91 protein-coding genes and 2 pseudogenes (2 of these 93 running past the window's edge) are annotated in these 115343 nt (G+C 63.1%); 39 read left to right on the top strand and 54 right to left on the bottom strand.

The features are described from left to right. Nucleotides 1-260, top strand: partial view of a hypothetical protein gene (locus ACVIHF_RS33070; RefSeq protein WP_310881711.1) — the 3' end only. Its footprint begins 397 nt before the window's first position; only the last 260 of its 657 coding nucleotides appear in the window; its start codon lies off the left edge, out of view; it ends in the stop codon at nucleotides 258-260. 196 nt (nucleotides 261-456) lie between these two features. On the opposite strand, the gene ACVIHF_RS33065 is transcribed toward ACVIHF_RS33070, so the two are convergent. Further along, the gene (locus ACVIHF_RS33065; RefSeq protein ID WP_076826362.1) at nucleotides 457-894 is read right to left on the bottom strand and encodes a DUF2721 domain-containing protein; all 438 of its coding nucleotides are present in this window, start codon (nucleotides 892-894) and stop codon (nucleotides 457-459) included. 198 nt (nucleotides 895-1092) lie between these two features. Beyond that, nucleotides 1093-2523, bottom strand: coding sequence for a DUF1254 domain-containing protein (locus tag ACVIHF_RS33060; RefSeq protein ID WP_253605216.1), 1431 nt, complete (start codon nucleotides 2521-2523; stop codon nucleotides 1093-1095). Nucleotides 2524-2912: 389 nt separating this feature from the next. On the opposite strand from ACVIHF_RS33060, the gene ACVIHF_RS33055 reads away from it, so the two are divergent. The 3 genes from ACVIHF_RS33055 to ACVIHF_RS33045 all read left to right on the top strand — a co-directional run bounded on the left by ACVIHF_RS33055 (nucleotide 2913) and on the right by ACVIHF_RS33045 (nucleotide 6081). Further along, complete coding sequence (locus ACVIHF_RS33055; RefSeq protein WP_253609824.1) at nucleotides 2913-4352, top strand: DUF1254 domain-containing protein; 1440 nt, start codon at nucleotides 2913-2915, stop codon at nucleotides 4350-4352. A gap of 111 nt (nucleotides 4353-4463) precedes the next feature. Next, nucleotides 4464-5588, top strand: a complete 1125-nt coding sequence (locus tag ACVIHF_RS33050) for an HlyD family secretion protein (RefSeq protein WP_229189067.1) — start codon at nucleotides 4464-4466, stop codon at nucleotides 5586-5588. Between the two features lie 61 nt (nucleotides 5589-5649). Next, nucleotides 5650-6081: a hypothetical protein gene (locus ACVIHF_RS33045; RefSeq protein WP_253605213.1), complete on the top strand. Its 432-nt coding sequence runs from the start codon at nucleotides 5650-5652 to the stop codon at nucleotides 6079-6081. A 277-nt stretch (nucleotides 6082-6358) separates the two neighbouring features. On the opposite strand, the gene ACVIHF_RS33040 is transcribed toward ACVIHF_RS33045, so the two are convergent. Then, nucleotides 6359-7360, bottom strand: coding sequence for a helix-turn-helix transcriptional regulator (locus ACVIHF_RS33040; protein WP_253605210.1), 1002 nt, complete (start codon nucleotides 7358-7360; stop codon nucleotides 6359-6361). 650 nt (nucleotides 7361-8010) lie between these two features. Here ACVIHF_RS33040 and ACVIHF_RS33035 point away from each other — a divergent pair. The 5 genes and pseudogenes from ACVIHF_RS33035 (at nucleotide 8011) to ACVIHF_RS33015 (ending at nucleotide 14570) form a co-directional block, all read left to right on the top strand. Further along, entirely contained in the window at nucleotides 8011-8112 is a 102-nt protein-coding gene (locus tag ACVIHF_RS33035; RefSeq protein WP_375167120.1) for a hypothetical protein, read from the top strand. A gap of 1195 nt (nucleotides 8113-9307) precedes the next feature. Next, nucleotides 9308-10313: pseudogene (locus ACVIHF_RS33030) on the top strand (TAXI family TRAP transporter solute-binding subunit). 32 nt (nucleotides 10314-10345) lie between these two features. After that, on the top strand, nucleotides 10346-10939 hold the full coding sequence (locus tag ACVIHF_RS33025) for a hypothetical protein (RefSeq protein WP_253605205.1): 594 nt from the start codon (nucleotides 10346-10348) through the stop codon (nucleotides 10937-10939). A gap of 37 nt (nucleotides 10940-10976) precedes the next feature. Then, on the top strand, nucleotides 10977-11591 hold the full coding sequence (locus tag ACVIHF_RS33020; protein ID WP_253605204.1) for a DsrE family protein: 615 nt from the start codon (nucleotides 10977-10979) through the stop codon (nucleotides 11589-11591). A 123-nt stretch (nucleotides 11592-11714) separates the two neighbouring features. Then, complete coding sequence (locus ACVIHF_RS33015; RefSeq protein ID WP_456793179.1) at nucleotides 11715-14570, top strand: hypothetical protein; 2856 nt, start codon at nucleotides 11715-11717, stop codon at nucleotides 14568-14570. A gap of 126 nt (nucleotides 14571-14696) precedes the next feature. Here the strand turns inward: ACVIHF_RS33015 and ACVIHF_RS33010 are convergent, their stop codons facing one another. From ACVIHF_RS33010 to ACVIHF_RS32975, 8 genes are all read right to left on the bottom strand, one after another. Next, on the bottom strand, nucleotides 14697-16124 hold the full coding sequence (locus ACVIHF_RS33010; RefSeq protein WP_253605201.1) for an HlyD family type I secretion periplasmic adaptor subunit: 1428 nt from the start codon (nucleotides 16122-16124) through the stop codon (nucleotides 14697-14699). Next, a complete protein-coding gene (locus ACVIHF_RS33005) occupies nucleotides 16111-18759 on the bottom strand; it encodes a type I secretion system permease/ATPase (protein WP_244559016.1) in 2649 nt (882 codons plus the stop codon). Before ACVIHF_RS33005 ends, ACVIHF_RS33010 begins: the two co-directional genes overlap by 14 nt. A 577-nt stretch (nucleotides 18760-19336) precedes the next feature. Next, complete coding sequence (locus ACVIHF_RS33000) at nucleotides 19337-20779, bottom strand: hypothetical protein (RefSeq protein WP_456793178.1); 1443 nt, start codon at nucleotides 20777-20779, stop codon at nucleotides 19337-19339. A 369-nt stretch (nucleotides 20780-21148) separates the two neighbouring features. Continuing rightward, on the bottom strand, nucleotides 21149-22357 hold the full coding sequence (locus ACVIHF_RS32995) for a glycoside hydrolase family 5 protein (RefSeq protein WP_253605199.1): 1209 nt from the start codon (nucleotides 22355-22357) through the stop codon (nucleotides 21149-21151). 64 nt (nucleotides 22358-22421) lie between these two features. Then, the gene (locus ACVIHF_RS32990; RefSeq protein WP_310881716.1) at nucleotides 22422-23771 is read right to left on the bottom strand and encodes an O-antigen ligase family protein; all 1350 of its coding nucleotides are present in this window, start codon (nucleotides 23769-23771) and stop codon (nucleotides 22422-22424) included. Nucleotides 23772-23864: 93 nt separating this feature from the next. Next, a complete protein-coding gene (locus tag ACVIHF_RS32985) occupies nucleotides 23865-25046 on the bottom strand; it encodes a glycosyltransferase family 4 protein (RefSeq protein ID WP_253605195.1) in 1182 nt (393 codons plus the stop codon). Between the two features lie 17 nt (nucleotides 25047-25063). Then, nucleotides 25064-26197: a radical SAM protein gene (locus ACVIHF_RS32980; RefSeq protein ID WP_225162373.1), complete on the bottom strand. Its 1134-nt coding sequence runs from the start codon at nucleotides 26195-26197 to the stop codon at nucleotides 25064-25066. Nucleotides 26198-26206: 9 nt separating this feature from the next. After that, entirely contained in the window at nucleotides 26207-27427 is a 1221-nt protein-coding gene (locus tag ACVIHF_RS32975; protein ID WP_310881717.1) for a glycosyltransferase family 4 protein, read from the bottom strand. A gap of 335 nt (nucleotides 27428-27762) precedes the next feature. Between ACVIHF_RS32975 and ACVIHF_RS32970 the strand changes: the two genes are divergently transcribed. Beyond that, a complete protein-coding gene (locus ACVIHF_RS32970; RefSeq protein WP_229157725.1) occupies nucleotides 27763-28776 on the top strand; it encodes a polysaccharide deacetylase family protein in 1014 nt (337 codons plus the stop codon). A 114-nt stretch (nucleotides 28777-28890) separates the two neighbouring features. Here ACVIHF_RS32970 and ACVIHF_RS32965 read toward each other — a convergent pair whose 3' ends face one another. From ACVIHF_RS32965 to ACVIHF_RS32950, 4 genes are all read right to left on the bottom strand, one after another. Then, nucleotides 28891-29898: an FkbM family methyltransferase gene (locus ACVIHF_RS32965; protein ID WP_310881718.1), complete on the bottom strand. Its 1008-nt coding sequence runs from the start codon at nucleotides 29896-29898 to the stop codon at nucleotides 28891-28893. A 17-nt stretch (nucleotides 29899-29915) separates the two neighbouring features. After that, nucleotides 29916-31340 carry an oligosaccharide flippase family protein gene (locus ACVIHF_RS32960; RefSeq protein ID WP_456793177.1) on the bottom strand — a complete coding sequence of 475 codons (1425 nt, stop codon included), beginning with the start codon at nucleotides 31338-31340 and terminating at the stop codon, nucleotides 29916-29918. 390 nt (nucleotides 31341-31730) lie between these two features. Continuing rightward, a complete protein-coding gene (locus ACVIHF_RS32955; protein WP_456793176.1) occupies nucleotides 31731-32858 on the bottom strand; it encodes a GumC family protein in 1128 nt (375 codons plus the stop codon). A gap of 166 nt (nucleotides 32859-33024) precedes the next feature. Next, nucleotides 33025-34524 carry an undecaprenyl-phosphate glucose phosphotransferase gene (locus ACVIHF_RS32950; RefSeq protein WP_456793175.1) on the bottom strand — a complete coding sequence of 500 codons (1500 nt, stop codon included), beginning with the start codon at nucleotides 34522-34524 and terminating at the stop codon, nucleotides 33025-33027. A 179-nt stretch (nucleotides 34525-34703) separates the two neighbouring features. Here ACVIHF_RS32950 and ACVIHF_RS32945 point away from each other — a divergent pair, with 179 nt between their 5' ends. Together ACVIHF_RS32945 and asnB are read left to right on the top strand one after the other, a co-directional pair. Then, entirely contained in the window at nucleotides 34704-36083 is a 1380-nt protein-coding gene (locus tag ACVIHF_RS32945; protein ID WP_456793174.1) for a polysaccharide biosynthesis/export family protein, read from the top strand. A 169-nt stretch (nucleotides 36084-36252) separates the two neighbouring features. Beyond that, a complete protein-coding gene (asnB, locus tag ACVIHF_RS32940) occupies nucleotides 36253-38046 on the top strand; it encodes an asparagine synthase B (RefSeq protein ID WP_456793173.1) in 1794 nt (597 codons plus the stop codon). Nucleotides 38047-38262: 216 nt separating this feature from the next. On the opposite strand, the gene ACVIHF_RS32935 is transcribed toward asnB, so the two are convergent. The 8 genes from ACVIHF_RS32935 to ACVIHF_RS32900 form a co-directional block, all read right to left on the bottom strand. Then, a complete protein-coding gene (locus tag ACVIHF_RS32935; protein ID WP_456793172.1) occupies nucleotides 38263-39441 on the bottom strand; it encodes an acyl-CoA dehydrogenase family protein in 1179 nt (392 codons plus the stop codon). A 65-nt stretch (nucleotides 39442-39506) separates the two neighbouring features. Beyond that, nucleotides 39507-41519, bottom strand: a complete 2013-nt coding sequence (locus ACVIHF_RS32930) for a non-ribosomal peptide synthetase (RefSeq protein ID WP_456793171.1) — start codon at nucleotides 41517-41519, stop codon at nucleotides 39507-39509. Between the two features lie 41 nt (nucleotides 41520-41560). Further along, nucleotides 41561-42601 (bottom strand): thioesterase domain-containing protein, encoded by a 1041-nt coding sequence (locus ACVIHF_RS32925; RefSeq protein WP_456793170.1) that lies wholly within the window; start codon nucleotides 42599-42601, stop codon nucleotides 41561-41563. Between the two features lie 47 nt (nucleotides 42602-42648). Next, entirely contained in the window at nucleotides 42649-43560 is a 912-nt protein-coding gene (locus tag ACVIHF_RS32920; protein ID WP_456793169.1) for a 4'-phosphopantetheinyl transferase family protein, read from the bottom strand. Between the two features lie 249 nt (nucleotides 43561-43809). Next, nucleotides 43810-44973, bottom strand: a complete 1164-nt coding sequence (locus tag ACVIHF_RS32915) for a GNAT family N-acetyltransferase (protein WP_229157720.1) — start codon at nucleotides 44971-44973, stop codon at nucleotides 43810-43812. A 378-nt stretch (nucleotides 44974-45351) separates the two neighbouring features. After that, nucleotides 45352-47967 (bottom strand): AMP-binding protein, encoded by a 2616-nt coding sequence (locus ACVIHF_RS32910; RefSeq protein ID WP_456793168.1) that lies wholly within the window; start codon nucleotides 47965-47967, stop codon nucleotides 45352-45354. Nucleotides 47968-48246: 279 nt separating this feature from the next. After that, nucleotides 48247-49257, bottom strand: a complete 1011-nt coding sequence (galE, locus tag ACVIHF_RS32905; protein ID WP_456778532.1) for a UDP-glucose 4-epimerase GalE — start codon at nucleotides 49255-49257, stop codon at nucleotides 48247-48249. Between the two features lie 97 nt (nucleotides 49258-49354). Beyond that, nucleotides 49355-50275: a LuxR C-terminal-related transcriptional regulator gene (locus tag ACVIHF_RS32900; protein ID WP_456793167.1), complete on the bottom strand. Its 921-nt coding sequence runs from the start codon at nucleotides 50273-50275 to the stop codon at nucleotides 49355-49357. A gap of 461 nt (nucleotides 50276-50736) precedes the next feature. On the opposite strand from ACVIHF_RS32900, the gene ACVIHF_RS32895 reads away from it, so the two are divergent. Continuing rightward, entirely contained in the window at nucleotides 50737-51393 is a 657-nt protein-coding gene (locus ACVIHF_RS32895; RefSeq protein ID WP_456793166.1) for a LuxR C-terminal-related transcriptional regulator, read from the top strand. Between the two features lie 52 nt (nucleotides 51394-51445). Here the strand turns inward: ACVIHF_RS32895 and ACVIHF_RS32890 are convergent, their stop codons facing one another. Continuing rightward, nucleotides 51446-51862: a VanZ family protein gene (locus ACVIHF_RS32890; protein ID WP_092079104.1), complete on the bottom strand. Its 417-nt coding sequence runs from the start codon at nucleotides 51860-51862 to the stop codon at nucleotides 51446-51448. A gap of 612 nt (nucleotides 51863-52474) precedes the next feature. Next, nucleotides 52475-52711 (bottom strand): DUF6894 family protein, encoded by a 237-nt coding sequence (locus ACVIHF_RS32885; protein ID WP_028335246.1) that lies wholly within the window; start codon nucleotides 52709-52711, stop codon nucleotides 52475-52477. Between the two features lie 571 nt (nucleotides 52712-53282). On the opposite strand from ACVIHF_RS32885, the gene ACVIHF_RS32880 reads away from it, so the two are divergent. From ACVIHF_RS32880 to ACVIHF_RS32855, 6 genes are all read left to right on the top strand, one after another. Continuing rightward, nucleotides 53283-53543 carry a hypothetical protein gene (locus tag ACVIHF_RS32880; protein ID WP_076834843.1) on the top strand — a complete coding sequence of 87 codons (261 nt, stop codon included), beginning with the start codon at nucleotides 53283-53285 and terminating at the stop codon, nucleotides 53541-53543. A gap of 221 nt (nucleotides 53544-53764) precedes the next feature. Next, nucleotides 53765-54106, top strand: a complete 342-nt coding sequence (locus ACVIHF_RS32875; RefSeq protein ID WP_456793165.1) for a hypothetical protein — start codon at nucleotides 53765-53767, stop codon at nucleotides 54104-54106. Nucleotides 54107-54285: 179 nt separating this feature from the next. After that, nucleotides 54286-55002: a septum site-determining protein MinC gene (gene minC, locus ACVIHF_RS32870; RefSeq protein WP_028335249.1), complete on the top strand. Its 717-nt coding sequence runs from the start codon at nucleotides 54286-54288 to the stop codon at nucleotides 55000-55002. A 21-nt stretch (nucleotides 55003-55023) separates the two neighbouring features. Continuing rightward, on the top strand, nucleotides 55024-55839 hold the full coding sequence (gene minD / locus ACVIHF_RS32865) for a septum site-determining protein MinD (protein ID WP_057021178.1): 816 nt from the start codon (nucleotides 55024-55026) through the stop codon (nucleotides 55837-55839). Beyond that, on the top strand, nucleotides 55839-56117 hold the full coding sequence (minE, locus tag ACVIHF_RS32860) for a cell division topological specificity factor MinE (protein WP_026192121.1): 279 nt from the start codon (nucleotides 55839-55841) through the stop codon (nucleotides 56115-56117). Before minD ends, minE begins: the two co-directional genes overlap by 1 nt. Beyond that, a complete protein-coding gene (locus ACVIHF_RS32855; RefSeq protein ID WP_057021179.1) occupies nucleotides 56114-56410 on the top strand; it encodes a hypothetical protein in 297 nt (98 codons plus the stop codon). Before minE ends, ACVIHF_RS32855 begins: the two co-directional genes overlap by 4 nt. A gap of 156 nt (nucleotides 56411-56566) precedes the next feature. Here ACVIHF_RS32855 and ACVIHF_RS32850 read toward each other — a convergent pair whose 3' ends face one another. Then, nucleotides 56567-57370, bottom strand: coding sequence for an NAD-dependent protein deacetylase (locus ACVIHF_RS32850; RefSeq protein ID WP_310881733.1), 804 nt, complete (start codon nucleotides 57368-57370; stop codon nucleotides 56567-56569). 153 nt (nucleotides 57371-57523) lie between these two features. Here ACVIHF_RS32850 and ACVIHF_RS32845 point away from each other — a divergent pair, with 153 nt between their 5' ends. Next, nucleotides 57524-57904 carry a c-type cytochrome gene (locus ACVIHF_RS32845; protein WP_253605159.1) on the top strand — a complete coding sequence of 127 codons (381 nt, stop codon included), beginning with the start codon at nucleotides 57524-57526 and terminating at the stop codon, nucleotides 57902-57904. A 20-nt stretch (nucleotides 57905-57924) separates the two neighbouring features. Here ACVIHF_RS32845 and ACVIHF_RS32840 read toward each other — a convergent pair whose 3' ends face one another. Both ACVIHF_RS32840 and ACVIHF_RS32835 read right to left on the bottom strand, forming a co-directional pair. Then, on the bottom strand, nucleotides 57925-59082 hold the full coding sequence (locus ACVIHF_RS32840) for an Ig-like domain-containing protein (protein ID WP_310881734.1): 1158 nt from the start codon (nucleotides 59080-59082) through the stop codon (nucleotides 57925-57927). A gap of 178 nt (nucleotides 59083-59260) precedes the next feature. Then, nucleotides 59261-59725, bottom strand: a complete 465-nt coding sequence (locus ACVIHF_RS32835) for an Lrp/AsnC family transcriptional regulator (RefSeq protein WP_028335254.1) — start codon at nucleotides 59723-59725, stop codon at nucleotides 59261-59263. Between the two features lie 161 nt (nucleotides 59726-59886). Here ACVIHF_RS32835 and ACVIHF_RS32830 point away from each other — a divergent pair. Both ACVIHF_RS32830 and ACVIHF_RS32825 read left to right on the top strand, forming a co-directional pair. Continuing rightward, a pseudogene (locus ACVIHF_RS32830) lies at nucleotides 59887-60902 on the top strand (1-aminocyclopropane-1-carboxylate deaminase). Nucleotides 60903-61199: 297 nt separating this feature from the next. After that, on the top strand, nucleotides 61200-61445 hold the full coding sequence (locus tag ACVIHF_RS32825) for a hypothetical protein (RefSeq protein WP_233475642.1): 246 nt from the start codon (nucleotides 61200-61202) through the stop codon (nucleotides 61443-61445). 1013 nt (nucleotides 61446-62458) lie between these two features. Here the strand turns inward: ACVIHF_RS32825 and ACVIHF_RS32820 are convergent. Next, nucleotides 62459-62770 (bottom strand): hypothetical protein, encoded by a 312-nt coding sequence (locus ACVIHF_RS32820; RefSeq protein ID WP_225643050.1) that lies wholly within the window; start codon nucleotides 62768-62770, stop codon nucleotides 62459-62461. Between the two features lie 467 nt (nucleotides 62771-63237). On the opposite strand from ACVIHF_RS32820, the gene ACVIHF_RS32815 reads away from it, so the two are divergent. Continuing rightward, the gene (locus ACVIHF_RS32815; protein WP_456793164.1) at nucleotides 63238-64503 is read left to right on the top strand and encodes a S1C family serine protease; all 1266 of its coding nucleotides are present in this window, start codon (nucleotides 63238-63240) and stop codon (nucleotides 64501-64503) included. A 159-nt stretch (nucleotides 64504-64662) separates the two neighbouring features. Here ACVIHF_RS32815 and ACVIHF_RS32810 read toward each other — a convergent pair whose 3' ends face one another. Continuing rightward, complete coding sequence (locus tag ACVIHF_RS32810; RefSeq protein ID WP_456793163.1) at nucleotides 64663-65604, bottom strand: metallophosphoesterase; 942 nt, start codon at nucleotides 65602-65604, stop codon at nucleotides 64663-64665. A gap of 82 nt (nucleotides 65605-65686) precedes the next feature. Then, nucleotides 65687-67435, bottom strand: coding sequence for a flavin-containing monooxygenase (locus tag ACVIHF_RS32805; RefSeq protein ID WP_456793162.1), 1749 nt, complete (start codon nucleotides 67433-67435; stop codon nucleotides 65687-65689). A 211-nt stretch (nucleotides 67436-67646) separates the two neighbouring features. On the opposite strand from ACVIHF_RS32805, the gene ACVIHF_RS32800 reads away from it, so the two are divergent. After that, the gene (locus ACVIHF_RS32800; RefSeq protein ID WP_057021184.1) at nucleotides 67647-68594 is read left to right on the top strand and encodes a DUF1186 domain-containing protein; all 948 of its coding nucleotides are present in this window, start codon (nucleotides 67647-67649) and stop codon (nucleotides 68592-68594) included. Between the two features lie 67 nt (nucleotides 68595-68661). On the opposite strand, the gene recQ is transcribed toward ACVIHF_RS32800, so the two are convergent. Then, the gene (gene recQ / locus ACVIHF_RS32795) at nucleotides 68662-70530 is read right to left on the bottom strand and encodes a DNA helicase RecQ (RefSeq protein ID WP_456793161.1); all 1869 of its coding nucleotides are present in this window, start codon (nucleotides 70528-70530) and stop codon (nucleotides 68662-68664) included. A 132-nt stretch (nucleotides 70531-70662) separates the two neighbouring features. On the opposite strand from recQ, the gene ACVIHF_RS32790 reads away from it, so the two are divergent. The 3 genes from ACVIHF_RS32790 to ACVIHF_RS32780 are packed head-to-tail and all read left to right on the top strand — an operon-like array spanning nucleotide 70663 to nucleotide 74446. Beyond that, nucleotides 70663-72006, top strand: a complete 1344-nt coding sequence (locus ACVIHF_RS32790) for a cytochrome c (RefSeq protein ID WP_253605142.1) — start codon at nucleotides 70663-70665, stop codon at nucleotides 72004-72006. Continuing rightward, nucleotides 72003-72482, top strand: coding sequence for a (2Fe-2S)-binding protein (locus ACVIHF_RS32785; RefSeq protein WP_456793160.1), 480 nt, complete (start codon nucleotides 72003-72005; stop codon nucleotides 72480-72482). The genes ACVIHF_RS32790 and ACVIHF_RS32785 overlap by 4 nt, the downstream gene beginning before the upstream one ends. Beyond that, the gene (locus tag ACVIHF_RS32780) at nucleotides 72479-74446 is read left to right on the top strand and encodes a molybdopterin cofactor-binding domain-containing protein (RefSeq protein WP_456793159.1); all 1968 of its coding nucleotides are present in this window, start codon (nucleotides 72479-72481) and stop codon (nucleotides 74444-74446) included. The genes ACVIHF_RS32785 and ACVIHF_RS32780 overlap by 4 nt, the downstream gene beginning before the upstream one ends. Nucleotides 74447-74748: 302 nt before the next feature. On the opposite strand, the gene ACVIHF_RS32775 is transcribed toward ACVIHF_RS32780, so the two are convergent. Then, nucleotides 74749-75969, bottom strand: coding sequence for a DUF2235 domain-containing protein (locus ACVIHF_RS32775; protein WP_253605139.1), 1221 nt, complete (start codon nucleotides 75967-75969; stop codon nucleotides 74749-74751). 414 nt (nucleotides 75970-76383) lie between these two features. Here ACVIHF_RS32775 and ACVIHF_RS32770 point away from each other — a divergent pair, with 414 nt between their 5' ends. After that, nucleotides 76384-76911 carry a hypothetical protein gene (locus tag ACVIHF_RS32770; protein ID WP_253605138.1) on the top strand — a complete coding sequence of 176 codons (528 nt, stop codon included), beginning with the start codon at nucleotides 76384-76386 and terminating at the stop codon, nucleotides 76909-76911. 15 nt (nucleotides 76912-76926) lie between these two features. Here the strand turns inward: ACVIHF_RS32770 and ACVIHF_RS32765 are convergent, their stop codons facing one another. The 4 genes from ACVIHF_RS32765 to ACVIHF_RS32750 all read right to left on the bottom strand — a co-directional run bounded on the left by ACVIHF_RS32765 (nucleotide 76927) and on the right by ACVIHF_RS32750 (nucleotide 80675). Further along, the gene (locus tag ACVIHF_RS32765; protein ID WP_456793158.1) at nucleotides 76927-78303 is read right to left on the bottom strand and encodes a vWA domain-containing protein; all 1377 of its coding nucleotides are present in this window, start codon (nucleotides 78301-78303) and stop codon (nucleotides 76927-76929) included. 6 nt (nucleotides 78304-78309) lie between these two features. After that, on the bottom strand, nucleotides 78310-79257 hold the full coding sequence (locus tag ACVIHF_RS32760) for an AAA family ATPase (protein WP_225162050.1): 948 nt from the start codon (nucleotides 79255-79257) through the stop codon (nucleotides 78310-78312). 300 nt (nucleotides 79258-79557) lie between these two features. Then, nucleotides 79558-79875, bottom strand: a complete 318-nt coding sequence (locus tag ACVIHF_RS32755) for a hypothetical protein (protein ID WP_456793157.1) — start codon at nucleotides 79873-79875, stop codon at nucleotides 79558-79560. Between the two features lie 167 nt (nucleotides 79876-80042). Then, nucleotides 80043-80675 carry an HAD-IA family hydrolase gene (locus ACVIHF_RS32750; RefSeq protein ID WP_168857640.1) on the bottom strand — a complete coding sequence of 211 codons (633 nt, stop codon included), beginning with the start codon at nucleotides 80673-80675 and terminating at the stop codon, nucleotides 80043-80045. 135 nt (nucleotides 80676-80810) lie between these two features. Between ACVIHF_RS32750 and ACVIHF_RS32745 the strand changes: the two genes are divergently transcribed. Then, a complete protein-coding gene (locus ACVIHF_RS32745; RefSeq protein ID WP_253605131.1) occupies nucleotides 80811-81572 on the top strand; it encodes a S1 family peptidase in 762 nt (253 codons plus the stop codon). Between the two features lie 169 nt (nucleotides 81573-81741). On the opposite strand, the gene ACVIHF_RS32740 is transcribed toward ACVIHF_RS32745, so the two are convergent. From ACVIHF_RS32740 to ACVIHF_RS32730, 3 genes are all read right to left on the bottom strand, one after another. Further along, complete coding sequence (locus ACVIHF_RS32740; protein WP_456793156.1) at nucleotides 81742-83964, bottom strand: acetate--CoA ligase family protein; 2223 nt, start codon at nucleotides 83962-83964, stop codon at nucleotides 81742-81744. A gap of 170 nt (nucleotides 83965-84134) precedes the next feature. Next, entirely contained in the window at nucleotides 84135-84725 is a 591-nt protein-coding gene (locus tag ACVIHF_RS32735) for a class GN sortase (RefSeq protein WP_253605127.1), read from the bottom strand. A gap of 225 nt (nucleotides 84726-84950) precedes the next feature. Continuing rightward, nucleotides 84951-87170, bottom strand: a complete 2220-nt coding sequence (locus tag ACVIHF_RS32730; protein ID WP_456781809.1) for a marine proteobacterial sortase target protein — start codon at nucleotides 87168-87170, stop codon at nucleotides 84951-84953. 253 nt (nucleotides 87171-87423) lie between these two features. On the opposite strand from ACVIHF_RS32730, the gene ACVIHF_RS32725 reads away from it, so the two are divergent. Next, the gene (locus ACVIHF_RS32725) at nucleotides 87424-88188 is read left to right on the top strand and encodes a helix-turn-helix domain-containing protein (RefSeq protein WP_456778554.1); all 765 of its coding nucleotides are present in this window, start codon (nucleotides 87424-87426) and stop codon (nucleotides 88186-88188) included. A gap of 271 nt (nucleotides 88189-88459) precedes the next feature. Here ACVIHF_RS32725 and ACVIHF_RS32720 read toward each other — a convergent pair whose 3' ends face one another. Together ACVIHF_RS32720 and ACVIHF_RS32715 are read right to left on the bottom strand one after the other, a co-directional pair. Beyond that, a complete protein-coding gene (locus tag ACVIHF_RS32720; protein WP_456793155.1) occupies nucleotides 88460-89680 on the bottom strand; it encodes an ABC transporter substrate-binding protein in 1221 nt (406 codons plus the stop codon). Nucleotides 89681-89805: 125 nt separating this feature from the next. Beyond that, nucleotides 89806-91347, bottom strand: coding sequence for an acyl-CoA synthetase (locus ACVIHF_RS32715; RefSeq protein ID WP_456793154.1), 1542 nt, complete (start codon nucleotides 91345-91347; stop codon nucleotides 89806-89808). Between the two features lie 215 nt (nucleotides 91348-91562). On the opposite strand from ACVIHF_RS32715, the gene ACVIHF_RS32710 reads away from it, so the two are divergent. The 4 genes from ACVIHF_RS32710 (at nucleotide 91563) to ACVIHF_RS32695 (ending at nucleotide 95817) form a co-directional block, all read left to right on the top strand. After that, nucleotides 91563-92699: an acyl-CoA dehydrogenase family protein gene (locus ACVIHF_RS32710; RefSeq protein ID WP_456793153.1), complete on the top strand. Its 1137-nt coding sequence runs from the start codon at nucleotides 91563-91565 to the stop codon at nucleotides 92697-92699. A gap of 287 nt (nucleotides 92700-92986) precedes the next feature. After that, nucleotides 92987-94156 (top strand): acyl-CoA dehydrogenase family protein, encoded by a 1170-nt coding sequence (locus ACVIHF_RS32705; RefSeq protein WP_057021200.1) that lies wholly within the window; start codon nucleotides 92987-92989, stop codon nucleotides 94154-94156. Further along, the gene (locus ACVIHF_RS32700) at nucleotides 94156-94812 is read left to right on the top strand and encodes a glutathione S-transferase family protein (protein WP_456793152.1); all 657 of its coding nucleotides are present in this window, start codon (nucleotides 94156-94158) and stop codon (nucleotides 94810-94812) included. Before ACVIHF_RS32705 ends, ACVIHF_RS32700 begins: the two co-directional genes overlap by 1 nt. A 174-nt stretch (nucleotides 94813-94986) precedes the next feature. Then, complete coding sequence (locus ACVIHF_RS32695) at nucleotides 94987-95817, top strand: helix-turn-helix domain-containing protein (RefSeq protein WP_057021202.1); 831 nt, start codon at nucleotides 94987-94989, stop codon at nucleotides 95815-95817. 142 nt (nucleotides 95818-95959) lie between these two features. Here ACVIHF_RS32695 and ACVIHF_RS32690 read toward each other — a convergent pair whose 3' ends face one another. Continuing rightward, nucleotides 95960-97183: an ABC transporter substrate-binding protein gene (locus tag ACVIHF_RS32690; protein ID WP_456793151.1), complete on the bottom strand. Its 1224-nt coding sequence runs from the start codon at nucleotides 97181-97183 to the stop codon at nucleotides 95960-95962. Between the two features lie 214 nt (nucleotides 97184-97397). Between ACVIHF_RS32690 and ACVIHF_RS32685 the strand changes: the two genes are divergently transcribed. From ACVIHF_RS32685 to ACVIHF_RS32670, 4 genes are all read left to right on the top strand, one after another. Continuing rightward, entirely contained in the window at nucleotides 97398-98264 is an 867-nt protein-coding gene (locus ACVIHF_RS32685) for a BKACE family enzyme (protein ID WP_057021261.1), read from the top strand. Nucleotides 98265-98375: 111 nt separating this feature from the next. After that, on the top strand, nucleotides 98376-99974 hold the full coding sequence (locus ACVIHF_RS32680) for an AMP-binding protein (protein WP_456793149.1): 1599 nt from the start codon (nucleotides 98376-98378) through the stop codon (nucleotides 99972-99974). Continuing rightward, nucleotides 99974-101590, top strand: a complete 1617-nt coding sequence (locus ACVIHF_RS32675; protein ID WP_456793148.1) for an acyl-CoA carboxylase subunit beta — start codon at nucleotides 99974-99976, stop codon at nucleotides 101588-101590. Before ACVIHF_RS32680 ends, ACVIHF_RS32675 begins: the two co-directional genes overlap by 1 nt. Continuing rightward, on the top strand, nucleotides 101587-103566 hold the full coding sequence (locus ACVIHF_RS32670; protein ID WP_456793147.1) for an acetyl/propionyl/methylcrotonyl-CoA carboxylase subunit alpha: 1980 nt from the start codon (nucleotides 101587-101589) through the stop codon (nucleotides 103564-103566). The genes ACVIHF_RS32675 and ACVIHF_RS32670 overlap by 4 nt, the downstream gene beginning before the upstream one ends. Before the next feature lie 129 nt (nucleotides 103567-103695). Here ACVIHF_RS32670 and ACVIHF_RS32665 read toward each other — a convergent pair whose 3' ends face one another. From ACVIHF_RS32665 to ACVIHF_RS32620, 10 genes are all read right to left on the bottom strand, one after another. Beyond that, complete coding sequence (locus ACVIHF_RS32665) at nucleotides 103696-104691, bottom strand: ABC transporter ATP-binding protein (protein WP_456793146.1); 996 nt, start codon at nucleotides 104689-104691, stop codon at nucleotides 103696-103698. Next, nucleotides 104688-105701, bottom strand: coding sequence for an ABC transporter ATP-binding protein (locus tag ACVIHF_RS32660; RefSeq protein ID WP_456793145.1), 1014 nt, complete (start codon nucleotides 105699-105701; stop codon nucleotides 104688-104690). The genes ACVIHF_RS32665 and ACVIHF_RS32660 overlap by 4 nt, the downstream gene beginning before the upstream one ends. Continuing rightward, nucleotides 105701-106594 carry an ABC transporter permease gene (locus ACVIHF_RS32655; protein ID WP_310881126.1) on the bottom strand — a complete coding sequence of 298 codons (894 nt, stop codon included), beginning with the start codon at nucleotides 106592-106594 and terminating at the stop codon, nucleotides 105701-105703. The genes ACVIHF_RS32660 and ACVIHF_RS32655 overlap by 1 nt, the downstream gene beginning before the upstream one ends. Nucleotides 106595-106598: 4 nt before the next feature. Further along, the gene (locus ACVIHF_RS32650; RefSeq protein ID WP_456793144.1) at nucleotides 106599-107546 is read right to left on the bottom strand and encodes an ABC transporter permease; all 948 of its coding nucleotides are present in this window, start codon (nucleotides 107544-107546) and stop codon (nucleotides 106599-106601) included. Between the two features lie 90 nt (nucleotides 107547-107636). Beyond that, nucleotides 107637-109232, bottom strand: a complete 1596-nt coding sequence (locus ACVIHF_RS32645; RefSeq protein WP_456793143.1) for an ABC transporter substrate-binding protein — start codon at nucleotides 109230-109232, stop codon at nucleotides 107637-107639. A 176-nt stretch (nucleotides 109233-109408) separates the two neighbouring features. Next, nucleotides 109409-109675 (bottom strand): hypothetical protein, encoded by a 267-nt coding sequence (locus ACVIHF_RS32640; protein ID WP_456793142.1) that lies wholly within the window; start codon nucleotides 109673-109675, stop codon nucleotides 109409-109411. Further along, nucleotides 109672-110559, bottom strand: a complete 888-nt coding sequence (locus ACVIHF_RS32635) for a TauD/TfdA dioxygenase family protein (protein WP_310881125.1) — start codon at nucleotides 110557-110559, stop codon at nucleotides 109672-109674. Before ACVIHF_RS32635 ends, ACVIHF_RS32640 begins: the two co-directional genes overlap by 4 nt. 71 nt (nucleotides 110560-110630) lie before the next feature. Then, nucleotides 110631-111329 (bottom strand): DUF2270 domain-containing protein, encoded by a 699-nt coding sequence (locus ACVIHF_RS32630; RefSeq protein WP_375166721.1) that lies wholly within the window; start codon nucleotides 111327-111329, stop codon nucleotides 110631-110633. Between the two features lie 120 nt (nucleotides 111330-111449). Next, entirely contained in the window at nucleotides 111450-113000 is a 1551-nt protein-coding gene (locus ACVIHF_RS32625) for an AMP-binding protein (protein ID WP_456793141.1), read from the bottom strand. A gap of 87 nt (nucleotides 113001-113087) precedes the next feature. After that, nucleotides 113088-114242, bottom strand: coding sequence for an iron-containing alcohol dehydrogenase (locus tag ACVIHF_RS32620; protein WP_253606173.1), 1155 nt, complete (start codon nucleotides 114240-114242; stop codon nucleotides 113088-113090). 456 nt (nucleotides 114243-114698) lie between these two features. On the opposite strand from ACVIHF_RS32620, the gene ACVIHF_RS32615 reads away from it, so the two are divergent. Then, entirely contained in the window at nucleotides 114699-115004 is a 306-nt protein-coding gene (locus ACVIHF_RS32615; protein ID WP_253606175.1) for a DUF6916 family protein, read from the top strand. Here ACVIHF_RS32615 and ACVIHF_RS32610 read toward each other — a convergent pair. Beyond that, a protein-coding gene (locus ACVIHF_RS32610) for a GNAT family N-acetyltransferase (protein WP_456793140.1) crosses the window boundary here: on the bottom strand, nucleotides 114986-115343 show its 3' portion. Its footprint extends 194 nt past the window's final position; only the last 358 of its 552 coding nucleotides appear in the window; the start codon falls outside the window, past its right edge; it ends in the stop codon at nucleotides 114986-114988. The genes ACVIHF_RS32615 and ACVIHF_RS32610 overlap by 19 nt on opposite strands.

Raw genomic sequence — 115343 nt, 5'->3', positions numbered from 1 at the left:
GTGATAACCTTGCCTTCGATGTCGATATTCTCGAAGGTGACATCAAGGGCGCCGACGGTCCTGCCTCTGTCTTCATCGACATCATCGGCCTTCCGTTTACGCCGCTTTCATTCGCGGGCGTTGCGCGACGCACGGCCTATCGAGGTGCGTATTATGCCGGAGCCGCCGCGGCGGCTGGCGCTGCGGCTGCCTACGCGTACCACCCGTATTACTATCGGCCGCCGGTTTGCGGGTACTATCCCTATCCCCCGTGCTACTAGCGGGACCGCGCGGAGTTTGGCCTGGCGTCCTTGCGCCGGGCCAGCCTCTGGCTGATGCGCCTTGTGTACCATTTGCGTCCAGCCGGCACTGGACGATGATTCTCTCGACTCGAGGAAGCGCCGGCCCGTCCAGAAACGAGCCGATTTCGAGTCTTGGCGCTACAACGCGAAAGAGCCCGGCTGAGCCGGCCGCTTGCTACGGATTGGGCTTGTGATGACTGAGGTCATGCAGTGAAAGGCGGGCCTCGCGCACCAGATCTACAAGCGAGAGCGTGAAGAAGCTGAGAGCGACAACAAAGAGCAGTGCAACGCCGTACTCATGCTGGAATCGAAAGAAGGTACACACGAACGCCAGGATCACCAGCAGCGAGGTGACGATTGCGCTGACCGTCGCGAGAACGATTGCCTTGTTCAGAAGCACAGCGCGACGCCTGAGGTGTGGGATATCAGGGTGCGTTCCGGAACGGTCGTCGTCGGCCGTAGCGTGCAATGCCTGTAGCCTGTCGACGACGCGATTCATGCGCCCTATCAAAAGCGACACGAAGGCCGCAACTGCGCCAAGGAGAAATGCGGGCGCCGCTACTTGCGAAATGACCTGCGACAGGTGCGCGGCGGTCGGTGTGTCGATCAGCATGGCTACTTTTCTCCGCGACCGGTACCTGCGCCGCCGCCTACATTGGAGTCAGGGCGAGCGCTCGCAACGAAAGCTTAGCGCATCGTTGGTCACGGGGAGCTTTTTACAACGATGTGAGATCGTTTGCTCAAGATAATCGCTGCGTAGCGTGACGGGCAAGGGGACGCCGCGAAGCGTCCCCTTGCCCGCCGCTTAAACTTACGTCGCTTTTTTGGCCGCCGGGATCGACCAAGTGCCGTCGAGGATCGACGGGTCGTCCTCGTTCGGCCAATACATGCGCAGCATCAGGATGAACTTGCCGGTCGGCGCAGGCAACCAGTTCGACTCCTTGTCGGCCCCCGGGGATTGATTCTGGATGTACAGGTCCGTTGAGCCGTCCGGATTGACCTTGAGGTTCTGTCGCGGACTGATCGAGTACCGATTGATCGGGTTGGAGACGAAGAAGTAGTTGGCATCGTACATGGTAACGGACCAGAAGCCGCTCACCGGCGGCAATTGGCCCTTTGGAAAACGCATGACGTATTTGTTCGAGCCGTGATAGTCGCTACCGTCTGCATCCTTTAGCGAAAGCGGATAAACCGCGTCTCTGTTGCGGTTCGCGCCGAGCCCGATCGCGGTGACCAGCGCACGGTTGAGATAGTCGGTCCCGTAGACGCCGGTCTTGGTGTCGTAGATCCATCCGTTGACCTTCTTGATGGCGTCGTTGACCTTGAGCTGGAGCATGATGCGATCGAAAGCGGCGCGGGGAATGCGCTTGACGAAATCCGCGTCCAGCTTGCTGGCATCGAAGTCTTGGCCCGGGACAAGACCGATCTTGGCGAACCGCGCGAGTTCGGGCGCGTCAGCAGCAGAGGGAGGGTTCACTTTCATCAGCTGGGCGAGCAGGCTGAAGTATTCAGCCGCATCCATGCGGTTGACCTGTTCGCGCACGGCCATCTTCATGTCGATGGACGGATCGACCTTGCCCGAGGGCGGCGTGTAGTCCTTTCCGTAGGAACTCAGCGGCACCAGCTTGAACTGGTCCTGCAAGGCGTGGACGGCTGCGTAGTCTTCCGGAGTGCCCGTGCAGTAGATCCGGCCGAGCAACCAGACGATGTTGGTTGGGGCCTTCAATTCCTTGACGCCGGACGGAAGCGTGCCGCTCCAGCCCGGACCCGTGATTGCATAGGTCTGCGCCCCGGTGCCGGTTGTGCGTTTTCCGGGCACGGCGAACACATTGGTCCAGCCGTCGAGCATCGGCAGCAGGAAATACCGGTCCTTCATGTCGGGAATGCTCAACACCCATGGCTCCTTGCCGACGTCGAAAAATGCAGTGGTGTAGAGCGTATCGGCGTTCGGTGCTGTCACATCGCGAAACGAGGCATCCGGATACTGGCGCAGCCTGATGATTTGCCCCATGGGAGCGCGCGTGCCCTCCGCTTTGACCACGTTGGTGAAGACCCGGCGGGTCATCTCGATTGTGACAAGTGGATAACCGAACACATAGGCGTCGGTGGCGAGCCAAAAATCTTCCGCCCCTTCAACGATATCAAATACTGGGCCTTCGTGCGCTCGGAGGATCGACGGGGTCAGTGCGGTGGAAGCGGCGGCAAGTCCGGTCTTCAGCGCAAAACGGCGGGTGATGTCCATCGTTCTTTCCTGGGATTGGTTTCGTTCAAGACGGTTGTTTGGCAGCGTTGCGGCGCTCCATTTTGTGCCGCGCAAGGCAGGCTAGTCTCTACTTCCCAGCATCCGCTATGCAGTTTCTGACCTGGATCGGGGCCGTCCGATCAATTGAATGGCGAATCGGGGCTCGCCTGGCGGGCGCATGCCGAAGTCGAAGACCCCGCGCAGGCAACAAACTGAATTCGGCTGCAGACCATTGCTTCGCACGAGGCTGGAGATTGCCGAATCTGCATAGTGGGCCGCCGCGTTTTCGTTAGGTTGGTAAGGGGACGAGAAGACGCTTGGCGTGTCAGCCTCGTCCACCGTGGAAATGGAGTATTTTGATGCAGAAGCGATCAACCCAGAGCCCGTACTTGCTGACCAAGCGCGATTTGCTGAGATCTGCCGCACTGGCAAGCGTCGCCGCTGCTGGTACCAAATCGAGCCAGGCCTTGGCCCAGTGGTCCGAGCGCCCGGGATTCTTCAAGGCCAAGGACATTGCAGAGGCCGGCTTCATTTATGGCCTGCCGATCGTGATGGCATACGGCATCATGTATGAGTACGCGGTCGACAAGTCATCAGGGCAGTACAAGGCGCCGTTCAATACGCTGTTCAACGTGGCGCGCGTCTTCACATACGAAGATACCGCCGTGATCACGCCCAACAGCGACACGCCGTATTCGTTCGCATGGCTGGATCTGCGGGCCGAGCCGCTCGTCTTTTCGGTGCCGGCGATCGATCCCAAGCGCTACTACGCACTGCAGCTGAACGACCTCAACACGTATAATTTTGGCTATGCCGGCACGCGCGCCACCGGCAGCGATGCCGGGAGCTATATGGTCGTCGGCCCGCGATGGACCGGCGTGACACCGGCCGGCATCAAGAAGGTATTCCGGTCGACCACCGATTTTTGCCTGGGACTCTTACGCACGCAGCTGTTCGACCCGGCCGATATCGAGGCCGTCAAGAAGATTCAGGCCGGCTACAAGGCGCAGCCGCTTTCCAGCTTCCTGAATCAGCCTGCGCCCTCGCCGGCACCGGCGCTTTCTTTCCCCAAATTCGAGAAGGACCTCGTCCGCACGGAGTTCTTCGAATACCTTGATTTCGCGCTTCAATTCGCGCCGGCGCTGCCGGAGGATCGCTGGATCCGCGAGCAGCTGGCGCGGATCGGCGTGGGGCCGGGCAAGAGCTTTGACTTCCGCAGCCTGTCGCTTGAAGACAAGGCCGAGATCCTGCTCGGAATGAAGGAGGGTGAGCGCAAGGTCACCGAAGCCGTTGCGACCCTCGGCAAGGACATCAACGGCTGGCGCGTCAGCGCGTCGTTCGGCGATGCCGCATTCTTCCATGGCGACTGGCTTATGCGCGCGGCAGCCGCGAAGGCCGGCATCTATGGCAACGACGCGGTGGAGGCCATGTATCCTTTGGGCAAAGTGGATGTCGATGGCAAAGAACTCGACTGTTCGAAGTCGAGCTACACGTTGACCTTCCCGGCGGGACAGCTGCCGCCGGTCAACGCCTTCTGGTCGGTGACGATGTATGACGGCAAGACGCAGCTACTGGTGAAGAACCCGATCAACCGCTACCTGATCAACTCGCCGATGCTGCCGCACATGAAGCTCGGTTCCGACGGCTCGCTGACGATCTACGTCCAGAACAAGTCTCCGGGAGCGGACAAGGAGGCAAACTGGCTGCCGGCGCCGGATGGCCCGATCTATGTGGTGATGCGACTGTACTGGCCGAAAACCACGCCGCCATCGATTCTGCCAGCTGGTGAAGGGACGTGGAAGCCTCCCGGCTTCAAGCGCGCGTCCTAGAGATCGGATTTTTATCGGCCGGATGCGCGGCGACAGAGTCGCAATTGCACGCATCCGGCCGGCACGGGCATGGCACCGCCCTTGTGAGTGTTCAATCCCGGTGCACGACAGATGCAGGAGATCATCGTGCTCATCATCCTGACGCTCTATTTGGTCCTGGTCTGGCTCGTCTTCTCGAGGCTCAAGCTGGTCCGATGGGGCTGGGCGTCCGGCACCGTCACCGTGCTGCTCGGCGCGTTCATCCTCGCGGTATTCCTCGCGATGTTCAACTACCTGACCCCGTCGGGAAGCTTAGTCGTGATTTCCCGCGTCATGGAGGTCGCGCCCAATGTTTCCGGCGAGGTGATCGAAATCCCGGTCAAGCCAAACGAACCGGTGAAGGCTGGCGCGGTGCTGTTTCGCATTGATCCGGCACCGTTCCAGTACAAGGTCAACCAGCTCGAGGCATCGCTTGCCCAGGCACGGCAGCAGGTCAAGCAACTGAAGGCCAGTTACGAGCAGGCGACGGCGAATGTCGATGGACTGACCAAGCAGCTCGCCTTTCACACCCAGCGGCTTTCCGATTACCGCAAGCTCGTCAGCGAGGAGGCGCAGACCGCGTTTCGTCTGCAGGACGTCCAGGTGCAATACGACACGGTCGAGTTTCAGCTTCAGGCGGCCAAGGCCGCACAGCTGAGCGCACAATTGGCGATGGAGTCGGAAATCGGCGGCGTCAACACAACCGTCGCACAGATCCAGGCCCAGCTCGACCATGCGAAGTGGGAGCTCGAGCAGACGACGATCCGCGCCATCGGCGACGGTGTCGTTACGATCATGGCGCTGTCGGTCGGCGACCGCGCCATGCCGGCGCGCTCGGTGATGTCGTTCATCGTCGCAAACGATATCGTCATCACCGGCATGTTCCCGCCGAACGGATTCCGGACCATCAAGCCCGGCGCGCGGGTCAAGCTCGTCTTCGACGACGACCCTGGCCGCATCCACGAAGCGACGGTCATGGCTATCCCCCAAGGCGTGGGGCAGGGCCAGATCGCGGTCTCAGGTACGCTGGCGCGGGTCGGCTCGATCGGAGGCGCGAAGGCTTATCCGGCTGCTATTTCGATCCCGAAGACCATCGACCGTAGCCAACTCCGGCTCGGAATGCCGGGCACCGCCACCGTGTTCGCGGACAACGCCGGCGTCATCGGCCTGTTGATGTCGATCCTGGTCTGGATCGGCTCGTATACGGCATATTTATAGCCGCCTTCCATTTCACTCTCGGCTCCAATTGGTAGCTCATCCAGATATCTTCGGAGAAAAAATGGGTCTTCGATCTGCAGGCAGTATTGCAGCCCTCGTTTCGGTCACTCTTCTTGTCCAGTTGTGCTCGGGTGCTCGCGGTTACGCCCAGCAATCAACTGGTCAATTGTTGATCTCATCGGGATTCAGCCCTGTCGCTGCGACCACGCCGGAGCTGTTGAATCGGCTGATGTCGTTCCCGCCCAATCAGTTTCAGCTACGGCAGAGGAGCGGACGTCCCTACTACGTCTACGCGGATCCCTCCGGATGTACCTGTGCGTATGTCGGCAGCGTGGCCGCGATGGACAAATATCGCGCCAGTTATGGTGCATTGCCGGCAACTACGCTCTCGGCAGGCGGCTTTACGAATCCCGAGCAAAACCTGATCAACAGCATGGAAAACGATGACGCCTCAGCCCAGTTCAACGATGACGTATTTGGTCCGGATTTTTAGGTTTGCCTGATGTGCTTTCGAGCATGACGGTTCTGCGCGCTGTTGGCAGACGCGCCGCACCGACCTGACCGTCGGCAGCGTTGTGTTGATAGAGACCGGCGCTTCCAGCTCCTCTGCGCAAAGGAGGAGAGATCGATCCCATCCGAACTCGTGGCGCTCCCATACGGCGAAACCGGGTCCGATCGATCGACGGTGAGGTCGGGCCAATGACAAGGCGTGTCGAATGAAGGGATACCTTCAACCATTCGGGCGGCATGGCGCCCAAGGCAGAACGCGCTTATCCCGGCCGCGATTGCGCACGAAACTGTCGCGGCGTAACGCCGGTAATTCGGCGGAAGGCGCGCGTAAAATGCGCTGGATCAGTGTAGCCCGAGGAGAATGCGATTTCGATGATCTTGGAATCCGTGTCGCGCAAGAGCTTGCTGGCATTCTCGAACCGGATGGTGTCGAGCAGATCCGAGTATGTCATGCCGGCGTACGCGAGCTTACGTTGCAAGCTCCTCGCGCTCGCGCCAGCCATCTCCGCAACCTGAGCGAGAGCCGGAAGTCCCTGGTCGAGGTAGGACGGCAACATCAACTTGAGCGTTGCGATGATGTCATGACCTGACGGGCCAGCCTGATCGTCTTGCAAGGAGAGCACTTGCTCCTTTGCGCGATTGGGAAGGCTGAGGAGCGAGATCGGCACGTCGATCCACGATGCGTCTTGTCCCGACAGGAAACGCGTGTTTGGCCAGAATGATTGACACGCGGGGCTCGGCGTATACCGGGCTTCAAACGCGATTGTAGCAGGAGCCCAATCCGGTCCGGCGAATTGCCGGACGATATATATGGGGAAAATATTCTGAAGCCATTGTGAATGCTCGAGATGCAGGCGTCCTTTTGTTCCAGTGAGACTGCTGCAAAACTTCACGTGACCGTCGTGGCGCTCGATCCAATTCTTCAAGTTCGAGTCCTCGATCGATGCCCATTTGCAAGCCTGTTGCAGCGCGACCAACAGCGTTGGGGCATGGCCGATCAGAGTCCGGGTTTTCTCGCTCAGGTGACAATAGTGCAGACGTTGGGAAGCGAGGAATCCAAAATCCGGAATGCCTTGTGATCTTCGGGTGATTTCCGCGAAGTCGATTGCTCGCAGAATCGGAACATAATGATCGGCCTTTTCTTCCAATGATGTCGGAAGCTGAAATTTTGCCAGAAACGAACCGGTCGACGCGCCGATTTCGCTAAGGATATCAGCGAAGGGAATGAGGAATTGGCAGCGCGTCAAATGGATATTTGCCACCGGGCTGCCTCTCGATCGTAAAATGGATGCTGCATGTCGGCGGGAATTTCGCTGGGCCCGAGCGTCGGCGTTGCCGGCAAAAATGGAAGAGTTCGCAGCCCCCCTCCCGGCCTGCGATGCGTGTCTTGCCGGCTCTTTTGGCGGCTTATGGCCAGACGGCCAACAATTCGCTGCATAGGCTTACCGACACCAAAACTACGACCGGAATGGAGGAAAGCTGAGCCCTTAGTGCTGCGTTTCGATGAATTCTCTCACCATATCCTCGCAATATTACGTGCGCTCGACAATGTCGAACGAGAGCTGCTGCGTGATCGACAGATGCCTGATTTTCCCGGGCAGTCGGCCACACGGGAGCCGGAATACCCATGGCCTTCAAGCATCTGGTATTCTCTAGACGGAGCATAGACTTCGTGTCCCACACCAACAGATGAGAGCCGTCCGTTTGCCTTCGTCCGAGGCGGTCCGCGCGGCCATTGTCGCGTCGCTGCGACACGGTGACGCAACCATAAATGGTACAGCCCGCGCCTGCAAGATCGGCACGCGGACGTTGCAGCGTCATCTCGGCCGTATGGGAACAAGCTACCGCGCAATGCTTGCGGAGGTTCGCTTGAGTATGGCTTGCCGAGCTCCTCGGGGACTCGAGCAAGCCCCTGTCCGACGTCGCAAAATTCCTCGGTTATTCCAATGCGAGCAGTTTCAGCCGCACTTTCGCGCGTTTGATGAAAGTTCAGCCCGTTGTCTACAGGCGATAGCAACTTGCCGATAAACATCGGCAAGCGCTCCATCGCAGACGACCTTGCGTGATCGATAGCTGAATTATTCCACAAGGTTGGCGTGAAATGGCAAGACGCACGATTTGAATTGGAGCGAAACGGTTGGCGAGATTTCCGGGCTCCGCAAGGAGCCATTTTGTTTTTGACGTTCAACTGAAGCGCTGGGACGCTATGGTGAGCTATCTGGGCCGGACGAAGCAAAAACAGAGCGGCGCAAGCTGGCGAGCACGGTAGGCCCCGCGTCATGCAATCACGTCGCCGAGCACGAGCGGCTGACCGCAGAACCAGCTCCACCCGTTCGCGACAATCAGGAGGAGCTGGGGCTATCCGCCAGACGACCGTCGTAGCGGCGTCGGCGAGCCCCGAGATCGCCCAATCGGCGCATGCACAGACCTATCTGGGCGCTTACGCCAGTCTCGACCAGCGCATTGTCGAGGCGATCGCAGTGGTGTGCCTGGCACATGGGATAGGTTGATTGTCCAGGCGTCATCGACCCCCGGCCCCTTCTGGAAATGGTATCGCGTGACAGCGAGAGGTCTGGCGCGATCCGGTAGGACAAGCTGAGAAATTGGCTTTGACCCGTCCCGATGAAGCGCTATCCATTTCTGATATATGCCGGTCCCTTGCGTTGCGGTCGCAAACTGGACGTGTTCACGCTTACGAAATTCCATTTTCCCGTAGCTGAATTGGTGGGTTTTAGTCGACGAAAGTCGAAAATCCTTTATCTTTCAATGTGGATTGACTGACACTCTCTCCGCCATTTGACCTTGCACGCCAAACGACGATTGCGCCCGCTTGGGTTGGCAAGTTGTGCTGAATGCACGCCCATGGCCAAGGCAACAACAGAAGCCGTTTATGAGACCTGGTCGGGGCGGAATGTAAAGAATCGCCGCACCGAAGCCGCCCGTCGTCGGCAGAACGACAACAACGCGGCAAAACGCCATCGCCGATGCCGGCCTAATTTCAAACCGCGACAGAACCGTACGAGACGTCGATCCCTCGCTGCTGCGGCGTAGGACACGCACAATGGATAATCCGGAAGGAGTAGTGGGCTCCCCCATGGGGAGAAATAGCGCGCGCCGATGAACTGCATGAAACTACGACAAAATCACCGATCGGCGAGGGCGGAGATCCCATGGGACAGACCGCAAAAAGGGAATTGCACCCGTTGCGCATGCTGGCGCTGCTGATTCCGCTGCTCACGACCGTTCCGCTGTCAAACGTGGATGCACAGGCGCAACCTGCTGCACCGCGTCAATTGCGCCGTGAGCCGCCGCCGCAAAAGCCGCAGGTGACGATGAATGCCTGGACGATCGGCCTCGCCGGGGGCCTGCTCGAGGGCGCGCCCATTCGTCTCGCGGCCGAAATCGCCCGCGTCGTAGACGATGGCGACAAGCTGCATGTGTTGCCGGTCGTGACGCGCGGGCCGACGGAGAATGTGAACTCACTGCTGTATTTGCGCGGCATCGATGCCGCCATCATCAATTCCGACGTGCTCGAGGAATACAGGAGCCAGGTGCCCGGATATCCAGCAACGGCTGGCTTTCGTGCTGAACCTGTTTCCGTCCGAACTGCATATCTTCGTTCGTCCCGAGATCCAAAGCCTGAGCGATCTCGCCGGCAAGAAGGTGAACTTCAATAATTTGGGCACCGCGGCGGCCTATTCGGGGCCGCTGATCTTCAGCCGCCTGGGCCTCGATGTGGAAAAAACCTTCATCCCCCATCAGGTCGCGCTCGAGCAGATGCGCAAGGGCGAGATGGCCGCGGTCGTCTTCATCACCTCGAAGCCGGTGGATGCCTTCGTGCGCGGCCGCTGGGACCCGGGGTTCAAGTTCCTGCCTGTTCCCTATGACAGGAGGTTCGAAGACTTTTATCTTCCCGCCTCGCTCGAGGCCACGGAGTATCCCAATCTCATCAAGCAGGGCGAGCGCGTCACGACAATCGCCGTGCCGACCGCCCTGGTGGCTTTCAACTTTCCGGCCAAATCGAACCGCTATGAGCGCCTTGCGCGCTTCGTGGAGTATCTGTTCTCGCGGATCGACAAGCTGCAGCAGCCGGGCTTCGACCAAAAGTGGAAGACGATCAATCTCGCCGCGACCGTTCCCGGCCTGACGCGCTTCCCCGCAGCGCAGGCGTGGCTCGATCGCGAGCCGCGCGCCGCCGCAAATACATCGCAATGAGACGCGCGGCGACCTGCGCGGTGGCTGGAGTCTTGCTCGCAAGCGGCATTGCTTCGGCGCAGGCGGCAGGATATCGCCAGATCGCTCAGCTCCGCGATTGCTCCGCCAAGGAACGCTCCGAACGGCCGGAGTGCTCCGAGAAGACACCGCGGGCGTCGGCGCTGCCCCAGGCGAACCTGGGTAACAGCTGGGTCGTCAGCCTGACGACTTCACCGCTCGACTATTCACCGGTCGCCACCGCCACGACGTCATCGCGCGACGGTGCCGGCGAAAGCGCAATGACGCTTTCGATTCGCTGCCATGGCGGGCGGAGCGAACTGATCGTCGCCGGACCCCGTGTGTCCGGTCGCGGCGATGGATATGCGATTTCCTACCGCATCAACGACGGTCCGCCGCAGCAAGTCGCGGCGGCTGTGCCTGCGTCCGGGACCGGCGTTGCGTTCGGCGGCGACGTGATTCGCTTGCTGCAGTCCCTTCCGGACGGCGGAGGTCTCAGTATTCACCTCGCACCCCGTACCGGACCGGCGCTGGATGCGGTGTTTCCGTTGGGCGGCATGGATGTGGTGCGCGCGAAGATCACCGCTGCCTGCAGGTGGCCACAACCGACCGCAAAACCCAACGGCTAGGGATTTCAATAACGTGTCTTTAACAGGAGAGGTATCCATGCGCGTGTTTCAGCAAATTGCGAAGGTAACCATGATCGGAGCCGCAACGGTGCTGCTGTCCGCTTCATACGCTGCGGCGGAGCAAGGCGGCGGACGGTACTGGACACCGACAACAACGAACCCCGCTGCGGACTATCGGCACGTTTCAGAAAAGGTCCAAAGGGTTCATGTCTCGCGCAAGGCGACCACCCACAAGAGGGAACGATCGCCTCTTAACGCCAACGCCCGGCTTCCATCCAACGCCAAGTCGCACAACCTGATCCTGCAGGTGAACACGAACGATCCCGCAGCCATGAATCTCGCGCTCAACAACGCCGTCAACGTTGCGCAATACTACAAGGATCTCGGCGAGAGGGTGAAGATCGAGGTGGTCACCTTCGGGCCTGGGCTGCACATGCTGCGCGACGACACCTCGCCGGTGAAAGCCCGTCTCGAGGAAATGGCGCTGAGCACGCCGGAGGTCTCGTTCAAGGCCTGTGGCAATACCCAGGAAAAAATGCACAAGGCCGAGAACAAGGACATCCCGATTGTTCGCCAGGCGGAGGTGGTGAAGTCAGGCGTCGTGCGCGTGATGGAACTGCAGGAGAAGGGCTGGTCCTATGTGAAGCCGTGACCTGTGGCCTAACCCGAAAGGGGTGGGTGGGGTCCTCCATGCGGGCTGTAGGCTTCGCGCTGCGGTACGGCGCATAATGCCGTACCTCAACAGATCGTGTCGCCACGCGACAGGTGATTGCGGATGGGCCCGGTGATCCTCAAGGACAAGGCAGTTGCCGGCTGCGACATCGCGGATTCGTCGCGCCGCCTGCTGCCCAAGGCGGGACGGTCCGCGCTGTCGTGGACGACTGCTGCCATGCTCGCAATGGTGTGCGCGCCGGAAACACGGGCTTCCCCAGATCCGGCCCGCCCTTCGACGCAACCGCAGCATTCGGCGGCTGCCGGTAGTCCCGGTTTCATCGAAGCGGCAAGGAACGGCGCTCCCGAAGCCTTGCCGCCGGGTCGAGGCGGCAATGACAGACCGGTGCAGGTCGCCCAAGCGAGCGTCGGCGACACGGGGCAGGCCTCGAAACGGGAATATAACTGGGCGGAGTCGCTCTCCTGCGAACTGACGAATGCAAGACGTGACATCGAGTTGCTGCAACGTCTCGAGCAGGAGCGCTATCGGGCCGAGTCGATGGAGCAGAATCTCGCGGCGGCGCGCCGCGATATCGAGGCCCAGGCAGCGTTGACGGACAAGGCGGTCCAAGAGAAGCAGGCCGCGCAGGGCGGTGCGGAGTTGCTGAACTCCCTGCAAGAGACGCGTGAGCGGGCGGAGCGCCTGGAGCGGGACCTGGCGGCAGCGCGGCGTGATGTCGAAACCCAGACCGTGCTGGCGACAAAAACGGGTGAGGAAGCGTCTCGGCTGAAAGCAGCGGCGGAAGGTGGCGCGGCGGATCTGCAGCGAGAGCGCGAGCGGTCCGCGCGGCTCGAGCAGGATCTCGAGGCATTGCGCCGCAACGTCGAGACTCAGACGGCGCTGGCGGCAAAGGCAGCCGAGGAGGTTTCCCAGCTGAAGGGGATGCGTGAAAGCGGCGCCACGGAGCTGCAGTCGGCCCTGCGACGGGAGCGCGAGCGGAGCGCGCAGCTGGAGCAGGATTTGGCGGCAGCGCGGCGCGATGTCGAGACCCAGATGGCGTTGGCGACAACGACAAAGCAAGAAGCTCTGCGGCAGAAGCAGGCAGCGGACGTCGGAGCTGCCGAGCTCAGGCAATTGCGCGAACGAGCCGAGGCGCTGGCACAAGACCTCTCGCTGTCACGGAGCTCGATCTACGCATACGAAGCCCAAGTCCGCAAATCCGGAGACGAAGCGACGGAGCTCAGGCAGGCGGTTGCAAGCTGCACGGCTTCGGTCAGCAAATTCACGCCCGACGAAGGTGAGCGGTTCGCGCGGCTGGAGCGGGATCTTGCAGCTGCCCGCAGCAATGTCGAGACCCAGGCCGCGCTGGCGACCAAAGCAGGCGAGGAGGTTTCCCGACTGAAACAGCAAAGCGAAAGCGGAGCGGCCGAGTCGCAGGGCTCCCTGCAAAAGGAGCGAGAGCGGTCCGCAAGGCTGGAGCAGGATCTTGCGGTCGCGCGGCGTGATGTCGAGGCCCAGACCGCGCTGGCGGCAAAGGCGGCCGATGAAGCCCTGCGGCAGAAGCGGACGGTGGAGGCCGGGGCCGCCGAGCTGCGGGAATCGCGCGCGAGGGCCGACGCGCTGGCACAGGAGGTTTCCCAGACGCGAAGCACGATCTACGCCTTCGAGGCGCAGGCCCGCAAAGCCGGTGAAGAAGCGGCGGAGCTCAGGCAGGCGGCTGAGAACGGCGCAGCTCACAAAGCCACACCGGACGAGCGTGAGCGACTGGTGCGGCTGGAGCAGGATCTTGCGGCTGCCCGCAGCGATGTCGAGACGCAGACCGCGCTGGCGGCGAAAGCAAGCGAGGAGACCGCCCGACTGAAGCGGGAAAGGGAAAGCGGTGCGGCTGAGTTGCAGAACTCACTGCAAGCGGCGCGGGCTGACCGGCTGGAGCTGGATCTTGCAGCAGCGCGGCGCGATGTCGCGACCAAGACGGCGCTGGCGACGAAAGCAGACGAGGAAGTGTCCCGGCTGAAGGCGGTGGAGAAGAGCGGTGCGGCTGAGCTGCAAAAGGAGCATGAGCGGTCCACCAGGCTGGAGCAGGATCTTGCGGCAGCGCGACGTGATATCGAGAGCAAGGCCGTGCTGGTGAGCGAAGCGGGCAAGGAAACGTCCCGGCTGAAGGCGGCGGAGAAGAGCGGTGCGGCCGAGCTGCAAAAGGAGCGTGAGCGGTTCGCCCGGCTGGAGCAGGATCTTGCGGCGGCGCGACGTGATGTCGAGAGCAAGGTCGTGCTGGTGACCGAAGCGGGCAAGGAAACGTCCCGGCTGCAAGCTGTGGGAAAGAGCGCTGCGGCGGACCTGCAAAAGGAGCGTGAGCGGTCCGCGCGGCTGGAGCAAGATCTGGCGGCAGCGCATCGCGACAGCGAGACCCAGACGGCGCGGGCGGCAAAGGCAAGCGAGGAAACCTTGCTGCAGAAGCAGGCGGCGGAAGCCAGCGCTGCCGAATTGAGGCAATTGCGCGCCAGGATCGACGTGCAGCCACAGCACCTCCCTTTGTCGCGGAGCGCAATCCATGCGTATGAGGCCGAGGATCGCAAGGCGCACGGCGCGGCGTTGACGACCGGTGCGACGGCGCGGGACAAGTCCATCGAAGTCGCCACCAATCCAACCGCCGAACAGACGCGAGCGGCGCCTGCTCGCGCGGTTGCCCAGCCTGCTGCCGAGCAGGCGGCGGAAGCGGGAGGGTTGGTTGCGCGGGCGAGCTCCTTGCTGCGTCAGGGCGACATAGGCGCGGCGCGGCTTGTACTCGAGCGCGCCGTGGAAATGGGCAGCGCCCAGGCGAGCTTCGCGCTGGCAGAAACCTACGATCCCCTGATTCTTGCGAAGTGGGGGACTTACGGCACGCGCGGCGACGAGCGCAGGGCGCAAGACCTCTACGACAAGGCCAACGCCGCGGGAGTCCATGAGGCGAAATCGCGTCTGGAAGCGCTGCGCCGATAGCGCGCATCTGCCAATCCACCGGCAATTTCACCGCCATCGTCCTAACGACGGGCACCACCGCGATCAGCTTCGCTCTCACGCGCGTGGCACCTCGCCCGGCCGCAACGTCCGGCGACGGGCTTCGCTTTACCGTTCGCGCAGGGCCTCCTGCCGGTACCGTGCCAGCGGCGAAAGCAGATAGCTGATGATCCTGCGTGTGCCGGTCTTGATTTCGACCGTCACCGCCATGCCCGGCCCGAGCTTGACGAGCTTGTCCTCGATTTGCATGTGCGTCCGGTCGAGCGAAACGCGCGCGGCATATTCGAGCTCCTGACCTTTAGGCTCGCTGCTGCTCTGCGCCGCGCCCAATGTCCGGTCATTGGGGTTGCCCTGTTGCTTGTCGCGCGTGATGGCATCCGTCGACACGCTGAGCACATCGCCATGAAGCAGCCCGTACCGGGTGAAGTTGAACGTATCGACCTTGATCTCCGCCTTCTGGCCGGGATGCACGAAGCCGATGTCGCGGTTCGACAGCATGGCCTCGATCTCGAGCTGGCTCTCGCTCGGGACCACGACGGCCAGCGCCTGAGCGGGCGTCACCACGCCGCCCACCGTATGAACGGCAAGCTGCTGCACGACGCCGTCGACCGGTGCGGTCAAGCGCTGGAGCTTCGTTCGCCGATCCGCCTTGACCACCTCCTGGGCTGCGCTCGCAGCCTTCTGCTCGGCCTTCGCAAGGGCATCATAGGTCGCGCGGCGATACTCAGCGGCAGTCTTGTCCTTGGTCTCCTTCAGCAGCGCGATCGCCGCATCGGCTTCGCGCAGCCGGCTCTGCTGCAGGACGAGATCCTGCTGCATGGCGACCAGCTCCTGGTACTCCGAGAGATAGACGACCTTCGACGCCAATGCCTTTTCGACGAGACCCTTGCGGATGTCGACGCGCTCCTTCAGCACCGGGATCGTCGCATCCAGCTTGGCGACGCTCGCCGATGTGGTCGCCCGTTCCGCTTCCTTCTGCCCCTGCTGGCGCTCGATTTCAGAAAGCTTTGCGCTCTGCTCGGCACGCTGGCTGATCAGGAACTGGCGATGCATCTCGATTTCGGCTGCACTTGCGTTTTGCGGCGGCTGGAAGGCCGCGAGCGGGTCCGCGGCCAGCGCGGCGCGCAGCCGCGCGACGTCCAGTTCGGCTGCAAGCAGATCGCTCTTCTGGCGCTCCTGGTCGGCTTCCGTCATTGTCGGGTCCAGCTCGATCAGGACGTCGCCGGCCTTGACGCTCTGGCCGTCGCGGACGCGGATGGCGCGGACCACGCCGGTCTCGAACGGCTGGATCAGCTTGGTGCGCCCGCCCGGCACGATCTTGCCGGTCGCGCTGGCGACGATATCGACGCTGCCGAGCGTCGCCCACACCAGCGCGATGCAGAACACGGCGATGATGCAGGCCCCGATCGCGCGCCCGATCGGCGATGGCGGCGATTCGGCGATCTCGAGCGCCGCCGGCAGAAAGGCGATTTCGTGCTCGCGGCGGCGAGGTTCGCGTCTCGGGAACGCGACGACATTGCGGCTAGCGGACGTCATGGATACCGGCCTGCAGATAATGGAGGTTGGCGTAACGGCCGTTGGTGCGGATCAGCTCGTCATGGCTGCCGTCCTCGACGATGCGGCCATGCTCGAGGGTGATGATCCGGCTTGCATTGCGCACGGTCGAGAGCCGGTGGGCGATGACGAACACGGTCCGTCCGGCGGAAATCCGCCTCATGTTCTGTTGGATCGCGCGTTCGCTTTCGTAGTCCAGCGCGCTGGTCGCCTCGTCCAGGATCAGGATGCGTGGATCGGTGATGAGTGCACGTGCGATTGCGATTCGCTGGCGCTGCCCGCCGGACAGGCTGCTGCCGCGCTCGCCCACAACGGTGTCGTAACCCTCCGGCAGTTCGAGGATGAAGTCGTGGGCGCCGGCCAGCTCCGCCGCTTCGATGACGCGCTCCATCGGCATCGCCGGATCGGCCAGCGCGATGTTGTCGCGAACCGTGCAGTTGAACAGTACGTTCTCCTGCAACACGACGCCGATCTGGCGCCGCAGCCAGCTCAGATCGACCATCGCGAGGTCGACGCCGTCGACCAGCACGCGCCCGCTTTCCGGGACATAGAGACGCTGGATCAGCTTGGTGATGGTGCTCTTGCCCGAGCCCGACGAACCCACGATGCCGATGACCTGGCCTGGCTCGACGCTGAAGGACACGTCGTGCAGCACCTCGGGGCCGTCGATGCGGTAGCGGAAAGTCGCGTGCTCGAATGTGACCTGACCGCGGATCGGCGGCAGCGCCGCGCGGGCCGGCGTGAAGCTCGGCTCGGGAATGGTGTTGAGGATGTCGCCGAGACGATCGATCGACAGGCGGGCCTGATGGAAGTCCTGCCAGATCTGCGCGAGTCGCAGAACCGGCGCGCTGACACGCGCGGCCAGCATGTTGAACGCGACGAGCTCACCGACAGTCAGGTCCCCGCTGACCACCAGGCGGGCGCCGAAGTAAAGGGTCGCGGCGATGACCAGCTTGTTGATCATCTGGACCGCCTGGCTCGCCGTGTTGTTCAGGCTGAGCACGCGGAAGCTTGCGGACACATAGCCGGCGAGCTGCTCCTCCCAGCGGCGCTGCATCTGCGGCTCGACCGCCATGGCCTTCAGCGTCTCGATACCGGTGACGCTCTCGACCAGGAAGGCCTGGTTCTCGGAGCCGCGATTGAATTTCTCGTCGAGGCGCCGACGGAACAGCGGCGCGGCTCCCGCGGAGATGCCGATGTAGAGCGGGAAGGACGCCAGCACGATCCACGTCAACGTCGTCGAGTAATAGAACATCACCGCAAGGAAGACGACGGTGAACAGCAGATCGATCACCAGCGTGAGCGCCGAGCTGGTCAGGAACTGGCGGATGTTCTCGAGCTCGCGGACGCGCGCCACCGAATCGCCGACGCGGCGGGTCTGGAAATAGGCGATCGGCAGCGCCAGCAAGTGACGGAACAGCCTGGCGCCGAGCTCGACGTCGATACGGTTTGTCGTATGCGCGAACTGATAGACGCGCAGCGTCTCGAGGACGGCCTCGAACACGGTCAGTACGACAAGCCCGACGACCAGCACGTCGAGCGTGCTCATGCTTCGATGCACGAGCACCTTGTCGATCACCACCTGGAAGAACAGCGGCGAGACAACGGCGAAGATCTGAAGGAAGAACGACGCCGCCAGCACCTCGCCGAGCAGGCGACGATACTTTTGCATGGCGCCGACGAACCAGGAGATATCGAAGCGCCGCGCGAGATCGGTCAGGCTGGCGCGCCGGGCCATCAGGATGATGCCGCCGTCCCAGATCGCCTCGAGTTGCGCCTGGGTGATTGCTTCGGGGCGCGGAGACAGCGGGCGCTGAACGAGAAGCTTGTCGTCGATAACCTTGCCGAGGATCAGGAAGCTGCCGTCGCGCAGTACCGCAATTCCCGGCAGCGGGGTGACGGCAAGCCTGTTCCAGCTCGTCCTCTGCACCTTTGCCTTGAGTCCGAAATCCTTGGCGCAGCGCAGGATTTCAGTAACGCCGAGGCGCGCTGCGCCGATCCGGTGGCGAATTTGGCCGGGGTCGGCAGCGATGCCATGGCAACGCAGCAAGATCGCCAGCGCAATGAGCCCGGATTCATCGTCATGTTCGGATTCGACGCCGGCGGCCGGGGATTCGGTGTTTGTGTTCGCCGGATGGATTGCGGCCTCGTCGCGAGGCCCGCGCATCAGGATGCCAGGTCTCATCGCCAAGAAGCTCTTCGTGAGGCCGTCACGGGCACGCATCAGGCCCTCGCCGGCGCGGTGCATCAGGCCGGCGCCAAGGTCAAACGAGCGCGTGCGGATGCCGGCAAATGCATGACGTGCGCGCTGCGCGAGGCTCTGTGATCCAGCACAGATCAAACCGCCATCCCAGATCGCTTCGAATTCCGCGCGTGTCATCCGGCTCGGATGCGGCGAGGTCGGGTGCAGCACAAGCGCCACCTGGTCGTCGATCTTGCCCAGCAGCAGAAATCCGCCGTCACGCAGCGAGGCGATTCCGGGCAGCTGGATACCCGCAAGGCGGGTCCAATCCATTGTCCGCGAGCGGACCTTGACCCCGAATTCGCGCGCGCAGCGAAGCATCGCGCGGACGCCGATCTCGTCGCTCCCGCAACGATCGCGGAGCTGGTCCGGCACAGTATTCACGCCATGGAGGCGCAGGAACAGAGCTAGCGCGCGAAGCCCTAGATCTGCGGCGGGGGCATTTCCGTTCTGGATCGCCATTCTTACTCAACCCTTCGCGGCTACCCGGCCGCGTTAGTGTTCCTTCTCATGCATTTCCAAAGACTGGGAATTCCAATGCCGCGCATCGACAGAGCATGCGACATACCGCTTGCTCGCAGCCAAAAAGGCGCAAGCAACATCAAAGCACTAGGGCCTCGAACCGCGAGGGGATTTCAAAGCAGTGGGATTTTAGACCTGCCCCCCGACTGCTGAACCGGTTCGTTAATGCGCAAAAATGGCGAAAAAAGTTTCAAATCTTGATTTTTGCACCGTTATGTTGCGCGCAAATTTGCCGCATACCCGAAGCTGTTGCGCCAGCACGCATTTTGATCGCTTGGAAACAGATGCGAGCGATGAAGCCAACCGAGACCAGGACCCGCGCGTGGCAGTCCCTTCGCCGTTACCGTCCGCGATCGACCGCCCGTTTCCGACTCCCAACACGTTGATGGTACTGCACCCGGGCGCAGAGCCCCCGGGTGCAGTAGCCGGATCAACCTTGAGGTTTGCTCAAGAACGAGTTGTGCGTCCAGCCGGTCCCATTCGACATCGCCGCCACGATCTGACCAGCGTCGACCCGACCGGTGCTACCGGCCAGATACTGGTTCAGCAGCGCAAAGCCCTGGCTTGCCTGGGACGCTCGCGCGCCTTGATCGGCCCAACCGGTCGTCTGCGATGCTGTGTTCGCCAGGGTGCTGGTGTCGCCCATCTGCTGCTGCAACTGCGCAAAGCCGTGGTTTGCCCAGCTCCCTGCGTTTCCGCCAGTCCAGCTGGACGGCCGGGGATCCGTCACGCGGATCGTCTGCGGGTCCGACGACATCACAGCGCCGGTGGTCGGATCCATAGCGCTCGCGGTCAGCGTGAGGTTCGCGACCGGATGAGCATTGCCCTTGTAGTACGATGTCAGCGTCAGTCCGCTGTCGACCTGCGCGGACGTCAGGGTGATGTTGTTGCCCCTGAGCGTCGTGCCGTCGCCGGTCGTGATCGTCTCGTATCGCGGCAATCCCATGATACTGAGGGTGAGGTTATCGTTGGGGTCGGTCGTTGTAACGGTCGTCCCCAGGTCGACCTGACCGCCTCTGCCGGCCACCCAGAGCGACTTGTCCGCGACGTCGAGCAGCGGTGCGGTCACGCTTGGAGTCGTGGGGGTTGTCGGCGTCGTGGGGTCGGTCGGCGTCGTCGGCTGCGCCGGTATCGTGGGATCGGTCGGCGTCGTCGGCGTCGTCGGTGTCGTGGGCGTCGTCGGCGAAGAGGTGCCCTTCAGCGGAGGCGGAAGATCGGCCTGCAACTGCGCAGTAGTCATCGAGGTGAAGTAAAGGGTCTTGTAGTTCGTCGTCAGTGCGACCCAATCGCTCATCCCGGCACCGGGATTGTTGGAGAAACCGTCGACATATGCGGCCGTCGAGTTCGACCACCAATCAGCTCCCAGATCGGCAACGAGATGCTCGTTCGGATCAGTGGTCCTCATATCGGCCTGGACATAGACGCCATCGACCGTTCCGGCAGAATAGGTGCCGCGCGAGCCCGGCCAGAAATGGTCGTTGTATCCGCTGAGGGGCGCAGCGCCCATCGCACTGCCGTCCGCCTGCCTTGTCACGCTCCAGGCAGAGTTCGTGTTTCCGGAAAAGTCAGCGAGAAACTGAGATCCGGCGATCGGGTCCGTCGCCTGATCTTGCACGAGAGACCAGCCGCCAGTTTTCAGATGCACCCACGTCTGGAAGTTCGCGATCTGGACGTTGGCCGGATTAGAATCGTTGCTTGCCCCGGATTGGGGATAGACCTGTCCCCACCCTGTGACGGCGGTGAAATTGGAGGGCGGGGTGCTACCTGTATGGCCGGTGCTCCCGCCGTACCAGGAATAGCTTGTGGGAACGCCAAGCGGAAACCCTTCGCTGTTGCCAGGCGTGTTTTGATAGGTGACATCGGTCAGCGCCACTTTTGTTCTCCATTGCAGACCAGATTTAAGGACGTGAAATTCCGCTGCCGCGCATCAGGGATGTGCGGCATATTGCATGCTCGCAACTTCAGTAGTCGCGAACAGATTCCAAAGAATTGCAGCCTCGAACCGCGAGGAGATTTCAAGCAGTGGGTTTCTTGGAAGTTGGCCCCCCCGACTGCTGAGCCGGTTGGTTAATAATCAAAAATGGCAAAAAAACTTTCAAAGTGTGATTTATACACACGTATACCTGACCGGCATTTACTCCACACGGACGATTTTCCGCTGACATTTGCCGCGGTGGTCGGTTTCACGCCATATTTGATTTCTGCAAGGTCGCGTCGGCTTCGCTTGGCTCAGCCTACGGTCTCATGGCTTGCGCAGACCGAGCGCTGCCAAGAGCTCTGGGATAAATGCACCGTTGTCGCTGGTGATGCGAAACGACTCATCAAGGTCGTGAACGCACCAGCCAAATCCGTTGTCCTCGACGGCCTGACGCACCGACTGCAACCACGTCGCCCGATCCGATAACGCGGCACCGGTGCGACCGGCGAAGTCGCCAAAACATCCGAACTCACCGCACATGATGCGCTTGCGATCGACCTTGTTCTGGTCGGACCAAGCGGCGACCTCGCCCACTCTGCGACGGACGAACTCGATATCCTGAGGGACATTGAAATATTGATCGGCGCCGCTCATCAGCTGCTGGACAAGGTACTCCTTTCGCAACACGGAGGTTTGCTCATCCGATTTCAACAGACCTATCGCTCGCTCGATCGCCCGAGCGCGGTCGCCGGGTTGCGGAGGAAACTGGAGGCGATGCAAATATTTGCTATAGGATAGATTGACGCCCTGAAGAGTGAATATGAACGGCTCGTAGTAGTGAAAAACGAATATCGTATTTGCGTCGAAGGCCTTTACGTCGATCGAGAGCAGACCATCGATGCTCGCGTAATTCATTCCTGAAAGTAGCAGCGTGTGTTTCGGAGCGGCTGATCGTACTGCGTCGTAAAGATGTTTGAGCTGTTCCGCCCAAGCCGTCTTGGAGCTGAAATCCGACGGCGGCGGCGGTTCATTGAACAGCTCCAACGCGACCGACTGGGGGTCATATCTCGTCTGCAATGCCGCTGCGATGCTCGTCTCTACTTCGACAAGACGCAGGAAATGCGGGCCTGCGATTCCATCGGTCAACGTCTGAATGTTCCAGTCCTCGTGCTCCGTACTGACGTGAACGTCGAATAGCACCTTCATGCCGGCCTGAAGGACGGCGTCGACCGATCGAAGGACAGTTTCGATGCCCGAGGTCAAATCGGCCTTGGTCTCGACAGCGAGCAGCGGCGCTGGATCGACACAGATGCGCAGGAAGTCGACTCCGCTGGCAGCGATTCTTTCGAGCCGCTGTTTCGGCATCCAGCTGTCCCAGCCCCTGCGGATGTTCCAGGGCTCACCTTTCTGCCAATGCGCGAAAGGCTGCTGGATGTTTATGCCGCGCAGGCGGTCGTGCGACGACGTGAACGCGACGTCCGACTGGCGATCAAGGGACGGCGCGGCGGTTGGCTGTCCGAACGATCGCGTCACGCCGTACGCAGCCGCGCAGGCGGCGGCCCGAAGTGCGTGACGCCGGCTCAATCCAGGTCGAGATCTAGGTGGAACGCCGTTCTTCCGCGACTGCAAGGTTACGTTCTCCAAATGCTGCGCCGGCCGGCGAACCGGCAGTCATCAAAAGCTGGCGGAAGGACCATCCGGGGTTTCGCGCGGTGACCGCTTCCGGCTGAGACAGGACGATGAAAACGGTGACGATCAAATGCGAGAACGCCACTGTTTCCCGGTTAAAGCTTTGATCGAGCAATGCAACCAGCGTCACGCCGACAAAGATGGCAACCCAGAAGTGCAGAATTCCGGCTTCCGCTGATTTCTTTCCGAATGTGTTGATGATCCGTCGCCGGTCGGACATTGCAGCCAGCGGAAGGCTGAACCAAAACGCGGCAAAGGAGATCAGGCCTACCATGCCCGTATCGAAGAATATCTCCACGAACTGATTGTGTGCCTGCAGAAGGAACGGACTGTAGATCGGGGTTTGACCGGGGCCATATCCGATCCATGCTCGTTCCAACCCAAGCGTGGACAGATAGTACCAGTGGTGAATGCGCCAATGGACCGAGGTCACTGCGGTTTGCCAGTCCCACACCACATATTCGCCGTTCATGATGTAGTCCGGAACGGTTTTCAGGTCCGAAAACAGCTCTCCAAATGGAGACAGCCATAGGAGGATCGCGAATGCTGCCGCGAACGCGGGAAGGAGGCCGGGCCTCTGGATGAAGAGGTATACGCTGAGGGCCACCCCGAGCAGCGCGACGCCGGTCCTTGAAGCAGAAAGGACCAGGGCAACAACAAACAGCAAGTACACCGCGAGGTGAACGTGCTGAATGGGAAGCCGCATTTTCCGGCGCGACAGCTCGCAAACGAAAAAGGTCAGCACGATCTCCAGGCTGTAGGGTACGGGGTGCGAGGAAAGACCCGCCACCCGTTCAAACTTGTCGTATTGCGTGACGAGCTCTGCATGACCGGTCAGGTATTGACCGAGCCCCACCGCGGAAATGACGAACAACAGCCACATATAAACACGATGGAGGCGCGGGCAAAAATCCGGATGACGATAAAAGGCAGCAAGTAGTGTGACGAACATGATCAGGTGCACGTACCTGAACATCTCGTACAAGGCGGCATACTGGTTGACGATCTTGCCGGCTCCGAAGCCATTGGTGACAAAAGACAGGATGCAAGCGGCAACAAAGACGGACATGGCTATCAAGAGCACGAACAGTCTTTTATGTATCCTGACATGTCGCGCATGCCAGGCGGCCACAACACCGATCCCGATGACGGTGAGCGACAGGATCATGGAAAAGCTCGCCCCGGACAGACGGTCGAGGCCGTTGGAGATCGATCGAAAGAACGTATAGATGAGGAAATACAGCAAAAGCATATTCATCTTGAACGTCGCTTTGGTTCGATCGGTTTGAGGCGATACCTCAACTGCGGGACGGAAATCGCGCGTTGGCCGATGCGCCGCGTGCGCAGCTCGCTAGGCGGTGCTGGGCGGCGCCGTCCGGGACCGCGCATGAGGACCGCCTCGACGAGGTTCAATCGCCCTGCGATAGCATCCGAGAGTGCGCTCTGCGATCGAGCGCCAGTCTTCCCGTTCGGCCAACCAGTTGCGTGTCTTCTCGCGCAACTCCAACGGCCACGGACTGTGTGCAAACGATGCCAGGCGATCCGCGAGCCCTGATACATCTCCCACATGAAAATAGTGCGCGTCATTCAATCCGATCTCCAGGTGAGCGGGAATGTCACTGGCCACCACGGGCAAACCGAAGCTCAGAGCTTCCAGCAGCGCGATCGGCAAGCCTTCGTGCGAGGATGGCAGAACGAAAATGCCCGCGTGGGCGTATAGCTCCCGCAGTGCGAGGCCGCACTGGAAGCCCGCCATGATGACCCCAGCGGTCGCCCCAGCGCGTGCCGCAAGCATCTCGGTATAGGCGTCTGGATGCTCGGAGGCGCCGACGAACACGAGCTTCCATCCGGTGAGCCTGGCATCGGCAAAGGCCTGAATCAGGTCGGTGTGCCGCTTCTCCCGCACCAGCCGGCCCACCATCAACACATATCGTCCCGGCGTAAGCCCAAGCTTGTCCAGCACCGAAGTGCTTTTCGGCACGTCGGGCAAGGTGACGCCGTTTGGAATGAGGTCCGAATTCAGGCCGTACTTTTCCCGCACCAGCTTTCGGATGGTCTGGGAGATGACGATGCGGCCGTCGGAAAATCGCATGCCCCAGGCCTCGCCGGCGCGCAGGGCCATCCTGGCCAATCGGCCCCACTTCTCCCGTTCGTAATCCGGGCCGTGGTGCGTCACCACAACATGCAGTCCCAGCAATCGCGCGAGTGGCGCCATCAAGGCTGGCCCGATGGCCTGGATGTGCAACACGTCCGGCCGCTGCCATGCAGCGACAAGCACTCCGAGGAACGAATGGACGATTGTCTCAAGACCCGAGGTCTTCGGACACCATACCCGCTGGTAGCGTACACCGTGCCACTCGTCGCCGCGATCAGGTGGCATATAGGAGGAGCGAACGATCACCTCGACATCGCAGCCCAGTTCCTTGAGATGGGGGCACAGGTGCTCCGCGTGAACTTCCACTCCTCCCTGCACATTGGGAAATCCACGCAAGCCAAGCATGATCACCCGCAGTACCAGATGATCCGCACTCACTGCACCCTCCTGTCGAATTAGTTATTGATAAATTCCTTGAGTGGATATCGGGCGTCGGCCGTGTCTCTCCCGCGCACCAACCGTGCCTTTTGCTTTTCGTTGAGGAATGACGTTCGCTGGACGCGCGGAGTAGGCGCGACGTTGGAATAATCAATGTATTGATCGAAACAGATCGGTCGGCCGAGCTCGACCTTCAGCTTGTTCTTCAGCACCCAGATGAGCGGCCCCATCTTCGGTGCCTGCGGAATCAGCGTTGAGCGCATTGCCGTGCGCGCGGTCGTCACCATCCAGCAGTTCTGTTGGCAAGCGTGAACCTTGGCGACGGAGTTCTTGGCCGTGTCACTGGCCATGATCTCGCTCCAGGACTGGCGCGCCAAATTACCGAGCGGCAGGTCCGACCGCACGTTGCAGGCCCACACATCGGACCATGGGTCGATGAATGCGAAATCCGTCCCCGCACTGCAGCGGATCAACCGCGGGTGGCCGAGGATCTTTTCGATCAAGCCCAGATTCAGGTAGGCGCGAAACCAGTTCTTCGGCTTGTTGCTCTTGAGCATCGCAGTGATAAGCCCTTCGACTTGCCTGGCCACCGCGACGCGTTCATAGAAATAATTGTCGTTCTTGTAGAATTGCCACGCGTTGTGCAGCGTCGATGTCGCAAGTTCGAACCCCATCGAACGCGCCAGTTCATAGGTTCGAACGAGCTGCGCCACATTCTCATCCTGGATGACGAAGGCGAATCCCAGGTCTTGTCCGCCTGCCTCCTGCAGCATGCGAAGTCCGGCGACCTTCGTGGCGTAGCCGTCCTTCTCGCCGCGGATGCAGTCGCTGGTGGTCGCGTCACCCTCGAGGCTGAAACGAACCTTGATCTTCGGGTGCTTCTTGACGATGGGCAGGAGACGCTCGGGATGCAGGCCGTTCGAGCTGATCTCTATGATCCGGGCCTTTGGGTGGAGCAGGTCCACCATCTCGGCCAGATCCTTCCGCAGGGTCGGCTCTCCGCCGGAGATATTGAGATTATCGAACCCCGCAGGAAGTTTCGCCAGGGTCTCGAGCGTGACCTCTTCCTTTGGATCGGTCGGATTCTTCCAGATGTAACACATCTGGCATCTCGAGTTGCAACGAAACGTGGAGATTACGGTGAGGTCCATTTGCAATCCTCAATGCGATGAATGCCGCTCGCTCACCAGTGATCGGTAGACGGCCATCAGCTCGGTGTTATGCTTCTCGAGGGAGAAGTCCGCTTCGACGCGACTTCTTCCTGCTGCTCCCATGCCTGCACGGCGTGCGGCGTCGTTCATCAGGCAGTCGACGTGCTGACGAAGCTCGTCCGTATTGCCGGGCTCAAACAAAAGCCCCGTCACTTGATCGTCCACGAGCTCCGGAATGCCGCCGACGCGGGTCGCTATGACCGCCTTGCCATAGGCCATCGCCTCCAGCACCGACATCGGACAGTTCTCGCACCACTCCGAAGGCACAACCACCACGGAAGCCTCGGCGATCGTCTCGTTTAAAGTCTCGCCGGATAGCTGGCCCGCGAAACGCACATTCCGGGTGAATTGCGTCTTCAAACTATCCGCCAGCGGGCCGGAGCCTGCGATGACGAGAGGCCACCGGCAGTCCGCTGCTTCGTGGGCGCGCAACAGCGTCTCCGCACCTTTTCCCGGCGCGAGCCGGCCGCAATAAAGCACGTATCCCTTGTCCCGATCGCTCGCCGAAATGCCGCTGACATCCACGCCGTTGTAGAGCACCTGTACCCGGTCCGCGGCGAACCGAGGCAACACCGACTCCCGCATGAACCGGCTCGGCGCGAGGAAGCGATCCACCTTCTCGTAGCTGCCAAACCAGCGCTGAATGACCGCTTCCATGTAAAGCGTGGCGCTCTGTGCGATCGAGCCGTCAGCGCAACGGTGCATCAGCACGTGATGGAAATCGCCTGAGAGACACGATGAACACAATTGGTCCTCTCGCATGCGGGTGTGCACCGGACACACCGGCTTCGAATCGTGCAGTGTGAGCACGACCGGAATCCCGCGCGACTTGGCGACGCCGACAATCGACGGGGTCAGCTGATGATAGATGTTGTGGCAGTGCATCAGGTCCGGTCGGGTCTCCTCGATCAGAGATGCGAGTTTGCTCACGGCTTCGCGCGAGTGAATCAATGAGAGCGCGCTCTTGATTTTGGCGAGATGGCCGCCGGTCCGGTATTCCTGGCGAGACACGAAGTGATTTGCGTAGCGGGACTCGATGTTCCGCTCGTGCTGCATCGCAAAGTCAATGACGTCTGCCCCGCTGCTCGTCAGGAACATTCTTTCCTGAAGCAGCACTGCCTCTGCGCCACCGTTGTTGAACAGAAACTTATTGGCGAGCAGTACTTTCATTGAGGCCCTCGACACGCGCATCACGAAGGCCGGCATCACCAGTGGCCGGTGCACTCTTTGTCTGACGAAAAGCTACCGTGAAAGCAGTTCGATGCAGGCGGCGCATTCAGAGTGGAGGCGATGAAATCTGGGGTACCCAGTAGTGAGTACCAGCGCCGTGGTTGCCAGAGCGCCGCGGTTTGTCGATAAATGGAGGGGTGTTTCCCATCGGAAACACTGCTGTGTTCACGAGGGCTATTTGAGATGAGCATGGGCAGATCGCGCACGCAATCACATGAGCACCGAAGACGCTTGGTCGGCTTGCGCGCAATCAACCTGTCCGGTGGTGATTTCGCGTGAAGCGACTACTCAGCCGAACGATATTCCATGCGGCAAGTTGGGCGGGACTTGCGCCTGCTTTGCGCATGGCATTTGCCGGCAGGGCCACTATCCTGATGTTCCACGAGATTCAGCCGGATTGGCGCTCGGAGCTGAAGACCGGTGCATCGCCTGATTTCTTTGAATACACCCTGAAGTGGCTACGCCAGCAAGGATGGGAGATTGTCAGTCTCGATGCATGTCTCGAGCGGCTGGCGGTGGATCCTGAACCCCGCCGTTATGCGGTGCTTACCTTCGACGACGGCTACAAGGACAACGTCACGACGGCATTGCCGATCCTTGAGCGAAATAACGCGCCCTTCACCGTATATGTTCCAACGGGTGCGGTGAAGCGGACGCTGCAACCGTGGTGGCTGGGCTTGCGCGACCTGTTCCGCTCGAGAGACAGTCTTGCGATCGACGCAATGAACATGCGATTCAGCTGTCGCGATTTTGACGAGAAAGCATCGGCCCTGGAGAAGGTGAGCAACTGGGTCCATGAAGATTACCAACGAGTCGAGATGCTCGCCCCTACGTTCAGCAAGGCCGATCTGTCGCTGGAGGCCTTGAACGACGCCTATTTCATCAACGAGCGGGAGCTTCAGCTCCTGGCACGACACCCCCTGGCTACGATTGGCGGGCATACGGAATCGCATCCAGCGCTCGCGTACCTGAATGCAGCTTCAGCGCGCGCCGAAATGGCGGGTAACCGCACCTATCTTGAGAGACTGCTTCAGCGCCCGGTTCGGCACGTCGCTTTTCCCTACGGCAACTCCAGGGCATGCGGTGATCGAGAACAACATCTTGCGGTGGAGGTCGGTTTTTCGACCGCAGTCACAACCCGGCATGGACAGATATCTGATCGCAAGCTGAATCCTTTTGGGCTCCCCCGCATCGCGGTCGGAGGTCCTTCCGACGGGAGAATTCCGTTCGAGGGGCGAATGAATGGCGTCCAGTCGGCGGTCCAGATGCTGTTCGGTCGCGGCGACTGATATCGTGCATTCCGATCGCGTCGAAGAGTCGAGTGCACGCGAATTCTGGCTCGGGCGCGCGAAGTAGGTTGAGCCGCCGGCGATCTCGTGCGCCAGGATCGGCGCCCGACACGATCAGGCCTGACTGGCGATTCCTGATATCCAGCGGTGGAAGCCGGATCCGGGTGGGCAGGTCGCGAAATTGTAGCCGATTTTGGGGTTCACCTTCAGGCGATCCAGTGTGCCGAGGTCACTGACCTTCGTGATTGATCCGTCTGCAGCAAGAGCAAACACCGGAAGTCCAAGTGCCTCGAACACGTACCTCGTGGTCGCGTGGCTGCGATCCTGGCCATGATCTTCGTAGATGATCAGCGTGTCGCGCTTCAGAGCCTGCCGGGCGCCCTTCAGGGCCGCAACCTCCTGGCCCTCGACGTCGAGCTTGATGACGAGCCGATCGCTGTCGGTCAGCTGCTGGTCCCTTGCCAACGCATCGATCGTTATCGACATGACGGGTTCGGTGTGCGACGGACGGCTGCTCTGCGACGTTACGATGTGCCGGGCCGAATGAGGTCCGTCGTCGGAGAAGAACAGGCTGCGCCCGTCGTACTCGAACAATGCCCTTCGGCAGATATCGAAGCGTTGATCATTCGCGTCACGGTTCTGCTCGAGAATTGCAAGCGTCTCCCGTGAAGCCTCGACGGCAATCGCGCGCTTGCGACCCAGCATTTCCGACGTGACGAGAACGGACCAGTATCCGATGTTTGCACCGCAATCGAAGAACGTATAGTCGGTATCCTTCAGCCGCAGCAGAAGCGTCGCTATGTCCGGCTCGTAGGTCATGCCGGGCTGGCCGATGAAGAACGCATTCCAATAGACGTCGTTCAGCTCGAAGTACAAGCGGCTGCCGTCGGTGAAATGGACGCAAGACAGCTGGGAATGCAGAAGCGGCTTGACCGCCCGCATGGCAAGTCCCATACCGCGCCCGGTACTCCGCGCAACAACGGTGTGCAGAAGCCTCACCAGCCCCATGGAAAGCCGGCTTCCTGACACCTCGTAATCGAATGTAGACCGGCCCATCAGGTACCGCCTCCCGCGCGTAAATCCAATTGCAGCAGTCGCGTCCTCGGATGACAGCGAACGCATTCAACTATCTCCCCAATTCATGTACGTGTGTCCCGACTGCCGCGAGCAGGCTGCAGGTCAAGAATGGTGCCGCTGGCTTCTGGCCGTATTGCCTCGCTACGCGGTTCGGATACTCCTCGGCTCGTTGCGCGCCTAACCAACGCGCGGAGCGCCGTGGTGGCGGTGATATCGATCCCTTCCGCCGAATAAATGTAGGCCGCAGTCCACACCCTGGTTGCGATGCCCGCGCAGGAGCCGGCAACCGCTGCTCCTATCGTCCCGAAGGCCCAAGTCGCGCCGACCATGGCCAGGATCCCCGACACCCAAGTGATCACCACGATGTGCATCGCGGCGCGCTGATGGCCTGTCATATTCAGGGCGATGGGGCCGATCCCGAAATACGTCGACACCAGCATGCCGGTTGCCAGGACCATCAGGACGCCGTAGGCGCGGGTGAAAGTCGCTCCGAACGCCATCAGCGCGAGGTCGCCGCCAAGCGCCAACGTCGCGACGCAGCCGAGAACAGCGACAAACGCAGCCAATGACGCTCCCGACGTGACGCGCGTGATTTCCGCATGACGATTCTCATCGAACAGACGTGCGATGAGGGGCGCCGCGGGAATACAAAAGGTCGCCAGGAAGAAATCGAGAAGGAGCGCGATCCGGCTGGCAGCGTAGTAATATCCTCCGGCTTCCGGGCCCACCATGACCGAGATGACGACGAGGTCGACCGTGCCGCCCATGATGCTCGTGACGCTGGTTACCCAGAACGGTCCCGAAGTGGAAACGATGTCGCGAAGCCGGTCATTCGATCGCCCCACCGCCATGGTGAATACTTTACACCCCTCCGCGAGATGCCGCAGGTAGATGTTCTGGGCGGCGATCAACACGATCAGGATTCCAGTCGCAATCAGCAGAACGTCCTCAGCCGGTAGCGGATGGCCAGACGTCGCGAAGAGAACGGCGCCCAACAATATGATGAGAAATCTCCACAGCACATCCTTCGACACGAGTGCGAGATTGACGGAGCCGAGCGCGCGCCCGAGCGAGCTCTGCATTTCGATCAAGGACAACGGCAATATCAGAAGCACGCTCGTGGCATATTGCCAGCCTCCGAATATTCCGTCGCGGCCGTGAGCGGCGACGAACGGAAGGAGGGCGAGTACGGCCACGGCAACGCTGCCCAGACATGCCACGCGAACCCGCTTCGCGACAATCGAGCCGATCTCCGGGTAGTTTTTCCGGGCGGCGATGCTTGGTATTTCCCGCAACACGCGAAATTGCTGACCGATGAGGCCGACGGTGGAGGCGACGAGCGCGAACGTCATCAACGACATGAGCGCACCGTATTCCTCTATGTTCATCATCCGCGCAAAACTTACGCCGAAGAGGAGGGAGACGACGGCGCCCGAGCATCGGTATGCCAAAGCCAGCCATGACTGCCGGAAGACATTGCCGAACATGGTCGCCGGTCCGCCGGACGGTCGAGTAAAGCTCGTCATTGCTCAAGCCAACGTTGGTGGACGCCACGCGGCGCCCAGTAATTGTGATCGAGCTCTTGCCCGGAATTCCCGGTTCGGCGCACCTCGTGGGCGGAGGAGCGGACTGCGCGGAGGCTGAGCGTTCAAATGTTACACATTGTCAAATCGGCACATTGTCGCAGGGTCGAATATAACCCCACGGCTGCGGAGAGCGTCCGGCCCTTCTGGATTACCCACTCCGGTGGCCGTAACGAGAAACATGCTGCCTTCGTCGCGATGAAGGCGGTTCGCCGACGAGCATTGTTCGACGGGTGATGTCCGGGGCGTTTCAATCGAGCTTGCGGTATCGCGATCGGGAGCCAATTCATGCGACTATAAGTCAGGATTGGCCTCCTTGTAGGTGTGTTGCTTCTCGACCTTGAACGAACCATCGAAATGAGGCTTGACGCCGTTCGCCTTGAGCCCCTGGACGACTGCAGTTCCTCCGGATGCGGTGGCTGCAGACCTGCGCGCGGGCGCGCGTTCCCGGTCCGACCTGTCGCGCAGCAATCCTATTCCGATCCCCAGAAGCATGCCGCCGAGGATCGCTGATCCAAGTATCAAACGGGCGTTTGGCGAACTGGCCGTGTAGGGATGAGACACTCCGGTGAGCAGACGAGCCTCGAACACCGGCGCGGATTGCTGCTGCATGGCGTCCATGTAACGCAACATCCGCAGGAAATTGTCATACGTTCTGGTGGCGGCGTCCGCTGTGGCTTCCAGTTCGCGGAGTTCGTCTTGCGCCGTTCCGGTCGACTGCGACGAGGGTGGACCTGCCTCGGAGGTGTTCGCGGGAGCCGCGACGCCATTCCTGGCCCTGTTGTAATCCGCTACGGCCTTTTTGGCAGTCGACGCCTGGTTGCTCAATTCGTTGACACGTTCCTTGACCCATTTCTCGTTTTGCAGACCCCATTTGTATTTCGCGTCCATTTGCGTCGTGATGTAGGTCTCTACGACGGTGTCCAGCACCTGCGCGGCCCGATCGGGGTCGGCGGAGCTGAAGGCGAGATCGACTATGTAGGTGAGACCGGCGCGCTTCACCGAGAGCTTGCGCGCGAATGCTTCCATCGCATCACGCGTGACGACGTCCGTGTCCTGCCTGCTCCAGCCGAGCAACCGGGATGTCGACCGACTGAGGTGGTGCAGGGCGCCGCCGGAGAATTCCCGGTCTCCCGCCAAACCGAGCTTCGCGATCGCTGCGCGAGCGACGCTCTCCGACTTCAAGATTGCGACCTGACTTTCGACGGCTGTCGTTGCCGAGGCCGTGTCGTTGGAAGAAGTCGTCTTGGCGTCGACGATGAGTTGCGCCGTTGCCGTAAACGTCGGAACTGCGACAACGAGATAGAGCAAGCCGGCGCCAAACATCACGAAACACGTCAGCAGTATGATCGAGAGGCGGCGGCGCAAGAAGGCGAGACCCTCCGCCACGAATTCGGCCGGCGAACCAAATTCAGGCGGCATCGTGTCCTGAGGTGCCGAATTGTCAGTTCTGTGAGTTTGCAGCATTGTCTCGAACCTGCAGTTACTGGTGGCCTACCGAAGCCTCCGCCGATCGAACGGGAACGGGATCGACTGCAATGCCCTTGCGATCTTGCTGTACGGACTGCATGCAGCAATCGTCATCGCGCTAGAAGGCATTCCAATAGACCTTTCTGGAGAAGAGGGTCATGACGATGATCTTGAGATCGAGAAGGAATGACCAATTGTCGATGTAATAGAGGTCATGCTCGACACGACGTTGCATCTTCTCCAGGGTGTCGGTTTCGCCACGATAGCCGTTGACCTGTGCCCAGCCGGTAATGCCGGGCTTGACGTTGTGGCGGCGGGAGAATGACGAAATCATCCGGGCGAAGCTCTCGTTCTGCGAGGTCGCGTGCGGACGAGGCCCGACGAGTGACATATCGCCGACCAGCACGTTGAAGAGCTGTGGAAGCTCATCGATATTGGTGTGGCGCATGAAGCGTCCCAACCGGGTCACACGTGGATCGTGTCTGGTCACCTGCTTGAAATTGTCGCCGTCCTCCGTCACGGTCATCGATCTGAATTTCAACACGCGAATAGTCTCGTTGTTGTAGCCGTGCCGCGTCTGACGAAATAGCACCGGCCCGGGCGAATCGAGCTTGATTGCGATTGGAATGATGACGAAGAGGGGACTGATGATGACAAGTCCGGCAATTGCGGCCGCGATGTCGAAGGCTCGTTTGATCGCCCGGTGGAACGGCGTCAGGGGAGACTGGAAGATGCGCATCGTCACCATGTTGCCGAATTGCGTGATGCGCGACACGGCCATGAGGTCGATTGCACCGACCGGGACGACGTGAACGTCGACCGGGAGCTCTGACAGGGCGCCGGCGAGCGCGAGGGCGGCCCGAACATCCGACTCCGAAGTCAGAATGACAATGTCATCCGCTCGCAGGGGACGGCACTCTGCGATCAGTTCGCGGACATGGGATAGCACTTCGACCGCCCCGAAGTGCTCCGATGCCGAAGAGCCCTTGCGAAAGGTCGGCAACTCGAACGAGCGAATGGTCCGGATTCCGGTGGCGCTTACTCGTGCGGAAAAATCCAGGCAGTGGCTCGGTTCACCTATGAGGATGACGCGCCTGGCGTCGATCAGTCCGGATGCGATGGCAGGCTGCAGCAACGAGAAGCATATTGCGCGCGCGAAGAGCACCATGACGATAACGCTTGCCGCCTGGGCCATCACGGTCGCGCGCGAGTAGCCATCCGAGATCTTGAGAAGAAATATCGTTGAGATGAAGAAGGAGAATACGAAGAAGACGGCGCTGACGCCGCTCCATAGGAAGATGTGGCGGGGCTGCGTCTGGATCCGCGAATACTGCCGGAGCCCAACGGATACGAGCAGTTGCAACGTGGCAATCAGAAGAGATTCCAGGATGTATTTGGGAGTGTCCGGATAGTCGAGCGCAAGGACCAGCCGATAATAGAGGACGGCAGCGGCAAAAGCCCCAACGGCTACGAGGAGGAACTCGGCGCCTGCCGCCAGTACCAGCAAGGCGGCCAATCTGTTCTTGCCAAGGTCAGCCGCAATTGCCTTGCGGCCAGCGACCGAATGCGCCGAACGCTCGGTAGGGGCCGGCGAATTGGTGAAAAACGCATAGCTCACCGGTTACTCCCAAGCAGTCCGTCACGCAGTCCGTCCCCCTGACAAAAACATAGCATTCGGGTCAGGAGGCGGATTGGCAATAAATGGGTAGCCGGGAGTAACTACGATGGTCAGTTGAGCCGAGGCGCTGCGGGATTAGATTGTCGATCAATCCGTGAGACCGAGCCATCGAGCACGCCATGCCGAACGTCAAGCTGCGTAATTTCCTCCGTCCTGACAACCGTCGCGGTCAACCAGGCCGTTGCGTCAGGTGGGGCCTGGTGGCTGTTGGCCTGACGATTTCCGCGCAGGCGAAAGCCGAATATCGAGTGAGCGTCGGAGATGTTCTGGAGGTCGCGGTGGCCGGCGTGCCGGAGCTGCGGCAGCGCGCGCCCGTCCAGGTCGATGGCAATATCTCGTTGCCGCTGGTCGGGATGGTCCCGGTCGCCGGCCTGCCGTTGCAGGAGATTCGGGCCAAGGTCGGGGCCGCAATGACGAGCAAGGTCTTTCGACAGAGGACTGTGGACGGCCGCGAGGTCGTGGTCGTGATAGATGCAGATCAGGTCACGGCGATCGTGGCGGAGTACAGGCCTGTTTACGTCAACGGGGACGTGTCGAAGCCGGGGGAGTACCCTTATCGTCCGGCGAGTACCGCGCGCCAGCTCATCGCCATGGCGGGTGGCTACGACATCATGCATATCAGGATGAACAATCCGTATCTCGAGTCAGCCGACCTGAGAAGCGAGTATGGTTCGCTTTGGACAGAACTCGCCAAGGAACAGGCGCGGATGTGGCGCATCAAGAGCGAGCTCGGGGAAGGGACGCAGATCAATCCAAGCGCTTCTCTTGCCGACCTGCCGATAGCCCGGTCGGCGGTTTCGGAAATCGTCAATGCGGAAGCCGAATATCTGAAGACGAAGCAGAGTGACTATCAGCAGGAAAAGGCGTACTTGCAGCGCAGCGTTCGGCAGGGAGACGACGAGGTCCGCGTGCTGTCGGAGCAGCAAAAGAAAGATGAAGAAGGACTTCAGTCCGACGTCGAGGATCTTCAGAAAGCGACCGACTTGTTCGGCAAGGGATCGTTGATCAGCCCTCGCGTGACGGATGCGCGTCGCGCGGTTCTGCTGTCGGCGACCCGGAGGCTGCAAACCTCTGCGCAATTGCTCCAGGTCAAGAAATTGCAGGACGAGTACGCCAGACGGTTGGCAAAGCTCGACGATCAGCGGAAGCTTGATCTGTTCCGTGAGCTGCAAGAGACCAGCTTAAAGCTCAATCAGATTCGCGAGAAACTGCAGAGCGTCGGTGAGAAGCTTCAATACACTTCGATGGTTCGATCGCAGCTCGCACGGGGAGCCGGCAGTAAGCCGGATATTGCTATTATTAGAAAGAGCGAGAAAGGACCGGAACGGATTGTCGTGAACGAGGATGCCGAGTTGCAGCCGGGTGACACCATCGAGGTCTCGCTGCGATACCAGGATGGTCCCGACACGGCACCCCGAAAGCTAAGCAGTTCAAACGTTCCGGTCGTGATGGGCCGGACCGACGTGACCGCGGCAGACTCGCGGCGTGACAGCAGGTGACAAAGCCGGAAGCGGGAGAGGATCGGGATTGGCACGTCGAGAAGACACGAGCAGCCACGGAGTTTGATGCCGCTTGTCCGTATATTTTTAGCCTATGCGACGGTGTCGCCGCTTAGGCATAGGCATAAGGTAATTCCGCTTGATCTGAACCTTGAATATTTTGTGACTTTTGCCGTTCTCGATCCGCTGTTCCGCTTCGCTGCGATCTGAACTTACAGAAGGGGCAACCTCCTTGTGCGGCTTCGTTGGCATCTTTGGATTTAAAGAATCGCTTGAGTCGGCGCGCAGCCGGGCACTCGAGATGGCCAAGACGGTCAGGCACCGCGGGCCAGACTGGAGCGGCATTTATTCCAGCGACGGCGCAGTGCTCGCGCACGAGCGCCTTTCCATCGTCGACGTGGAGCACGGCGCTCAACCCCTTCTCGACGTGACCGCGGGTCGCGCCTTGGCCGTGAACGGAGAGATCTACAATCATGTCGGTTTGCGCGAGGCGCTGAAGCTGCCGCACGCATGGAAAACGAAGTCCGACTGCGAAATCATCCTGTATCTCTACGACGAGTACGGCCCTGCCGTGTGCAATATGCTGAGTGGCATTTTTGCATTTGCCCTCTTCGATGAGCGCAGTGGCGATTTCTTCGTCGCCCGAGACCACATCGGCATTGTTCCGCTTTACATCGGATGGGGCAGCGACGGCACGACTTACGTCGCGAGCGAAATGAAAGCCCTCGATTGCGTATGCGAGACGATCCGGGAGTTTCCTCCGGGACATCATTACAGCGCCAAGGCCGGAAAGTTCGTCAAGTGGTATGATCCACAATGGGCACATACTCTTCCAAGCAGGAAGGTGTCCCTGCAGGAGCTCCGAACGTCGCTCGAAGCTGCGGTCAAGCAGCAAATGATGTGCGATGTGCCTTACGGGGTGCTTATTTCCGGCGGGCTCGACTCGTCGCTTATCGCGGCGCTCGCGGCGCGCCACCGCTTCAAGCGGATCGAGTCGGGAGAAACCGAAGAAGCATGGTGGCCGAGGCTGCACTCGTTCTCCGTCGGCCTCGAAAACTCACCCGACATGAGGCATGCGCGAGACGTGGCGGCTCACATCGGCACGGTCCATCACGAGATTGTTTTTACCGTGCAGGAAGGATTGGACGCATTGCCGGACGTGATCCGGCACCTGGAGACCTTTGACGTCACCACCATTCGTGCCGGCACGCCGATGTATCTCATGGCGCGCAAAATCAAATCAATGGGCATCAAAATGGTGTTGTCCGGAGAAGGCGCTGACGAGGTATTCGGCGGCTATCTCTACTTCCACATGGCGCCGTCAGCAGAAGAATTCCACGACGAGACCGTCCGAAAGATCTTTGCGCTCAGCAAGTATGATTGCTGTCGCGCGAACAAGGCAATGGCGGCGTGGGGGGTCGAAGCCCGTGTGCCCTTCCTGGACAAGGAATTTCTGGACTACGCAATGTCGATAAACCCCGCCGAGAAGATGTGCCCTGGCGAGAAAATCGAGAAGGGCATATTGCGGGAAGCATTTCCCGATCTGTTGCCGCAAGCGATCTTGTGGCGTCAAAAGGAGCAGTTTTCCGACGGGGTAGGGTACAGCTGGATTGAAAGCTTGAAGCATCAAGCCGAGAATAAAGTCTCGGATCAGATGCTCGCAGAGGCGAGCAAGCGCTTTCCGCGGCAAACGCCGACGTCCAAAGAGGGATATTTCTACAGGACCATCTTTGATGGCATTTTCAACAACCCGACAGCCTGCCTGACTGTGCCCGTCGGTCCTTCAATCGCCTGCTCCACGCCGACGGCATTTCTCTGGTCTCAGCAATTTGCGAGCATGAATGACCCATCTGGAAGGGCCGTGAAAGGGATCCACGTTCAGGCCATTGATCATGTTCGGTCAGTTGAAAACCTCGGCAGTCCGAAGGCTGCATCGAGCGGACGGGTTGCAGCGGCGGAGTGAAATCCTCCTTCAAGCGAATCTCGGATTCCACACAGTGTCTGCCGGTGTTCGGCGGCAATGACGCCTACCGTTGTGGGTGAATCCGGCGCGCCGTATGCTGCGTCGGCCGCCGGGATCGGCCCGGATACTGGTTCCATCCGAGCCCGCCGCCCGAAGGGCCGGCACCCCGCCTTCCTGCAGCTGACGCCAGAGCGACGCCTCAACGCCGCGTCAGGATCATGACATCGATGCGACCACCTCAAGCATCACTTCGGTCGCGCCGCCGGCGATCGAAAGGACGCGGGCGTCACGCGCGACGCGCTCGATCGCGCTCTCGCGCATGACGCCCATGGCGCCGTGGAACTGCACGCAATCATACGCGACCTCGTTGACGAGTTCGCCGCAGATGGCCTTCAACATCGAGATCTCGCGCAGGCAATCGTCATCGGCCGCCATGCGCCAAGCGGTGGCATAGAGAAACCCGCGGCTTGCCTCCACTTTCGCAGAAAGCATCGCGAGCCGCTGACGGATCGCCTGCATGTCCCAAAGGACGCCCCCGAATGCCCGGCGGGTTTTCACGTAAGTGAGGGTCATGTCGATCGCTGCCTCGGCCATCCCTATCGCCATGGCGGCGAGGACAAGGCGTTCGTTCTGCAAGTTGCGCATGATTGAGTAGAAGCCTTGTCCCTCCGCGCCGAGCACGTTGTCGGCGGGGATGCGGCAGCCGTCGAAGACAAGTTCCGCCGTGTCGGAGGAGCGCCAGCCGAGCTTGTCCAGCTCGCGCGCGACGCTGAAGCCTGGCGTTCCCTTCTCGACGAGGAACATCGTGATCCCGTTGCTTCCGGCCGAGGGATCAGTCTTGGCCGCGACGCAGTAGAGATCCGCGTGGACGCCGTTTGTGATATAGAGCTTGGTGCCGTCGAGCACGTAGGAGTCGCCGTCCCGCACCGCGCGCGTGCGGATGGCTTTCACGTCCGAGCCCGCATCCGGCTCCGTGATCGCGATCGCGGTGATCACCTCGCCGCTGATAATGCCCGGCATCCAGCGCGCCCGCTGGGCTTTGGTCCCGTCGTGAAAGACGTACGAGGAAGCCATGTCGGCATGGACGAGCATCGCGTCGGCGGCGCCGCCATAGGTCGAGCGCCCGAGCTCCTCGGCGAAGACCGTTGACGCGACAGAGTCCATTTCGGCGCCACCATACTCAGCCGGGTAGCGGATGCCGAAGAAGCCGAGTTCGCCCATGCGGCGCAGGATCGAACGGGGAATGAACCCGTTCTCTTCCCAGTGATCCGCGCAGGGCTTGATTTCCTCCTTGACGAACCGGCGGACCTGGTCCCGCAAGAGCTCATACTCCGCCGCCATCCAGGGCAGCTCCGGCTCTTGCGCCGCCTTCCAAGCTTTGTCCATCATCTTCATCCGATCTGCTATGAGCCTGACTCAAAGGCTCCTGTCCCGCCCAAGACCAGGCGGAGACCTTCCGGCTAGAGTTCGACCTCCTCTCTCGGTCCCTCCGAGAGGGAAGGGGCACTGGAATCGGCCACCCAGCGCATTCCGTCGATGACTTCCGCCAGTTCGGCCAGTGTCGGCCGCTCAAAGAGGTTGCGAAGCTGCACGTCGACGCCGAAGATCTTGCGCATGCGCGACACCGCCCGCACCACCAGCAGCGACTCCCCGCCCAGTTCGAAGAAGTTGTCGTGGCGTCCGATCGACTCGAGCTTCAGGAGCTGACACCATAGAGCGGCCAGCGCTTTCTCGGTCTCTGTCGAGGGGGCGGCGAAGACCTGCGCCGGCTGGATGTTTTCCGCCGTCGGCTCGGGAAGCGATGAGCGGTCGATCTTGCCGTTGGACGTGAGCGGCATCCGCTCGAGGCGAACGTAGTGGGTCGGAATCATGGACTCCAGGAGTTCTTCGGCGAGGTGCGCGCGCAGGTCCGCCACGGTCAGAGGTTTCGACGCGACATAATAGGCCACAAGTCGCGCGATGCCGTCTTCGGGCGTCGACGGTTCGCCATTGCCGATCTGGGTCGTTTTCTGTGTCGCTGCTCTCGTCATCGAGGCGGCGACGGCGCATTCCTGAACGTCCGGGTGTTTGAGAAGCCGTGCTTCGATCTCGCCGAGCTCGATACGGGTGCCGCCGACCTTCACCTGATGATCGGCGCGGCCGAGAAATTCCAGGCGTCCGTCCGAGTTCCAGCGGGCGAGATCGCCCGTCTTGTAGAGCCGCAGTTTCGAGCGCCCATCTCGGGGATCGGCGACCGTGCGGAAGCGCTCGTCGGTCAGATCGGGGCGATTGAAATAGCCTCTCGCGAGGCCGTCGCCGGCAATGAACATCTCACCGATGATCCCAGGGCCGGTGGGCTGATATTCTTTGCTGAGGACGTAGATTCCCGCATTCGCGGCCGGAACGCCGATCGGCACCGATGCGGATTGATCCCGGTCGGTGTCGAAGCGGTGAATCATGCAGCCCACCGTGGCTTCGGTTGGTCCATACTCGTTGTAGATCTCGACAGGATGGGGAATAGCGTTGGTGATATCGCGCGCCAGCGCGGCCTTGAAGTCCTCACCGCCCACGATGAATTTGCGCAGTCTTGTGGTCTCAAGATTGCGGTCGCGGATCATCGCGAGATGCGCCGGCGTCAGCTTGATGATGTCCACTGCATTGTCGTCGATCACCTTGAGCACGACCATGCTCTGCACTCCGGGATCACCAAGATAGACCACGATGCGGCCGCCGGTGATGAGTGGCGTAAGGAGCGTTGTGACCGTCAGGTCGAATGCGAGGGATGAGAAAAGGGGCCATGCGAGACTTTCGCTGGAACTGTACACCCGGGCCGCCCACCAGATGTAGTTCACCAGGCTTCGGTGCTCGATCTCGACGCCCTTGGGAGTGCCGGTCGAGCCGGAGGTGAAGATGATATAGGCGACGCCGTCCGGCGTGGCAGCGGACGGTCGGGCCGAGGCCGGCTGATTCGAGATCGACTCGAGATCGGCGTCGAGCACGAAAATTTCGGCAAGGTTCGCGGCAATGCCGGAACGCAGGCGCGACTGGGTGATCGCCACGGGCGCCCGCCCGTCGGTCCCGTTGGAAATGTCCTGCAGGATTGTTGCAATACGCCCCTTCGGCGTAGCCGCATCCACCGGCACATAGGCCGCGCCGGACTTCAGCACGCCCAGGATCGCAACGACGACTTCAATGGAATGCTCCATGAAGACAACGGCAATCCGACCCGGGCCCACGCCGGTCGAGCTCAAATACGCGGCCATCTGGTTGGAGCGTTCGTCGAGCTGCCGGTAGGTCAGCGTTGCATCGCCAAAGCGGATCGCTTCGGCGTCAGGATTACGCGTCGCCTGGTCGCGGAAGAGATCGATGATCGTCCTGTCCGACGGATAGCGTGCCGCCGTGGCGTTGTAATCGACAACCAGCGCCTGATGATCGGAATCCTTCAGCAGGGGAAGCGCTACGCCCTCCGGCGCGATAGGTAGGACTTCGTTCATGAAATACGCTCCCGTCGGGAAAACTAAAAACGAAAATCACGTCAATCGTTCTGCTTTTGGGTTGCCTCGCGATAGAGGTTCGCAATGGCAGGTGCGTCAGGTTCCATCAGCATCGAGGCTTCGTTGCAGTCATCGGGCCCGAAGTAAAATTCGGCATGCGGCACTACTTGTAGCCATCGGTGTGGCGCGGCGCCCGATCGCAGCCAGGCTTTGTTGGGAAGGATGATGCAAACCCGACCGGAATACGGAGTGGGAGTGTAGCGCTGAAAGGCCGCGATCGCCGTGGATTTGAGCAGAGCCCTGCTCGCCAATACCGGGTCTGTCGCGACAGGCTCATTGCTCTTGCCGACGAGGGGTACGAGGGCGCGGACGTGCTCGCGCAGGCGACTGCCGAAATATCGGAGACGGGCGCCGAATGTCGGCAGCTTCGCTGTCTCATGCAGGAACGATTCCGCCTTGCCTCTGGCAATGAAATACAGCCGGCGCGGCCATTCCCCATAGGTGGTGGGGTGAAGCGGGCCAAACAGCGCAACGCATGAGACCTCGGACTCGCGCTGTCCCAGGATTCTCGCCAGTTCAAAAGCTGTTGGAGCGCCCGAGCAATAGCCGACGATGATGTACGGACCGGTCGGCTGATATTCGACGATCTGGCGGGCGAAGTACTCGGCGATATCTTCGACGCGATCCATCGGCTCGCTCTGCCCATCGAAGCCAGGCGGTTGGAGGGCGTAGAACGGTTGATCGACGCCCAGGTGCTTCGAGAGGTCCAGGAATGAGGACGGTGCCCCGACATGACCGGGGACTGCGTAAATGGGTATGCGTATGCCGCGAGACTGCAACGGAACGATTGCAGACGGTTGCTTGGCCGCGGCTGTGGCCATGTTCAGAAACGCGATGATCTCGCCCTTCCGCCCCTGCAACTGATCGCGAAGCTCCGCCGTCAGCGCGCCGGCCGGGGCGTTGCAGCGCAGCCGGTCGCCATCCACCCAGACCTTGATGTCCTTGACCGCGAGGTCTGCGAGCAGCTCCGAGAACTGCATCACGTGCGCTGACATCGGGCTTTTCATCGATGAAGCTGACATTTCCTGTTCCGTGCGCCATCGCGGTGACTTCGACTCCGGATGACAGTTCATTTCCGGACGACCACGCTCCCAACATATCCAGGTTGCGGTACGAAGCTTCGGACAGCCCAATCCCCTTCATCCCAGGAAATCGGCTGTCCCAAGCCACACCCCAGCGCCTTGGAGACAGCCTCCAGCCGGGTCCAACGCTGGAGGAAGCCTTCCAGCCGGTCTTCCGGATCGAGGGCGGCGTAGGACTCGTATTCGGAGGTGGAAAGGCAGAGCGCTGCGATCTCGTCCGCTTCGGGCACAGGGAGGATTGCCTCGATGTCCACGCCGACCTCTTGCCTGATCGAGAGGGCGATGACCGCTACTTCTCCAGATCGCGAGACGCTGAAGCGCACGTCGCGGGCGGGCATGCGGCGGGAGAGGTGGGGTTTGCCCAGCCGTCCATATTCCAGCTCGATCTCTGAAGGCGAAATTCCCAGTCTGGAAGCGAGGACCTGGCGCAGCTGCCCGCGGCTAACAATGAAGCGGCGGCGATCGCGCTCCAATCTCAATCCCGCGGCGCGCCGATGTTCTTCCTCGTTGAGGCAAGCGCTTAGCTCCCGGATGACGTCCTGCTCCACATGGAGCATGAATGCCAGGACCTCCAGACCATCATTCTCGACAACCGGCGTGATGACCTCGGGTCTCAGCTCGACTGCTTTGTCCAGAAAGCTCGAAGGGGCGGTGGAGGCTCCGCGAGCCCCGCGTTCAAGTCTGCGATAGCCTGGCCCGTCAAAGGAACGACTATTTTCCCACTCGCTCTGTTCACAGGCACCTGTGCGAAAAGCCATCACAACTTGCTTTCTATTAGCCTCGATCCGGATTGCCGCCGGTAGGTTGCGAACGGTATTGCGATGGGCATTCGAGCGGACTGCTGATTGAAATTTTAATCGCGCACCGCCATGGCTCAATGGACCATCGTAATTACCCATTTTTTGCCAGTTCCCATCCCGTGCCCGGATTGTACGGCTCGGGTTGAGTGACCCGGTGGCAAGCGCAGCGTTCTTCCGCCAAGAGCGCAAACGGGGGAATATTCCTAGGGGAATGGACCGCTAGCCGGTCAATGGATGCAGTCCGGGTGTCAGCGCCTGCCCCGGGTCGGCGGTCAAAAAGGGGCAGCACCGACATGGCCACATCGCCGACCGGACGTTGGTTCTCGCCAAGGAGCCTAAACCGACCGGCTAGGAACCAGCCCCGAATACGGAATACAGAGCCGCAGTCTTCTTTGGAAGATTCGTGGCAATGGTCCGTAGCATCCGCTTGGCGCTGCGCAGCTTGGCCTCGATGTGGCGCTCCGGACTGTCTTTGCCTACAGCGATCCACGTCATGGCTTGCTCCCGATTGGCCAGATGGGACTTGTGCCCGCCGCCACCAGCCAGGAAGTCGTAGCCGCTTTCCCCGCGTGCAATGCTGTCCTCAATAGCCAGCACATGGCTGACGAGCCCGGGCTTGAGCCGGCTGTCGCTCTCATAGAGAAAGCCGCTCTGGTAGTTCAGGACACGGCCGTCATGCACGAAATTGTACACGACCCCAATTGTCTCGTTCCCAACCAACGTCCGTGAGATGCGAACGGCCCCCGTGGGGACGCCGCGCGCAATGAGGTCCTCGTGAAACGGACGGAAGCCGGGATTGGCGAAGGCTCCCCTGCGTCCCCATCGCGACCGATGAAAGTCGCTCAGCAGATCGAACGCGGCGAGGGCCTCCGTCGTCGTTTCCATGATGCGGAGTTCAACGGGGCCGCGTTCGGCATACAGCCGCATGGCACGGCTCACGGCCTGGCGCGTGCTGCGGCCCAATGTGGCGCGATAATCGCCCCCGCGCTGGCGGACCGGGGCAAAATCGACCCACAATGCCGCATCAGCCTGTTTCACCTCGGTCACGAGCCCAGCCCGGCCTGCGGCGCGACTGGCAGTCGCCTCAAGGTCCGGATCAATTCCGGAGAGCACCAACTGATCCGAGCGGCGCAGGCGGGACGTCAACGCATTGAGACCTGCCGACATGATGGCATCGGATTGCTCTGCAAGAATACCGTTGTACTCGATGAACAATCGGTCGAAACGGGTATCTCCCGTTTCATTGAGCAGCCAGCGCGTCCGTGCATGCGGCCCGAGACTCCACGTTCTCCGCCGGCAAATAATCGCCAGGCCAACGATCTTGCCTGATGACCGGGCCACGAGGACGTGTGGTTGCGCGCCCTTCGGGATATGCCGTAGCCAGGTGCCGATCCAGAGCCAGGACAGGAAGAACGAGTGAGTCACTCGCGCTTCGAGCTCCTTCCAGGAGGCTTCAAGCCACGCAATGCTCTCCAGGGCATCCAGGCTGACATCGGTAACCGTCTCAGGCATGCTTTCCCGTTCCAACGCCAGAGGACCGAACGCGCGCCGCGACGGGAAGACCGAAGGACCAAGCTGCAACGCTCGCGCAAGATCCGACGGGTGGCTGGTCACACACAGGCATCCCTCTGACGGACACGTCGTGATTGGGCGTCTCCGACCGTTGCCTCGGCGGAACCCGATAACGCGAACTATATCCGGAATTTGATCGAGGTGCGGACCCTTCCTGAGTACCCACGCTAGCCTCTTGTGCCGGCCGAGCAACTGTGCCGAGGTGAAGCTGTGATCGACCGGGCTCAGGGCTGGTGCAGCGCGCTCCAGCCTTCGGCGTCCGACGGCCTTGATCCCTCGCCCGCTCACCAGGGCCTGCCATGGCTGACGTCCGGTTTGTCACGTGGCGCTCGATCCAGAGGTGAGTTTTTCAAATCTCCGCCGCAGGTGATCCACGAGCCGTTCCGCACCGATCAACAGGCAGCCTGGGTGTCCGCCAGGCACCTGTATCAATTCCAGTTGAGCGCTGAGATGCCGCCACGCTCGGCCATCGTGGTCGGCCGCGTAAAAGGCCACAGGGATCTCGAGCGGTGCCGGACAATACTGCGCCATTGCGATTGAATGAGCGTCCCACAACGCCGTCGGAATTGCGACCTTGGCGCTCGCAGTCTGTCCGTTCGCGGGGAGCTTCAGATATCGCTCCAGTCTCACCATTTGCTCGAAGGTCCAACGCAAGAGATAAGGGGAAACCAGCGGCTTCAGCAGCCCCAGGATCGCCCGTGGCATCGGACGGGCACTGACAGTCGGCGGGTCCACCATCGTGACCAAATCAACCGTGTGGCCGGCTGCCATCAGCTGGCGGGCCACTTCGAACGCCACCATGGCGCCATTGCACTTGCCGCCCAGAAGAAAGGGACCGCTCGCTTGCCTTGCCAGGATGAACGGCAGGCGGTCGGCGGCCATCGCCTCGATCGAGGCCGGAATCGGCTCCCCATGAAGACCGTGGGGATTGATCGAGATGATCGGATAATCCGGCCCCAGAAGCTCTACCAGCCGCCGCACACTCGCGTGGCCGCTGACAAGGTCGCCGTTAAAAAAGTACAGCGGAGACCGCGTGCCACACTCATGGGGCTGGAAGAACGCCGTCGCCCACGTGTCCGTCTGTGCGGAAACCCTTGCGGCAAATTGCCGGATGGTTTCTGCCCCGAACATGATGGTTTCCGGCACGGGATAGCCGACGAGCCGCTCGACCTCGATCAGCATCTCCATCGCGAGAAGGGAGTCTCCGCCGCTGGCAAAAAAATCGCTGTCAACGGTCACGGCCTGGTTCTTGAGCAGCCTGCGCCAGAGCGTCAGCAACTCGGCTTCTAGATTCAACGGCCCGTTCGCGACGGACGCCGGCATCGGCGCCAGATGACCCCGTGGCCGGTCGGCCAACTCGCGCAGACGTCGCCGCTGAACCTTTCCCGTCACCCCCTTTGGCAGATGGTCGAGCGTCAGAATGTGTCTCGGAATCTTGAACGAGGCCAACTCGCGTTGCAGGAACTGGCGAAGCTCCGCAGCGGTCGGCTCCGCCCCGCAATGAGGGACGATGGCGACTGCGACGTCCTCGCCCAGGCGCGGATGTGAGATCGCGAAGGCCGCAGCTTCGGCGACGGCCGAATGTCGCAATAGCGCGGCTTCGATCTCGGCGGGAGAAATCTTCTCACCGCCGCGATTGATCAGCTCGCTCAGGCGGCCGTGCAGCGAAAGGAAGCCGTCTTCGTCGAGGCTGCCGATATCGCCGGTGTGAAACCAACCCTTCGTGAAAGCGGCTTGATTGAGTTCCGGCTCATCGAGATAGCCCGACGTCACGGTCGGTCCACGAATCCAGATCTCTCCGCGCTCGCCGGCTGCCAAGGGATGTCCATCTTCACCAACGATCGCCACGGTATCGGGCCAGGGTCTCCCGCAGGTGCCCGGTCTGTTCGGACCGGGCGGCAGCTGGTTGGCGGCGATCTGCGCCGCCTCGCTGGAGCCGTAATGCTCCAGCACCGGCACGCCGAGAGCGTGTTGCAGGTCTTCCTGCACGATCCTCGGGAGCGGCGCGCCGCCTGACATGGCGAACCGTAGAGTGTGCGCAGCCTGCGCATTCTCGAGGCTCTGTGCCTTGTCGAGCACCGTGGCGTGAAGCGTCGGGCCTGCCGAGTACCAGGTCGGCCGCAGGACATCGAACCACTCATCGAGTGCGACGATCGCACTGTTCGCCGGGATCGCAATGCTGCCTCCCGTCAGCAACGGCGTGAAGACCGTCACTTTCAGCCCATGGGAATAGTACGGGGGCGACACGCTCAGGCATCGGTCCCGGGATGTGAGGCCGAACCAGGCCTGAAGGCGTTCGGCCGCCGCCAGCATATTGTCATGACTGAACGGAATGAGCTTCGGCTGCGCGGTCGTGCCCGACGTCTGCAGAATGAAGGCGGGGGAGTGCGGATCCGGCTCGGCGTCTATGGCAGGGGAGCCAGCAACTTGCACGGCGATCTCGAGTCCAAGCTGGCCCTGTCCGATCGGCGCGGCTTCTACGATCGCAAGCGTTCTGCGGGCTGCGGCCTCGCGAGCTTCAGGGGCACTGCCCTGCAGCACAACGAGCGCGCTCAGGTTCAGCATGTCGAGACGCTGCTCGATCTCAGGCTGCGAGAGGCGTGGGTCGAGGGGCACCGCGACACTACAGCAGGCGACTGCCACGATGGCGAGAACCGCCTCCGGGCCGCTCGGCATCAAGACCCCGATCCGGGTATTGCAATCGAAGCCGGCCAGGCGCAGCCGCCGGCGGATTGCGTTCAACTGGCGTTCAAGACCGTTGTATGTCAGAGGCTCGAAAGCGCTCGAGACGATCGCCGGCTGGTTCGGAAACCGACTGGCAGTTCGACCGATGACCTGGCCTATCGTGAGTCGGGCTTCCGACTCCCCATGGTCGCGAGCGTGGAAGCTCTCGGAACACATGGTGGCGCCAGGCGTCTCGTTGTCCAGAAGCATTCCGTCCTACCTTGAACAACGTAAGTCGGCTCGCACAACCATAGCGCGCCGCTCCCGAAGATGCCTTGCTGTACAGCAAGTGATGGCAGCAATTAGGGATTAGCCAATAGTCGGTGCGTCATCCTGCCATCCTGCCGATCGCGACCATTGGTGAGTGGTGGCGTAACAGGCAGCGGCGCGACTTGAGCTTGCCGATGCGAGCAGTCGTCTGGCTTGCGCGGGATTGAGCAGGCCTCGAACAGGACTGAAATTCTCGAAGGCGCAGACGGCTCTCGCCGACTAGGCGCCGCGATAGCCATTCGGGTTCTTCATCTGAAAATGCCAATGGTCGGCACACATCTGCGTCAGCGATCGCGTTGATGTCCAGCCCAACAGGTTCTTCGCGAGAGTTGGATCGGCATAGCAGATTGCGACGTCACCGACCCTGCGTTGGTCGATCACATGCGGAATTGGTCGGCCACTCACTTCCTTGAATGTCCGGATCACGTCCATGACGCTACTGCCGCTTCCTGTTCCGAGATTGACCGTCAGAAGGCCGGGCTGTCTCAGTTGGCGCAGCGCGCTCAGATGTCCGGATGCAAGATCGACAACGTGAATGTAGTCACGGATCCCGGTGCCATCAGGCGTATCATAGTCGTTTCCCCAAACATGCACCGTCGGACGTCGTCCGATCGCCACTTGTGCCACGATCGGCAGCAGATTGTTCGGCACATCCAGGGGATCTTCTCCGATCAGTCCGCTTTCGTGGGCGCCAACCGGATTGAAGTAGCGCAAGATGGCAATCCGCCAATCCTTGTCGGACCGATGAAGATCCCTCAGGATTTCTTCGATGAAGTATTTTGTCCGGCCGTACGGATTGATCGGTGCGACAGGATGCTTCTCGTCCAGCGGCAGGTACGCGGGTGTCCCGTAAACGGTTGCGGATGAACTGAAGACCAGCGTCTTGACGGATGCTCGCGTCATGGCCGACACGAGCCGCATCGTTCCCACGACGTTGTTGTCGTAATAGGTGATGGGTTGAGCGCTGGACTCGCCCACCGCCTTGAGGCCGGCGAGATGAATGACCGCAGTCACGTCGTGGGCGCGCAGGATCTGGTAGATCGCCTCTTCATTGCGAATATCGGCATGCCGGAAAATGACCGATCGCCCGCAGATGGCTCGTATCCGTTCGAGAGAGGCGCTGTTGCTGTTGGAAAGATTGTCGACCGCGACGACATCGAGCCCGGCGTCGAGTAGGGCGACAGCGATGTGGGATCCGATATAGCCGGCACCGCCGGTCAACAAGATCATTTCCGCTTCCGTTTCGCGTCTGCGTGGTCAATGCTCGCCGCGCGCGGGAAATCATCCCGCGCGGTGATGCCGATGCGCCAGACCGGACGAGTCTCAGCTATTTCCGCAGTCGGATCGCCCCGTCGGCTTTTGAGCTCATGTCCTTGCGGGTATGGCCGTTGGTGAGGGAGACCTCGAAGTAGTTCTCCGCATGGTCGATCGCGCCAAGTGGCGCCGGCCGGCCCGCTCTCGCGATCTTGGGAATTTCCCGGCCAGGTGGGAGGAGCCGCTCGGTCACGTCAACGATCTGATGCGCCGAACTGCTGTTTCTCGACCAAGCCGCAGATCGATGGTTCAATCCCCAGATTGCTGCCTGCGTTCTGTTCTGAACCCGGATCTTGCGAAGGATCGCCTTGATGTGAACCTTCACCGTGGCTTCGGCAATCTTGATCTTGCGCGCAATGCACTTGTTGGAATCGCCTTCAATCAGGCACTGCACAATTGAAACTTCCCGCGGCGAAAGTTGCTGAGCCAGCGTGTCATCTGCCGTTGCGACGGCATGATCGTCATCGTTGGGTACAGGGGCATCGTCCACCTCGCGTTTCTCGGTATCGAGAGCGGACTCCAAAAATGCCGGCGGGAATACCGTCCCACCCATCATGACGAGTTCGATGGACTTGATGAACGCGTCGCAGTTCATCACGTCGATGAAATATCCGGTGGCGCCGGCTCGGAATGCGGCGACCAGATCATTCAGATGAAAGTGATCCGCGACAACTGCGACACGTGCATCCGCGTGACGGCGCTTGAACGAGTCGATTTGCTCGACTGTCGGGTGAAAATCATCGCCACTATGAACGATGAGGAACAATGCCGGACTGGCGGGGGCTTTCTGAAGCGCCTCGTCGCTGGGCCAATCATCGGCGTCGTATATCGAGGTTAGGACGAAATTCTCCGAATTTAGAATTCTTGCAAGGCCTTCTTTGCGAAGACTATTTTCACCAACCAGTGCAATGGCAAAAGGATATCGTCGTCTCATGGAAACTCTCCCGGACGCTACAATGATACAAGCGGTTGAAGGGTTGAACCCGGTTCATTTTTGGTGGCCCGCCCAGCTGAAAAGAACGACGTAAAAACAAGCTTCCTCAGATTCGGTCGATAGAACAAACCTGGGACGAAAAGCGCTTAACCCACTCTCAAAATATTTAAGAATGTTAGATGCTAATCCCCAATATCCCTATATACCGTTGGTTATAGGCATTTGGGGCCGCCAAACTGACGAGGGTGGTCTCTCAGTCCTGGTCGACAGGTACGCGCTGAGGGTGTGTTGGATCGTCGCCGCGATTACGCGTTGTGCAATCATGTTTGTCGGCGCGCTCCAGGCGGTAGATTCACGGGACCAAGCGACAACAAAACCTTACTGAAATGTCTCATATTGGAGTAACTTATTAATGACATGGGCGCCGATCTGAACTGAGGGGGACTGAGGGTTGATCGGAAATGCATTTCAGTCGTGTAGTCATTGCCAGTAGATATCCAGTCGTTTTATTGGGTCTGAACTGCCTGCTCGAAGCAGAGCGTGATTTCAAAGTCGTTGCTCGCTGCAATGATATTGCGAGCTGCTTCAAGGCAATACAGAGCCTCGCGCCCGACATCGCCATTTTGGACATGTCGATGCCTGACACTTCTGGGCAGGCCATGCTCGAGGTCGCAAACTCCGGGGCGCTTGCTGTGCGGCTCGTGTTTCTTGCCGCCTCGGTTGAGGATCGCGATCTCGCCATGCTCGCAGCAGCGGGAGCTTGCGGTGTTCTTCTGAGCGAGGAGGAGCCCGAAACGCTCTTGCAGACGTTGCGGCAAGTCGCCGACGGCCAGAAGACGTTGCCTCCGCCCTCGTACGAAGAAGCCATCCCTTATGCGCAAACGACGATCCCGGAGAAATATCTTGCGGTGCTGACGGACCGCGAGCGTCAGATCATGCGCTTGGTGTCGGAGGGCTTGTCGAACAAGGAGATTGGCCGCCGTCTGAAGGTGGCCGACGGTACCATCAAGGTTCATCTGCACCACATCTTCCGCAAGCTCGAGATCAGCAACAGGACTGTCCTTGCTACGCTTGCCGTCTCATATTCCGGGCCGACCGGGTCTCCATCCGTCGAATAGCGGCGACGGACCGGCGTTTTTCATCGAGCTTCATGCGCGATGATCATCCCCGCTAGGCCAACGGGCTGTCTGTACGCCTGGAGATTACAGAAAACGAGCGTCGCAAGGCAGTTGCGATGAAAACGCCTGCACAGCAGCCGGCGCCTTTGACGAACATGTCCTTTACGTATCCATGTCTGTCGGGGAGCAGTCTTTGGATGAGTTCGAAGCCGACGACTATAGCGAGAAGGACGAGCAGGATTGGCAGCACGTGCTTCGGATAGGCGAGCGAAAAGGCGACCCCGATAATGAACAGAGCTGCAAAACGATCGATGTTCGCCGATATCAACGTGTGCGGACGGAATGCCAGCGGTGTGTCGGTGACGATGAAGAGGCCTAGGATCAAACCCCAGGCCAAGCATCGGAATACGGTTTGCGTCATCCCTTGTGGTTCGGCAAGAGCGCAGTAACCTGGTTTCATCATTCGCATTCGCAACTACTCTTCAGGCGTGGCCGTTTTAAAGATGGATCGTCGTTGCACGATGGGGTCAAGCTCAATTGCCGATCACCATGGCGGGCTAGGTTTTGCCAAGCCACTGGCCAATGTCTCTGGATCCGATGACCCGTTTGGGCCGGTACGGGTTGATCGTTCCAGCTGAAAGTCTCTCGATGCGCTGGTCCTCCGCCAGTTTCCTTGTGAACTGCTTCGCATCCTGTTCGGATACGAATGTCGCAGTCCTTCGTGCGTGCCTGTCGGGCGGAGCATCGCGTTGATCAATGAAGGAGACGTACCAGATGTGCCTTGCTGTCATGCGGGACCTCCGAGGTCAGGTCTAGGCGCGAATACAAATTCGAGACACCAGGCGGTGATATCTGAAAGCTGATCGGCAGAAAGCTTCTTCTCCATTGTGTAGTCGTGATTGGTTTCTGCGAGCCAAAGCAAGCCGGCGATTGGTCCGTCCGCAATGGACGGGAATTGCAGCTTTCGCTCAGCGTGTCGCCGGGGCTTTCAGAGTACTCCTCCTGGACATCAAGCTTGCATGCTTCGTTCCATCGGGAAGTTTGAAGATGGCCACGAGGCGCCGCAAGCGAGCGCTGCGATTCATGCCGCAATGGAAAACTGAAGGACGAACAGTGACTGGCCGCCCGGCTCGGGGCTGTCGCTGATTTCGACATGCCAGCGAAGATGACGCAAGAATGGCTCCGTCACGTCGTGCTTGAGTATCTCGCCGCTCAGTTCAATCGCCGTTGTCCGTGCGGCGAAAATGTCGGGAAGATCCAGGCCGACATCATCGAGCACTGAATGGCCGCCGTGGATATGAAAAAAATACCGCGGCATTGGTGTCTCCGGATGAGGCGAACATTCCGACGACTGCGACGAGCTCGACGCATCAAAGTGGTGTCATCGCACCACGGTGAGGCGGACGGCAAGCCGCTATTCTAGGAGGGCGGATCATCATTGTTGGGTACCCCGACGTGGACCTGCACCATCATCGGTTCGGAAGGTCGAGCGACGCATCGGGTCGACAGAGGAGACCAGCCGAATTCGTGCGGGCTTGTCGGCAATGAGCCAGCGATTCGGTCATCGTGATTTCGAGACAATGGCAAGCGGCCGGCGGGAAGCAGAGAGCGCCGCTCGTCACCGCGAATACAATCACGCCATTACAGAAGCTGAGGCAGGCGGCCGACCAGCGGGAAACGGCTGCGGACCACCGGACGCGCCGAGATCTGGTCAGGGAAGCGTGCGGCAATACCTGACACCCGAAGCCGGCAAGCAGTATTTCGCGACGGCCCCCGGTACTCGCCAAGCGCGCCGGCGATCAATTATTTGTGCGGTGCGGCAATATTGATATTGCATTGCAATAATAGCTGACTAACTCTGCTTCTCACGTGCCACTGAGGAGCCTTCCGTGATCAAGATTTCCCTCTCCACCCTTGCCGCCGCTCTCGCGATCGCAACCGCTGCGTCCGCTGCGGAGCTTCCGACCTATGAGGCTGCGGGCCTGCCGATCTCGGCGGTGCAGGCCGGCGTGATTGGCGCCGCCAACGCCCGCGAGCAGGCGCCTGTTGCGACCACGTCGGCGACGCCGCATCAGCTCAGCGTTCTGACGCCCCGCAACAAGATGACGACCGCGCGGGCCGCTGCCCGCACCGACCGCTCGGTCCACTGATCGGCATAGCCGTTCCCGGAAGGCCCGCGACGAAGTCGCGGGCCTTCCTCGGGCGTAGAGCAAATACATCGCGCGCTCAGCTGCGTCCGACGCAAGCTCGCGCCGCTCGCCGCCGCCAAGTGGCGCCTCACGCCGTTGGCGCGAACTCCCGCAGGTGGAGTTTGATTGCGGCGTCGACCTCGTCCGGGTGATCGACCTGAGGCAGTCGCCGAGGTCGAGAAATGGTGGCCGATCGTCAAGTCGGCGAATATCAAGGCGGAATAGCTACAACGATGATTTTCGGCGTGATTGGCAGATGCGCGCCAAGGCGTCGGCTGTCATGGCAGGGCTGGCAGCTTGCAGGCCCGGCACTGGAAATCGTCGCCGCGCTCGTCGGCGCGAACTTCGAATTCCTCCGATATCCGAACAATTCGGTTGCGAAGCGGGGCGACCTCGGAAAGCTCGGCGTGGCCCGTGCGTCGGCATTTCGGGCACCGCAGGATCTCAATCCAGTAGGTTTGGGTCATGACGTCGTCTGCAAACGCTCGCGCAATGATAACCCCGTCTGGCGCGAAGAAAATTGATCCAGCTCAAAAACGCGGCCGTATCTCCCCCAATTCCGCACCTGTTCAAACGCCAAAGCGCGTTTCGAGGCCCCGGGGCGAGCGCTGTCCAAATCGGTGAAAACCCTGACCGCGTTAACCTTTGATTAACCATGCGGTCCGATTGTTAACCATTCGACAAGACAACCGAGTCAGGGGCGATGGACGCAACTCAACAGGTCGCACGTCAGCAGGTCCGCATGCGCGGCCGTTCCTACGTTGCGTTCGTTTTCTCGCCGGTCGTGCCTGTCGTGTCCTGGCTGGCCGAGATCGACGCGACGCTGGCGAAGTCGCCGGGCTTCTTCACCGGCAAGCCCATCGTGCTCGACCTCTCGGCGGTCGATCTCAGCCAGACCGCGATCGCGCATCTGATCGGCAGCCTCGGTGAGCGCAACATCCGCATCCTCGGCATCGAGGGCGTCGACGAATCGAAGCTCGGCGCCAACATGCCGCCGCTTCTGACCGGCGGCCGGGCCTGCGCGATCACCCATGTCGAGCCGCAGAAGCCGCAGGTGCAGGAAAAAAACAAGGACAAGGACAAGACCAAGCTGCCGTCGCTGCTGCTGGAGAGCCCGGTCCGTTCCGGCCAGTCGATCGTGTTTGCCGAGGGCGACGTCACCGTGCTCGGCTCGGTCGGCTCCGGCGCCGAGATCGTCGCCGGCGGCTCGATCCATGTCTACGGCACGCTGCGCGGCCGGGCGATGGCCGGCATCAACGGCAATTCGGCGGCCCGCATCTTCTGCCAGAGGATCGAGGCCGAGCTGCTCGCCATCGACGGCTACTACCAGACTGCGGAAGAAATCGCCGACAGCTTGCGCAACCGGCCCGCCCAGGCGTGGCTCGAGGGCGAAATGCTGCGCATTACACCATTGAACTGACCGACCACAAGGAGAGAGAGAATGGCCAAGGTATTGGTCGTGACGTCTGGGAAGGGCGGGGTCGGCAAAACGACCTCAACCGCCGCGCTCGGCGCGGCGCTCGCGCAAATGGGTCAGAACGTCGTCGTCATCGATTTCGACGTCGGCCTGCGCAACCTCGATCTGGTGATGGGCGCGGAGCGTCGGGTGGTGTTCGACCTCATCAACGTGGTGCAGGGCGTCGCCAAGCTGCCGCAGGCGCTGATCCGTGACAAGCGGCTGGAGAATCTCTGGCTGCTGCCGGCGTCGCAGACCCGCGACAAGGACGCGCTGAGCGAAGAGGGCGTCAAGCACGTGATTGCCGACCTCAAGACCAAGTTCGACTGGATCCTGTGCGACAGCCCGGCCGGCATCGAGCGCGGCGCGACGCTCGCGATGCGCTACGCCGACGAGGCCGTTATCGTCACCAATCCGGAAGTGTCGTCGGTTCGCGACTCCGACCGCATCATCGGCATGCTCGATTCCAAGACGGTCCGCGCCGAGCGCGGCGAGCGCGTCGAGAAGCATCTTCTGGTCACCCGCTATGATGCCGGCCGCGCGGCGCGCGGCGAGATGCTCTCGATCGACGATATCCTGGAGATCCTTGCGACTCCCTTGCTCGGCATCGTCCCGGAAAGCCAGGACGTGCTGCGCGCCTCCAATGTCGGCTGCCCGGTCACGCTGAACGCAGCAAGCAGCGCGCCGGCGCGGGCCTATACCGACGCGGTACGCCGCCTGATGGGCGAGGCGGTGGAGATGACCGTGCCGGTTCAACGCAAGGGGTTGATGGATCGGCTACTGCGACGGAGGGCGGCATGATGAACGTAATGCGGCTGTTCGGCGGCCGCGCCGCATCGGCGCCCGTCGCGCGGGAGCGGTTGCAGATCCTGCTTTCGCATGAGCGTGGCCGGACCGGCGCGCCAGATCTCCTGGAGACACTTCGCTCGGAAATCCTGAGCGTGGTTTCCAAGCATATCGACGTCGACCCCGACAAGGTCGTGGTCCGGATGGACCGTGGCAAGTTCGTCTCGATGCTCGAGGTCGACATCGAGGTTCCCAATGGCGTGCAACGATCGAAGATGGTGGCGGCCACATGACGGCAGACAGCGATAGTCACATTGCCTGGCAGCGCGCGCAGCTCAAGAAGCTGCGGGCGGCGTTGAGGGCGATCGAGGCCGATCAGCTCGGCAAGGCCAATTGCGGCCGCGCGACGCAGATGACGATCGACGAATTGCAGCGCAAGATCGGCGAGTCGGGCCGCTGCATCGCGGAGTACGAGCGCCGTACCCGTCGCCCGCTGGCGACGGACCTCGGCAGCCTCGCCAGCGTCAGCTGGACGCACTGGAACGCCAACATGCCGATGGCCAAGGCGCCGCGCCACCGCGCGTGATGCGATAATTCTCCCGTCGTCATTGCGAGCCACCCGGTCGGCGCAAGGCGCCGCCGGATGACAGGCTCCGCGAAGCAATCCATTTTTCCGCATAGGCGGCTCGATGGATTGCTTCGTCGCTATCGCTCCTCGCAATGACGTGGAGAGAGCAGCGGCCTACAGCAAGAACGCCAGCGCGCTCTCGCAACTATCCTCGATCTTGAGGGTGAGCAGCTCGTCGGCGCGGGTGCGGCCGAGATTGACGGCGGCGATCGGCAGGCCGCGCTGCTCTGCCATCCGGACGAAGCGAAAGCCGGAATAGACCATCAGCGAGGAGCCGACCACCAGCACGGCGTCGGCCTGCTCGAGATGCGCCTGCGCCGACGCGACTGTATCGCGCGGCACGTTCTCGCCGAAGAACACCACATCGGGCTTCAGCACGCCGCCGCAGGCCTCGCAGGCCGGCACCACGAACGACGAAAAATCCTGATCGAGATCGGCGTCGCCGTCGGGAGCGTCGGCGGCATCGAGCGTGAGCCAGGCGGGGTTTCGTCGCGCGAGCTCGTGCTGGAATTGTTCGCGCAGCATCGTCGCGCCGCAGCCGAGGCAGCGCACCACGTCTAATCGGCCGTGCAGGTCGATCACCCGCTGGCTGCCGGCGGCCTGGTGCAGGCGGTCGACATTCTGTGTCAGCAGCAGCTCGCAGCGCCCCTGCTGTTCGAGCTTGGCCAGCGCGCGATGCGCGCCATTCGGCGCGGCGCGGCCGAACCGCCGCCAGCCCACCATGCTGCGCGCCCAATAGCGTTGCCGCGTCGCCGCCTCGCCCAAAAACGCCTGGATGGTGACCGGGCGCGTCCGCTTCCAGTTGCCGTCGCTGTCGCGATAATCGGGAATGCCGGAATTGGTGCTGCAGCCGGCCCCGGTCAGGACAAACAGGCGCTGGTGGCCGGCGACGAAATCCTCGAGGGCGGGGTGTGGCATGGCAGCACATCTAGTGCGGCGCACGCACCTGCGCCAGATGTGGGGCCTGCCGCGAGCGGACCTTTCACGCCGCCTCTGCGTTGACGGCATGGCATCCGAGACGTGGTGCTGCGCGCGCCCGTTTGCCTGGCGCAATTGCCGACGGAGTGATCGATGCGGCCGGGATTCATCATCGTCGTTTGCGGACTGGTGTCGTTGGCGTCATCGCCGTCCCATGGTCAGGATGCGGGCGTGTCCGGCGAGCAGGCGTTCAACAACTCCTGCCGCACCTGCCATACGGTCAAGGACGGCGACAACCGCGTTGGCCCGAACCTGCACAATGTCGTCGGCCGCAAGGCCGGATCGGTTGCGAGCTTTCCTTATTCGGAGGCGATGAAATCATCCGACATCGTCTGGGATGAGAGCACGCTGCTGCGCTTCATCGAAGATCCCGAGGCCGTGGTGTCGGGCAACGGCATGAAGCCGTATACCGGCGTGCGCTCGGCGGAAGATCGCGCCAGGATCGTGGCGTTCTTGAAATCTCCCGGCAAGTGACCGTTGGCGGTAGGCCGGTCTCACTTTGCCGGCACGACGAAGACCTGGCCGGGATAGATCAAATTGGGATTGCGGATCTGCTGCGAATTGGCCCGATAGATCACGGCGTAGCGCTGTCCGGCGCCGAATGCGCGCTGGCTGATCCGCCACAGGCTGTCGCCGCGGGCGACGGTGGTCGTGGTGATCTTCGGCACGATCACAGCGGAGGGGGACTTCACATCAGATGCGGTGGCGGTTGCCGCCGCGGCGAGCTGCGGTTTGGCCACATCCGCACGGCCGGACGAGGTTGGCGATGCCGGGATCGATGCGGTCGTCATCGTGTCCGGAACGTTGAACGGCACCTCGGCCCGCGCGCGGACCTTGCCGGAAGTGGGGTCGACGTCGTCAAGCCGCACCTGATAGTTGCCGGCGGTCACGCCCTTGTTGATCGTGACCGAGAGGTGCCCCGCCTCGTCGGCCGTCGCGGACGTGATCAAGCTGCCGTTGAGATAGAGCCTGACGGTCGCGCCGGGAGCTGCCTGACCGCTCACATGGAGCTTGCCGTCCGGTTCGGTCTCGACGGCCTCGATGGCCACTTTCCCAGCCGCCGGCGCCGTGGCAGCAGGTTGCGACAGCACGCGGACCGGTTTGTCCGGTGCCATCAGCGCCACCATCGGCCGCTCCCTCGTCGCAGCCTCGAGCGCCACCGCCACGCTTTGCTTGGAGGTCACCTGCTTGCCGTCGCGCGTCATGCGCAGGGTGAGGTCATAGTTTCCCGGCGGAAGCGGGCGCGGGACCATGACGAACTGGCCGGACTTGTCCACCACGACGCGATCGTGCACCTCGCCATTGCGCAGCAGTTCCACCGTCGTGCCCGGTAGCGCCCGGCCGGCGACAACGGTCTCGCCGGTCGGCTCGATGTTGACGACGTCGAACTCCGGCACCGCGTCGCCGCCTGGTGCCGGCGCCGGTCCTGCCAGCACGTCGGCCAGGGCCGCGGTCTCGGTTTGCGCCTTTGCCAGCGCGGTCTTGTTTTGGTCTCGCGCCGGAGCCGCTGGCGCGGATGGTGCCGTCGCCGTCAAAGGCGTGCTCCCGCCCAGGATTTGCTGGGTTTGGCGGATGCCGAAGACGAGCGCCGCCGTGCCGCCGGCGGCAAGTGCCAGCAACGGAATGACCAGTCGGATCGCCGTGGCGTTCATGATTGTCATCCGCGGATGATGTCCCCCGCGCATCCGCGCGCGACCCCCGCCCCCCGCGGGGATTTAGTGAGAGACTGCGCCGGTTTGCGCCGGCCATCAAGTCGGATGAAGGGATTACTTCTCTCGGGCAGGCCCTGGCGGCTCACGGCGCTCGGCCCGCGGCGGGATCACGTCAGGTTCAGAACTCCAGCGCCGCATTGTCCACCACCTCCTTCATGACGAAGAAGGTGCGGGTCTGCCGCACGCCGGGCAGCGCGATCAGCTGATCGCCATGGATGCGCTTGAAGTCGTCGACGTCGCCGGCGCGGATCTTGAGGAAGTAGTCGAAATCGCCGGCGACGAGGTGGCAGTCGAGCACGCACTTCAGCTTTGCCACCGCCTGCTCGAAGCTCGCAAAGCTTTCCGGCGTCGAGCGGTCGAGCACGACGCCGACCATCACCAACGTGCCCTTGCCGAGCTTGCGCGGCGCCACCATGGCGCGGACGCCGCTGAGATAACCCTCGTCGAACAGCGCTTGCGTCCGGCGATGGCAGGTGGCGGGGCTGACGCCGACCTGATCGGCCAGCTCGGCATTGCTGAGCCGGCCGTTCTTTTGCAGCAATCTCAACATCTTGAGGTCGATGCGGTCGAGCCGGGCGGGCATGGAAGAATCTCTCATCAGTGGCGAATTTCATGAAAGAAAATATATCATCTTGGCCAAATCCAGCAATCTTCAGGAACTACGTGAGCTGAGTTAGAGAGCACCTTTCGCGCCAGGGGTGATAGCTGTGGCCGCCGTTTCAGACCACCAAAGAGGATGCCAGCATGCTGGAGAAGTTCGCGCGCTATCCACTCACATTCGGGCCGACCGCCATCGAGAAGCTCGATCGGCTGTCAAAGCATCTCGGCGGCAAGGTCGAGCTCTATGCCAAGCGCGAGGATTGCAATTCCGGGCTCGCCTATGGCGGCAACAAGCTGCGCAAGCTCGAATACATCATCCCCGACGCGATCGCCTCCAACGCCGACACGCTGGTCTCGATCGGCGGCGTGCAGTCGAACCACACCCGCATGGTTGCAGCCGTCGCGGCCAAGATCGGCATGAAGTGCCGGCTGGTGCAGGAAAGCTGGGTGCCGCATGAGGACGCCGTCTATGACCGCGTCGGCAACATCCTGCTGTCGCGCGTGATGGGCGCCGATGTGCGCCTGGTCGACGAAGGTTTTGACATCGGCATCCGCAAGAGCTGGGAGCAGGCGATCGAGGAGGTGAAAGCCTCCGGCGGCAAGCCCTATGCGATCCCGGCCGGCGCTTCCGTGCACAAGTTCGGCGGGCTCGGTTATGTCGGCTTCGCCGAAGAGGTGCGCGCGCAGGAGCGCCAGCTCGGCGTCAAGTTCGACTACATCGTGGTCTGCACGGTGACCGGCTCGACCCATGCCGGCATGCTGGTCGGCTTCGCCGCCGACGGGCGCGCGCGCAACGTGATCGGCATCGACGGGTCGTTCACGCCTGATCAGACCAAGGCGCAGGTGCTGTCGATCGCGCAGAACACCGCAAAGCTGGTCGAGCTTGGCCGCGACATTGTCGAGGATGATGTCGCTTGCTGATCGAGGACTACGCCTATCCCGCCTACGGCGTGCCGTCGGAGGAGACCAAGGAGGCGATCCGCCTCAGCGCGCGGCTCGAGGGCATGATCACCGACCCCGTCTATGAGGGCAAGTCGATGCAGGGCATGATCGATCTGGTCCAGAAGGGTTATTTCCCCGCCGGATCGAAGGTGCTCTACGCCCATCTCGGCGGCGCACCGGCGCTCAACGGCTACGCCTACGCGTTCAGGAACGGCTGAGGCGAGCGGGCTTCTAATTTCGTGGCTGCATCCGGGCTACGCATTCTTACCTCCCCTTGAAAAGGGGAGGTCGCTTTGCTCGCAGAGCAAAGCGGGTGGGGATCTGCTCTCTCCGCTTGCAGCATCAGCCTGCGGCTGACCCCCATCCCGACCTTCCCCCTTTCAGGGGGAAGGAACTGGTGGGCTTCTGATTTCGTGGCTGCATCCGAGTTACGTTCCATGTCCCACGTCAGGTCCGCGTCAGCTTCGCCCGGTATTTTTGCCGGGCCGGGCGAGTTGGGAGACCATCGCGTGAGGATGATGAATGCGGCCGGCCGAGCCATCGCCGCGCTCGGCGTTGGCATCGTCGCCGTGGGGCACTGGGTCTGGACCTACCAGGGCCAGGGTGCCGCGCCGCATCCCCGCCTGCTGGCGATGAATCATGCGGTCGAGCTCTACGCCGGCATCTTCCTGATCGGCGTCGGCGTCCATGCCCTCGCATCCTGGTACTGGTTCAGCGATCCAAATCCGCCGGCGCGCTCCTCGGTCGGGGAGCCGCAGTAGCGTCCGCCTTGGCGGCAATGCTCCGGTTGAGGTGCTGTCCTGGTTAGGGCACTCGGAGAGGGGAATTCGGACATCTGATGCCCGGTGGAATCTGGAAATTGGACACAGCCGCTGACTGACATACGCTAAAGCGCCCGCCGATCCGACGTGTAATGCTTTGAACATTATGTTCAGGACCGATTTAGATGGCGTCGAGTTCAGCCTCATAGGCTTGGCGGGGATATCGCTCGTCGCGTTCATTATCAGCTTAGGCTGGCTTCTGATCGGCTGAACTGCCGTAGCTCATTGGAAACGTCAACTTGGCCTTAGCGCTCTCCCGGCGCTGGGGCCGTTTTCTAATCAGGACACTTCCAAAATCAACTTGGGACACGGGGCCTAAATGCGGACAGCGCCCCGGTTGAGATGCTGTCCCAGTTAGGACATTCGCTTGGGGAAATCAGGACACTCATTCACATATGCAAATGCCCTTCCGTACCATCGAGGTTCTAGCTCACGCGGGGGTGTCCATAATCTTTCCCTACCCCACGGGCGCTCCTCGGCCTCAGCCTCCTTGCCCGAGTGCTGGGGCCGTTTCCTTGAGGGCGTCACGGGGAACAGTTTCGCTGGAGGGCCTGATTGATCGCCACTCTCTACGTCGCCATCTCGGATTGGTGTGCCAGCATACGCGATTGGGCTGCGACGTTCCGGACAATGGCGCGCTCGGGAGCGAGTAGCTTCAAGGCCACATCATCACACTGCGCTGCCATCGCTCGCATCTCTTCCGACGTCATGCTGTCGTATTAGAGGGCGCTTCGACCGGGGCTGCATTTGCCCATGTTTCAGCCCCAAGCTGGGGATTGTGCCGGAGATTCAGCCGCGAGCTTGCGGAGAATGGATCGCAACCACAGGAAGGGACGCGCCGCTCTCATTTGGCGTGACGGCTAACTCGGAAGCAGAAGTGCGCGAGCGATTTGAATCGAGCTTGCGCCGATGGATCGAGATCATAAACGGAGAGGCCGCCAACTGAGGCGGCCTTACTCAACGACGCCTTTGATATCGGACCTTCGCCGGAACAGTTTTATTTGTCCGATCAGCGGTCGGATCAGATATTTTAGAATTAGGCCGAGACAGACGATCGGCACCAAGATCGGCAAGTATGCCAAAATCGCAAGAGCGGCCAACCATTCCGGGCTGCGCTGCTCCCGCCAATAATACACCGACGCCGCGATGACGTGGGCCACCAATAGCGCCGCCCAGATGGCTAGCGCGACGTTGACCGGCTCATCGAATGTCAACGCTTCCCATGCGGCTTCACCCGGCCCTGAAGGCGCGCTTTCGCTTTCCATGGCTTGCTCGACCTCCCTCAGCTTCCAACCCCTGCGATGGCGGGCTTATTCCATGCGGAATGCTAAGCGGGACGGTAGCGGAGGCTGGAACTCCGTTCACCCACGGAGAACCCCGGTAACACTTCTGCCCTGTGGAGGGAGAACACTTGGCGGATTGCAAAAGCCAGAACATCTGGCGTGCGACTCAGTAGTCTTGCCGAGAACATCGGCCAAGTTACGATTTTCGTTCGCTTAATCGGAATTAAGACACTCCAAAATTCAACCTGGGACACGGGGCTTAAATACGGCCAGTACCTCGGTTGACATAGGAACATAATAGGAACATAGGTTCTGTAACCTGAGGGTGTGGCGATCGCCTCATCCGCGGCGGACTTGCGTGGCCGCAGGACCAAAGACCAAGCCGCGCACCACTTGCGGATGAATTTCGCCGCCTCCTATGATGGGTTGTGGCTGGGGGAGTGCGCGTCATGAGAGTTGCGATCTGGGCGGCCGTTGCGGCCGCGTGGCTGTTTGCGTCTGCAACTCCGTCGAGCGCCCGCGGTCCCTACGGCTCGATCACGGTCGGCAACTGGAAGGGCGGCGCTTTCACCAACGACAAGAATGGCGCCTTCACCCATTGCTCGGCGGGCACCACGTATCAAAGCGGCATCTTCTTCATGGTGTCGATCGCCGAGAATGGCAGCTGGCGGCTCGGCTTTGCCCATGACAGCTGGCGTCTGACGCCGGGCGAGGCCTTTCCGCTGGCGCTGACCTTCGACGGCCAGCCGGCGTTCAACGTCTACGGCATGCCGCTCGGCACCCAGCTCGTGAATGTCGAGATGCCGGTGAATTCCAGCCTGATCAACCAGTTCCGCAAGGCGCGCCAGATGACGGCATTCGCGCAGGGACAATTGTTTCAGTTCAACCTCAATCAGACCGCCCAACTGCTGCCGGCACTGCTCAACTGCGTCGTCTCGGTGAAGAAGAACGGCGTCTCCAATGCCGGCGAGTTCGCGGTCGCGACAAAGCCTGCGGCGGCGCCGCCGCAGCAGGCGGCAGCACCCAGCGCGCCGCCGGCGAAGCAGGCGAGATCGGGGACGGGGACCGGCTTTGTGGTCAGCAGCAGCGGCCACGTCGTCACCAATCACCATGTCGTCGGCGGCTGCAGCGAGATCACGGGCAACCTGAGCGGCGAGGCGCCGGTCAAGCTGCGCCTGGTGTCCGATGACGAGACCAACGATCTCGCGTTGCTGCAGGCGCCGACCCCGTTCAAGGATGTCGTCAGCCTCAGGCAAAACCCCATCCTGGTCGGCAACGGCGTAGTGGCGATCGGTTATCCCTATCACGGATTGCTGACATCCGATTTCACGGTCACCACGGGCATTGTCTCTTCGCTGAGTGGCATCCTCAACGATACCCGTCATCTGCAGATCAGCGCCGCCGTGCAGCCGGGCAACAGCGGCGGTCCGCTGTTCGACCTCACCGGCGCGGTGGTCGGCGTGGTGGCTGCCAAGCTCGACGCGGTCAGGATGGCGCGGGCGACGGGGACCATCCCGGAGAACATCAATTTCGCGATCAAGACCGGCGCGCTGCGCGACTTCCTCGACAACAGCGCGGTGGCGTACCGGACCGCCGAGTGGCGCGAGGAGATGAAGAAGGAAACCGCCGAGATTGCCAAGAATGCGCGCGGCTACACGCTGCTGATCACCTGCACGGTGAACGAGCAGAGCGCGAACGCGAAACGGGGAAACTGAGGCCTCCGCTACTCCCTCTCCCCGTCCTTGCGGCAGGGCGACTGCATCTGGCTACCGGCCACGCGTCTTTCCTTGCGACGTCCGGGCAGCCGGCGACTCCTTTGCATGGGGTTGTTTTCTATATTTTGGCAATGGGCGCCTGCCAGGTACGGGCGGAGCTCAACCGAGCCGCCGCAGCGTATGCACCGTGATCTCGGCCGGGCAGTTCAGCCGCACCGGCGCCAGGCTGGTGCCGGCGCCGGCCGATGTGTAGCCGGCAAGCGCGCCGAAGCGCCAGGCGCCCCTGCCCATCCGGCGCGGCAGCCGCGCCTCCAGCTTGATCGCGATGCCGCCGGGCAGGCAGAGCTGGCCGCCATGGGTATGGCCGCTCAGCATCAGGTCGAAGCCGGCAGCCGCCGCCGCGCGATAGGATTCCGGCGTATGCGCCAGCAGGATCGAGAACGCATCCCGCGGGATCGCCGCGGCAGCCTTTGCAATGTCGTCGGTGCGGTAGAAGTGTGCGTCGTCGATCCCGGCGAGGTGGATCGTCGCGCCATCGCGCGTGATCGGCTCCTGCTCATTGAACAGCATCCTGATGCCCATCGCCTCCAGCGCCGGCGTCATGCGGATGCTGTCATGATTGCCGAGGATGCCGTAGAGCGGCAGTTTGATCCGCGCGCACAGATCCCGCATCAGCGCGAGGCTCGTTTCAAACGGACCATACGTCTTGCCGCGGTAGTCGCCCGTGAGAACGCAGATATCGCAGGCGATATCGCTTACGATGTCCATCAGATGCCGCATCGCGTCCTGGCTGATGTCGGCGTGGAGATCGCTGAGCTGGAGCATGGCGAAGCCGTCGAACGCCGCCGGCAGGCGCGCCGACGTCACCAGATTGTGCCGCACTTCGACCCTATTGGCGTTGCGCCGTGCGCGGCCGTGCAGGCCGGTCACCTTGAGCGCAGTCTCGATGATCCGCGGCGCCAGCTTCCAGTTCTCGACATTGAACAGCAGCGTGCCTTGGCCGAACACCTGCTTCTCATGCGCGGCCTCGATCCCAAGCCGGCGCACGACGTGATCCGCGCCGATCCGCTCGACCAGTCCCTGCAATGCCGTGTCGGCCATCGTCCCCCGTGCGCTCCGCGATGCCAAGCGCGGACCGGCGCGACACTATCATGCGCAATCCCGGCGGGGATACCGCCGGCACTCAGACCACGGGAACCCGCTTCGCGGCAACCGCGGCCGGCGAGATCACCTCGATGTCGAGCGGCACCTGCCAGCGCTCGGTGAAGCGCACCTGCGGCGGCGCATTGCCGTTGCGCCCGCCCTGCAGCACGAAGCCGTCGTAACCCGAGTTCATCACCTCATTGCACTTCTGCACATAGATCGGGAAGCCGCCGATATAGGGCATGAACACGCGGGGACGGCCCGGGATGTTGGCGCCGACATACCACGAGCTGCAGGTCGAGCGCAGCGAGACCGTGGAGACGTCGTTGACATGGGCGACCCAGGCGTCTTCGTCGTCGCGGACCGCCTCGATCGTGCCGGCGCCGATGTCGCGCATATGACTGATGCAATCCGCCAGCCAGTCGACATGCTGCTCGATCGCCTGGATCATGCTGGCGAGCACCGACGGGCTGCCGGGCCCGGTGATCATGAACAGGTTCGGAAAGCCCTCGGAGGCAAGGCCGAGATAGGCACGCGGGCCCGCCCGCCATTTCTCGGCCAGCGTCTGCCCGCCGCGGCCGGTGATCGCGATCTTGTCGAACGAGCCGGTCATGGCGGCAAAGCCGGTGGCGGAGACGATCGCGTCGAACTTGCATTCGGTGCCGTCGACGACAATGCCTTCCGTCGTGAAGCGATCGATCGGCGTCGTCGACACGTCGACCAGTTTCACATGCGGCAGATTGTAGGTCTCGAAGTAATTGGTGTCGACGCAGAGCCGCTTGCAGCCGAACACGTTTCGCGGGCACAGCAGCTCGGCCGTCGCGGGATCCTTGACGATGCCGCGGATCTTCTCGCGCGCGAAATCGGCGATGGTGTCGTTGGCGGCCTTCTCGAACAGGAGATCGCCGAACGCGCCGAGGAAGGGCAGGCCGCCGCGCTGCCAGGCTTCTTCGTATTGCTGCTCGCGCTCCCGCTCGCTCGCCTGCAAGGCGGGCTGGGCGTTGAACTGGAAATAGAAGCCGGTCGGGCGCGCACGGGCCTTGGCGCGCAGCTCCGGATAATGCGCCTTCGCTTCCTTGAGATATTCGGCCGACAGCCGCTCATTCCACGCCGGCACCGACCAGGTCGCGGTGCGCTGAAACACGGTGAGCTCGGAGGCCTGCTGCGCGATGATCGGAATCGACTGGATCGCCGATGAGCCGGTGCCGATCACGCCGACGCGCAGGCCGGTGAAGTCGACGCCCTCATGCGGCCATTCGCCGGTGTGATAGATCGGCCCGCGGAAATCCGCCATGCCTGGGAAAGCCGGCCGGTTCGGCGCCGACAGGCAGCCGACCGCCATGATGCAGAACTTTGCAGTGACCCTGTCGCCGCGGTCGGTCTCGATCAGCCATGCGCCTGCCTGCTCGTCGAAGGTCGCCGCGGTGACGCGGGTGTCGAACACGATCTGGCCGCGCAGGTCGAAGCGATCGGCGACGTGATTGGCGTAAGCGAGAATTTCGGGCTGCGGAGAATATTTCTCCGACCAGCTCCAGTCCTGATCGAGTTCCTCGGAGAACGAGAAGGAATATTGCAGGCTCTCGACGTCGCAACGCGCGCCGGGATAGCGATTCCAGTACCAGGTGCCGCCGACGCCGCCGCCGGCTTCATAGACCCGCGCGGTGAAGCCGAGTCCGCGCAGCCGATGCAGCATGTACATGCCGGCGAACCCGGCGCCGATCACCACGGCATCGAACGTTCCGGTTTCGGCAGGGCGCGCAGCCTTGCGCGCGGTGCTCTCCTGAGCCATGGGCCGTCTCTTCCCTATATCGTTATGTCTTGCCCGCGTCTCGTTGGACGCGATGGGCAAAGATTAGGGCGAGGGCGGCGCGGCCCGCAAGCAAGCGTATTGCCGTCCAGCGAATAGCTCCTATGCTGTCTCTGGGAGAGGATGAGGATAGGCGGTGATAGGGTAGTTGTTCTGTCGTGACCGTTCATCTGCCCGCAAAGATCGAGGTCCCATGAAGAAGGAAGAAGTAGAAGCTATCTTCGAGCGGGGCGATTTGGGGCCGATCGAAGACTATCTTGAGGCCGTCGCGACCGAGAAACAATTGCCTGCGGCCGCAGTCGGAATGTGCCTGATCAGAATGGAAGAAGCGGCCCCCGCGCTGCGCGCCATCGTCGCCCGGGCAGGGAACGGCGAGGAACTGTCCGACGATGAGGCCAGGCTGCTGTTCCGAGGTGTCTACATCCTCGGTGGAGCTCGTGACACGGATGTTTGCCGCGACCTGCTGCGACTGCTGCGCAGACCCGAAAGCGAACTTGATGACCTGTTGGGTGACTGCCTGACCGAAAGCATGGCGCGCATTGTCGCGGGTGTCTTTGACGGGGATGTCGACGCCTTGTTGAGTCTGGTCGTGGATCAGTCCGTCGATCAATTTGCGCGCGAGCAGGTTCTCGGCGCGGCCACCTTCCTCACATGGAATGGGATGATCGGGCGGGAGCGCATGCAGCGCCTGCTCAAAGCATTCCACGAGCAAAACCTGGCGGATGACGAGAACCATGCCTGGTACGCGTGGCAGCAGGCAATTGCCCTCCTGGGGCTGCGCGAGCTGGCGCCCTTGGCGTATCGCGCTTTCGATGACGGGCGTATACCCGATTGGATGACAGAACGCCGCGAGTTCGACGAGATGCTCGTCGATGCCGAGCAGCGACCCGAGGAAATCGCACGATTCGAGGAAGTTGGCCTCGGCTATATCAAGGATGCGGTCCAGGAAATGGAAGGGACCGACTACGGCTACAACGAGACCTTCGACGATCTGGATGCCCCCTTTGGGGACGATCTCGATACATTGTGGAGCCACACCGAACCCGTGAGGAATCCCTTGCGCCATGTCGGGCGCAACGACCCATGCCCGTGCGGCAGCGGCAAGAAATACAAGAAATGCTGTCTCGCTGACCAGCGTTGAGCTGCGGCTCCCTCGGTCTCAGCGCCGGCCAAAGCGACTGTCGTCGCTTCGGCGTAGAGAGGACCGGTCACGCTCCTGTCGTCTTCACGATGCGGATCAGCTCGTCGCCGTAATGCTCGAGCTTCTTGTCGCCGATCCCTGCGATGTTGCGCAGCTCGCTGAGCGTGTCCGGCCGCATCGCGGCGATGCCGTCGATGGTGGAATCGTGCAGCACGACATAGGCCGGCACGCCGCGCTGGCGCGCGACGTCCGAGCGCCAGGCGCGCAACGCCGCGTGCAGGGCGGGATTTGCGACGCCACCCGGGCTGTCGGCCGCGGGCACGAGCTCGCCGCGGCGCGACTTGCCGCGGACCGCGCGGTTGCGCGCGCCTTCCGGCTGCTCGCGCAGCATCACCGCGGTCTCGCCCTTCAGCACGCCGCGGGCGCTGTCGGTCAGAACAAGCGCGCCGAAGGCGTCGCTGTCGGCACGCAGATGGCCCATCGCCACTAGCTGGCGCAGCACCGCGCGCCATTGCTTCTCGTTGAGCTCGCGTCCTATGCCGAACACCGACAGCTGGTCGTGGTTGAACTGCTTGACCCGTTCGGTCAGCCGCCCGACCAGCACGTCGATCAGGTGCATGGCGCCGAAACGTTGCCCGGTGCGGTAGGCGCAGGACAGCAGCTTTTGTGCGAGCACCTTGCCGTCGCGGACGCGCGGCGGCGTCAGGCAGTTGTCGCAATTGCCGCAGCTTTCTTCTGCGCGGCTCTCGCCGAAATAGCCGAGCAGGCGCTGCCGGCGGCAATGCACCGTTTCAGCGAGCGCAACCAGCGCGTCGAGCTTGCCGACTGAGACACGCTTGAAGGCGTCGGAGCCGGTCGATTCATCGATCATGCGGCGCTGCTGCACGATGTCGGACAGGCCGTAGGCCATCCATGCCGCCGACGGCTTGCCGTCGCGGCCGGCACGCCCGGTCTCCTGGTAGTAGGCTTCGATGCTCTTCGGCAGATCGAGATGCGCGACGAAGCGCACATCGGGCTTGTCGATCCCCATGCCGAAGGCGATCGTGGCGACGATCACGAGCCCATCCTCGTTGAGGAAGCGGTCCTGGTGCCGGGCGCGCACGCCGGCATCGAGCCCGGCATGATAGGGCAGCGCCGGAATGCCGGCCTCGCTGAGCGCCGCCGCGACATCCTCGACCTTGGCGCGGGACAGGCAATAGACCACGCCGGCGTCGCCGGCATGCCGCTCCTTGATGAAGTTCTTCAGCTGCGTGGTCGCATTCTGCTTGTCGACGATCTCGTAGCGGATATTGGGCCGGTCGAAGCTCGCGACGAATTGCGGTGCGTCGGTAAGCTGCAGCCGCTCGGCGATCTCCCTCCGGGTCAGCGCGTCCGCGGTCGCGGTCAACGCGATGCGCGGCACCTTGGGGAAGCGCTCGGCGAGTGCGGACAGGCCGATATATTCCGGGCGGAAGTCATGGCCCCATTGCGAGACGCAATGCGCCTCGTCGATCGCAAACAGCGCGATCTGCGCCTGGCCGAGCAAACCGAGACAGCGCGGCGTCAGCAGCCGCTCCGGCGCCACATAGAGCAGGTCGAGATCGCCCGCGATCAGCCGCCGCTCGACCTCGGAGGCTTCCTCATAGGACAGCGTCGAGTTCAGCACCGCGGCGTTGACGCCGGCTTCAGTGAGGCCCGCGACCTGGTCGCGCATCAGCGCGATCAAAGGCGATACCACGATGCCGCAGCCGTCGCGCAGCAGCGACGGCAGCTGATAGCACAGCGACTTGCCGCCGCCGGTCGGCATCAGCACCAGGCAATTGCCGCCATCGGTGACGTGGCGGATGATCTTTTCCTGCGCGCCGCGGAAGCCCGACAGGCCGAACACGGAACTGAGCACGGACAGCGCATCGCGAGACGGGGCGGAGGCGCGATCGAGGGCGGGCTGGGCGGTCATGATCCCTTGCGCGATCCCTTTGGGATTTTCCAGGATTCCTTGAGGTCAACAGGCGGTGATCGAGGTCTTCTGGCCGAACGATACCGGAATGAAAGGTGTTAATACACGTCCCAACAACAAACTCAATTCAGCATGACTGGTCAGCTGCGGATCATCACAGGCATTGCCGCGATCGTGCTGGTCGCGGGCGCGGCGGCAGCCTTTGCCGTCGCCTGGCGGCCGCAGATTGCCGCCATTGCGCCGCCGCGGGCTGATACCTTCGACCCCGATGTGGTCAAACGCGGCCGCGAACTCGCCGCGATCGGCAATTGCAACACCTGCCATACCGTGCAGGGCGGCGCGACTTATGCCGGCGGGCTCCCGGTTCCAACGCCGTTCGGCATCGTCTTCTCATCCAACATCACGCCGGATGCCGAAACCGGCATCGGGCGCTGGCCGGAAGAGGCGTTCGTCCGCGCGATGCGCTCGGGCGTGGCGCGCGATGGCCAGCATCTCTATCCGACCTTTCCCTATGACCATTTCACCAACGTCTCGGATGCGGACGACCGGGCACTCTATGCGTTCCTGATGACGCGACAGCCGGTCCACGCGTCGCCGCCGGCGAATCAGCTTTCGTTTCCGTTGAACTATCGACCGCTGATTGCAGGGTGGAAGCTGCTGTATCTGCGCAGCGGCGATGCCCCTCAGGACTCGGCGAAGGGCGCGGAATGGAACCGCGGCGCCTATCTGGTGGAGGGGCTCGCGCATTGCGGCGCCTGCCACACGCCGCGCAACGCGCTCGGCGCCGAGCGGGTGAATGCGCAGTTCTCCGGCGGCGAGGTCGACAATTGGCACGCCTACGCGCTGAACGACACCTCGCACGCCCCGGTGCGCTGGACCGCCGACGCGCTCTACGCCTATTTGCGCCACGGCTGGCAGGCCGATCATGGCACCGCGCGCGGGCCGATGGCTGAAGTGGTCGGCAATCTGGCGACGGTGCCCGACAGCGACGTGCGGGCCATCGCCGTGTACATGGCCGATATTTCGGGTACGCCGGCGCCGGATCGCAAACGGCCGGCCGACGTCATCGCGCAATCGTCTTCCGATGATGCGGCACAGACCCATTCGGCCGGCGCAGCGATCTATGCCGCGGCGTGTGCCTCCTGCCATGAAGGGAGCCGCGCGCTGCCCTATGGCGGCGTCAATCTCGCGCTCAGCACGGCGATCGCAAGCCCCGACCCGCGCAACCTCCTCAATATCGTGCTGTCGGGCGTTGGCGCCGTCGAAGGCGAGCGCAGCCCGATCATGCCGGGCTTCGCCAGCAGCATCGATGATGCGCAGATGGTCGCGCTCATGGCCTATCTGCGCGAGCGGTTCGGCAAGCGGCCGGCGTGGGCCAATCTCGACAAGGCGGTGCGCGATGCGCGGGCGGTGCAGTCGACGTCGCTTGCAGCGCGCGACGCGCCGGCGGAATCCAGACAGCGAGGCAAGCCATGATGACATTGAAGGTCAATGGCCGGGATCATCAGGTCGATGCGCCGCTGCTCTATGTGTTGCGCAATGATCTGGCGCTCAACGCCGCCAAGTTCGGCTGCGGGCTCGGGCAATGCGGCTCCTGCACGGTGATCGTCGACGGCAAGGCGGTGCTGTCCTGCGTCACGCCGCTGGTCCTGGTCGAGGGCAAGCAGGTGACGACGCTCGAGGGGCTCGGCACCGTGGCCGCGCCGGCGCCGATCCAGCGCGCCTTCATGGAGGAGCAGGCGGCGCAGTGCGGCTACTGCATCGCCGGGATGATGATGCGCGCGCAGGCGCTGCTGATGCGCAACCCGAAGCCATCGGATGCGCAGATCCGCGCCGAGCTGGAGCCCAATCTCTGCCGCTGCGGCACCCATATGCGCATCCTGCGCGCAGTGCACCGCGCCGCCAGGTTGATGGATACGGCCGACGCCGCAAGCGACAGGAGCGTCCGATGACCGCGCCGGTGGTTCTCGACCGCCGCAGCGTGCTGGCCGGCGCCGGCGCGCTGATCGTCAGCTTCTCGCTGCGCGGCGCGATCGCACAGGAGCAGAAGCCACAGAGCCCGGCGTTGCCGGGCAGCCTGGCCAAATCGCCCAATCTGGATTCCTGGATCCGTATCGATGCCAACGGCCAGGTCACGGCCTTCACGGGCAAGGCCGAACTCGGCCAGGGATTCCGCACCGCGTTCCAGCAGATCGCGGCCGAGCAACTCGATATTCCCTTCGATGCGCTGAAGGTGATCACCGCCGACACCAAGCTCACGGCGAATGAGGGCTACACATCGGGCAGTCATTCGATGCAGGACAGCGGCACGGCGATCCTGCATGCCGCGGCGCAGGCGCGCGCGCTGCTGGTTTCGGAGGCGGCAAAGCGTTTCGGCTTGCCGCCCGACGGCTTGCGAACCGAGAATGCGGCCGTCGTTGCTCCCGATGGCCGGCGTCTGGGCTATGGCGAGCTTGTCGCCGCGGACATGTTGCACGTCCAGGCGCAACCGACATCGAGCCTGAAGGATCCGGCGAGCTTCAAGGTGATGGGCGAGCCGGTGCCACGCGTCGATATTCCGGCCAAGGTCACGGGCGGCGCCGCCTATGTGCAGGACATGCGGCTTCCCGGCATGGTGCATGCGCGCGTGGTGCGCCCGCCGAGCTACGGCGCGCAGCTCGTGGAATGCGACACGGCCGCGATCAAGAAAATGCCCGGCGTGATTCAAATCGTGCGCGACGGCAACTTCCTGGCCGTGGTGGCGGAGAAGGAATTTTCGGCGGTCAAGGCCATGCACGCGCTGGCCGCCGCGGCGAAGTGGCGGGAGAGCGCGAAGCTGCCGAACCAGCACGATCTGGCCAACGTGCTGACCACGCTGCCCTCTCAGGATTTCGCGATCTTGCAGCGTAGCGATCCCACGGTGAGCGGCGCGCGGTCGCTCGAAGCGACCTACACGCGACCTTACCAGTCGCACGGCTCGATCGGGCCGTCCTGCGCGGTCGCGCAATTCGTCGATGGCGCGATGACGGTGTGGACGCACACGCAGGGCGTCTATCCCGACCGGCAGGCGATCGCCGAGATGCTCGGTATGACGCCCACCAGCGTCCGCCTGATCCATGTCGAAGGCTCCGGCTGCTACGGCCACAATGGCGCCGACGATGCCGCGAAGCCGTTGCCGCTGCCGGAGGGTGGCGGCGATCGCAACGCGATCCCGATCTACAATTTTCCGAACGCGCATGTGATGCATCATTTCGTCCCCGCGATGCCGCTGCGGATCTCCGCGATGCGCGCGCTTGGCGCCTATCACAACGTGTTCTCGACCGAGAGCTTCATGGATGAACTGGCCGATCTCGCCGACGCCGATCCGGTCGAGTTTCGTCTCAAACATCTCGACGACCAGCGCGGCCGGGCGGTGGTCGAGAAGGCCGCGGGGGAGTTCGGTTGGACGCGCGGGCAGCAGCCGCCGCGAAATCGCGGCTACGGCTTCGCGTTCGCGCGCTACAAGAATCTCGCTGCCTATTGCGCCATCGCGTCCGAGGTCGAGGTCGATCGCGAAACCGGGCGGGCCCGGCTGGTGCGCGCGGTCGCCGCCGTCGATGCCGGCCAGGTCGTCAATCCGGACGGCATCACCAACCAGATCGAGGGCGCGATCGTGCAGTCGACGAGCTGGACTCTCTATGAAAGTGTCACCTTCGATGAGACAAGGATCACCAGCATCGACTGGCAGACCTACCCGATCCTGCGCTTCAATGCGGTGCCCGACAGCATCGCCGTCCATATCATCAACCGTCCCGGCCAGCCGTTCCTCGGCAGCGGCGAGACCGGGCAGGGCCCGGCCGCCGCATCGCTTGCCAATGCCATCGCGCACGCAACCGGCAAGCGGCTGCGCGAGCTGCCGCTCAGCCGCAAGCGAATCAAGGACGCGATCGATACGTAGCGCGTGGCGAGATTAGGTCGAATGCGACGGCGCTACGCTCCCTCTCCCCGTGCTTACGGGGTCGAGACGAGCGAAGCTCGCTCTTAGAGGGTGGGGTGAGGGGCCTTCTCCGCGCATACCGTGATAGTTGCGTTTGCGGAGACTCCCCTCACCCGGAACGCATCTAGCGATGCGTCATAGCCGAAGCTCCGCTTCGGCGTTCTTGAGAACGGCCGCCAAAGGCGGCCTATGCCTCTCCCCGCATGCGGGGCGAGGTGAAGCAGAGGCCGTTGCCCGGCCTCAAATAAATTCAACTCTGGCCGTCAAGCCGTCGGCGCGGGTGGCGCCGGGGGCGGCGTCATCGGCTCGATCTTGTAGGTCTTCGGCATATTGATCGGCTTGTAAGCTGGATCCTTCTCCATGCGCTCCAGCACCGAGGCATGGATGGTCGCGCCGTCCGCAATCGGCCGCGGCTCGCCGCGTGGCAGATAGAAGCCGAGGAAGGATTTCCGCTCCGGCCATTCCTTCCATTTGTCGCTCTTCGGAATCCATTCCAGGATTTCCCAGGCGGCGGTCAGCGAATTGTGCAGCGGAGCGGTCGCGCTCGGCGGCACATATTCGTGCTTGTGCGGCGGCAACGGCATCCCCCAGGCGAGATGATCGATCAGCGCCTGATCCATGTGCAGTCCGGCCGCCTTGGCCTGCTCGAGCATCCAGATCAGCGGAAACTTCGACGGCCCGCTCTGGTCTTCCGGATAGCCGCCGCCGACGTCGGAGTGCACGCCGGCAAACCAGACCTGGCGGATGTCCTGCTCCACCTCCGTTGCCGGATCGAATGGATCCGAGCGAAATTTCTGCGGCTCGATCCAGCGATTGAGTCGGAACATGCGCCTGCGCTCGTCGATCGAGATCGCCTGGCGGAACCGTTTGACGCTGGAATTGGTGCGGGTGAACAGCAGCGTCTGCAAGTCGAACAGGAAATTGTCCTGTCGCGGCACGATGATCGAGGCCACGGTGTCCCAGACTCCGACGAACTCGATGTCGATGTTGCGGCCGCCGGCAATCTGGCTGAAATGCCAGGCCTCCTTCAACGGAGCATAGTCGAACGTGCCGTCGGATTTCTGGGCGTCGGAGCTGGCCTTCTTGTAGGTGCCGAAGGCGTAGCTCGCGAGGTCGAGCTGGTCGACGGGCAGCAGGCCCATCACATGGACGAAGGCCGCGAGCACGCGCACCGTGTAGGCACCGCGGCTGAAGCCGAACATCCAGACCCGGTCACCGGGCTCCCAGGTTCGGCACAGGAACAGGTAGGCGCCGAGTGTGTCTTGGTCGAGACCGGCGCCGAAGGCCAGCCCGAACAAGCCGCGCATCTGCTGCTTGAAGCGGCCCCAGGCGTTTTGCAGGCCGATGGTGCCGAGGCCGGGATGATAGTAGATCCGCTGCCGGTCATTCTTGTCGGCGACGCGGAACAGCTTCAGCACGTTGGAGATATTGTCACCGATCTCGTTGCCGGTGCCGTCGCAACAAATCACAATATCCTTCGGCATCCGTTGCCCTCGCGGCCGCCGTGAAAATTCGCGGCCTCTATGTACGGCAGAACGTGGTGAAAATTCAATCTCCAATTGAAGACGGTTCTGTGGCGGCGGCGTGACCGCCGGTGGTGCCGGGTAGCCGAAGCGCGAGCGCGCGTCGACGCTGCCTGCCGTTGGCTCTCGAATTGAATCTCGCCACGGCCGGCCAAGGCTGCACCGAGGAGCGCGTCACTTCGGCTCGCCGATGTCCGGCTATGACGGAGTTTCCGTGAGAGATCCATTGCAACACTTCGGAAAAGATGGAAATCTGCTCGTCGATCATTGCTATATGCGTCGGCATTTTCTCCCTTTCAGGGACTCCGCGGTGCACGCGATCATCTTTCCGGCTGCCTGCCGCAGCTTCCTCAGCAACAACAGGAACAGGTCGGCATGAGCCCTCAAGCTCTCGTGACGGCCATTCTCCTAGGACTTGTGGTGGCGGCGTTCGGACTGTTCTGGTGGGTCGGCAGCTATTCCGATCGCGTGTTCGCAAACAGGTTCCGAACCCGCTTTCCGGAGAAGACGCTGAGCTACACCGGCGACCAGCTTGGCGAGCTGGTGCAGTCGGATCTGCGGATGAAATATGTCTTTCCGATCCTGTTTCCGTTCGATCTGATCGTCATGCTGGCGCTGGCGGGCGCGATGGGCGCGGCGTCATCGCACTGGCTCAGCCGGATCTATCCGTCCGCGGCGTGGCTCGGCCTGGTCGTGCCGGCGGTGTACCTGCTCAGCGATTTGATCGAGGATTGTCTCCTGGCATGGCTGCTGCTGCACGGCGACCCGCATGCGGCGGCGCGATCGGTCTCTATCCTGAAGGCGATCACGACGATCAAGCTGGTCGGCATCTTCGCCTCGATCGCGCTGACATTGGCTGCATTCGTCGGATGGCTGTTCCACGGCGAGTCGCTTGCCATCTAAAGCGCGGCTAGCGGCCTATTGATACGTCGCGACGATATCCGACACGGCGCGCTCGAGCTGCTGCGCGGTCGCGCATTGCCGCAACACGCTGCAGAAGGTCGCGTAGCGCGGCATCTCGGAATCGCCAAAACCCCAGACCATGCGGCCCTCGGGATTGAGCCAGACCAGCCGTTTGGAGCGCTCGCCGATCCGGCGCAGGATGTCGGCGCGCGGATCGAGATTGTTGCTGCGGGCGTCGCCGAGCACGATCACCGTGGTCTGCGGCGTGATCGCGCTCATCCAATTGTCCTCGAAATCGGCGAAGGAATTGCCGTAGTCGGACGAGCCGAAGCCGACCTTGGACATGATCTCCTTCATCGCCTCTTCCGGCGATTTCGATTCCAGGATGTCGCTGACCTCGATCAGGTGGCCCGAGAAGGCGAATGAGCGGACGTCGTCGACCACCTCGTGCAGGCTGTGGATCAGGAGCAGGAAGAAGTCCGAGACGCGGGCGACCGAGCCCGAGACGTCGCACAGCGCGACGATCTTCGGCCGGTCGCGATGCTTGCGCTTCCAGGCGGTGAGGAAGGGGACGCCGCCCCAGGCCGCGTTGCGGCGCAGCGTGCGGCGGACGTCGAGATGGCCGCGGCGCGGGCGCTTGCGCGGCTTGGAATAGCGCTCGCGCAGCCGGCGCGCGATCTGCCGGATCAGCGCGCGCATCTGCTCGACCTGCCGCGGCTCGATCCGCGCCAGCGGCGCATTGCGCAGGATCTCGTTGCGCAGATTCTCCGCTTCCTCGCGGCCGTAGAGCAGCAGGGCCTGCGAGACGGCGTCGCGAACGGTACCGCGCAGGCCGTTGAGCGCCTCCTGCAGCCGTTCGGCGAGCGCGGGATTGCGCGTGGTCTGGTCGTCGATGTCGTCGCGCAGGCGCTGGATTCCCATCGCATCGAGGATGCGGGTCTGGAAGATGCCGCGCTGGGTGAAGTAGCGGATATCCGGCAGCGAGGCGGCGCCGGAGGCATTGGCGATCGCGCTCGAAATCGCGGAGCGATCCTGCGACAGCAGCATCTGCGCCAGCGGCCCGACGTTCTCGCTGGCGGCGCCGCCCGACGCATCGCCATGCTCGTCGGCCGACGGGTTGGCGCCGGATTCGCTGCCGTCGTCGGTCTTGTCCTGCTCGGCGTTGTCCTGCTGCGGCTCGGGCTGGCTGAAGAACAGATCGAAGCATTCGCCGAGTGCGCGCTTCTCGTCCTGCGTCTTGGCCAGCGTCAGCAGGAAGGTGTCGCGCAGGATGTCGCGATCGGCAAAGCCGACCTGGGCGACCGCCCGCATCGCATCGATGCTTTCGGCGGGCGAGACCCGGACCCCGGCCCCCCGCGCCGCACGAAAGAAGCGATGCAGGTTCTCGCGCATCTTGGTCTAGCTGAACACGCCCTGGCGCGACGCCTTGGCGATGAAGGACGAAATCTGCGGCGTCGCGGCCTCGATATCGGCCTCGTATTTCAGCAGCACGTTGAGCGTGTCCCTGACGATCTCGTGGTCGAGCTCGCTCGCCTGCAGCAGCACCAGCACGCGCGCCCAGTCGATCGCCTCGCTGACCGAGGGCAGCTTCTTCAGGTCGAGCGAGCGGATCTCGTGGATGAAACCGACCATCTGCTTGCGCAGGGTCTGCGAGATGCCGGGCACCCGGCTCTCGACGATGCGCTCCTCCAGCTTCTGCTCGGGGAAGCCGATGTGCAGATGCAGGCAGCGCCGCTTCAAGGCATCGCCAAGATCGCGCTCGCTGTTCGAGGTCAGGATCACGGTCGGCGGCGCCACCGCGGAGACGGTGCCGAGCTCGGGAATCGTCACCTGGAAGTCCGAGAGGATCTCCAGCAGCAGCGATTCGAATTCGGCATCCGACTTGTCGATCTCGTCGATCAGCAGCACGCAGCCGGCCGGCTGCTCCAGCGCCTGCAACAGCGGCCGCGGCTCGACGAATTCCTTGGAGAAGAACACGTCGCCGAAGGTGTGGAGCTGGTCGAGCGCAGCCGCCAGCGACTGCGCGCCGCCGAGCACCTCGCCGAGCTTGTCCTTCAGGATCTGGGTGTACAGCAGCTGCTTGGCGTACTTCCACTCATACAGCGCCTTGGCCTCGTCGAGGCCCTCATAGCATTGCAGGCGGATCATCTTCATGCCGCGCCATGCGGCGATCGCCTTCGCCAGCTCGGTCTTGCCGACGCCGGCAGGGCCCTCGACCAGGATCGGCTTCTCGATCTGCTGCGACAGATAGACCGCGGTCGCGATCTGCCGGCTCGCAATATAGCCTTGCGCGGCGAGGCCGCTTTCCACGGCCTCGATCGAGGCGGTGGGCCTGGTGTCAGCCACGAGGATCAGCTCCGAATTTGCCTTGAACTCGGATCTGTTCTGCGCCCGTTGCGGACAAAGCACAAGGCTCGTTTGGCCCGCAAAGCGCATGGTTCCGGGGTATTCCGCCAAGCGCAATACGGGCTACGCTTGTTAGCGTGTAGTTCGAACCTCCCCTTGAAAAGGGGAGGTCGCTTTGCTCGCCAGAGCAAAGCGGGTGGGGATCTACTCTCTCCATCAACGCCGGCGTCTGCGGCTGACCCCCATCCCGACCTTCCCCCTTTCAGGGGGAAGGAGAAGAATCTCGTAGCCCGGCTACCGTCAACCCGCGCAGCTCTTCACGAAATCCTTGCGCTGAGGGCCCGTCATCTTCTGGTCGATCGCCTGCTTCAGGCAGTCGAGCCGCGCCTGCGCCATGCAGAGCTGCATCTGGTCGTGCCGCTCCTGACCCTTCAGCGCCTTCGCCGCGCTCTGGCAGGCCGCGCGCTTCGCGCCGGGCACGGGCGCCGCCGTCGACGCGCTCTGTTGCGCGGGAGCTGCCACCGGCGCTGTTGTGGGGGCTGGTGTTGTCTGCGCGAGCGCTGCGACCGGGATCAGCAGCGAACCAGCGGAGACAAGGGCGACGACAAGACGTTTCATGGGAAGTGCCTCCGCGAGGCATGATCCGGAGAAGTGGACGTCGGTTTTCCGGAACGTCATGCTCAGACCAGGAAAGGGGTCACGATGCGATCGCGCCGTGACCCGGGGGGAGGCCGACAATTAGAAGTCGCCGCGTGAATGCGGCATGAACAGGCGCGTAGCCCGCTTCACCTCAGCGTGAGGCCGGTCGCGGCTTCAAGCTCGCCGATCGCCTGCGCGGCATTCGCGACCTTGATCGTGGTCATGCCCATCTCGCGCGCCGGCTTCAAATTGACGCCGAGATCGTCGAGATAAACGCAGTTCTTCGGGTTCACCTGCAGCGTCTCCACCATCATCTGGTAGATCCGTGGGTCGGGCTTGCGCAGGCCGATCTTCGCGGACTCGATAACGTGATCGAACAGCGCCATCACCTCGGCGACATAGAGCGTGCGTCCGCTGCGGCTGCCGATCGCGTTCGCCGGCAGGTTGTTGGTGATGCAGCCGGTCTTGAATTTCGCCTTGATGCGCTTCAGCGCCTCGACCATCTCGGGGCGCAGGTCGCCGGAGAGCAGCGGCAGCACGTCCTTGCCGCGCACCTCGGCGCCGAGCGCCTTCGATTCCGTGGCGAACAGCGCGTCGAATGCGTCGATATCGATCTCGGCGCGCTCGAACTTGGCCCAGGCGTTCTCGAGATGATTGGCGGCGTTGGTGCGGCGGATGATGTCGATCGGCAGGCCGCGCTCGGTCTCATAGCGCGCGAACGCCTCGAACGGCGAGGTGGTCAACACGCCGCCGAAATCCCAGATCACTGCCTCGATCATGCTTTCCTGCCCAATGATGCGTTGCTTGAGGAGCGGCTAACACGGATCGCAGACCGGGACCAGCCCGATCCCGGCGCTTGTTCGGTGCTCGTTCGGCGCTTGGCGACCCGCGCGGAGCGGGCTATTGCTTCGCCGATGAAGACATCCCGCCTGATCCTCGCCGTTCTCGTGTCGCTGGTCTGCCCTCCGGCTTTCGCCATCGTCGGCGGCGGCGCGCCGTCGACGGATGGCGTTGCGCGCTCCGTCGTCACCATTGTCGGCTCGCGCGGCAATTTCTGCACCGGTGCGCTGATCGCGCCGAAGGTCGTGCTGACCGCGGCACATTGCGTGCAGCCCGGCGCCGATTACAAGATTGTTGAATATGGCGCGGACAGGCAGCCGAAGCTGCAGGACGTCAGGACGGTTGCGATCCATCCCGGTTTTCGGATGCAGGCGATGACCAATCATGTCGCGACCGCCGATGTCGCGCTGCTGCAGCTCGCGGCGCCGGCCGCAGGCAAGGCGCCGGCCGCGCTCGGCATGCCAAACATTCCGATCCAGGTCGGCGGCCGCTTCACCATCGCGGGCGTCGGCGTCACCCTGCGTGGTGACGGCAAAAGCGGCGGCGCCACCCGCGTCGCCGGCCTGATCGCGAGCGGCAAGCCCGGCACGTTGCAGATCCGTCTCGTCGATCCAGTCGGGCAGGGCGTGCGCGACGGGCTCGGGGCCTGCACCGGCGATTCCGGCGCGCCGGTGTTCGAGGACAAGCAGGGCGGCCCCGCAATCGTCGGCGTGGTAAGTTGGTCGACGGGACCGAACGGTGCCGCCGGCTGCGGCGGCATCACCGGCGTGACGCCCCTGACACTCTATCGCGACTGGGTGATGCAGACCGCGCGGCAATGGGGCGCGAGCTTCTGACGCGCGGCCTCTTTGAGCCGCACGCGCTACGATTGGTTCCGTCATCCTGAGGAGCGCGTAGCGCGTCTCGAAGGATGCACGGCCGAGAGGCTGGCCGATTCATCCTTCGAGGCTCGCTCCGCTCGCACCTCAGGATGACGGGGAGAGAGTACGACGGGCTTGGTGAAGCCTAATGCCCCGCGGCCTTGTTCGCGGCGGCGTTGTTCAGCACGATCAGGCCGTCGACGGCGACGCCGAGCTTGCTGTTGATCAGGAACGGGTTGACGTCGATCGAGGCAATGCGGCCATTGGCGTCGGCCATCAGGTTGGAGAGCCCGACCAGCGCCTTCACTGCCGACGGCTCGTGCAGCGCGGGCTTGCCGCGATAGCCCTTCATCTTGACCCCGGCCTTGGTCCTGGCGATCAGCTCCTTCGCCTCGGCGGCGTCGAGCGGCGCGCCAGCGAGCGCGACGTCCTTCATCAGCTCGATGTCGACGCCGCCGGTGCCGAACAGCACGACGGGGCCCATCTCGGCGTCGAGCGAGGCGCCGACCACTAGCTCGAGGTCGGCCTTGACCTGCTGCGCGATCAGGATGCCCTCGAGCTTCGGCTTGCCCTTCAGCTTCTTCACCCGCGCGGTGATGTCGTTGAACGCCTTCTTCACCTCGGCCGCATTGGCGAGATTCAGCACCACCCCGCCGACATCGGATTTGTGCAGGATGTCGGGGCTGACCACCTTGGCGACCACCGGGAAGCCGATTTGCTTGGCGATCTTCACGGCCTCGGCTGCAGTCTGCGCGACCTCTTCCTTTGAGATCGGGATGCCATAGGCCTTGAGCAGCTTCTTCGAGGCAACCTCGTCGAGCGCGGCGGCGCCGTTGGCGGCCTTCAGCGTCTTCTCCAGCACCGCGCGCGCAGATGCCGTCGAGCTCGAGGCGATATCGGGCACTTCCTTGCGCAGGCCGGCATATTCGATCAACGACTTGATCGCGCCGACCGCGCGGTCAAGGCCCTGCATGACTGCGATATCGGGCAGCGACTTGCGCAGTCCTTTGGTGAATTCGGTGAAGCCGATCGACATCGCGCTGATATAGATCACCGGCTTGTTGGCCTGGCCCGCCATCTCGTTGACGATGCGCAGATTTCGCTCGCGCAGCTCGTGTGGCGCCTTCGGCAGCTCGGCATCGATGATGACGATATCGGTGTCGGGATCGTCGATCATGATCTTGATCGACTTCATGTAGACGGAGGGATCGACCACCGCGGCGAAGCCGGCGTCGAGCGGATTGCCGACGATGCTGCCGGGGCCGAGCATTTTTGCCAGCTGCTCCGAGGCGTTCGGGCTCAGCGGCGCGAAGTTCAGCCCGGCGGAATAGAACGCGTCGATCAGGAGGCCGCGCTTGCCGCCCGACAGCGATACCGCCGCGAGGCGATTGCCCTTCGGCGGATCGGCATGCACGAAGCACTCGGTGGTCTCGATCAGTTCATCCAGCCCGCGCACCCGGATCACGCCTTCGCGGGTCGAGATCGCATCGAAGGTCTCGATCGAGCCGGCGAGCGCGCCGGTATGCGCCATCGCCGCGGCGCGGCCGCCTTCGGATGCGCCGAGCTTGAGCGCGATCACCGGCTTGCCGGCGGCGCGCGCAGCCTTGCAGGCATCGCGGAATACCTTCGTGTTCCTGACGCCCTCGAGATAGACCACGATGACGCGGATGCTCGGATCGGCGGCGAAGTAGCTCATCAGGTCCGGGGTCTCGAGGCCGGATTCATTGCCGGTCGTGACCATGTAGCCGACGCCGACGCCGCGATCCTCCAGCGCCTGGCGGATCGCCATCACGATCGCGCCGGACTGGCCGGCGATCGCCACCGCGCCCTGCTCCATGGTGACGATGCGGTCGTCGATATTGGTGAACAGGTTCTCGCCGGCGCTGAGATTGCCGAGGCAGTTGGGGCCGGTGACGGCGAGCCCGGTCTCCTTGATCGCCTGCTTCAGCTCGACCGCGAGGCGCTGGCTCTCCTCATCCTGCAGCTCGCTGAAGCCGGAGGTGACGATGGTCGCCGAGCGCGCGCCGGCCGCGGCCGCATCGCGGATCACCTGCACCGCAAACCGGGCCGGCACCAGCACCAGCACATGGTCGGGCTTCTCGGGAAGGCTGGCGAAGTCCTTGTAGCAGGTGACGCCCCAGATCGCTTCGCGCTTGGCGTTGATCGGATAGAGGCCGCCGGCATATCCGTATTTGACCAGATTGTTCCAGATCCGTTCGGCGTAGTTGCCGGGCTTGTCGGTGGCACCGACCAGCACGATGTTGCGCGGATGCAGCATCGCGTGGATGCTCTTGACGATATCACTGGCGTCAGCGGGCGGCGCCCATTCGTGGGACATATGAGACGCGGTGCTTGCGAAAGCTTCCATGGAGCCTGCCCTTATCCTTGTTGTCTTTGTTTCCTCTGGCCACGGCGGATCACCGTGAGGCGCGCGATTTTTCATTGTTTTTATGGCGAGGGAAAGGGGGTAGCAACTCATGCTGGCGCAGGTCAGGGCACCGCGCGCAATATCCCGGCAGGCGCAAAATTGATTGCCTATCAGGAACCCGATTCGCGCGGGCGCGAATCCGTTTCGATCAAGGTCGCGTGCAGCAAGTAACGCTCGGACCCCGATGTCAGCGCGTCGAACGGCCAGCAGGTCGACAGCACCAGTTCATGTCGGTCAGTCATCGGATCGATGCCGGATTGATCGAATCGGACCACCGAGCTGCGATCGGCCCGATAGCGAAACATCTTGCCGTCGCTGCGCGTGACGTCGATCTCGTCGCCGATTGTGACATCCCTCAGAAAGCGAAAATGCGTGTCGCGGTGCGCGGAATAGACCGCGACGCCCCGCTCGCCGGCATCGACAGTTTGTTCGACATGGCCGGGGCCGAACGCCAGCGCCTGGCCGCTGCTGCCGGCAAGCGCAATCGCGGAAGCGTGCAGGCGCTTCACCTCGATCCGCGCCACCGGCCAGGTATCGGCCCAGTTCCACGGCTTCACCGGCTGGCCGGTCGCGATGCTCTGCGCGAAGGCGCGCTCCAGCAGCACCTGCGCGAGCAGCGCCTTGGCATGGATATAGGCGCCCTGGCCGAACAGGATCAGGCCGATGAGGGCGAAGCCGAGGGCTGGGATGAAGCGGGGCATTGTTGCGCCTGTTGCTGTCATTCCGGGATGGTCCGAAGGACCAGACCCGGAATCTCGAGATTCTCAGGTGCGCAAGCGCGCACCATAGTTCGATGCTGCGCATCGCCCCGGAATGACATTGCGGGTTGAGGAAGAGTTGCGCGCGCGGCCCCTGGGGGACGGGTGGAAGGCCGCGCGCGCTCTTGAAGGAGGAGGCTGGGGGACACCTCCTCCTTTCATCCGACGTCATTGGGGCGACGTCTGACGCCGGTTGAACACCAGGAGGAGAAGACTGACCGTGAGCAGGATCACGCCCGCGATCATCTTCAGCTCCGCATCGGTCGCGGTCTTCGGCAGCTGGATCGTGCCGGGACCTTGTGTGGCGACCGGTGACCGCTTCAGCGCAGCGAGCTGCACCTTGCCGTCGCCACCGTCGGCGCGCCGCTCGCCCGGTACGGCCGGCAGACTCGGACGCTCGCCGAACACCTTCGCAAAATCCCAGCCGGCGGGCAGGTTGAGCGGGAGTTCGCTCAACCTCAGTGGCTCGCCTTCCGGGCGGCTCGGCGTCTTGTCGACCGCGACAAGGCTGGTCAGCCGCGTCACGAGCTGATGCTCCAGCGCCAGCGCGAGGATGGTCTTGTCGGCGTCCTCGGGGCTCTCCTGCCGCGTGGTGCGCGCGACCTCGGCATCGGCGATCTTGCGGCGCGCCCATAGTTTCGACAGGCCCTTGCCCTCAGCGGCATTCGCGAGCGGCAGCGTCACGCTCCACGAGCGGTCGCCGATGCGGCCCTTGATCTCGACTGAGCCGGCCAGCTTGTCGAGCTTGGCGGCCAGCACCAGCGGCTCGTCGCGATAGACGTCAGGCAGTGCCGACGGCGTCAGGTCGGCCGTCGCCTCGGAGAATTTCGCGGAGAGGCTAGTCACCGCGGGATTTTCCAGCTTGGCGAACAGGCCGCGCATGCGCTCGTCGACCTGCTCGACCGAGCCGATATGGGTGAAGGTGCCGCGGCCGAGTTCGGCGGCGCGCGTCATCAGATAGGTGTTCGGCGCCGAGCCGATGCCGACCATGAAGACGCGCGAGCGGCCGCGCAGCGCGCCGATGGTCTCGAACAATTGCTGCTCGTTGCCGATGGCGCCGTCAGTCAGGAACACGACCTGGCGGACGTAATTGGCGTCGTCATGGTTGGTGTCGGACAGCGCTGCGCGCATCGCCGGCACCATCTCGGTGCCGCCGCGGGCCTGCAGCGCGCCGACGAACGCCGTCGCGTTGCCGATATTGGTGCTGTTTGCCGCGACCGGCGACGGGAACAGCGTGTCCATGGTGTCGTCGAACCGGATCACGTTGAAGCGATCGGTCGGCTGCAGGCGACCGAGCGCGTAAGTCAGGCTCGCTTTGGCCTGGATGATCGAAGTGCCGCCCATCGAGCCGGAATTGTCGATCACGAAGATCACCTCGCGCGGCAACGGCTTCTGTTGCGTCTGCTCGACCGACGGCGGGGTGACGAAGGCCAGCAGATAGTCGGAATTGCCGACATGCTCGCGGAACAGCCCGACCGACGGCGCCTTCTCGGCGGCCGGCTTCCAGGTCAGCTCGAAATCACGATCGGCCGGCACCGGGCCTTCGGCGAGCTTGACGAGCCGCGTGGTGCTGTCGGGGCTCTCGATCCTGACCTGGTGGAAATGGCTCGTCACCTCGCCGAGCGCGAAGCCGGCGTTCAGATGCACCGTGATGTTGGTCGGATTGACCGGCGCATTCGTGGCAGGGTCGAGCACTTCGGGGGAGATGCGGTCGCGGTCCGGCACGGGATCGGTTGACGTGGCGCCCCAGCCGTTGCCGTCGGCGCGGAGATCGACGCTTTGCACCACCGGGCGCGGATTGTAGCGCGGGCCGACCACCATCGGCACCCGCAGCGAGAACTCGTTGCCGTTCTGCTGCACCGGCTCCTGATATTCGATCTGCACCAGCACGGTTTCGCCGGGGCCGATATTGGCAACGGAATTGGTGAAGATGTTGGGCCGCTCCTGTTCGGTGAGCGCGGCCTTTTGGCCATTCTGCTTGGCCTGCTCGTAGATCGCGCGAGCCTGCTGCCGCTCCTTGATGTCGCCGACCACGACGCGGTCGCCGACCACCATCTTCAGCGTGTCGACCGCGCCGCCAGCCGGCAGCGGATAGACATAGGTCGCCTCCACCCAGTCCTTGGTCGGGTTGCGGAAGATCTGCGTGACGCGGGCGCGGACCGTCGGACCCGACACCGTGAGGTCCACGTCGATGCCGAGCCTCAGCGCATCCCGATAGCCGTCATCGGTCTTGAACAGCAGCGAGCCGGAGCGCGCATCCGATGGCCGCAGCACCGCCTGTTGCGGCAGTTCGGCCGACCACACCGGATCGAAACTCAGGAATAGCGCCGCAAAGCCGATCACTAGCGCGGCCACACCTTCCACCAGAAAGAACAGCGCAATGCGCATCCTGCGCGACAGGCGGATCTGCGGGCTGCTCTCACATGCATCGTAAATCGTCATTTTCGTCACTCCCGAGCGAGGCTTTCGCTGCCTCGCGATCATGGAGAACGGCGGTTTTGGCGCGAGCAGAATGATCGGCAATGATTGGCCGCCGTCCGGCGCGGCCCGCCGCCGGCGGAGGCGGATTTGTGCGGTTTGGTGATGGATTGTCCGGTCTGCTAGACTGCGCGGAATCAAGGGGAACCGGGCAGGAATCTGGATGCCGACGCCTGATAAGCAGCTATCCGCCGAGCAGAGCCAGCAGGTCGCGGAGACCATCCGCGAGGAAATCGCGCGCCGCCGCATCTCGCGGCAGACGCTGGCCGAGCAGGCCAAGCTCAGCCTCTCGACCCTGGAGAAGGTGCTCGGCGGCCGCCGCCCGTTCACGCTGGCGACCACCGTGCGGCTGGAGCAGGCGCTGGGTGTGTCCTTGCGCAAGCTGCCGGAGACGATCACGGTGGCCGCACCCGCCAATGGCGGGATCGCACCCGACGGCCTCGGGTCCTATTCGCGCCGCGCGGTGGCGCGGATCGAAGGGACCTACATCACGGTGCGGCCGTCGTTCGGCGAGCAGGGCGCACTCTACGCCTATCGGACGGAGATCACCTGGGACGAGGCGTCGTCATCGCTCGGCTTCCGCGAAGGCGAGCGGCAGGACGCCGACTATACGCAGTACGGCGAAGTCGCGGTGCCCAACGAATCCGGCTTCGTCTATCTCGTGACCAACAGGCACGGCCAGCATCGCGTGATCACGGTGTCGCGCCCGCGCAATTCCGGCGAGATGTACGGCATCATCACGACGCTGCTTGCCGGCCGCGGCTCGCTGCTGACGCCTGTCGCCGCGCCGATCGCGTTCCTGCCGGTGAAGAACGTGCCCAAGCCCAGCCTCGGCCGGGTGTCGGCGGATGACGCGAACTACGCCGCCTATCGCGAGCATTTGCGTCGAACGATCGATGAGCCGTTCGCGATTTTCTTGCCGGGATGACAACGGCAGAGTTAGGTCCGTCATCCTGAGGTGCGAGCCTTGCGGCGCGATTACGCCGCTGGGCGAGCCTCGAAGGATGCACGGCCCGTATGCATCGACTCGGGAGAGAGCCCGGCCGTCGACCCTTCGAGACGCCGCTTCGCGGCTCCTCAGGGTGACGGTGAGATAGCTTGCGCGTCGCTCGGCTTCACCCGCGATCCGCAAAAAGCAACGAAGCCGCCCGGATGGGCGGCTTCGCGATGGCTGATGTTTGGTGGCGGTGCGCGTCGCGCTAGCCGCCGGTCTCGGCGCTGATGATGTCACCGAACAGCTCCCACTGCCCGTTCTTGAACTGCATCATCTTGAGCTGCTCGACCGGTGCGAAGTCGGTCGCGCTGGTGTTGATCCTGATGCCGGGGATCAGCGTGTCGGGCGCAAAATCCTTCAGGCTGGCGGCCTGCTTCATCACGTTCTCACGCGTCAGGTTGTCGCCGGCCTGCTTCAGCACCTGCACCATGGTCTGCGCGGCGGCGTAGCCATAGACCAGATTGGCGTCGGCGAGGTTGGCGCCCGGCATGTACTTCTCGGCGAAGGCCATGAACTTCTTCATGCCCTCATCATTCTTCCACTGCGGATCGGACGCGTCCTTCAGATAGCCGGCCGACAGCACGCCTTCCGAGGCCTCGAGCCCGGCCGGTTTCATGACCGCGCCGATCGAGATCGAGACGTCGGTCATCACCTGCATCGGCTTCCAGTTGAGCTCGGCGATCTTCTTGATCGCCTGCGCCGCGAATTTCGGCGTCGAGATGTTGACGAACACGTCGGCGCCGGTGTCCTTCAGCTTGACGATGTGGGAGTCGATCGACGGCTCGGTGGTCTCGTAGCTCTCTTCGGCGACGATCTTGACGCTCGACTTGTCGAGGATCTCCTTCAGGCCGACCAGGTAGTCCTTGCCGAAATCGTCATTGGCATAGAAGATCGCGACCTTGGCATCCGGCTTGGCCTTCAGGATGTACTTGCCGAAGATCCGCGCCTCGACGCGATAGCTCGGCTGGAAACCCATGGTCCACGGGAAATCCTTCGGATCGTTCCACTTGCTGGCGCCGGTGGCGAGGAACAGCTGCGGCACCTTCTTGGCGTTGTGATACTTCTGCACCGCGGTCTGGGTCGGCGTGCCCAGCGCGTTGAACACCAGGAAGACCTCGTCGCTCTCGATCAGCTTGCGGATCTGCTCCACGGTCTTCGGCGGCGAGTAGCCGTCGTCATAGGAGATCCAGTTGATCTTGCGGCCGTTGATGCCGCCCTGGTCGTTGATCATCTTGTAATAGGCTTCTTCGGTCTTGCCGATGACGCCGTAGGCGGAGGCGGGACCGCTATAGGCCTCGACATTGCCGATCTTGATCTCGGTGTCGGAGGCGCCGGTATCATACTTCTTCTGTGCAAAGGCGGCCTGGGTGGAGAGCAGGCAGAGCGCCGTGGCGGCTGCCAGCAGCGACAGTGTTGTTGTTTTCATAAAGGCAATTTCCTCGATTGATCTTTGTTGGGGACTTACGCAACGAACCCGCAGCCGGTCCCGGCAGACGGCAGCGGGGCAATCCTTGTCGCGGCGAATCCCGGAACGCGCGGCGCGCGTCTGGCTCACGCCGCGGTATCGGTTGGCTTCGGCCGGCTGAATTGTTGCCGGAGCGTCGGCTTATGAATTTTGCCTGTGGCGTTCCGCGGCAGGGCCTCGATGAATTCGATCAGGCGCGGGCATTTGAACCGCGCCAGATTGGCCTGGCAATGCGCGTGGACCTCGGCCGGGGTCAGCGAATGGCCGGATTTCACGGCAATGATCGCCATGCCGACTTCGCCCCATTGCTCGTCGGGGATGCCGATCACGGCGGCCTCGGCGACGGCGGCCAATTGATGCAGCACGCTCTCGACCTCGGCCGGATAGACGTTCTCGCCGCCCGAGATGTACATGTCCTTCCAGCGGTCGACGATGTAGTAGAAGCCTTCCTCGTCGATCCGCGTGGCGTCGCCGGTGTGCAGCCAGCCGTCGGTGAACGAGGAGGCGTTGGCGTCCGGCCTGTTCCAGTAGCCCGGCGTGATGTTCGGGCCCTTGACCCAGAGTTCGCCGAGCTCGCCGACCGCGGCGTCGCTGCCGTCGGGCCGCACGATGCGGACCTCGGTGTGCAGCACCGGCTTGCCGGACGAGCCGGCCTTGCGCGCGGCATCCTCGCGGTCGAGCACCATCACCGCCGGCGACGTCTCGGTCATGCCGTAGCCCTGCTGCAGCGCGACGCCGCGCGCCTCCCAGGTCTTGAGCAGCGGCACCGGCATCGGCGCGCCGCCGACGCCGCCAATCACGAGGCGGCTGAAATCCGCCGTAGCGAAGGAAGGATGCTGCGCCATGAACTGGTAGATCGCGGGCACGCCGAAGAACACGTTGATGCCCTGCAAGGGATCGCCGATCAGCTTCAGCGCCTCGCCGGGATCGAAGGCGCGCATGATCAGCACGGTGCCGCCGGCATGCAGCACCGGGTTGGTGTAGCAATTCAGCCCGCCGGTGTGGAACAGCGGCAGCACCGTGAGCAGCACCGAGGCCGGCGAGATGTAGGCGGGGCCGCCGAGATTGACGCAATTCCAGAACGTCATCCCATGCGTGATGATCGCGCCCTTGGGCTGGCCCGTCGTCCCAGAGGTGTACATGATGGTCGAGATGTCATCGAGCATGACCTCCTCGAACCGTTCGAGCGGCGCGGCTGCCGCAATGCCGGTCTCATAGGCGCCGCCCGGGCCGAGCCTCACGGTCGCAGCGACATTGCAGAGCTTTGCCACCGCAAGCGCGGTCTCGGCGAGGTCGTCGTCATGGATCATCACCTTCGGCGCGGCGTCGCCGGTGATGTAGCGCAGCTCGGGAACGGTGAGGCGGGTGTTGAGCGGCAGGAAGATCGCGCCGATCCGGAAGCAGGCGAACTGCACCTCCAGCGTATCCGTCGTGTTCAGCGCCAGCACCGCGACGCGGTCGCCGCTGGCAACCTTGAGCCCATCGCGCAGCCAGGCCGCGAGCCGCGACACGCGGGCGTCGAGCTCCGCATAGTTGAAGCGGCGTCCGCTGGCGAGATCGACAAGCGCCATCTTGTCCGGCGTGCGCCGGCGATGATGCGCGATCCAGTCGTAGTAACGAACCGGCAAATTTCCCTCCTCCGGAACGGCAGTCTTGCGCCGCCTGTTCCTGGCTCAATTGATGCCATGAATTGGCAGTGGAGGGGGCGTATAAGGATACTGTCTTGCGTTTAGTGGCTGGCAAATCGCCGGATCGGGCGTCGGCGCCGACGGCAGCCACTCGACGCAAGTGAACCGGGAGAAATCCGGACATCGTCGGAGGGAAGAATCAACGGAGCACGCGGATGGCAAACCCGTTCTACACCGGCGAGCATGAGGCCTTTCGCGAGGTGATGCGGCGCTTTGTTGCCAAAGAAATCGAGCCTTATGCCCATCAATGGGACGAAGACGGCGAGTTTCCGCGCGAGCTCTATGCCAAGGCATCTGCGATCGGACTGCTCGGCCTCGGCTTCCCGGAAGAATATGGCGGGATCGCCGCCGACCAGTTCATGAAGATCGTGGCCTCGCAGGAGCTGGCGCGGGCCGGCGCCGGCGGCGTCTCCTCGAGCCTGATGAGCCACACCATCGGCTCGCCGCCGATCGCGCGCGCCGCGCGGCCCGAGGTTAAGGCGCGGGTGCTGCCGGACGTGCTCGCTGGCAAGAAGATCTCCGCGCTCGCGATCACCGAGCCGAGCGGCGGCTCCGATGTCGCGAACCTGCGCACCAGGGCGCGGCGTGACGGCGACCATTATGTCGTCTCCGGCGAGAAGACCTTCATCACCTCGGGCATGCGCGCCGACTATCTGACGGTCGCGGTGCGCACCGGCGGCGAAGGTCCCGGCGGCGTCAGCCTGCTGTTGATCGAAGGCAATACGCCGGGCCTGTCCCGCACCAAGCTGAAGAAGATGGGCTGGTGGGCGTCAGATACCGCGACACTTCACTTCGACGAATGCCGCGTGCCGGTCGAGAACCTGATCGGCGAGGAAGGGCAGGGCTTCAAGATCATCATGCAGAACTTCAACAGCGAGCGCATGGGCATGGCGGCGAGCTGCACCGCCTATGCGCGCGTCTGCCTCGATGAGGCGGTCGCCTATGCCAAGGAGCGCAAGACGTTCGGCAAGCCGATCGCGCAGCACCAGGTGATCAGGCACAAGATCGTCGACATGGCACAGAAGGTCGCGGCCTCGCAGGCGATGCTGGAAATGCTGGCGTGGCGGCTCGGCCAGGGCGAAAGCCCGGTCGCCGAGATCTGCATGATGAAGAACCATGCGACGCAGACCATGGCGCACTGCGCCTCCGAGGCGGTGCAGATCTTCGGCGGCGCCGGCTTCATGCGCGGCGTCAAGGTCGAGCGCATCTACCGCGAGGTCAAGGTCAACGCGATCGGCGGCGGCACCGAGGAGATCATGAAGGATCTCGCGAGCCGGCAGATGGGGTTGTGATCGCGTCAGGTGATGATGTGGTCGCGGCGAAAAGACGGATTGTGAACCCTCCCCCTGAAAGGGGGAGGGCAGGGTGGGGGTCAAGCCGCGAGTCCGACTGGCAGTTGACCCCCACCCGGCCCGCTCGGCATAGCCGAGCGTGCCGACCTCCCCCTTTCAGGGGGGTGAGAAGGAAAGGTCATTCCGGGGCGCGCGCCAGCGCGAACCCGGAATCCAGAGGTAATGGATCGAGATTCCGGGTTCGATGCTTCGCATCGCCCCGGAATGACAAAGGATAGTTCGAGAACATGCTCTTCACCGCCGACCACGACGAACCGCGCCGCGCTCTACAAAAGTTCATCGCGGCCGAGATCAATCCCCATGTCGACGAATGGGAGAAGGCCGACATCTTCCCGGCGCATGAGCTGTTCAAGAAGCTCGGCGATCTCGGCTTCCTCGGCCTCAACAAGCCCGTCGAGTTCGGCGGCCAGGGACTGGATTATTCCTACGCGCTGATGATGGCCGAGGAGTTGGGGGCTATCACCTGCGGCGGCGTGCCGATGGCGATCGGGGTGCAGACCGACATGGCGACGCCGGCGCTGGCGCGGTTCGGCTCCGACGAGGTGCGGCGCGAATTTCTCAGCCCCGCGATTGCCGGCGATCAGGTCGCCTGCATCGGCGTTTCCGAGCCCGGTGCCGGCTCCGACGTCGCCTCGATCAAGACCAGTGCGCGCGCCGACGGCGACGACTACGTCATCAATGGCGGCAAGATGTGGATCACCAACGGCACCCAGGCCGACTGGATCTGCCTGCTCGCCAACACCAGCGACGGCCCGGTCCATCGCAACAAGTCGCTGATCTGTGTGCCCATGAAGACCAAGGGCGTGCAGATCGCGCGCAAGCTCGACAAGCTCGGCATGCGTTCGTCGGATACGGCGCAGATCTTCTTCGACAATGTCCGGGTCCCCAAGCGTAACCGGATCGGCGAGGAGGGCCAGGGCTTCACCTACCAGATGATCCAGTTCCAGGAGGAGCGGCTGTGGGGTGCGGCCGCCTGCCTGAAGGCGCATGAATTCATCATCAACGAGACCATCGACTACACTCGCAACCGCAAGGCGTTCGGCGGCTCGATCCTCGACAACCAGGTGGTGCACTTCAAGCTCGCGGAAATGCAGACCGAGGTCGAGCTGCTGCGCTCGCTGATCTATCGTGCCGGCGAGGCGCTGGTGGCCGGCGAGGACGTGACGCGGCTCGCGACCATGGCCAAGCTGAAGGCCGGCCGGCTCGGCCGCGAGCTTACCGATGCCTGCCTGCAATATTGGGGCGGCATGGGTTTCACAAACGAGACGCCGGTCAGCCGCGCCTATCGCGACAGCCGCCTGACCTCGATCGGCGGTGGCGCCGACGAGGTCATGCTCATGGTATTGTGCAAGATGATGGGCACGCTGCCTGGCCTGAAGCAAAAGGGAAACGCCTGATGATCACGCTCTATCACTGCGACGCCGCGCGCTCGTTCCGTCCGCTGTGGATGCTGGAGGAGCTCGGGCTTGCCTATGAGCTGAAGATGCTGCCGTTCCCGCCGCGCGTGTTCGCCAAGGAATATCTCGGCATCAATCCGCTCGGCACCATCCCGTTCATGATCGATGGCGAGACCAGGATGACGGAGTCCTCCGGCATCTGCCATTATCTCGGCACCAAATACGGCCCGACGCCGCTGATCGTCGGCGTCGACGAGCCGGCCTTTGGCGCGTTCCTGAACTGGATGTATTTTTCCGACGCGACGCTGACCTTCCCGCAGACGCTGGTGCTCCGCTACAGCCAGCTCGAGCCAGAGGAGCGGCGCAACCCGCAGGTCTCGGGCGATTATGCAAAATGGTTCCTGGGCCGCCTGCGCGCGGTCGAGGCCGCCGCCGCGAAGTCGGAATTCCTCTGCGCGGAACGCTTCACCGCGGCCGACATCGCCAACGGTTATGCGCTCCGTCTCGCCAGCAATATCGGCCTCGCCAAGGATTTCGGGCCGAATGTCGCGGCCTATTGGGCGCGGCTGCAGCAGCGCGACGGTTACCAGCGCGCGGTCGCGGCGGAGCAAAAAGCCGGTCAGGAACAGAACGTTGCGCCGCGGGCGCGGCTTTAGCGCTCGTCATTCCGGGATGGTGCGTTAGCACCAGACCCGGAATCTCGAGATTCCGGGTTCGATGCTGTCGCATCGCCCCGGAATGACGACGTTTCGTTGCAGTGACAGCGTGCGAATTTGCGTTATGGTAGCTCCGCCGCAGCGGCCCAAAGAGCCGCGCGAGGAGGAACCGCCATGGACGCGATCGTGGACGCGAAGTGCCAGAGCTCCAGCCAGCAATCCGGTCACCGGATGCTGATCACGCCGGAACGGGTGTTCTATGCCGGGCTGCTCGGACGCCCGCGCGAGCGCTGTCCCGGTGCATTCCATGTCTATGTCGCGATCCGCGACGGCTTGCATCTGTCGACCAGCGAAGGCCGCGAGTCGCATGGCGAGCTCGCGGTGACGATGCCGAACCTGCGCCACACCATCACCAGCGAATATCGCTCGGCGATCTGCGTCGCGATCGAGCCGGAAAGCGTGCCCGACGGCACGCTCGAAGCCGTCGCCCGCCGTCTGCAAGGATCGGACTCCCATCTGTTCGCCAATCGCATTCGCAACGCCTATGCGACGCTCGCCGAGATGCAGCATCGCGATGCGATCGCGAATGCCGAGTTCGACACCATGTGCTTCGGCGACGCGCTGCCGCAGCGCGTGCTCGATCCGCGTGTCGTGCGCGCGATCGGCCGCATCGGGCAGTTCTCCGGCGAGCCGGTGACTGCGGCGGGCTGCGCTGCGGAAGCCGGGCTATCGCCCTCGCGCTTCCTGCATCTGTTCAAGGAGGAGACCGGGATCTCGTTCCGCTCCTTCCGCGCCTGGAAGCGCGCGCGGCATCTGTTGCACTTCGCCAACCAGGACATCAACCTCGCGCATCTCGCGCAGGATATCGGCTATCCCGACAGCACGCATTTCAGCCACTCGATCCGCCGCTTCTACGGCCTGAAGCCGCGCGCGATCTTCTCCGGCTCGCGGGACCTTGCGATCTACCGCACCGGGCAAACCGCGAGCGAGCGCGCGCTGACTTAACCATCCGTCGTCCCGGCGAAAGCCGGGACCCATACCGCGTGATCTATCCGTGACGCGGGATGGCAGAGATCTCGCGAAGCAATTGACGGCTGTGGTTATGGGTCCCGGCTTTCGCCGGGATGACACTTGGGTTGTTCTGTGTTCACAAGTTCGCGCCCTGAATCACCTCGCCGAACCGCAGCCAGCCCGGACCTTCGATCCGTTGCAGCTGAAGCTGCTGCAGCGGGTGATGATTGGTCGGGCTGGTGTTGACGCGGATGCCGGGCAGCAGCGTCGGGACCTCGATGTCCTTCAGGTTGTTGGCCTGCGCCATGATGTTGTCACGGCTGAAATTGCCCTTGCACTGCTCGAGCACGATCTTCAGCACTTGCGCCACCGTGTAGGCGTAGAGGTTGTAGCCCTCCTTCGGATTGCCGTCGGGGAAGTACTTTTCCATGAAGGCGAGGAAGTTCTTCACGCCGGGATCATTGGCCCAGGCCGGGTCGGCGACGTCCTTGACATAGGCCGACGAGATCGTGCCCTGCGACTTGTCGAGACCGACAGGCGCGATGGTCGAGGAGATCGAGGCGGCGCCGCTGGCGATGAAGTGCATCGGCTTCCAGCCGAGCGCATAGATCTTGCGAATCGACTGCGCGCAGAACTTTGCCGTGGTGCCCGAGATCAGCACATCGGGATTGGCGCCGCGCAGCGCCACGATCTGGGAATCGATCGTGGGATCGGTCACCTCGTGCGAGGCCACCACGGCCGCGGTCGCGAACCGCTCGCCGAGCACGTCCTTGGCTCCGGCGACGAAATCCTTGCCGAGGTCGTCGTTCTGGTAGAGCACCGCGAATTTCGCGTTCTTGTTCTGGCTCAGTGCATATTTGACGAACACCTGCGCCTCGGTCCGCGCGCTCGGCGCAAAGCCCATGGTCCAGGGATAGGTCTTGTAGTCGCCCCATTTGTCGCCATTCACCGACAGGAACAAGTGCGGCACCTTGGCGGCGTTGATGTATTTGACGACCGACGAGTTCGGCGCGGTGCCGAGCATGTTGAACAGAAAGGCGACATTGTCGCTTTCGATCAGTCGGCGCACCTGCTCGACCGTCTTCGCCGGGTTGAACGCATCGTCATAGTAGATGTATTTGATCTGCCGGCCGGCGATGCCGCCCTGCTCGTTCAGCATCTTGAAATAGGCTTCCTGGCAGCGCGCCTGCACGCCGAGCGCGGACACCGGGCCGCTGAGCGAAGTGGTGCTGCCGATCCTGATCTCGGTCGCGGTGACGCCTGGCGTGTCGTCGGCCAGCGAAGGCTTAAGACCCGCGACCGCGGCAAGTCCCGCGCCTGCCGCGCCGGTGAGCCATCTGCGCCGGTTGATCGAGACCATGACGTTCTCCCCGTGATGCCGGCTTGTTGCGCCGCTTCTGCTTAGAACCAAGGTTAGGCATGACGCTTGTGCCGCGTCTTGTGTTAACCGGCTGGCGACGGATTGTGCCGTGAGCGCATCCACTTAGCCAGTCAACGCAAGATGGCGCGAAGGCAAAGTTCTCATCATGGCGAAATCAGCAGCGCATGTGCGCTGCAAAGCGGACAAGAGACCCATGAGCGACAAGGCCGTCATCACCTGCGCGCTGAACGGCGTGCTTACCGACCCGAAGCAGCACAACGTTCCGGTGACGCCGGAACAGATGGCGCGCGAGGCCAAGGCCGCGTTCAACGCCGGCGCCAGCATCATGCACATCCATCTGCGGCAGCAGGAGCCGAACAAGGGCCACCTGCCGTCGTGGGATGTCGGCGTCAGCAAGGAGATCCAGCAGGCGATCCGCGAGGCCTGCCCCGGCGTGATCATCAACCACACCACCGGTACCTCTGGCCCGAACTACCAGGGCGCGCTCGATTGCGTGCGCGAGACCAGGCCCGAGATCGCCGCCTGCAACGCCGGCTCGCTGAATTATCTGAAGGTGAAGGCCGACAACACCTGGGCCTGGCCGCCCATGATGTTCGATAACGCGGTCGAGAAGGTGCAGGACTATCTCGACGTGATGAAGGCGGCCGGCACCATTCCCGAATTCGAGTGCTTCGATGTCGGCATCGTGCGTTGCGTTGGCATGTACCGGCAGACCGGGATGTATTCCGGTCCGCTCGAATACAATTTCGTGATGGGCGTCGCCTCGGGCATGCCGGCCGATCCGGAGCTGTTGCCGATCCTCCTGAAGCTGAAGGCGCCGGAGGCGCATTGGCAGGTCACCGCGATCGGCCGCGCCGAGATCTGGCCGCTGCACCAGCGCGCCGCCGACCTCGGCGGCCATCTGCGCAGCGGGCTCGAGGATACGTTCTATCTCGGCGACGGCACCAAGGTTACGTCGAACGGGCAACTCGTCGAAGGGCTCGCCGCCTGCGCGCGCCGCGCCGGCCGCGAGATTGCGAGCCCGGCGGAAGCGCGGCAGATTTTTGGAACGCGACACTGACCGTCATTCCGGGGCACGCGAAGCGTGAACCCGGAATCTCGCGCCACACCTCTGGATTCCGGGTCTGCGCTTCGCGCATCCCGGAATGACGGAGCCCGGGAGGAGAAACGCATGCACAATCTCGCAGCAACCGGCGGCGTCACCGGGCCGGGTCGTATCGGCCGGGTCGCGATCGGCGACCTGTTGAAGCGCGCCGCGCGGCGGTTTCCGGATCGCATCGCGCTGACCGACGGCAGCAGGCAGGTCACCTTCACCGAACTCGAGCGCGACGCCAATCGCTTCGCCAATCATCTGGTGCAGCGCGGGCTGAAGCCGGGCGAGAAGATTTCGACCATCTGCAACAACTCTGTCGAATTCGTCAAAGCGCTGTTTGGCATTCACCGCGCCGGGCTGGTCTGGGTGCCCATCAACACCATGCTCGGACCGGCTGATATGGACTACATCCTCGGCCATGCCGAGGTGCGTTTCGCCATCATCGATGACGCCCTTCATGCCCAGGCCGACCGCCGCGCCGCACTGGAAGCGCGCGGCATGGAGATGATCGCGATCGATCTGACCGGCAATGCCGGCAAGACCGGATTGCAGGAGTTCAACGGTCTGCTGGAGGGACAGTCCGATATCGAGCCTGACATCGAGATCAACGACCGCGACCTCGCGATGATCATCTATACGTCAGGCACGACCTCGCGGCCGAAGGGCGCGATGCATTGTCACCTCGCCGTTGTCATGGCCGTGATGTGCAATTGTATCGAGATGCAGCTCTCGCGCGATGACGGGATCACCGGACAGTTTCCGCTGTTCCACTGCGCCGGCCACGTGCTGCTGCTCAGCTATCTCTCGGTCGGCGGCCGCATGGCGCTGATGCGCGGCTTCGATCCGGTCGCGTGCATGGAGGCGATCGTGCGCGACAATCTCACCGTGTTCGTCGGCCTGTCGTTGATGTATCAGGCGATCCTCGACCATCCGCGCCGGCGCGACTACGACCTGTCAGGCCTGCGCTGCTGCATCTACACCATGGCGCCGATGGGCAAGCCGCTGCTCGAGCGCGCCATGGCCAATCTCTGTCCGAACTTCGTGCTATCCAGCGGCCAGACCGAGATGTATCCGGCGACGACGATGTCCCGCCCGGAGGTGCAGCTCGACCGCTTCGGCAATTACTGGGGCGAATCGCTGATCGTCAACGAGACCGCGATCATGGACGACAACGGCAATCTGCTGCCGCGCGGCGAGATCGGCGAGCTGGTGCATCGCGGACCCAATGTGATGATGGGCTACTACAAGGACCCCAAATCGACCGAGGAGGCGCGCAAGTTCGGCTGGCACCATACCGGCGATCTTGCTTTGATCGACGGCAACGGCGAGGTGCTGTTCCTCGACCGCAAGAAGGATATGATCAAGTCGGGCGGCGAGAACGTTGCCTCCGTCAAGATTGAGGAGACGTTGCTGGCGCATCCCGCCGTGCAGAACGCCGCCGTGGTCGGCCTGCCGCATCCGCAATGGGGCGAGGCGGTCTCCGCCTTCGTCAAGCTGAAGCCCGGCGCGGTGGCCGACGAGGCCGGCATCGAGGCGCATTGCAGAAGGCATCTCGGTGGCTTCCAGGTGCCGAAGCTGGTGCGTATCCTCGAGGAGATGCCGATGACCGCGACCGGCAAGCTGCGCAAGGTCGAGTTGCGGCAGCAATACAGTGGGCATTTTGTGGAGCGCGCCTAGTGGCCATCATCGAGAACACGATTTCCACCGGCAGCGCCGCCTTCCAGGGCAATCGCGACGGCATGCTGGCGCTGATCACTCGGATGCGCGCGCTGGAGGAGCGGACGCGCGCGGCCTCCGCCGCGGCTAAGGACCGCTTCCACAAGCGCGGCCAGCTGTTGCCGCGGGAGCGCGTCGCGCTGGTGCTCGATCCCGGTTCGCCCTTCCTCGAACTGTCGACGCTCGCCGGCTACATGTTCGACGTGCCGGATGCGGACAAGAGCGTGCCCGGCGGCGGACTGGTCGCCGGCATCGCGTTCGTCTCCGGCATCCGTTGCATGGTCAGCGCCAATGATGCAGGCATCGACGCGGGCGCATTGCAGCCTCACGGCCTCGACAAGACGCTGCGGGTCCAGGAGCTCGCGCTGGAGAACAAGCTGCCCTATGTGCAGCTGGTCGAGAGCGCGGGCGCCAATCTGCTGCGCTACCGCGTCGAGGACTTCGTCCGTGGCGGCAACATCTTCCGCAACCTGGCGCGGCTGTCGGCGGCAGGGCTTCCCGTCGTTACCGTCACCCACGGCTCCTCGACCGCGGGCGGTGCCTACCAGACGGGCCTGTCCGACTACATCGTGATGGTGCGCGGCCGCACCCGCGCCTTCCTCGCCGGGCCGCCTCTGCTCAAGGCCGCCACCGGCGAGATCGCGACCGAGGAGGAGCTCGGCGGCGCCGAGATGCACACCCAGGTCTCGGGCCTTGGCGATTATCTCGCCGAGGACGACCGCGACGCGCTGCGCATCGCGCGCGACATCATGGCCAAGTTGCCTTGGGACCGGCCGGCACCGGCGCCGGCCGCGTTCAAACCGCCGCGTTACGACGCGGAGGAACTGCTCGGCATCATGCCGATGGACCACAAGCGTCCCGTCGACATGCGCCAGGCAATCGCGCGCTTCGTCGACGATTCCGACTTCACCGAGTTCGGCGCCAATTACGGTCCGGCGACGGTCTGCGGCCAAGCCCGCATCCAGGGGCAAGCGATCGGCATCATCACCAATAATGGCCCGCTCGACGTGCCCGGCGCCAACAAGGCGACGCATTTCATCCAGGCCTGCTGCCAGTCGCGCACGCCGATCCTCTACATGAACAACACCACCGGCTACATGGTGGGCCGGGCCTATGAAGAGGCCGGCATGATCAAGCACGGCTCGAAGATGATCCAGGCGGTGACCTCGGCGACAGTGCCGCAGATCACGCTGTATTGCGGCGCCTCGTTCGGCGCCGGCAATTACGGCATGTGCGGCCGCGGTTTCCACCCGCGCTTCTGCTTCTCCTGGCCCAACGCCAAGACCGCCGTTATGGGCGGCGAGCAGGCCGCCGAAACCATGGCGATCGTCACCGAAGCTGCCGCCGCGCGGCGCGGCAAGCCGATCGAGAAGGAGAAGCTCGACGCGATGAAGGCGCAGATCACCGGCGTGTTCGACAGCCAGATGGACGTGTTCTCGACCAGCGCCCGGGTGCTCGACGACGGCGTGATCGATCCGCGCGACACGCGGACGGTGCTGTCAGAGGTGCTTTCGATCTGCCGCGAGGCCGAGGCACGTAGCCCGCAGCGCATGCAGTTCTCGGTGGCGCGGCCATGAGCGGGGCAATCGTGAAGCGGACGCCGTTCTTCAAGATCCTGATCGCCAATCGCGGCGAGATAGCGCTGCGCATCATGCGATCGGCACGGCGGCTCGGCCATGGCGTCGTCGCGGTCTATTCGGACGCCGACCGTGATGCGCTGCATGTGCGCGAGGCCGACCAGGCGGTGCGGATCGGCGAGGCGCTGCCGGCGCAATCCTATCTGAAGATCGACACGATCATCGCCGCCGCCAAAGCGAGCGGCGCCGGCGCAGTGCATCCCGGCTATGGCTTCCTCGCCGAGAACGAGGATTTTGCGCGGGCCTGCCGCGATGCGGGTCTGGTGTTCATCGGTCCGTCGCCGGAAGCGATCCTTGCGATGGGCAACAAGGCCGGCGCCAAGGAGATCATGCAGAAGACCGGCGTGCCCTGCGTGCCCGGCTATCAGGGCGCCGACCAGAGCGATGCCGTGATGCTGGCGGAAGCGAGGGCCATTGGTTTTCCGGTCATGATCAAGGCGGTCGCCGGCGGCGGCGGCCGCGGCATGCGGCTGGTCACCGATGCGGCGGCATTTCCCGACGGGCTGCGCAGTGCGCGGTCGGAGGCGCAGGGCGCGTTCGGCGATCCCACCGTCATTCTGGAGCGCGCGATCGTCAATCCCCGCCACATCGAAATCCAGGTGTTCGGCGACCGCCATGGCAACGCCATCCATCTCGGCGAGCGCGATTGCTCGGTGCAGCGGCGGCACCAGAAGCTGGTCGAGGAGGCGCCGTCGCCGGCGGTGACGCCGGAGCTGCGCGCGCGGATGGGCGCGGTCGCGGTGCAGGCGGTCAAGGCGATCGGCTACGAGGGTGCGGGCACGCTGGAATTTTTGCTCGATCGCGCCGGAAATTTCTACTTCATGGAGATGAACACGCGGCTGCAGGTCGAGCATCCCGTCACCGAGGCGATCACCGGGCTCGATCTGGTCGAATTGCAGCTGCGTGTCGCCAGTGGCGCGCCGCTCGGCTTGACCCAGGAGGACGTCAAGTTCTCCGGCCATGCCATCGAGGTCCGGCTTTGCTCGGAGGATGCCGCGCACGAATTCATGCCGCAATCCGGCACGATGGCGCGGTGGCAGATGCCCGACGGTATCCGCGTCGAGCACGCGCTGCAGTCCGGCTCGGAGATTCCGCCGTTCTATGATTCGATGATCGCCAAGGTTATCAGCCATGGCACGACCCGCGAGGAGGCGCGCGGCAAGCTGATCTGTGCCCTGGAGCAGGTCACGGCCTTCGGCGTCACCACCAACCAGGGCTTCCTGATCGACTGCCTGCGCTACCCTGTCTTTGCCAGGGGCGAGGCGACCACGGCCTTCATCGGCGACAACCGCGATGCGCTGCTGGCGCCGCGGCCCGATCGCGGCAGCGATCTCGCGCTTGCGGCGCTGCTGCTCTACGTCACCAATCCGCACGCACCGCCACGGCAGCGCGGCCGGTCGCTCGCAGCGACATTCCCGCTCGGCCTGCGGATCGATCTCGGCAACGGCGTGCAGGAGATCGAGATTGTCCGCGAGCGCGACGGCAGCTACATCGCGACCCGCAACGGCGATCGCTTCAGCTTCGTGATCGACGAGCTCAGCCAGGACAGCATCCGCTTCCACCACGATGGGGTGATGGAGCATGCCCAATTCCTGCGCGATGGCGACCGGCTCCATATCCTGCATCGCGGCGTCACGCTGTCGGTGCGCGATCTCACCCTCGCGCCGCCGGAAAGCGCGACGGCGGCCGGCGGTGACGGCAAGGTCCGCGCCGCCATGAACGGCCGGGTCGTCGCGGTGCTGGTGAAGCCGGGCGACAAGGTCGCGGCCGGCCAGCCGGTGATGACGCTGGAAGCGATGAAGATGGAGCATGTCCACACGGCCGGCGTCGCGGGCACGGTATCGTCGATCGATGTCGCCGAGGGCGAGCAGGTGACGACGGGGAAGATCGTGGTGGAGATCGAGGCTGTCGCCTAACCGCTGTCGTCCCGGCGCAGGCCGGGACCCATAACCACCGCTGTATGTTGTTGGAGCAAGCTGTGGCCCCAGTTTGGCAAATCAACGGGCATTCGGGGTAATGGGTCCCGGCCTTCGCCGGGACGACATTTATGAGGCCGCTTGCCCCGTGCCGTCATTCAGCCAGCAGGCGACCTGATGCGCCGGGCCGGCCGCCTGCAGCGCCGGGCGTTCGGTCTTGCAGCGATCCATCGCGTAACGGCAGCGGGTGTGGAAGGCGCAGCCTGAGGGCGGGTTGATCGGGCTCGGGACATCGCCGTCGATCAGGGGAGCGGTGCGTTTCGCCTGCGGGTCGGCGATCGGTACCGAGGCGAGCAGCGCCTGGGTGTAGGGGTGGCGCGGATTGGCGAACAGCTCGTGCTTGTCGGCGATCTCGACAATGCGGCCCAGATACATCACCGCGACGCGGTGGCTGATATGGGCGACGACCGCCAGATCGTGCGCGATGAACAGATATGAGAAGTTCTGCTTGCGCTGCAGGTCGATCAGCAGATTGATCACCTGCGCCTGGATCGAGACGTCGAGCGCGGAGACCGGCTCGTCGCAGACGATCAGCCGCGGCCCGAGCGACAGCGCACGCGCGATGCAGATGCGCTGGCGCTGGCCGCCGGAGAACTGGTGCGGGAAATTCTTCATCTGGTCGGGCCGCAGGCCGACCTGCTGGAACAGTTCCGCGACGCGCTCCTGCTTCTTCGCGCCGGTCGCAAGACCATGCACAATGAGGGGCTCGCCGACGATGTCGCCGGCCGTCATGCGCGGATTGAGCGAGGCGAACGGATCCTGGAACACGATCTGCATCGAGCGCCGGTACGGCCGCAGCGCGGTCTTGCTGAGCGGCGCGATGTCCTCGCCATCCAGCTTGATGACGCCGCTGGTCGGCTCGACCAGCCGCAGCACAGTGCGCGCCACCGTCGACTTGCCGCAGCCGGATTCGCCGACCAGGCCGAGCGTCTCGCCAGCGCCGAGCGAGAAGCTGACGCCGTCGACCGCATGCACGGTGCCGACCTGCCGGCGCAGCACACCGCCGCGCACCGCGTAGTGCTTGACGAGGTCGGTCACCTCGAGGAGCGGGCGCTGTTCGGTCATGACGCCTCCGCCATCTCGCCGGCGCGCCAGCACGCGGCCCAGTGATTGCTCTTGATCTCGTCGAGCGGCGGATATTCCTGACGGCAGCGGTCGACCGCCAGCTTGCAGCGCGGCGCGAAGGCGCAGCCGGGCGGCAGCTTGGTCAGCGACGGCACCATGCCGGGGATTTCGGTCAGCCGCGCATCGGTCTTCGTGCCGAGCGCGATCACCGCCGGCATCGAGGCCATCAGTCCGCGGGTGTAGGGATGCAGCGGCGTCTCGAACAAGGATTCAACCGTCGCCTCCTCGACCTTCTTGCCGGCATACATCACGATCACGCGCTGCGCGGTCTGCGCGACGACGCCGAGGTCGTGGGTGATCAGGATCAGCCCGGTGCCGAGCCGCTTTTGCAGATCGACGATCAGCGCCAGGATCTGCGCCTGGATGGTGACGTCGAGCGCCGTGGTCGGTTCGTCCGCGATCAGGAGCGCCGGCCGGCACGCCAGCGCCATCGCAATCATCGCGCGCTGGCGCATGCCGCCGGACAGCTGATGCGGATATTCCTGCGCGCGGCGCTCCGGCTCCGGAATCCGCACCAGCCGCAGCATGTCGACCGCCTGCTTCCAGGCCTCCTTGCTGCTGACCTTCTGGTGCAGCCGCACCGCCTCAATGATCTGGTCGCCGATCCGCATCACCGGATTGAGTGAGGTCATCGGCTCCTGGAAGATCATCGAGATGCGGTTGCCCCTGATGTCGCGCATCGCGGCATCGTCGAGCTTCAGCAGATCGGTACCCTCGAGTGTCACCGAGCCGCCGACGATGCGGCCGGGCGGATCGGGCACCAGACGCATGATCGAGAGCGCGCTGACGCTCTTGCCGCAGCCGGATTCGCCGACGATCGCCAGCGTTTCGCCGCGGCGGACCGAGAACGAGACGTCGTCGACCGCGCGGAACAGGCCGGAGTTGGTGAAGAACACCGTCTGCAGGTTCTTCACCTCGAGAACCGTATCGAGCGTCTTGGCCTCGCTCATCAGCCGCGCTGCCTCGGATCGAGAATGTCGCGCAACGCGTCGCCGAACAGATTGGTGCCGAACACCGCAAGGCTGATCGCAATGCCGGGGAAGATCACCAGCCATGGCGCGGTGCGGACATATTCGGCGGCGGATTCGGACAGCATGCGACCCCAGGACGGATAAGGCTCGGGGATGCCGAGGCCAAGGAACGACAGCGACGCTTCGGTCAGGATGGTCGAGCCGAGCTGCGCGGTCGCGAGCACGATCAGCGGCGCGATAGTGTTGGGCAGCACGTGGCGCAGCGCGATCCGCATCTCGCTCATGCCGATCGATTTGGCGGCCTCGACGAACGGCTGCTCGCGCAGCGCCAGCGTGTTGGCGCGGATCACGCGCGCGACCGTCGGGATCAGGGGAATTGCGATCGCCAGGATCACGTTCGGCAGCGAGGGACCGAGCGCCGCAGTCATGACGAGTGCGAGCACCAAGAGCGGCAGCGACTGCAGGATGTCGGTCACCCGCTGGAACACGAGGTCAACCCAGCCGGAGAGATAGCCGGAGGCAAGGCCGACGATCACGCCGAGCGTGGCGCCGAGCGTCGTCGAGCCGATGCCGACCGCAAGCGAGATCCGGGCGCCATGGATGATGCGGCTCCAGACGTCGCGGCCGAAGGAGTCAGTGCCGAACCAGTGCAGCGCGGACGGCCCAGCCAGCCGGTGCGCGGAATCGACGCTGAGCGGATCGTAGCGGCTGATGACGTTCGCGAAGATCGCGGTCAGCACGAACAGCAGCATGATGACGAGGCCGACCGTGCCGAGCACATGGCGCTGCGCGAGGAACGCAAACCGTCCCCAGCCACCGGTGGCGTTGGCCCCGGCACGTCGCAATTCGCTGTCGAAATTGATCGTTGCCACGCGCTCAGTCTCCAAACCGGATACGTGGATCGATCGCCGCGTAGAGCATGTCGACGATGAAGTTCACCACCACCACGACGACGGCGATGAACATCACGAGGTTCTGCACGATCGGGTAGTCGCGCCAGCGCAACGCCTCGACCAGGAAACGGGCGATGCCGGGGATGTTGAACACGGTCTCGGTGACAATCAGGCCGCCGATCAGGAACGCGGCCTCGATGCCGATCACGGTGATGACCGGCAGCACCGCGTTCTTCAGGGCGTGGCGATAGTTCACGGAAGCCTCGGAGGCGCCCTTGGCGCGCGCGGTGCGGATATAGTCCTGGCGCAGGATCTCCAGCATCGAGGAGCGGGTGATGCGCATGGTGAGCGCCGCGCTGCGGAAGCCGACCGCCATCGCCGGCACCGCATAGATGGTCAGCGCCTCGAGCCAGGTTTTCGGGTTCGGATTGAAGATCGGCATGGTGCCGAACAGCGAGACCGAGGCCATCAGGATCAAGAGGCCGAGCCAGAATGACGGCAGCGACAGGCCGCTGAGGCTGACGACGCGCAGCGCATAATCGAGCCGTGAGCCCTGGTGGACGGCGCTGATGACACCGAGCGGAATGCCGATCGAGGCGGAGAACAATAGCGCCAACCCGGCAAGCCGCGCCGTGATCGGAATCCGCGGCAGGATTTCCTCCAGCGCCGGCTTTTCCGAGACGTAGGAATAGCCGAGATCGCCGTGCAGCAGGCCGCCGATCCAGTGCAGATACTGGATCACGATCGGCTGGCTGAGGCCAAGCTCGCGCTCGAGATTGGCCTTGTCGGCGGGATCGACGAAGCCCGCGGCGTCGAACAGGATGTCGACGATGTTGCCGGGAACGACGCGCAGCAGCACGAAGATGATGACCGAGATCCCGAACAGGGTCACCAGCATCAGGAACAGCCGCCGCACGATATAGGCAAACACCCTGGCTCTCTCCTTGATCCCGCCTGTGTCTTGTCTTCCGACGCGTTTCTTGACGCGAACCGGTATCCACTTCGCCCGAAAACGCTATGCCTACTTGTCCAGCCAGACGTCTTCGTAACGATAGCCGTTATAGGAGCTGTTGGACATGATCGTGACATTCTTCACGTAAGGCTGCCAGCAGGTGCCGGTGCGGGCATGGAAGATGATCGGACGCGCGACGTCTTCCTGCAGCTTCTTGTCGATCTCCCAGACCAGCTTCTTGCGCTTGTCGACGTTGGTCTCTTCCGACTGCTGGTCGAACAGCTTCTCGATCTCCTTGTTGCAATAGTTGGTGTAGTTCCGCTCCGAGCCGCAGGCATAGTTCTCGTAGAACGACTGGTCGGGCTCGTCGACGGCATTGCCGGTGAGGTTGAGGCCGAGCGAATAGTCCTTGCGGGCGATCTTCGGGAACCATTGCGCGGTGTCGACGACGTCGAGCTCGGCGTCGATGTAGATGCTCTTGATCTGGTCGATCAGGATGATCGCGGGATCGCGATAGACCGCGATGTTGCGGGTCGAGACCTTGATCTGCAGGTGCTTGTCCGGGCCATAGCCCGCCTTCTGCATCAGCTTGCGGGCTTCCTCGCGGTTCTTCTCGATGTCGGGACCGTAGCCGGGGATCTGCTCCAGCATCTCCTTCGGCATCGCCCAAAGCCCGTCCGGCGCCGGCTCCATGGTACCGCCGATGTCGCCCTGGCCTTCGAACATGATCTGGATGAACGCCTTGCGGTCGAGCGCCAGCGCCAGCGCGCGGCGGATGTCGAGATTGTCGAACGGCGGCGCGGTCGAATTGATGATGATGTTGGTGGAGACGTTGTTCGGTTCCACCACGCAGACCGCATTGGGCGCCTGCGACTTGACGTCCTTGAGCAGCGGGATCGAGACCTCGGTCGGGAACGTCATGTCGAACTTGCCGGAGACGAAGCCGAGGATCGCGGTCGAGCGGTTCGGGATGATGGTGAACTCGATACCGTCAAGATAAGGCAGGCCCTTCTTGAAGTAATCCGGGTTCTTGGTGAGCTTGATCGATTCGTTGGCCTTGAACTCGACGAACTTGAACGGGCCGGTGCCGACCGGCTTGGTGCGCATCTCGGCCGGCGACACATGGCAGGGATAGACCGGCGAGTAGCCCGAGGCGAGCAGCGACAGCAGCGCCGGCTGCGGCCGCTTCAGCTTGAACGACGCCTCATGGTCGCCGTTGGTCGTGACCTCTTCGACTTGCTCGTACCAGGACTTGCGCGGGTTCTGCCGGAACTTCTGCTGCGACTTGCCCATCAGCATGTCGAAGGTGCATTTGACGTCGGCGGCGGTGAACGGCTTGCCGTCGTGCCATTTCACGTCCTTGCGCAGCTTGAAGGTCAGCGTCTTGTTGTCGCCGCTCCAGGCCCAGCTTTCCGCAAGCTCGGGCCGGATCGTGCTGGTGCTGTTCTGGGCGATGTGCTGATCGAAGATGACGAGATTGTTGAAGATCGGCATGAACGGAACGTTCAGCGAATAGGTCGCGCCCTCGTGGATCGAGGCGCTGCCGGGGCTGTCGCGGTGATAGATCCTGAAGATGCCGCCCGGTTTCGGCTCGGCTGCGCGTGAAACGTCGCTGATGATCAGCACAGACAACACCGCGACGGCCAGCGCTTGCACGCTCCGCATGGTCCCCTCCCACATTTCGGTCTCAATGGCCGATTGGCATCGACGATACCACGGTGAGGCTGTCGGGCAACCGGCGAGGATCGCGCGGGGATTGGCAATTCGGATGACCCCACAACATTAAAATTTCCACGGATCGGGAATAATGGCTGTGATTGCGGGGAACCCGGGTTGTTTTGCTATGCAGCGGCGAAACTCCGTTTGAATTCGGTTGCCGACGCTGACGCGTGCGACGTGAAGCGCGCCGCAATCAGCGACAGTATGTCGCCGATCAAATCGCGATGTAGCCCCGTCATCCTGAGGCGCTCGCGGAGCGAGCCTCGAAGGATGAACGGCCACCAGCCGGGTCGTCGATCCTTCGAGACGAACGCAAGAGCGCGCGCCTCCAGCGACAAAGGCGAAGCCTTTGCGCGGGGATGACGGTTCACTAGGAACATCACGCTCACTCAGCCGCCTGCGGCGAGGGCAGGTGCATGTTGGCGACGCCATCGGCCTCGGTCGCCGAGATCGTGGTGCGAATCATCAGGCGGCCCTCATGCGCCGGCCAGGGGCGGCCGCGATGCATGGTGGCCCGGTTGTCCCACATCACGACGTCGCCCTGCTTCCATTGATGCAGATAGCTGACGCCGGGCACGGTCGCGGCTTCGGTCAATTGCTCGATCAGCGCCCTGCCGGCCTCGGCATCCATGCCCTCGACGCCATAGGCATGGGAGGCAAGATACAGCGCGCCGCGGCCGTTGACGGGATTGCGCCAGACCATCCGCCAGCATACCGGCGGCAGCGCGTCGACTTCTTCAGTCGTTGCGAGGCCGGTGGCCACCTTGCTGCGCGAATGCGCGTAGGAGTGCCAGGCGAACGCGTTCTCCAGCCGACTTGCCGCGTCCTTGTCGAGCCGCTCGAAGGCAAGCCGCATCGAGACGAATTCGGTCTCGCCGCCATGTTCAGGAATGATGCGCGCCGACAGGATCGAGGTCAGCGCCGGCACCTGCTTGAAGGAAGAGTCGGTGTGCCAGAGCTGGTTGGCCCTGGCGCGCAGCTGCTGCCGGTGATCGGATGGAACCACCTTGCCGTCGGGCCCGAAGGTCGAGAGGATCACGAAATGCGAACCGGTGCCCATCGAACCGACCTTGGTCACTTCGGGCGGACCGAACCGGCGCGAGAAGGCGAGCTGGATGTCGTCACTGACCTCCTGACCGCGGAACACCAGCACCGAATGTTCCTCGAACGCCGCGCGCACCGCCGCATAGGCGGTATCGCTGGCGGCAACGTCCGACAGCGTGACGCCGCGCAGCTCGGCACCGAAGCCAGGTTTCAGTGGGATCACTTCCATCGCAAGTCCTCCCTTTTCTTTGTTGTTGCGGCGAGGTTAGGGGAAAAGCCCGCCATCGGCAACGCGGCCCCTCAGCCCATTGCGATCAGATTGTGCCGCGTGCGCCGGTCGGCGACCTCGATGCGATGTGTAATGAAGGCGAACAGCGCCCAGCTGGAGTGGAAGGCGATACCGGCCAGAATCACGATGGTTCCTGGAATCGGACCGATCGAAGCGCGGTCCCAGATCGCGCCCATCGTGGTCAGCGGCAGCGGGTGGATCGCCAGCTTGCCGTAATAAGCGATGGCCTGGATCGCGAAGATCCAGCCATAGGTCCGTCGCAGGCGCCGGCCGATCGCTCTGACATAGCTGATGTGATAGCTGGGGCGGCGGTAGTCGTTGGCGAGCAGTTCGGTCCAGGCTGCGTTCGGTGTGGGGCCCTCGCCGCGGATCATCGGCGCGTAGAAATCGGTTTCGAGCAACCGCGCCCGGGCGCGCCAGACGTTGAAATAGCGATAGCGCCGCGCCTCGAATAGCAGGAACACGGTTACCAGCAGTCCGACCAGGACCATCGGCAAGGGCGAAGCCTCTGCGCTGCTATAGGTCGCCGACAGCGCGATCCCGGTCGTGACCACCGCCCAGTTGGTCGAGCTGTCGAGACGGGTGCGCCAGACCGTGCTGCGATAGACCTCGCCACGATAGAGATGGGCGAGTGCACCGATCTCGGCGGCAGTGAATTCGAGCCTTCCGGCCTGCACCGGCTCCGGCTCGCGCGGCTGGGGCGATGGCATGGCGGCCTCCGGCGAAGCTGGCTTACGATCCCGGAGCATAGCGCGAAATCCGCGCGACCGGCGAGTCCGTTGCGTCCGTCGGCTTGGTTGGCAGCATCAGTCTGGATGCCGCACCGCCGCTCACACGATCCGCGAGGTCTTGTTGCCCCAATAGCGGTCACGCAGCAGGCGCTTGTAGAGCTTGCCGGTCGGCAGCCGCGGCAGCTCGGCTTCGAAATCCACCGAGCGCGGCACCTTCTGGCGCGACAGCGCGCCGGCGCAGAACGCGATCAGTTCCTCGGCGAGGTCCGGCCCCGGCGCGATACCGTCGACCGGCTGCACCACCGCCTTCACTTCCTCGCCGAGATCGACATTGGGTACGCCGAACACCGCGGCGTCGGCGACCTTGGGATGGGTGATCAGGAGGTTCTCGCATTCCTGCGGATAGATGTTCACGCCGCCGGAGATGATCATGAAGGTGGCGCGGTCGGTGAGATAGAGGAAGTTGTCGTCGTCGACATAGCCGACGTCGCCGACCGTGCTCATGCTACCGTCGGGCGAGCGCGCCTCGCTGGTCTTGGCGGGGTCGTTGAAATATTCGAATGGCGTGGCGGTCTTGAACCACACGGTGCCCGGCGTTCCCTTGGGGCAGGGCTGCATGTTCTCGTCGAGGATGTGCAGATCGCCGAGCAGGACCCTGCCGACGGTGCCGCGATGCGCGAGCCACTCCTCGCTGTTGCAGGCGGTGAAGCCGAGCCCCTCCGTCGCGCCGTAATATTCGTGGATGATGGGACCCCACCATTTGATCATGTCGTCCTTGACCAGCGCCGGGCAGGGCGCGGCGGCGTGGATCGCGATCTCGAGGGTCGACAGATCGTAGCGGGTGCGAACCTCCTCGGGCAGTTTCAGCAGACGCGAGAACATGGTCGGCACCAGCTGGCTGTGGGTGATGCCCCATTGCTCGACCAGCTGCAGATAGCGCTCCGGGTCGAATCTCTCCATGATGACGACCGTGCCGCCCATCCGGATGGTGAGATTGACCGCGGCCTGCGGCGCCGAGTGGTAGAGCGGCGCCGGCGAGAGGTAGACCATGCCCTCGCGGTAGTGCCAAAGCTTGGTCAGGAAATCGAACAGCGGCAGGTTCTGCGACGGCGGCTGCTCCGGCAGCGGCCGCACGATGCCCTTGGGCCGGCCGGTCGTGCCGGAGGAATACAGCATCGCGGTGCCGGCAAATTCGTCCGCGATCGGCGTTGACGGCAGGCCTGCGGTGGCCTCTCGCAGTCCGACAATGCGATCGCTCTCGCTTTCGCCGTCGACCACGATGCAGAGCTCGACCCGCAGGCACTCCTTCAGCGCCTCGCGCGCGATGTCGAGCTTCAGCTTCGAGGTGATCAGGATCCGCGACTGGCTGTTGGTCAGGATGTAGGCGAGTTCGCCCGCGGTGAGGTAGGAGTTGACGCAGGTGAAGTAGAGCCCGGCGCGCTCGCCGGCGCCGCAGGCCTCGAGGTAGCGGTTGTTGTTCTCCATGAAGATCGAATAATGATCGAGCCGCCGCAGCCCCTGCTTGCGGAACAGATGCGCGAGCCGGTTGGAGCGCGCCTCGAGTTCACGATAGGTGACGGTCTCGCCGGTCCCGGCCATGATGAAGGCGGGTTGCAGCGGGCGCAGGTAAGCATGCTTGCCGGTGTACATCGAACTCCAGATCCCCCTTGATCGTGCTTGTTCTTGTTTGACGCGTTTTCTTCACGCGAACCGGTACCCACTTCGCTCGAAAGCGCTCTATGCAGCCATCTCCAGAATCTCGCGAACCTGGGATGGATCGTCGATCTTGCGCGGATTGCGCGGCACCCAGGGCGTTCGCATCGCTTGCTTTGCGATGCGGTCGAAATGCTCGGAGCCGACGTGGACCTCCTGCAGGCTGCGCGGCATGCCGAGGTCGCGGATGAAGCGGTCAAGCACGTCGCCGGCGTCCGCGCCCGCATGTCCCATTGCGGCCGCGACCAGCGCCTGCCGGTCGGCATTGTCGCGCTTGTTCCAGCGCATCACCGCGGGCAGCATCACGCACGAGGTATAGCCGTGCGGCACGTCGAATTCGGCGCCGAGCACGTAGCCGATGCCGTGGCTCGCGCCCATCGGCACACCCGAGGCGAGCGGGCCGGTGGAGAGCCAGGTGCCGATCTGGCAATCCATTCGCGCCGAAATATCCTTCGGGTCGGCTTTCACCCGCGGCAGGCCGGCTGCCAGCATCTCGAGTCCCTTCAGCGCCTGCGCGTCGCCGTAAGGATGCGCCTCGCGCGAGCAGATGCCCTCGACGCAATGGTCGACGGCACGGATGCCGGTCGACAGGAACAGCCATTCCGGCGTGTGCACCGACAGTTCCGGATCGAGGATGGTGGCGCGCGGCATCACCAGCGGATGGCGCAACATCTCCTTCTGCCGCTTGGCCTCGTTGGTGACGCCGGCGATCGACGAGAACTCGCCACCGGCGATGGTGGTCGGCACGCTGATCTGGCGCACGGTCGGTGGATTCATCGCGGGCGAGACGCCGCCATGGGTGCGGATCGTCTCGATGCCGTCAGCCGTCGTGACGTTGTTGGCGAGGCAAAGCTGCACCGCCTTGGCGCCGTCGGTGATCGAGCCGCCGCCGATCGTGACGATCAAATCCGCTTTCGCGCTGCGCGCCTGTTGCGCCGCCGCGATCACCGCGGCGCGCGGCGTATGCGCCGGCATCTTGTCGAAGGTGCCGACGCAGCGGGGCCCAAGCGCCGCGCGAACCTTCTCGATCTCGTCGGTCTCGCGGTTCAGCGTGCCCGACACCATCAGAAAGGCGCGCTCGGCGCCAATCCGGTCCAGCTGCTCGACGATGGCCTCACGCGCGGGCCGCCCGAACACGACCTCGTCCATGGCGCCGAATACGACACGGCCTTGATGCACGCGCCTGTCCTCCCTCAACACGGTCTGCCTTGCTGGCGGCCCTTTGCGGCGAGGTTAGCGGAGGAAATCGGGGCCGTCATCAGGGCTCTGGGCCGGTGGCTGGTATGGTCGTGCTGCCTATTCCGCTGTCGTCCCTGCGAAAGCAGGGACCCATACGCCGCGGCGTTCCTTGTTGAAGGGACTCATCATTCCAGCCTCGCTCGCTAATGACCACTCGTGGTTATGGGTCCCTGCTTTCGCAGGGACGACAGCGAATGTGTGGCAGGCTTGTGAGCCATGCGTCCGCATCCTCGCCGCGCAAAGCGTCCGAGTCTTGCGTTTACTTGCCCCCTGTCGAAGCAGAGAGCGCAGGCAAAGCCGGGTGCCGATCTCGCGCTGCGCTGCCCGTCAGGTCCTTTTTGTCGCGCGAGGCGGCACGCGGCGTGCTACAGCTTCGGGACCAACCAGGGCGTGCACATGACATCCACCGTCGATCTCGCGAAACTGCATATTGACGACTTCACGCCGCATCAGGATGCGGAGTTCGAGATGCAGGCGGAGAGGGATCGCGTCGTGCCGCTGAAGCTCGCCAAGGTCGAGCCCGTGGGCAACAGCGGCCGGCCGGGCGGCGCGTTCTCGCTGCTGTTCACGGCGCCGAAGGCCGCGTGGCTGCCGCAGGCGATCTATCCGGTGCGGCATCCGGCATTGGGCGTGATCGAGATGTTCCTGGTGCCGATCGGTCCGGTCGCGCACGGCAATGGTTATCAGGCGATCTTCACCTGACGCTCTGCCGCCCGCCAGCGCATCAGGTCGTAGACGCCCTTGTCTTCCTCGGTGATGAAGCCGAGCCGCCGGTAGAGCCGCATCGCCGGGTTGAGCTTCTCGACATGGATCGAGACATCCTTGCCGGCGGCCGCCGCCTCGTCCATCGCGTCGCGCAGCAACGCTTCGCCGTAGCCCCTGCCGCGATGCTCCGGTAGGAAGGCGATGTCGATGATGCGGTGCTGGCTCGGCCAGCGTTCGAGATAGAACCGGCCGACGTCTTCACCACCCTGGCGCGCGATCACCAGCCAATCGGCGTTCGGATAGTGCTGCTGGTAGTGCGCGTGCTGGGCGCGGAAT

It is taken from the genome of Bradyrhizobium sp. USDA 4506 (assembly GCF_054058795.1).
This window is presented reverse-complemented; position numbering and strand designations above follow the sequence as displayed.

What these genes read in the sequence shown, in the direction of transcription:
- minC (WP_028335249.1), top strand. Translation starts at nt 54,286, where the DNA reads ATGGACGCAACTCAACAGGTCGCACGTCAGCAGGTCCGCATGCGCGGC.
- ACVIHF_RS32805 (WP_456793162.1), bottom strand. Translation starts at nt 67,435, where the DNA reads ATGGCTCAGGAGAGCACCGCGCGCAAGGCTGCGCGCCCTGCCGAAACC.
- ACVIHF_RS32780 (WP_456793159.1), top strand. Translation starts at nt 72,479, where the DNA reads ATGACCGCGCCGGTGGTTCTCGACCGCCGCAGCGTGCTGGCCGGCGCC.
- ACVIHF_RS32750 (WP_168857640.1), bottom strand. Translation starts at nt 80,675, where the DNA reads ATGATCGAGGCAGTGATCTGGGATTTCGGCGGCGTGTTGACCACCTCG.
- ACVIHF_RS32665 (WP_456793146.1), bottom strand. Translation starts at nt 104,691, where the DNA reads ATGACCGAACAGCGCCCGCTCCTCGAGGTGACCGACCTCGTCAAGCAC.
- ACVIHF_RS32730 (WP_456781809.1), bottom strand. Translation starts at nt 87,170, where the DNA reads ATGCGCATTGCGCTGTTCTTTCTGGTGGAAGGTGTGGCCGCGCTAGTG.
- ACVIHF_RS32915 (WP_229157720.1), bottom strand. Translation starts at nt 44,973, where the DNA reads ATGCCTGAGACGGTTACCGATGTCAGCCTGGATGCCCTGGAGAGCATT.
- ACVIHF_RS32775 (WP_253605139.1), bottom strand. Translation starts at nt 75,969, where the DNA reads ATGCCGAAGGATATTGTGATTTGTTGCGACGGCACCGGCAACGAGATC.
- minD (WP_057021178.1), top strand. Translation starts at nt 55,024, where the DNA reads ATGGCCAAGGTATTGGTCGTGACGTCTGGGAAGGGCGGGGTCGGCAAA.
- ACVIHF_RS32800 (WP_057021184.1), top strand. Translation starts at nt 67,647, where the DNA reads ATGAAGAAGGAAGAAGTAGAAGCTATCTTCGAGCGGGGCGATTTGGGG.
- ACVIHF_RS32630 (WP_375166721.1), bottom strand. Translation starts at nt 111,329, where the DNA reads ATGCCATCGCCCCAGCCGCGCGAGCCGGAGCCGGTGCAGGCCGGAAGG.
- ACVIHF_RS33060 (WP_253605216.1), bottom strand. Translation starts at nt 2,523, where the DNA reads ATGGACATCACCCGCCGTTTTGCGCTGAAGACCGGACTTGCCGCCGCT.
- ACVIHF_RS32930 (WP_456793171.1), bottom strand. Translation starts at nt 41,519, where the DNA reads ATGAACGAAGTCCTACCTATCGCGCCGGAGGGCGTAGCGCTTCCCCTG.
- ACVIHF_RS32635 (WP_310881125.1), bottom strand. Translation starts at nt 110,559, where the DNA reads ATGGAAGTGATCCCACTGAAACCTGGCTTCGGTGCCGAGCTGCGCGGC.
- ACVIHF_RS32965 (WP_310881718.1), bottom strand. Translation starts at nt 29,898, where the DNA reads ATGCGTTCGCTGTCATCCGAGGACGCGACTGCTGCAATTGGATTTACG.
- ACVIHF_RS32645 (WP_456793143.1), bottom strand. Translation starts at nt 109,232, where the DNA reads ATGCGGAGCGTGCAAGCGCTGGCCGTCGCGGTGTTGTCTGTGCTGATC.
- ACVIHF_RS33045 (WP_253605213.1), top strand. Translation starts at nt 5,650, where the DNA reads ATGGGTCTTCGATCTGCAGGCAGTATTGCAGCCCTCGTTTCGGTCACT.
- ACVIHF_RS32690 (WP_456793151.1), bottom strand. Translation starts at nt 97,183, where the DNA reads ATGGTCTCGATCAACCGGCGCAGATGGCTCACCGGCGCGGCAGGCGCG.
- ACVIHF_RS32980 (WP_225162373.1), bottom strand. Translation starts at nt 26,197, where the DNA reads ATGGACCTCACCGTAATCTCCACGTTTCGTTGCAACTCGAGATGCCAG.
- ACVIHF_RS32900 (WP_456793167.1), bottom strand. Translation starts at nt 50,275, where the DNA reads ATGAGACGACGATATCCTTTTGCCATTGCACTGGTTGGTGAAAATAGT.
- ACVIHF_RS32680 (WP_456793149.1), top strand. Translation starts at nt 98,376, where the DNA reads ATGCACAATCTCGCAGCAACCGGCGGCGTCACCGGGCCGGGTCGTATC.
- ACVIHF_RS32700 (WP_456793152.1), top strand. Translation starts at nt 94,156, where the DNA reads ATGATCACGCTCTATCACTGCGACGCCGCGCGCTCGTTCCGTCCGCTG.
- ACVIHF_RS32660 (WP_456793145.1), bottom strand. Translation starts at nt 105,701, where the DNA reads ATGAGCGAGGCCAAGACGCTCGATACGGTTCTCGAGGTGAAGAACCTG.
- ACVIHF_RS32735 (WP_253605127.1), bottom strand. Translation starts at nt 84,725, where the DNA reads ATGCCCCGCTTCATCCCAGCCCTCGGCTTCGCCCTCATCGGCCTGATC.
- ACVIHF_RS32670 (WP_456793147.1), top strand. Translation starts at nt 101,587, where the DNA reads ATGAGCGGGGCAATCGTGAAGCGGACGCCGTTCTTCAAGATCCTGATC.
- ACVIHF_RS33015 (WP_456793179.1), top strand. Translation starts at nt 11,715, where the DNA reads ATGGGCCCGGTGATCCTCAAGGACAAGGCAGTTGCCGGCTGCGACATC.
- ACVIHF_RS33020 (WP_253605204.1), top strand. Translation starts at nt 10,977, where the DNA reads ATGCGCGTGTTTCAGCAAATTGCGAAGGTAACCATGATCGGAGCCGCA.
- ACVIHF_RS32810 (WP_456793163.1), bottom strand. Translation starts at nt 65,604, where the DNA reads ATGGCCGACACGGCATTGCAGGGACTGGTCGAGCGGATCGGCGCGGAT.
- ACVIHF_RS32960 (WP_456793177.1), bottom strand. Translation starts at nt 31,340, where the DNA reads ATGTTCGGCAATGTCTTCCGGCAGTCATGGCTGGCTTTGGCATACCGA.
- ACVIHF_RS32615 (WP_253606175.1), top strand. Translation starts at nt 114,699, where the DNA reads ATGACATCCACCGTCGATCTCGCGAAACTGCATATTGACGACTTCACG.
- ACVIHF_RS32885 (WP_028335246.1), bottom strand. Translation starts at nt 52,711, where the DNA reads ATGCCGCGGTATTTTTTTCATATCCACGGCGGCCATTCAGTGCTCGAT.
- ACVIHF_RS32820 (WP_225643050.1), bottom strand. Translation starts at nt 62,770, where the DNA reads ATGGAAAGCGAAAGCGCGCCTTCAGGGCCGGGTGAAGCCGCATGGGAA.
- ACVIHF_RS32945 (WP_456793174.1), top strand. Translation starts at nt 34,704, where the DNA reads ATGCCGAACGTCAAGCTGCGTAATTTCCTCCGTCCTGACAACCGTCGC.
- ACVIHF_RS32840 (WP_310881734.1), bottom strand. Translation starts at nt 59,082, where the DNA reads ATGAACGCCACGGCGATCCGACTGGTCATTCCGTTGCTGGCACTTGCC.
- ACVIHF_RS32755 (WP_456793157.1), bottom strand. Translation starts at nt 79,875, where the DNA reads ATGAAACGTCTTGTCGTCGCCCTTGTCTCCGCTGGTTCGCTGCTGATC.
- ACVIHF_RS33050 (WP_229189067.1), top strand. Translation starts at nt 4,464, where the DNA reads ATGCAGGAGATCATCGTGCTCATCATCCTGACGCTCTATTTGGTCCTG.
- ACVIHF_RS33065 (WP_076826362.1), bottom strand. Translation starts at nt 894, where the DNA reads ATGCTGATCGACACACCGACCGCCGCGCACCTGTCGCAGGTCATTTCG.
- ACVIHF_RS32695 (WP_057021202.1), top strand. Translation starts at nt 94,987, where the DNA reads ATGGACGCGATCGTGGACGCGAAGTGCCAGAGCTCCAGCCAGCAATCC.
- ACVIHF_RS32925 (WP_456793170.1), bottom strand. Translation starts at nt 42,601, where the DNA reads ATGTCAGCTTCATCGATGAAAAGCCCGATGTCAGCGCACGTGATGCAG.
- ACVIHF_RS32740 (WP_456793156.1), bottom strand. Translation starts at nt 83,964, where the DNA reads ATGGAAGCTTTCGCAAGCACCGCGTCTCATATGTCCCACGAATGGGCG.
- ACVIHF_RS32895 (WP_456793166.1), top strand. Translation starts at nt 50,737, where the DNA reads ATGCATTTCAGTCGTGTAGTCATTGCCAGTAGATATCCAGTCGTTTTA.
- ACVIHF_RS32685 (WP_057021261.1), top strand. Translation starts at nt 97,398, where the DNA reads ATGAGCGACAAGGCCGTCATCACCTGCGCGCTGAACGGCGTGCTTACC.
- ACVIHF_RS32890 (WP_092079104.1), bottom strand. Translation starts at nt 51,862, where the DNA reads ATGCGAATGATGAAACCAGGTTACTGCGCTCTTGCCGAACCACAAGGG.
- ACVIHF_RS32710 (WP_456793153.1), top strand. Translation starts at nt 91,563, where the DNA reads ATGGCAAACCCGTTCTACACCGGCGAGCATGAGGCCTTTCGCGAGGTG.
- ACVIHF_RS32790 (WP_253605142.1), top strand. Translation starts at nt 70,663, where the DNA reads ATGACTGGTCAGCTGCGGATCATCACAGGCATTGCCGCGATCGTGCTG.
- galE (WP_456778532.1), bottom strand. Translation starts at nt 49,257, where the DNA reads ATGATCTTGTTGACCGGCGGTGCCGGCTATATCGGATCCCACATCGCT.
- ACVIHF_RS32625 (WP_456793141.1), bottom strand. Translation starts at nt 113,000, where the DNA reads ATGTACACCGGCAAGCATGCTTACCTGCGCCCGCTGCAACCCGCCTTC.
- ACVIHF_RS32850 (WP_310881733.1), bottom strand. Translation starts at nt 57,370, where the DNA reads ATGCCACACCCCGCCCTCGAGGATTTCGTCGCCGGCCACCAGCGCCTG.
- ACVIHF_RS32765 (WP_456793158.1), bottom strand. Translation starts at nt 78,303, where the DNA reads ATGCGCGAGAACCTGCATCGCTTCTTTCGTGCGGCGCGGGGGGCCGGG.
- ACVIHF_RS32855 (WP_057021179.1), top strand. Translation starts at nt 56,114, where the DNA reads ATGACGGCAGACAGCGATAGTCACATTGCCTGGCAGCGCGCGCAGCTC.
- ACVIHF_RS32835 (WP_028335254.1), bottom strand. Translation starts at nt 59,725, where the DNA reads ATGCCCGCCCGGCTCGACCGCATCGACCTCAAGATGTTGAGATTGCTG.
- ACVIHF_RS32955 (WP_456793176.1), bottom strand. Translation starts at nt 32,858, where the DNA reads ATGCCGCCTGAATTTGGTTCGCCGGCCGAATTCGTGGCGGAGGGTCTC.
- ACVIHF_RS32745 (WP_253605131.1), top strand. Translation starts at nt 80,811, where the DNA reads ATGAAGACATCCCGCCTGATCCTCGCCGTTCTCGTGTCGCTGGTCTGC.
- ACVIHF_RS32920 (WP_456793169.1), bottom strand. Translation starts at nt 43,560, where the DNA reads ATGGGTAATTACGATGGTCCATTGAGCCATGGCGGTGCGCGATTAAAA.
- ACVIHF_RS32875 (WP_456793165.1), top strand. Translation starts at nt 53,765, where the DNA reads ATGGTGGCCGATCGTCAAGTCGGCGAATATCAAGGCGGAATAGCTACA.
- minE (WP_026192121.1), top strand. Translation starts at nt 55,839, where the DNA reads ATGAACGTAATGCGGCTGTTCGGCGGCCGCGCCGCATCGGCGCCCGTC.
- ACVIHF_RS32825 (WP_233475642.1), top strand. Translation starts at nt 61,200, where the DNA reads ATGATGAATGCGGCCGGCCGAGCCATCGCCGCGCTCGGCGTTGGCATC.
- ACVIHF_RS32910 (WP_456793168.1), bottom strand. Translation starts at nt 47,967, where the DNA reads ATGCTTCTGGACAACGAGACGCCTGGCGCCACCATGTGTTCCGAGAGC.
- ACVIHF_RS32975 (WP_310881717.1), bottom strand. Translation starts at nt 27,427, where the DNA reads ATGAAAGTACTGCTCGCCAATAAGTTTCTGTTCAACAACGGTGGCGCA.
- ACVIHF_RS32990 (WP_310881716.1), bottom strand. Translation starts at nt 23,771, where the DNA reads ATGAATATGCTTTTGCTGTATTTCCTCATCTATACGTTCTTTCGATCG.
- ACVIHF_RS32935 (WP_456793172.1), bottom strand. Translation starts at nt 39,441, where the DNA reads ATGAAGATGATGGACAAAGCTTGGAAGGCGGCGCAAGAGCCGGAGCTG.
- ACVIHF_RS32815 (WP_456793164.1), top strand. Translation starts at nt 63,238, where the DNA reads ATGAGAGTTGCGATCTGGGCGGCCGTTGCGGCCGCGTGGCTGTTTGCG.
- ACVIHF_RS32845 (WP_253605159.1), top strand. Translation starts at nt 57,524, where the DNA reads ATGCGGCCGGGATTCATCATCGTCGTTTGCGGACTGGTGTCGTTGGCG.
- ACVIHF_RS32770 (WP_253605138.1), top strand. Translation starts at nt 76,384, where the DNA reads ATGAGCCCTCAAGCTCTCGTGACGGCCATTCTCCTAGGACTTGTGGTG.
- ACVIHF_RS32785 (WP_456793160.1), top strand. Translation starts at nt 72,003, where the DNA reads ATGATGACATTGAAGGTCAATGGCCGGGATCATCAGGTCGATGCGCCG.
- ACVIHF_RS32705 (WP_057021200.1), top strand. Translation starts at nt 92,987, where the DNA reads ATGCTCTTCACCGCCGACCACGACGAACCGCGCCGCGCTCTACAAAAG.
- ACVIHF_RS33010 (WP_253605201.1), bottom strand. Translation starts at nt 16,124, where the DNA reads ATGACGTCCGCTAGCCGCAATGTCGTCGCGTTCCCGAGACGCGAACCT.
- ACVIHF_RS32725 (WP_456778554.1), top strand. Translation starts at nt 87,424, where the DNA reads ATGCCGACGCCTGATAAGCAGCTATCCGCCGAGCAGAGCCAGCAGGTC.
- ACVIHF_RS32720 (WP_456793155.1), bottom strand. Translation starts at nt 89,680, where the DNA reads ATGAAAACAACAACACTGTCGCTGCTGGCAGCCGCCACGGCGCTCTGC.
- recQ (WP_456793161.1), bottom strand. Translation starts at nt 70,530, where the DNA reads ATGACCGCCCAGCCCGCCCTCGATCGCGCCTCCGCCCCGTCTCGCGAT.